Here is a 113,537-nt window from a genome sequence, read left to right on the forward strand (position 1 = left end):
GAGGACGATGTCGGCGATCAGCGTGAGCCCCTGGACGTCGTCGCTGGTCGATGATGTGGTTGTGGTCGCTCGCACGATTGGCCTCCCGCCCCTGTGGCCTTAGCAAAAGGCCCAATAAAGATCGGCAAATCGAACACGGTGTCGATCGAACTCCCGTACGATGTTGTACACCACGCTGGCGACATTTTCGAGGAAGACTCGAACAATTGTTTGAGGATGATCTTCGACGGCGATATCGTCGCTGTGTGCGACATGAAGACCACAGACCGGCAGGCGCGCCGCAGAGGCCGCCCACCGGGCGAGGAGGAGAGCATGAGCGAGCGGGATGACGCAAACGGGGTCAGCGACCTCGCGGTGCGCCGGCGTGACTCCCTGGGCCTGACCCCACGGCAGCGCAAGATCCTCGAGGTGATCCGCGATTCCGTCCAGCAGCGCGGTTATCCCCCGTCCATGCGGGAGATCGGCGAGGCCGTCCAGCTGACGAGCACGTCCAGCGTGTCGCACCAGCTGACGGCCCTGCAGCGCAAGGGTTACCTGCGCCGCGACCCCCACCGTCCGCGCGCGCTGGAGGTGCGCCTGCCCGGCGAGCCGGTCCTGTGGGTCGATCCCGACGCCAACGACGACGAGCCCGCGGTCAGCCGCCCGACCGCGGCGTACGTCCCGCTGGTCGGCCGCATCGCCGCCGGTGGCCCGATCCTGGCCGAGGAGAGCGTCGAAGACGTCTTCGCCCTCCCCAAGCAGCTCGTCGGCGAGGGCACGCTCTTCCTCCTCCAGGTCTCCGGTGACTCGATGATCGAGGCCGCGATCGCCGACGGCGACTGGGTCGTGGTCCGCCAGCAGCCGGTGGCCGAGAGCGGGGACATCGTGGCCGCCATGATCGACGGCGAGGCCACGGTGAAGACCTTCAAGCGCAAGGACGGCCACGTCTGGCTGGTCCCCCACAACCCCAACTACGACCCCATCCCAGGCGACGAGGCCAGCGTCCTGGGCAAGGTGGTAGCCGTCCTCCGCCGCCTCTGACCCTCAGGGCCCGGCACCACGCCGGGCCCTCTCCCCTCACGGTTCCCCTCTCCCGTCACGGTTTCCCTCTGACGCGTGCGGCTCCTCCTTGGCGCGCGCCGATGCCGTGGGAGCAAGGGCCCCTCTCTTTGGTACGCGCCGCCCCGCCACGCTTGAGGGGCCTGCGCCGCATAGGTGATCCATGGCCGGAGGAGCCGCACCCCAGGTAGCGGTTCGGGTGAGCGGGCGGTGGTCTGCGCCGCACGGGCAGTGCTTCGTGCCGGAGGCTTCCGTGGGCCGCGCCCCACGCGGTGGGTGCTGGGTCGGGGTTGTGGGCTCTGTCGTGAAATGTCGGGAAAAATACAATGCTCGGGTGAAACGTGATGGGTTGAAGTGGAGCAAGGTCGCGCCGGGTGTGATTCCGGCCTGGGTGGCGGACATGGATCTGCCCACCGCACCGGCCGTCGTCGAGGCGCTCAAGGCGCGGGCGGAGGGTGATCTCGGCTATCCGACCTGGCTGGACAACCACCAGGCCGGTCCCATGTCCGAGGCGTTCGCCGAGCGCATGGCCGCCAAGTTCGGCTGGGCTCCCGACATCGGGCACTGCCGGACCTATAGTGACCTCAACCAGGCTCTCCAGGTGTTCCTGCAGGTCTGGACCCGCCCCGGCGACGGGGTGGCGCTGCATACACCGGCCTACCATCCGTTCCTGGGCACGCTTGCCGGAATGGACCGTCCGATGCGCCCGATCCAGCTCGAACCCGACGGCGAGTCGTGGCGGTTCGAGGTGCCGGACCTGCGCGGCTGCCGGGTACTGCTGCTGGTCAACCCGCACAATCCCACCGGACGCGTCTTCACCCGCGCCGAGCTGGAACTCCTGGCCGAGCACGCGATCCGCCACGACCTGCTGGTGATCTCCGACGAGATCCACGCCGACCTCGTGTACGCCCCCCACCGGCACATCCCCTTCGCCACCATCCTCCCGGAACGCACCGTCACCCTGACCTCGGCCACCAAGGCGTTCAACCTGGGCGGCATCCGCTGCTCGATCGCCCACGTCGGCATGCCCGAGGTCCGCAAGGCGCTAGAGGAGCAGCCCCCCTTCCTGTACGGCTCCGCCCACCTGTTCGGCGTCGAGGCCACGGTGGCGGCCTGGCGGCACGGCGACACGTGGCTGGCGGACACGCTCGCCCTCCTGGACCGCAACCGCCACACCCTCGCCGCCCGCCTCCCGGACACGGTCGCCTACCGGGTGCCCGAGGCTACGTACCTGGCCTGGCTGAACGTCGGCCGTCCGGGCGTGGCCGACGTCCTGGAGCGCGAGGCCAGGGTCCTGCTGAACGACGGGGCCGCCTTCGGCCCCGGTGGTGACGACTACGTGCGCCTCAACTTCGCCACCACCGAGGACACCGTGGCCCAGATCCTGGACCGTATAGTGCCGGTCCTCGCCTGAGGAACGGTCAGGCGAGAGGCGGAAGGTCGGGCGGCGTCGCCGCAGGGTGTTCCTCCAGCGCGGCCAAGGCCAGCTCCACCGCCTTCTCCAGCTGCGGGTCCCGCCCCGCCACCCGGTCCTGCGGCGTCATGACCACCTCCACATCGGGGTCGACGCCGTAGTTCTCGACCCCCCAGCCGTGTCCCTCCAGCCAGAACGAGTACCGGGGCTGCGTGACCACGGTGCCGTCGACCAGCGAGTACCGGGAGTCGATCCCGATGACGCCGCCCCACGTCCGGGTTCCGACCAGCGGGCCGATGCCGCGGATCTTGATGCCGGCGCTGACGATGTCCCCGTCGGAGCCGGCGAACTCGTCGGCGACGGCGACGATCGGGCCGCGCGGGGAGTCCCGGGGGTAGCGGTGGGGTTCGTAGCCTCGGGCGCGCTCCCAGCCGGACACCCGCCGGGACAGCTTCTCCAGCACGAGCTCGGAGGTGTGCCCGCCGCCGTTCTCCCGCACGTCGACGACGAGGCCGTCGTGGTCCATCTCGGTACGCAGGTCGCGGTGGAACTGCGCCCACCCGGCGGCGACCATGTCGGGAACGTGCAGGTAGCCGAGCCGGCCGCCGGACAGCTCGCGGACGCGGGCCCGCCGGCTCTCGACCCACTCGTGGTAGCGGAGCTGGGTCTCGTCGGTGATCGGGGTGACGACGACGCGGCGCGGGTCGCCGCCCGAGGCCGGCCGTACCGTGAGCTCGGTGGGCTGGCCCGCGGTGCCGGCGAGGGCGGCGAGCGGGCCGCGCACGGGGTCGACGGGACGGCCGCCGACGGCGAGGATCGCGTCGCCCTCGCGGACGGCGACGCCGGGCGCGAGCAGCGGCGAGCGCGCGTCGTGGTCGGAGCTCTCGCCGGGCAGGATGCGCGTGACGCGCCAGGTGCCGTCCTCGTCGCGGGCCAGGTCGGCGCCGAGCAGGCCCTGGCGGCGGCGGGGGTCGACGCCGGTGCCGTTGGGGCGGGCGTAGGCGTGGGAGGTGCCGAGTTCGCCCTGTACCTCCCAGAGCAGGTCGATCAGCTCGGAGTAGGAGCCGATGCGCTCGACGAGCGGGGCGTAGCGGTCGAGCATGCCCTGCCAGTCGACGCCGTTCATGTCCGCGCGCCAGAAGTGGTCGCGCATGAGGCGGCCGGCCTCCCGGTAGCTCTGGCGCCATTCCGCGACGGGGTCGACGGTGACGCCGACGCGGTCGAGGTCGATGGTGACGACCTCGTCGCCCTCGCCGGCGGCGCGGGTCTGCAGGCCGTTCTTGCCGTTGGTGACCAGACGGCTTCCGTCGGCGCTGACCTCGAACGCGCGGTACTCCTTGCCGAGCTCGGCCTTGGCGCGCTTCTTGAGGTCGTAGCGCTCCAGCACGACCTCGGGGGTGACGTCGGTGCCGTCGCCGAGCTGGCCGGTCAGCGGGTGGCGCAGCCACAGCAGGGCGTCCTTGGCGGTGCGCAGGTTGCCGTAGCGGCCGGCGGGCACCGGGACGGGCACGACGCGGGCGCCAAGCCCTTCGGCGTCGACCTCGGTACGCGGCGGCGTGTCGCCGTTCTTCTTGTCCTTGGCGTCCTTGGAGCCCTTGTCGTCGTCCTCGCCGTTGAACCCGCGCCCCTGGAGGCTTGGGTCGAAGGGGCTGGGCGTGGTGGCCTGCAGCGGCACGATGTACGGCCGGCACGCATTGGGAAAGGACAGGTCGAAGACGTGCGAGTCGTAGACCGGATCGAAGGTCCGCATGGACAGGAACGCCAGGTGCTTGCCGTCCTTGGTGAAGACCGGCGAGTAGTCGGAGAAGCGCGGCTGCGTCACCTCCAGCGTGGCGGTCCCGTCGATCCGCCCGACCTTGATCTGCGACAGCGGCTCCGGGTGCGGGTGGACCCAGGCGAGCCAGGCGGAGTCGGGCGAGAAGGCCAGGTCGCCGATGTCGCCGTGGGCGGTCCTGTCGAGTTCGCGCAGGGTGCCGTGGTCGAGGTCGACGGCGAGCAGGCGGCCGTCGTGGGTGGCGACGGCGGCGTGCTTGCCGTCGGGCGCGGCGACCAGTTCGAGTACCCGTCCGAGCTCTCCGGCGGCCAGGGTGCGGATCTCGCCGCCGGGCACGCCGGTCTCCAGCGCGTCCTCGCCGGTGGCGTCGGAGACCCAGATGGCGCGGCCGTCGGCGTCGAGGGTGCGCGGCAGCCGTACCCGCACGCCTGCTTCGGCGCGTAGCGCGCCGGCGGGACCGTCGCGGTGGGTCACCCAGTGCGCGGTGCCGCGGATCTCGATCGCGCTGGCACGTCCGGTCGCGTCGGGCGAGAAGCCGCCGACGCGGCTGGGCGCCGGACGCTTGGCGCGCGCCGGGCGCGGCCCGCCGAGCGTGATGTCCAGCTTGTACGGCTCCGAGTCCAGACCCTCCAGCAGCCAGAGGTCCCCCGCATGGCTGTAGACCACGCGCTGCCCGTCCGTGGCCGCGTGCCGGGCGTAGAAGCCGTCGTGCGTGGTGTGCCGCCGCACGTCGGAACCGTCGGCCAGGGCGGAGTAGAGGTTGGCGGTCCCGTCCTCGTCGTTGAGGAACGCCAGCCGCTCCCCCACCCACATGACCGACGAGTACGGCGAGAGCCGGTCGGCGAACAGCCGCTCGAACTCGCCGTCGCCGTCGGCGTCCACCCAGATCTTGCCCGCGGTCCCGCCGCGGTAGCGCTTCCACTGCGACGGCTCGCGCCACACCGCGGAGACCACCGCGACCCGCTCACCGTCGACGGCCGCCTCGCTGACCCACCCGTACGGCAGCCGCGTGGCGGGACCGCCGTCGAGCGGCACGGAGTAGGCCCAGGTCCGGCTCCGCCCGCCTTCGCCCGCCGCGGTCACGGCCAGCACGTTCCCGTCGGCGGTCCAGCCGCGTACGCCGGTCGTGCCGTTGCCCCAGAACGTCAGCCGGTCGCCCGCCGCGCCGTCGATCTCGGCGGCGAAGGCTTCGGGCGCGCCTTCGCGGGCGCCGGTCCAGGCGAGCCGGGTGCCGTCGGGCGAGAAGCGGGGGAAGCTGACCGGGATGCGGTCGGCGGTGAACCGCCACGCGCGGCCACCGCTCAGCGGAGCGAGCCAGACATCGTCGTCGGCGACGAAGGTGACCAGGTCACCGTGCAGATGCGGATATCTCAGGTATGCGCCATTTGTCACATCTGAACCCTAGTGCTCGGTCCGCGGCGACGGCTCGTGCTCGCTCCCAGCGAACAGCTCGCTAAAGCGGTCTAGTACAGCAACAGAGGATGAAGTAGCGTCTCCACCGCAGACAGCTAAAGCGATTTAGCATCGAGGAGAGCTTCATGACCCGTCGTCTGTTACCCCTGCTGTGCGGGGTCCTGGTCGCGACCGCCCTCGTCGCCCTCCCCGCACGGGCCGCCGCCCCCGGCGACCAGCCGTACGCCTCGTACTGGCATCCCGGCACCATCCTGTCCTGGAACCCGGCGAGCGATCCCGACGCCCGGTTCAACCGGTCGAGCGTCCCGCTGCGGCCCCGCGTCTCGGACCCGGCGCTGAAGGCCAACGCCAACGCCCGCGCCGGTGAGGGCCGCGTCGCCTCGCTGGCCGCCTTCGCCCCCACCTCCGGCAACCCCTCCCAGGGCGGGCCCGACCCGAACTACTACGCCTTCACCTACTGGCAGTACATCGACACGCTGGTCTTCTGGGGCGGCTCGGCGAGCGAGGGCCTGATCCTCGCCCCCAACGGCCCGGTGATCGACGCCGCCCACCGCAACGGCGTCAGGGTCTACGGGACCGTCTTCTTCCCGCCCACCGCCTACGGCGGCCAGATCCAGTGGGTACGGGACTTCGTCCAGAAGCAGGGCTCCACCTACCCCGTCGCCGACAAGCTCGCCCAGGTGGCGCAGCACTACGGCTTCGACGGCTGGTTCATCAACCAGGAGACCGCCGGAGGCGACGCCGCGCTGGCCACCGAGCTGCGCAACGTGATCTCCTATCTACGCGCCAAGGGCATGCAGGTCATGTGGTACGACGCCATGACCGAGTCGGGCGCCATCTCCTGGCAGGACGCGCTGACCAGCGCCAACGACAGCTTCTTCCAGGCCTCGGACAACATGTTCATCGACTTCGGCTGGTCGGGCCTGACCTCCTCCCGCGACCTGGCCCGCCAGATGGGGCGCAGCGAGTTCGACCTGTACAGCGGCATCGACACCGAGGCCAACGGCTACAACACCGGCGTCAACTGGAACGCGGTCTTCCCCGGCGGCCAGCCGCACGTGACCTCGCTGGGCATCTACCGCCCCGAGTGGACGTGGAAGTCCGCGAGCGGCCCCGCCGACTTCCGCACCCGCGACTCCCGCTACTGGGTGGGCGCCAACGCCGACCCGTCGAACACGAGCACCACCTCGGCCTGGAAGGGCCTGGCCCACTACGTGGCCGAGTCGAGCCCGGTCACCGGCAAGCCGTTCGTCACCGGGTTCAACACCGGTCACGGCGACTTCTACAACGTCGGCGGGGTCCGGGTGCGTACCGGGGGCTGGAACAACCTGTCCGTCCAGGACGTGCCGCCCACCTACCGCTGGGTCATCACCTCCTCCGGCACCAAGCTCACCCCGTCCATCGATTACGGCGACGCCTACGAGGGCGGCTCCTCGCTCCGCCTGACCGGCACCCTCGACGCCGCCAACACGCTGCGCCTGTACCAGACGCGCCTGCCGGTGACGGCCGGCACCAAGCTGTCGGTCGTGGTGAAGACGCCCGCCGCGGGGCCGACCCGGCTGAAGGCGGCCGTGGCGTTCACCGACGCCCCGTCCACGTTCGTGCCGCTGGATCTCGGCTCGACCGGCGGCACCGGCTGGGAACGCAGGACGCTCGACCTGTCCGCCCACGCGGGCCGTACCATCGCCCAGGTGGGCCTGCGCGCCGAAGGTACGGCGGGCGCCTACGACGTCAGGGTCGGCCAGCTCGCCGTCTACGACGGCGCGGTCGACGTGCCCGGCGCACCGTCCGGGCTCACCGTGCTCGGCGCCACCGACGTCTCCCCCGCCCGCAAGTCGCTCCGCCTGAGCTGGACCGGCTCGGGCCACCCCCACCACTACGACCTCTACCGCCGCAACCCCGACGGCACCCGCACCTACCTGGGCGCCACCCCGGGCGAGGCCTACTTCGTGCCGCAGCTCGACCGCGCCGGATCCGAGGCGAGCACCACGCTCGACGTGGAGGCGGTCAGCGCCGAGTACGGCCGCTCGGCCCCCGCCAGCACCACGGTCTCCTGGTCCGGCACCGGCGAGACGAACCTGGCGCTGAACCGCCCGGCCACCGCCTCGGGCCAGTGCAACGCGAACGAGGGCCCGGCCAAGGCGGTCAACGGCAGCGTGGGCGGCGGGAACACCGACAAGTGGTGCGCCCTGACCTCGGCCAAGTGGATGGAGGTGGACCTCGGCGCGGCCAAGGCCCTGACCAGGTTCACCGTCAGGCACGCGCAGGCGGGCGGCGAGTCCGCCTCCTGGAACACACGGGCCTATGCCATCCAGGTCCGCGCCTCCGCCTCGGACGCCTGGACCACCGCGGTCACGGTCGCGGCCAACACCGCCGCCGTCTCCGACCACCCGGTGGCGCTCACCGCCCGCCACGTACGCCTGAATGTCACCACACCCACCCAGAACGGCGACCCGGCAGCCCGGATCTACGAGTTCGAGGCCTGGGGAGGATAGAAGCCCTAGGCCCAGCCGCGCTGCGCGGCCTGCCAGCCGAGCTGGACGCGGGTACGCACGCCCGCCAGGTCCATGAGCTGCCTGATCCGCCGCTGCAGCGTGCGCAGGGACAGACCGAGCTGACCGGCGACGGCCTCGTCGGTCAGCCCGGCCAGCAGCAGGCTGAGGATCTTGGCGTCCAGTTCGGTGATGTCCGGCTCCGCCCCGGCCGCCGAGGCGTCCATGCGCAGCGGGTAGGCGCGCTCCCACACCGCCTCGAACAGCGCCTCGACGGCGGCCAGCAGGCCGCTGCCGTGCAGGAGCACCGCGCCGGGCCGGTCACCGGCCGAGGTGCTCAGGGGGACGAGGGCGAGCGCCGAGTCGGCCATGATCAGCTTGATCGGCAGCCGGTCGGCGACGCGTACCCGCACGCCCTGGCGTAACGAGGTGACCGCCTCCTGCGCGGCGCCGGGCGCGGTGAGCAGGTCGCGCTCGACCACCACGCGGTAGCTCACGCCGCGTTTGACGCCCTGCTCCTCGGCGGCGTTCTCGCCGATCGGCACCGCGACGAACGGCGCGGTGGAGAAGCTGCGTACCTGCTCCTTGGCGGCGTGCTGTACCTGGGCGAAGCGCTGGCGCAGCGCGCCGACCCCGGACACGACCTCGATCAGGTCGCCGATGGCGCGACCGGCGGCGGCCGAGCGATGCTCCTCCGCCAGGGCGATGAGGGCGAGCTCCGCCGTGCGCAGTTCGTCGCGGCGGACGGTGAGCAGCGAGCCGAGCGCGACCGCGGGCGGCACGGCGCAGAACCGCTCGCCGGGCAGGGTGCTGACCAGGCCGCGGGCGGCGAGGCTGCGCGCCAGCTCGTCCGCGCGCGGGCCGGGGAGGGTGAGCGCGGCGCCGATCTCCCCCGCTGAGGCGGACGGCCGGGCGACCAGGTGGCGGTAGACCGCCTCCTCCTCGTCGGTGAGGCCGAGCGCCTCCAGCACGTTGCCCGCCCTTCCCCGCCGTGTCGGGACGCGGATCAGTATGGGGGCAGGCCCGAGGCCGAAGCCGGAAATCCCGCCTTCGGCCCCGGATCGTGATTTCACGGTTATGTCAGCGCAAACCGAACGCACGGATGATCTCCTGGGAGACCGTCCCGCCCCGCGCGTCCTTGGCGGTCGCCTTCAGCGAGACGAACCCCTTCTTGCCCAGCGTGACCAGGTCCGCGCGCCACGCGCCCGCCCCGGCCGGGCGCAGCCGTACCGGCTGCCACGTCGCGCCGTCGTCGAAGGAGGCCTGCAGCGTCGCCTCCGTCGCCTTGACCGGCTTGGCCAGCCACTCCTGCGTCGTGCCCGACAGCCCGATGCGCGCCACCGGCCCGCGCACGTCGCCCGCCAGGTCCGTACGCACGTCGTAGTCGAGTTGCAGCAGCGGGATGTCCACGTTGAACGGCCCGTCCGGGTCGTTGGCGCCGGAGGTGAACCCCCACTCGGTGCGCGTGCGGGTCGAAGTCCGCCACGTCCCGCCGTCCCTGGCGCTGTCCAGCACCAGCCGGTACGGCAGCGCCGCCTCCGGCAGCGGGTCACGCGGCGAGAACGCCCGCCCCTTGGCCCGCTGGATCAGCGTGTCGCCCTGGTAGAGCGCGATCGAGGTGGTGTCGTACTCGTCGTCCGGCATCGACCCCGCCCGGCTCGGCCCGCCGTCCGTCCACGGCGTGATGTTGAACTGGACGTAGCCGTTGGTCTGCCGGAACGGGCCCCAGTAGGTGTCGCCGAGCCGGGGCCTGGCGACCGGGTGGAACCACTCCTGCTCCAGCCGCTCGCCCGGCCGGTACGTGCGCGGCGACTGCCGCATCTCCCAGGCGGCGAAGTAGTTCAGGCCGACGCCGTGGTTCTCGTACCAGATGGAGCCCGGCTGGGTGGAGACCCACTCCGTGCGCTGTTTGGGGAACGTCTCGTACTCCTCGAAGCCGATGGCCGGGCCCCAGCCCTCGCGCATGTCGTAGCGGTAGCCGCTGCCGGCCTTGGCGCCGCTGCCGTAGTAGGTGGAGTCGATCCGGGCCAGGCCGCGCGGGCGGTAGGTCAGGTCGCGGTCGGGGACCGCCTCCGGGTGCACGTCGACCAGGTCGTACAGGTAGTCGGCGTACCGGGACTGCTCGGTGGCCAGGAGCAGGCGGCCCTTCCTGGCCAGCTCGGCCGCCTTCGCTCCGGCGTCGCGGGTGAGGGAGGCCACGGGGATCGTGACGGCTTCGCCGTACACCTCCATGAGGCGGCCGGGACGGTCGTTGACGACGAGCAGGAGCTTCGCCCCCGCGGCGATCGCCTTCGCGGCCCGTGTCTGCGGGGTGACGGCGTCGGAGCGCTCGACGATCACGGCCTTGCCGCGGGCGTCGATGCCGGTGTAGTCGTCGCCCTTGCCCGCGTGGACGCCCTTGAGCAGGGCGCGGCCGTCGGTGATCGTGGCGTCGATCTGGACCAGCGCCTCGATCGGCGGCATGCCGGGGGCGCTCACGCTGAGCATGGGCTCGCCCTTGCGCCAGCGGGTGAGCAGGCCGAACGAGCCCCGGGCGACCTTCTCGGTGGGGCTGACGTAGACGTCCTCGATCGCGACGGGCACCTGGTAGGCGCCGCGCGCGCCCTCGCCTTCCGGCGGCGAGCGGTAGAAGTCCACCTTGACCTGGCGGTCCTCGGTGCGCTGCGCGACCTTCGCGCTGACCCGCCGGGCGCGGGCGGCGTCGAGGACGACCTGGGTGTCCTTGTCCAGCGTGATCTCGGGATCCACGAGTACGGCGGTGCCGAGCGCGTCGGCCCGCTCGCCCGCCACCGGCAGGTAGCTGGTGGCCATGTACGAGCCGGGCGGCAGGCGCAGCGTGCGCTTGCCGTCCACGGCGTACTGCCACGGATAGCGGTCGCCGAGCTGCGAGAGCACCACGTAGCCCGCTGCAGGCTCGCCGGAGCGGTCGCGCAGTTCGAGCGTGAGGTCGTAGAGCTCGCGCTCCTTGACCGCGGCGAAGGCGGTGCGGACCGTGATCGTGCCGTCGGTCGCGGTGACCAGGCCCGACAGGGTCTGGTCGGCCTCCAGCCCGGCCGGGTCGACGCTCAGCTCCACCGTGGCGCTCCCCTGGGCGGGGACGGTGACGGACGGCGCGGACAGCTTGGCCGGCGCCTGGGCGGTGAGGTTCAGGGTGGCGGGGGCGTCGCCGTCGTTGCGGTAGGTGATGACCCGCTTGACCGGCGCCTCGCCCGGCTCGTGCGGCCAGTCGAACAGCGCCACCGGCACCGAGCCGGTCGCGCTGACCTTCGCGCCGACGGCGGCGGCCACGTCCAGCCGGCCGGTGCCCTGCTCGTACGGGGTGTTGTCCAGGCCCTTGGCGCTGCTCATCAGCGTGTCCTTGAGCTGCTGCCAGGTCCAGTCCGGGTGGCGCTGCCTGAGTATCGCCGCCGCTCCCGCCACGTGCGGGGTGGCCATGGAGGTGCCGTCCATGGCCACGTACGGACCGCTGCCGCCGGAGAACGACGACCGCGCCGCGTTGATCGTGACGCCGGGGGCGGAGATGTCCGGCTTGAGGCCGTAGGTGAGGGTCAGCGGGCCCTGGCTGGAGAAGGGGGCGCGCTGGTCGGCCTTGTCCACGGCCGCCACGGTCAGCGCGCTGGCCGCCGAGCCCGGCGAGCCGATCGCGCCGGGGTTGTAGGCGTTGCCCGCGGCGATCACGAAGAGCGTGTTGTGCTTCTTGGACAGTTCGTCCACGGCCAGCGACATCGGGTCGGAGCCGGAGTCGGGCAGCGGCGAGCCGAGGCTCATGCTGACCACGCCCGCCTTGCTGGCCGCCCACTCCATGCCGGCGATGATCCACGAGTCCTGGCCGCTGCCCTCGTCGTCGAGGACCTTGCCGACCAGCAGGTCGGCGCCGGGGGCCACGCCCTTGTTGGCGCCGGAGGAGGCGGCGCCGGTGCCGGCGATCGTGGAGGCGACGTGGGTGCCGTGGCCGTTGGCGTCCTTGACCTCCTGGCCGGGCACGAAGCTGGCCTGCTCGGCGATCTGGCCCTGGAGGTCGGGGTGGGTGGCGTCGACGCCGCTGTCGAGCACGGCGACCTTGACGCCGGCGCCGTCCAGGCCCTGCGCCCAGGCCGCCGGGGCCTGGACCTGCGGGACGCTCTCCTTGAGGTTCGCCCTGGCCTTGCCGTCGAGCCAGATCTTGGCGGCTCCGGAGGTGGCGAGGCCGTTCCAGAACTCCCGGACGTCTTTCTTGGGCGCCCGCAGGGCGGCGCCCCTGACGCTGGGCAGCGCCCGCACGATGGAGGCGCCGCGCGGGGCCGAGCGCGGGGCGGCCCCCTGGTAGGTGGCGATCATGGGCACGCCGCCGCTGCGCGCGTCGTCGTAGCCCATCTCGACCAGGTCGGTGACGTTGAACAGGCGAGGGTCGAGCTTTCCGGCCGCCAGCAGCGGGGCCGCCTCGTCGGGGACGACGTGGACGTCGCCGCCGGCGTGGTACGTCTGGACGCCGCCGGTGGCGCCCTTGGGACGTTCGACGGAGACCGCGTCCGCCTTGAGGCGGACCTGGTGCCCGGTGATCAGCGTGACCGTGACGCCTTGGGAGGCCGTCTCCGGGGACGCGTGGGCCGGTAAGGGGGCTAACGCGGTGGCCGCGAGCGCGGTGGCGGCCACCGCCCCGGCGAGCCGTCGGGAAGAAACGATGAGGGGCATGCGACCGATCTAACGCCGCCCCGATCGGCCCGGCCTAGACGGCGCCCTGGCGGAAACCCGCCTTGGCGGCGACCCGCCATCTAACCGCGGGTCACGTGGGCGTTGACCTCCCCGGCCAGCTCCACCTGGCGGAGGAAGTCGCTGCCGTCGATGCCGAAGCCGACCTCGGCCGCGCCCGCCTCGGCGAAGGCCGCCACCCGCTCCGCCGCCTCCCGCGGGGAGCCGCTCACCGTGGCCTCGCGGATCTCCTCGGGCGAGAGCTGGAAGAAGCCGGCGAGCTGGGCCTCCATCGCCCGCTTCGCCTCGGGGTCGTCGCCCAGGACGGCGTGCACGCCCACGTGGACGAAGGGGGCGGGCCTGCCGTACTCGTCGGCGAGCTCGTTCAGCCTGGCCACGGCCGTCTTGAGCTGGGCCGGTGTCAGCCCGGAGGGCAGCCAGCCGTCGGCGTAACGTGCCACCCGCCGCAGGCCGGCCTCGCCGGTGCCGGAGCCGACCAGCAGGGGCGGCACCGCCGTACCGGGGGCCAGCGTCACCTCCGGGCCCTCACCCACCGGGGTGGGCCGCCCGGCGATCAGGCCGGGCAGCGCGCGCAGGGCCTCGTCGGCCGCCCGGCCGCGGTTCGTGCCGGTCGCGCCGATCGCGGTCCAGAACGGCGAGCCGGGAAAGCCCCCGATGCCCACGCCCAGCCGGACCCTGCCCCGCGAGAGGTACTGCAAGGTCTGCACCTGCGCCGCCATCATCGCCACCGGCCGGGTGGGCACGGACAACACCCCGAAGTCGAGCTTGATCCGCTCGGTGACGGCGGCGGCCGTGGCCAGCGTGACCACGCTCTCCAGCGCGAGCGTCCCGTCCCCGATGAGCACGTCGGCGGCGCCCACGGAGTCGAGACCGGCCTCCTCGGCCAGCCGTGCCGCGCGGGCCACGCCGTCCGGGCCGAGCGCTTCTATCTCCTGCATCGTCGGAAGTCCGACGCCGATCTTCACCATGGGTCCACTGTGCGACCTCAACTCGACTTGAGGTCAACTCGTGTCGAGAAAGGGCCGGGCCGTTCGTATAGAAGGTGACCGAGGGGAAGGACAAGAGGATGAACTACCTGCTCGCGATCTACCAGCCCGACGGCGAGCCGCCGGAGGGACTGCTCGACGAGGTGCTGCCGCGCGTCATGGCCTGGGACGAGGAGATCAAGGCGGCCGGGCAATGGGTGTTCGCCGCCGGGCTGCACCTGGCCTCGACCGCGACCGTCGTACGCGCCAAGGACGGCGACGTGCTCATGACCGACGGGCCGTTCACCGAGGGCAAGGAACATCTCGGCGGCTTCACCGTGATCAGCGCCCCCGACCTCGACGACGCCCTGGAGTGGGCGGGCAAGCTGGCACAGGCCGTCGGCCTGCCGATCGAGGTGCGCCCGATCCACGGTGACTAACCAGGTCGAACGCGTCTTCCGCGAGGAGTACGGCCGCGCGGTCGCGGTCCTGGTCCGTGCCTTCGGCGACATCGACCTCGCCGAGGAGGCGGTCCAGGACGCGTTCGCGACCGCACTGCGCCGCTGGCCGGAGGAGGGGCCGCCGCCCAGCCCGTCCGGGTGGATCATCACCACCGCCCGCAACCGGGCCATCGACCGGCTGCGCAAGGAGTCCTCCCGCCAGGACCGGCACCTCCAGGCCGCGCTCCTGCACGCCCGCGAGGAGCCGCCCGCCGAGGAGGGGCCCGTGCGCGACGAACGGCTGCGCCTGATCTTCACCTGCTGCCACCCGGCCCTGGCCAGGAACGTCCAGGTCGCGCTCACGCTGCGGCTGCTCGGCGGGCTCACCACCGCCGAGATCGCGCGGGCGTTCCTGGTGCCGGAGCCGACGATGGCCCAGCGCCTGGTCCGCGCCAAGGGCAAGATCCGCGACGCGAAGATCCCGTACCGGTTGCCGAAGGAGTCCGACCTGCCCGACCGGCTGCGTTCGGTACTGGCCGTCGTCTACCTGATCTTCAACGAGGGCCACCTGGCCAGGGAGGATCTCTGCGCCGAGGCGATCCGGCTCGGGCGGCTGCTGGCCGCGCTGATGCCGGACGAGCCCGAGGTGGCCGGGCTGCTGGCGCTCATGCTGCTGATCGAGGCGCGGCGGGCCGGCCGTACCGGGGAGTCGGGTGAGCTGGTCCCGCTCGCCGCGCAGGACCGCGCGCGGTGGGACCGCGCGCTCATGGCAGAAGGCCGTGAGCTGGTACGGCGGTGCCTGCGCCGCGGCAGCCCCGGCCCCTACCAGATCCAGGCGGCGATCAACGCGGTCCACAGCGACCCGCCGCCGACGGACTGGGCGCAGATCCTGGCCCTGTACGACCAGCTGATCGCGCTGACCCCGACCCCCGTCGTGGCGCTGAACCGGGCGGTCGCGCTCGCCGAGGTCCGGGGACCCGCCGCAGCGCTGCCCCTGGTCGAGGAGCTCCCGCTGGACGGCTATCACATCTGCCACGCCGTCCGCGCCGACCTGCTGCGCCGCCTGGGCAGGAATGCCGAGGCGGCGCTGGCCTACGAACGGGCGATCGCGCTCACCGGCAACGCGGCGGAGCGCACGTTCCTGCGGGGCCGGCTGACGGCCCTGCGGTGACGTCCGTCCGGATCAGGGGACGATGTTGACCAGCTTCGGCGCGCGGACGATCACCTTGCGGGGCTCGCCGGACAGGTGCGCCCGCACCTTCTCCGAGGCCAGCGCCAGCGCGCGCAGGTCGCCCTCGGAGATGTCAGGGGCCACCTCCAGCCGGTCGCGGACCTTGCCGGCCACCTGCACGACGGCGGTCACCGACTCCTCGACCAGCAGCGCGGGATCGGCCACCGGCCAGCCCGCCAGCGCCACCGAGCCGGTACGGCCCAGCCGCTCCCAGCCCTCCTCGGTGGTGTAGGGCGCGACCAGCGACAGCATGACCGCCAGCGACTCGGCCGCCTCGCGCACCGCGGGATCGCCGGCGCCGGGGCCGGAGTCGATGGCCTTGCGGGCGGCGGAGGTCAGCTCCATCAGGCGGGCGATCGCCACGTTGAACCGGTAGGACTCGATCAGCTTGGTGACCTCGTCGATGGTCTTGTGGGTGACCTTGCGCAGCGCCGGGTCGCCCTGCGCGAAGTCGGCGCCGGGCTCGCTGGCCACCTCGTCCATCACGCGGAAGGCGCGGGCCAGGTACTTCTGCGAGGCCTGCGGCGAGACGTCGGCCCAGTCGATGTCGTCCTCGGGCGGGCTGGCGAACAGCATCGTCAGCCGGACCGCGTCGACGCCGAAGTCGTCGATCTGCTTGCCCAGGTCGACGCCGTTGCCCAGGGACTTCGACATGGCCTTGCCGCCGTTGATCACCTGGCCCTGGCCGAGCTGGCGCAGGAACGGCTCGGTGAAGCCGACCATGCCCATGTCGTGCAGCACCTTGACGAAGAAGCGCGAGTACAGCAGGTGCAGGACCGCGTGCTCCACGCCGCCGACGTACATGTCGATCGGGCCCCACTCGCGGATCTTCTCCACGTCGAACGGGCCGTCGGTGTAGGTGGGGTCGGTGTAGCGCAGGAAGTACCAGGCGGAGTCGACGAAGGTGTCCATGGTGTCGGTGTCGCGCTTGGCGGCGCCGCCGCACTTGGGACAGGCGACGTTGACCCACTCGGTGGCTCCGGCCAGCGGGGAGATGCCCTTGGGGGCCAGCGCCTCGCCGCGCAGGTCGGGCAGCGTGACCGGCAGCTGGTCGTCGGGGACCGGCACCTCGCCGCAGTCGGGGCAGTGGATGATCGGGATCGGGGTGCCCCAGAAGCGCTGACGCGACAGCAGCCAGTCGCGCAGGCGGAAGTTGATCGCGCCCTTGCCCCGGCCGTCGGTCTCCAGGCTCCGGATGATCGTGGCGATGGCCTCGGTCTTGCTCAGGCCGTCCAGCGGGCCGGAGTTGACCAGCGTGCCCTCGCCGGGGGTGGCCTCGCCGGTCTCGCCGGGGTCGGCCAGCCCGGTGTGCACGACGACCCGCACCGGCAGGCCGAACTTCAGCGCGAAGTCCAGGTCGCGCTGGTCGTGCGCGGGCACCGCCATGATCGCGCCGTGGCCGTAGTCGGCCAGGACGTAGTCGGCCGCCCAGACCGGGATGCGCTCGCCGTTGACCGGGTTGATCGCGTAGCGGCCCAGGAAGACGCCGCTCTTGTCCTTGTCGGTGGACATGCGCTCGATGTCGCTGAGCTTGGCGACCTCGGCGCGGTAGGCCTCGAACTCGGCGCGGTGCTCGCCGGTGACGATCTCGTCGGCCAGCGCGGCGTCCACGGCGACCACGAAGAACGTGGCGCCGAACAGGGTGTCGGGACGCGTGGTGAAGACGTGGACCGGCTCCTCGCGGCCCTCGATCTCGAACAGCACGTCGGCGCCCTCGGAGCGGCCGATCCAGTTGCGCTGCATCGTCAGCACGCGCTCCGGCCAGCCGCCCTCCAGCTGGCTCATGTCGTCCAGCAGGCGCTGCGCGTAGTCAGTGATCTTGAAGTACCACTGCGTCAGCTCGCGGCGCACGACCTCGGCGCCGCAGCGCTCGCACTTGCCCGCCACGACCTGCTCGTTGGCCAGCACGGTCTGGTCGTTGGGGCACCAGTTGACCAGGCCGCCCTTGCGGTAGGCCAGGCCGCGCTCGAAGAAGCGGTTGAACAGCCACTGGTTCCAGCGGTAGTACTCCGGATCGCTGGTGTGCAGGCGGCGCGACCAGTCGAAGGAGATCGCGTAGCGCTTGAAGGAGTTGGCCTGGACGTCGATGTTGGCGTAGGTCCACTCGGCCGGGTGGGCGTTCCGCTTGATCGCGGCGTTCTCGGCGGGCAGGCCGAAGGAGTCCCAGCCGATGGGGTGCAGGACGTTGTAACCCTGCTGGAACCAGTAGCGGGCGACGACGTCGCCGATGGCGAAGACCTCGCCGTGGCCCATGTGAAGGTCACCGGAGGGGTAAGGGAACATGTCCAGCATGTAGCGGCGCTCGCGGGGGTCGGCGGCGTCCTCGCTGGCCCGGAACGGGTCCTGCTCCTCCCATCGCTGCTGCCACTTGGCCTGCAGCGCCTGCGGGTCGTACTCACTCACGGCGGTGTCCTTCTGGTTTGATTCTGACCCCATAAGAAAACCCCTCGTATGACAACGAGGGGTAGCCGCGACGGCGAGATCTCAGGGCCGTCGCGGCCCGCTAAGAAGCAGGGTCGCGGAACGCATAGGTCAAGCCTAGCGCACGTCTTCGGAAGAATGAGGGGACTACGCCTGGGGCACCCGGCAGAATGGGCCCTTCAGGTCCTATGAGACCTCGTTGAGATCCATCCGTTGTGACCTCATATGTCCCATTAGAATACTCTCGTCGCCGTGGCCAACCCTGCTGAGCCTGATCGATCAGCGGCCGACCTGCCGATGCAGGATCCGCCGACGGATCCGCACGGCTTCGCACGTTTCCCTGCGGAACACCACGGGCCACATGAGATCATGCCGGATGCGTCTAATCCGGACATAACCTCGGGAGGTACGGCAGCAATGGCAACGGAGAATTCCGGAGCACCACACTTGCCGCCATCCTGGCCCGAGGTGCCCACGTCCTGGCCGGAGGCTCGCGACGAGGTGCCGACCTCATGGCCGGAGGCGGGACCGCCGCCACAGCCCACCTGGCCGGAACCACCACAACGTGACCCGCTCGGTGGCAGGGATCCCTTGGTGGATCCTCGTGACCCCTTGGGCGACCTGTCGGGTGGCAGACGGGGCCGGGACGCACAGGGAATGAGAGACCAGCAGAACATGCGTGATCAGCAGGGTATGCGTGATCAGCAGGGCGCGCGTGATCAGCTGGGCGCGCGTGAGCAGCCCCCCGTCCGGGATCCGCTGCCCGCATGGTCCGACGCTCCCGCCCCCGCTCCTTGGCCGGAGACCGCGCAGCCCGGCGGCGCCCACTCCGCTCCGCAGGGCGCCCACTCCGCCCCGCAGAACCCTTCGGCGCAGCAGAACCCTTTGGCACAGCAGAACCCGTCGGCGCAGAACCCTTCCGCGCAGCAGAGTCCGGGGCAGCAGGTGTGGCCGGAGATGCCGCCGCCGGCCGACGGGGCCTGGTCCAACCTGTCCAGCCCCGCCCCCTGGCCCCCGGCAGGACCGCCGCAGAAGGACCCGTGGCCACCGGCCGCGCCGCCGCCGGTGGACGCCCAGCCCGACCCGCGCGCCTGGCCGCAGGACGGCCGCCCCGAGGCGGCCCCGGCCTGGCAGCCGGACGGACGCACGGAGACCCCGGGGTGGCAGCCGGACGGGCGCGGCGCGGAGGCCCCGGGGTGGCAGCCCGAGGGGCAGCAGGATCAGCAGCCCAAGGGCGACCCCATGGACCGGACGATCACCTACAACGAGGCCTACCCCACCCCGGCCGCCCCGCCCCAGGAGCCGGATGAGCACGGCCAGCAGGGCCAGCACGCCCGGCCGGGCTCCAACCTGAGCCGTGACCCGTCCGACCCCGACCGCCCGTTCGTCACCGCGGGCCAGATCAGCGGCTCGCGCACCCCGCCGCCCGAGCGCCAGCAGGAGCTCTGGAACACCGTCTTCGGCGACAACTACCAGGAGATCGGCGACGACGGCAAGGAGTCGCTCGACGAGCCGGGCAAGCCGGTGTGGCTGTTCGCGCTGGCCGCCTCCGTCGCGGTGGCCCTGGTGATCGCGCTGGTGTGGGCGTTCGTCGCGGGACCGCTGGCCAGCGAGAGCGAACCCACGGACCCGCCCGCCGCCAAGCCCCAGGCCAGCGGCAAGCCCACGCCCACCAAGCCGTCCACCACGATCGGCCCGCTGAAGCGCTTCCCCGGCAAGGCGGCCCCGGTCATGGGCGTGGTCCCCGACCAGCAGGCCGGCATCTCGGTGCCCCGCCTGGGCGGCACGTGGCTGCTCGACCAGCGGCCCCTGGTGAAGACCACGTACGGCTACGACACCCGCCAGTACGTCCAGGTCGGCACCGACACCTACGCCAACCTGATGACCGGCCCGCTCCCCCAGCGCCTGGCCGCCTCCTACACCTCCAAGGACGACCTGGAGCCGGTGATCAAGCAGGTCGTGCTGAGCGCCCGCAAGCGTTTCTTCCCCGAGGACAACAAGGTCAGGAAGATCGCCCAGCAGCCGCTCAAGATCAACGGCTCGACCGGCCGCCTGATCGCCTACGAGCTGACCTCCGGCACCGGCAAGGCCACGATCGTGACCGCGGCGATCAACACGGCCAACGAGCTGCCGGCCATCGTCTACATGTCGATCCCCGGCGACGCCAAGCGGCTCCTGCCCGACATCAACACCGTCGTCAAGCAGATCAAGGTGACCAACCCGGCCCCCTGACCCTCAGAACGTGCACTCCATGTGCTTGATGCCGTTGATGAAGCTGGAGTGCAGCCGGTCCGGGTGACCGGCCTCCAGCCGGGGGACGCGGCGCAGCAGCTCGCGCAGCATCACGGTGATCTCCCGGCGGGCCAGGTGGGCGCCCAGGCAGAAGTGGGGGCCCGGCCCGCCGTACCCGACGTGGGGGTTGGGGTCGCGGGTGATGTCGAAGGCGTACGGGTCGGCGAAGACGCGCTCGTCGCGGTTGGCAGCCCAGTAGAACAGGACGACCTTCTCGCCCTCGCGGTACAGGTTGCCGTTCATCTCGTGGTCGCGGGTGACCTTGCGGCGCATGAAGTTCACCGGTGAGGCGAGACGGACGATCTCCTCGACGGCGCCGGGCAGGCGGGCCTCGGTGTCCTCCAGGAGGAGGGCGCGCTGGTCCGGGTGGTTGGAGAGCAGGCGCATGCCGTACGAGATGGCGTTGCGGGTGGTCTCGTTGCCGGCCACGACCAGGAGGATGAAGAAGGAGCCGAGCTCCTGCAGCGTCAGCCGCTCGCCGTCGATGTTGGCGTTGACCAGGGCGGAGATGAGGTCGCCCGAGGGGTTGTCCGTGCGGTGGGCGGCGAGGTCCTGGACGAGCTGCTGGAGTTCCATGCCGGCGTTGAGCAGGCGTTCTGCGATCTTGGTCAGGTCGTCGCCGGCGTACTCGGGGTCGAAGCCGCCGAGGATCAGGTTCGAGCGCTCGAAGATGAACTGGTAGTCCTTCTCCGGGATGCCCATCATGTCGCAGATGATCTTCAACGGCAGGCGGGCGGCGACCTCGGTCACGAAGTCGCAGCCGGAGCCGGTGACGAGGAGGTCGTCGACGATCTGGGCGGCGGCGGTCTCCACGTCGGCCTCGAACTGCTTGATCATCTTGGGCGTGAAGGCCCGGGAGACGATGCGGCGCAGGCGGGCGTGGCGCGGGTCGTCCATGTTGATCATCGAGCCGAAGTACTCGGCGAACTCCGGGGGCATGTCGGGGATGTTCGTGGCCCCGCCCCTGCCCGAGCTGAACACCTCCGGGTTACGGCTGGCCTCCAGGATGTCGGCGTGCCTGACGAGCGCGTGGTAGCCGATGCCCTTGGGGGCGAAGGACACCTCCATCTCCTCGAAGAAGGCCGGGGTGTCCCGTGCGCGCAGCGTGTCGAAGGCCGCTTCCCGCTCGGCCATGGGCCTGGCCCAGAAGTGCTGATCCGACAGATCGAAGTCGAGTGCGCTCATACGCCCATAATTCGAGAAAGCGCCTACTTACGTCAATACTTTGGACGTACACCGTACGTATGCCCTGGAAAATCGATGGCCGGACGTCCGCGAGCCCGATAGCGTCGGGCGTATGACGTTCTTCTTCCTGCGTTAGCGACCCGTCGGCGGGCACGCGGCTCGTGACCCACCGCCGGCGATGCGGGACGGCTCCACGCCCTCCCGAGTCGCGACGTGGGAGAAGGACACGTGCATACCCTTGCCGTGGCCAGGTCGGTGCACGGCATCGAACACCTGGTTGCCACGGAGATCCGTCACGCCGGGCTGGGCATCGTGCGCGAGGTGCGGCACCGGGAGGTCTGGTTCGAGATCACGGGGCCGGGGGCGCTGGAGCTCCGCATGGCCGACGACGTACTGCTCGTGGGAGCCGTGGTCGACGGCGTCGGGCCCCGCCGTGACGCGCTGCGCCGCCTGGCCTCGGCCGCCGCGACCATCGACGTCCACCGCCTCACCGCCGCACGCCCCCTCGAACCCGGCGGGCGTCCGCTCGAATCTGACGGAGGGCCCTTCGGGGTGGAGGTGTCGGCCTCGTTCCTGGGGCGGCGCGCCTACAACCGCTACGACATCGAGGACGCGGTCGGGCCCGTGCTCGGCCGTCCCTACCACGCGCGGCGCGCCGGCCGGGTGCCTCCGGCCGGCGCCGCGTCCTGGCGGGTGACGGTCGAGGGCGAGCGGGCCGTGATCGCCCTGCGGGCGGGCGCGCGCCCGCTGCACCGCCGTGCCTACAAGGTGCGCTCGGTGCCGGGGACGTTGCACCCGCCGCTGGCCGCCGCCATGGCGTACCTGGCCGAGCCGAAGGGGCTGGTGGTCGATCCGTGTTGCGGCGCGGGCACCACGCTCATCGAGGCCGCCGCCCGCGCGCCGGAGGCCCGCACGCTCGGGTTCGACCGTTGTGGCGAGGCGATCGCGGCGGCCGCCGCCAACGGTCCGCGCCTGGCGTGGGCGCGCGCCGACGCGGGGCGCCTCCCGCTGCCCTCGGGGAGCGTGGACCGTGTGCTGGTCAACCCGCCCTGGCAGCGGCAGGTACGGCTGGCCGGGTCCGGTCACCGGCTCTGGGCGGAGGTGCGCCGGGTGCTGGCCGACGGAGGGAGGGTGGTGGCGCTGGTGCCTGAGGTGCCGCGCGGCTGGGCCGTACCGGAGCGAGTGGATATTTCGCTTTTTGGGCGGCATCCCATCCTGGCCATGATGACTCCGGACAAATCCTGATCACGGTTTTGGTGGGCGGGAGACATCCGGGCCGGGTACGGCGGCTGGCAGCGTGGATACATGAGCGAGGTTGTGATCACGGGGCTCGGGGCGGTGACGCCGCTGGGCGGCGATGTTCCCTCGACGTGGGCGGGGCTGCTGGCCGGCCGGTCGGGGGTGGTGGCGCTGCGGGAGTCATGGGCGGAGCAGCTGCCCGCGCGGATCGCGGGGCGGCTGACCGTGGATCCGGCCGCGCTCCTGGGGCGGCAGAAGGCCCGCCGCCTCGACCGCTGCGAGCAGATCGCGCTGCTCGCCGCCCGTCAGGCCTGGGCGGACGCGGAGCGTCCCGAGGTCGATCCCGAACGGCTGGCGGTCGTGATCGGCACCGGCACCGGCGGCGTCACGACCCTCCTCGACCAGGACGACGTGCTGGAGAAGGAGGGCGTGCGCCGTGTGTCGCCGCACACCCTGCCCATGTTCATGCCGAACGGCCCGGCCGGCTGGGTGAGCATCGAACTCGGCGCGCGGGCCGGCGCCCACGCCCCGGTGAGCGCCTGCGCGGCCGGGGCGGAGGCGATCGCGGCCGGAGCCGACCTGATCCGGCTGGGGCGCGCGGACGTCGTCGTCGCCGGTGGTACGGAGGCGTGCGTGCACCCGCTGACGCTCGCCGCCTTCGCCCAGGCCAAGGCGGTCTCGACCCGCAACGACCGGCCCGAGCGGGCCTCGCGGCCCTTCGACGCGGACCGCGACGGGTTCGTACTGGCCGAGGGAGCCGCGGTGGTGATCCTGGAACGGGCCGGGTGGCGCGACGGCGCGCCGCTGGCCCACCTGGCCGGGTACGGGATCACCGCCAACGCCGGGCACATCACCGCCTCCCAGCTCGACGGCCAGGCGCGGGCGATGCGCACCGCGCTGCGCGAGGCGGGGCTGTCGGGCCAGGACGTGACGCACGTCCAGGCGCACGCCACCTCGACCCCCGACGGCGACGTGGTCGAGGCCGCCGCGATCGCCCAGGCCGTGGGCGGGCATCCGGCGGTGACCGCGATCAAGTCGATGACGGGGCACCTGTGCGGGGCCTCAGGCGCGTTCGCGACCGTGGCGGCAGTGCTGGCCATGCGCGACGGCCGCATCCCCGCCACCCGCAACCTGGACCGCCCGGACTCCCGCGTCGAACTGGACGTGGTCACCGGCACACCCCGCCACTGGCTGCCCGGACCCTCGATGGTGAACGCCTTCGGCTTCGGCGGCCACAACGTGAGCCTGGTGCTCACCCCAGCCAGTCGAGGATCCGCGCGTTGACCTCGCGCGGCTTCTCCAGGTGCAGGAAGTGCCCGGCGCCCTCGACGATCTCCGCCCGCGACCCCTCGGGCAGCACGCTCGCCACGTCCGCCACCAGGTCGGCGCCGAGGCAACCGTCCTGGGCGCCGTGAAGGTACAGCACGGGGCGTACCGGGCCTTCTGTCGCGGCGGCCTGCTCGGTGGCGTACCGGCCTGAAGGCGGGGTGGTGCCGAGCATGGCCCGGTAGTAGCCGATGGCGGCGGCCAGGTTGGCCGGCTCGCCCAGGCTCTGCTTGAGAAAGGCGAGGTCCTCGGTGGCGTCATGGCCGGGCGACCAGTCCCGCCACAGCCCGTCGAGGAACCCGGGCGCCGACGCCGCGGTCTCGGCCAGCGCCGTCTGGAACAGGAAGATGTAGAAGGACCGCTTGAGCTGCTCGTAGGTGAAGAACGTACCGAGCAACCACTTCGTCGGAGGTACGGCGAGCGCCACCGACCTGCGGAACCGCTCGGCGGTGCCGTAGACGGGGTAGGTGCCCCAGTCGTGGCCGATGATGACCGCGTTCTCGTCGCCGCCCAGCTCCTCGTGCAGGGCGTTGGCGTCGGCCACCAGGGCGCCCAGTTCGTAGCCTTCTGTGACCTCGGTGGGGGCGTAGCCGCGCATGAAGGGGGCGACGGCGCGGTAACCGCGCTCGGCCAGCTCGGGCATCAGGTGCCGCCAGGTGTGCGCGGTGTCGGGGAAGCCGTGCATGCACAGGGCCAGCGGCCCGTCACCCAATGCGAGGTAAGCGAACTCCACACCGTTGGCGTGGATATTCCTGATCTCCATGCGCGGAAACCTAGTGCCCTCTCCGCCCCCCGTCCATCAACCACCCCACCCGGCCCGGCCCACCACCGCCCGGCACGGCACGACCCGGCACCCGGGCGGCGTGACACAAGCGCACGGCCGAGCGGGCAGAAGGACCGCCATGGGGCTTCGCGGAGGGATCGCCGCCGGCCAGGTGCCCGGCCGATTGGGTGTCAGGTGGTGTAGCGGAGGTGCTTTATGCCGTTGATGAAGTTGGACAGGAGGAAGTCGGGTTCGCCCGCGGACTTGATGGCGGGCAGGCGGGTGAGGAGTTCGCGGAACATCACGGTCATCTCGCGCTTGGCCAGGTGGGCGCCCAGGCAGTAGTGGGGGCCGGGGCCGCCGAAGCCGACGTGCGGGTTGGGGTCGCGGGTGATGTCGAAGGTGTCCGGGTCCTTGAAGACCGCCTCGTCGCGGTTGGCGGAGTTGTAGAACAGCAGCACCTTGTCGCCCTGGTTGTACCGCATGCCGTTCATCTCGATATCCCGCGTCAGCGTGCGGCGGAACTGGATGACCGGCGTCGAGTACCGGACGATCTCGTCACAGGCCTTGGCGATGCGGCCGTCGAAGTCGGCCATGAGGTGTTCGCGCTGGCCTGGGTGGTCGGTGAAGAGCTTCAGCCCGTACGCGATGGCGTTGCGGGTGGTCTCGCTGCCGGCCACCACCAGGAGGATGAAGAAGGAGCCGAGTTCCTGGGAGGTGAGGCGTTCTTCGCCGTTGACCAGGAGGCTCACCAGGTCGCCCGTGGGGTGTTTGCGGCGCTGGTCGCCGAGGCGGGCGGCGAGGCGGTTCAGGCTGTAGCCGGCGTGGAGGAGCTTGCCGAGGCCGCGGGCGACGTTCATGCGCTTGAAGTCGGGCTCGATGCCCGTGTACTCGGCGTCGGTGTTGCCGAGGATGATGTTGGTCCGCCGCAGCACCATGTCATGAAATTTCGCGGGGATGCCCATCATGTCGCAGATGACGCGTACGGGGAGTCTGGCGGCGATCTGCTCGACGAAGTCACCCGGGCCCTGCGCGATGGCGTCGTCCACGATCTCGGCGGCGGCCCTGGCCAGGTCCTCCTCCATCTTGGAGAGGATGCGCGGGGTGAAGGCGCGGGAGACGACCCTGCGCAGCCTGGCGTGCTTGGGGTCGTCCATGTTGATCATCGAGCCGAAGTACACGGCCAGCCAGCGCGGCATGTCCGGGATGCTGTTGGAGCAGGGCTCGCTGCTGAACACGGCCGCGTTGCGGCTGGCCTCGGTGACGTCGGCGTGGCGTACCAGGGCGTAGTAGCCGGGGCCGCCGCCGATGAAGGGCACGTGGTTCTCGCGGACGAACACCGGGCGCTCGAGCCCGCGCAGCTGACGGAAGGCGTCCATGCGCTCGGCTTGCGGTAAGGCCCAGAACGGTATCTGCGACAGGTCGATGTCGGATGTCGCCGTCATGTCTCCCAAGAGTTGCGCAAGCAATCACTTACGTCAAGACCGGCGCCGCCCCCGCGACGCCGGTCGGAACACGCCTCAGCAGCCGTCGAGGTACGTCTTGCCTTCGGTCCAGACGGTGTCGTCGAAGTCGTGCGCGTACACGCCCAGGGTGGCGTCGACGGGGTGATTGCTCGCGTTCCTCCAGAGCCGGCCCGCCTGACGCTCCTTGAGCCGCAGCTGCGAACCCTGGATCCGGAAGGTGATGTCGGTGCCCTGCGAGGTGCGGTTGTAGACCCACACGCACGCCCCGGCGGGGACCGTACGGACCTGGCAGCCGTTGTTCCAGCCCATGGCGGGTGCCTTGCAGCGGAACGGCTTGTCGTCCGACGCCAGAGCCGGCGCCCCGCCCACCGCGAGGGCCGCGGTCAGGACCACCAGAGCGTTCTTGATCATGAGATTTCTCCTCTCGATGCGTAGTGAAATGGCTACGCTGTGCGATGCCTCCACTGTCGGCGGGGCGGTGCGGCGATGGGGAGGGGTTGACCGTTTCCCGATGGATGGGCGACGCCAGGAAACGACCGCGTTCGGCGCGGAACTACGCAGGTGGCGCACGCTTCGCGGGCTTTCCCTGACCACGCTGGCCGAGCGGGTGCACTACAGCAAGGGCTACCTGAGCAAGATCGAGAACGGCGGCAAGCGGCCCACGCCCGAGCTGGCGCGCGCCTGCGACCGCGCGCTCGAAGCCAACGGCGCCCTGGTACGGCTGGCCCCGCCCAGAACCGGCGGCGGCGACGAATGCCCCTACCCGGGTCTCGACGCCTTCGGCCCCGGCAGCGCCCACTGGTTCTTCGGCCGCGAGGAGGCGACAGCCGAGCTGACCATGCGGCTGGCCGCCAGGATGGACGGCGGCGGCCCGCTCGTGGTGGTGGCGCCGTCGGGAGCGGGCAAGTCCTCGCTGCTCGGCGCCGGTCTGGTGCCCGCGCTGGCCCGCGGCGCGCTGCCCCGCGCGGGTTCCAGCGAGTGGCCGGTCGTGCTGTTCACGCCGACCGCCCGGCCCATGGCCCGCCTGGCGGAGATCCTGGGCACGGACGGCCCGCTCGTCCTGGTGGCCGACCAGTTCGAGGAGGCGTTCACGCTCTGCCGCGACGACGCAGAACGCGACCTGTTCGTCCGCACACTCAATGAGCTGGCCGTCTCCGGCCGGGCGCTCGTCGTGCTGGGCCTGCGCGCCGACTTCTACGGCCACCTGCTCGCCCACCCCGAGCTGGTGGCGGCGCTGCGCGGCGGGCAGCTCGCGCTCGCGCCGCTGACCGAGAGACAGCTGCGCGCCGCCATCACCGAACCCGCCAAGGCCGTGGGCCTGAGCCTCGAACCCGGCCTGGCCGACCTGCTTCTGCGCGACGGCCTCCTGCGCGACGGCCATCTGCGCGACGGCGGCGAGCCCGGCACGCTGCCGCTGCTGGCCCACGCCCTGCGCGCGCTGTGGCAGCAGCGCGAGGGCAACATGCTCACCGTGGCCGGCTACCACCGCACCGGCGGCATCCACGGCGCCGTCGCCACCACGGCCGAGGACCTCTACACCGGCTTCGACGACGCCGCGCGCGAGGTGGCCAGACGCCTGCTGCTGCGGCTGGTGCAGCTCGACCCCGACGGCGGCCAGACCCGCCGCCGGGTACCGCTCGGCCTGATCTCGCCCGCCTGGCGGCCGGTCCTTGACGCGCTGGTCGGCGCCCGCCTGCTGACAGCCGACGAGAGCGAGGTGTCGATCGCCCACGAGGCGCTGCTGGGCGCCTGGCCGAGGCTGCGCGACTGGATCGAGACCGACCGAGCGGGCCTGCAGACCCGGCGCAGGCTGGGCGAGGCGGCCCAGGCGTGGCGGCAGGCGGACGACGACGCCTCGTTCACCTACCGGGGAGCCTCGCTGGCGGTGGCGCGCGAGTGGGCGGCCGCGCATCCCGACGAGCTCGGCCCGCTGGAGGCGGAGTTCGTGCGCGCGGGCGAGCACGAGGAGCGTCGCGCCGCGAGGAAGCTGCGCCGCCTGGTCGCGGCGCGCACCGCGCTGGTGGTCGTCACGGCCATGACGGCCGGGGTGGTGGTCTGGCAGGTCGGCGATGCCAGGGCCGAGCGCGACGAGACGCTCTCGCGGCAGGTGGCCGCGGTCGCCGGTTCCGTCCGCCCGGGAAACGCGCCGCTGGCGGCGGGCCTGGCGCTGGCGGCGTGGCAACGGGCCGAGACTCCCGAGTCGCTCGGCGCGCTGCTCGGCTCCAGCGGCTTCCCCGCCGGGAGCCGGTCACGTGCGGGCTCGGGGCGGGTGACGGTCATGGCCGCCAGCGCCGACGGCGCCGCCGTGGTGACGGGCGACTCGGCGGGTGAGGTGTGGCTGCGCCGTACCGGAGACTCGGCGGGTGAAGTGGGGCCCGGCCGTACCGGAGAGTCGGCGGTACGGCTGGCGTGGGACCTCGGCCGGATCACCGCGGCGGCCTTCCGCCAGGACGGGCGGGTCGTGGCGGTCGGCGGCGAGAAGGGCGTGCGGGTCTGGCGGGTCGGCAGGCCCGAGCCGATCGCCACCCACGCGGCCTCCGCTGTCGGCTTCCTAGGTTTCGAGGGAGAAGCCGTGGTGGCGGGCACCGGCGAGGGGACGCTGACCTGGAAGGACGCCACGCCGGAGCGCTCAAAAGAGACGGGCCGGCTCGTCGGGCTGACGCCGGACGGCCCGATCGGCACCGACAGGCAGGGCACGCTCTTCGCCCTCAGCCCCGACCACGCCACCCTCGCCGCCGCGGACGGAAACCGGCTGTGGCTGGTCGAACGCGAGTCCGGCCGGGCCAGGGAACTGCCGACCACCGGCGGCTTCATCTACTCGCTGGCCTTCAGCCCCGACGGCCGGCAGGTCGCCGCGGGCACGAGCGCGCCCGGGGTGCGCCTGTGGAGCACCGCCGACGGCGCGCTCCTCACCGACCTCCCCCACCCGGCGGAGGTACGGGCGCTGGCCTACGGCGGCCGCGACCTGCTGGCCGGGGTGGCCGACGGGGAGGTGTTCCGCTGGGCGATGCCGCTGCCGGCCCCGCGCGCCCACCCCGGCGAGGTCATGGCGGTGACCTCGGACGAGCGGCTCATGGCGACCGGCGGCAAGGACGGCGGCGTCGGCCTGTGGACCCTCGACGGCGCCCCGCTCGGCACGGCCGGGAAGCATGACGGCCAGGTCAACAACCTCGTGCTGGCCGGCGGCCTGATGGCCTCGGCGAGCGACGACGACACCGTCGGCGTCTGGGACGTCTCCCGGCCGGGCGGCCCGCGCCTGCTCAGCCGGTTCAGCGGGCACGACACCGACGTGGTCGGCGCCGCCCTGAGCCAGGACGGCCGGATCGGCGCGAGCGTCTGCGAGAACGGGCACGTGCTCCTGTGGGACCCGGCGACCGGGAAGCGCCTGGGCGAGCTGCCCGGCGTCGACGGCGTCACCGACGTGATCCTCAGGGAGGACCTGCTGGCCGTCGGCGACGCGGAGAACAACGTGCAGATCTGGGACGTCGGCCACCCCGACGCGCCGAAGCGGGTCAGGGTGCTCAAGGGCCACACCGGCTACTCCGACGACCTCGACTGGCATCCGGGCGGCCGGTACCTGGCCAGCGCCGGGCACGATGGCGCCGCGCTGGTGTGGGACCTGTCGCGTACCGAGGACACGCCCGTCGCGCGGCTGACCGGGCACACCGGGATCGTCAAGAGCGTCTCGTTCGACGCCGCGAGCGAGCGCCTGGCCACGATCGGCACCGACGGGACGCTGCGCCTGTGGGAGCGGCACCGGCTCCAGGCGGTCTGGCGGACCGCGGGCGCCGCGCTGCGCTTCCTGCCCGGCGGGCGGCTGGTCTCCGGCGACCACGACGGCCTGCTCCACCGGTGGACGCTGGATCCGGAGCCGGTGGCCGCGCGCATCTGCGCGCTCGACCCCACTCCCGTCAGCGCGCGGGAGTGGAGCCGGCACGTCTCCGACGGCGCTTACGCCCCGGTGTGTCCCGAGCGCGACTGAAGGATCAGGTCGGCGCCCTTCTCGCCGATCATGATGGCGGGCGCGTGGGTGTGGCCCCGGTTGAGCGTCGGCATGATCGAGACGTCCACGACGCGCAGCCCTTCGAGCCCGCGCACCTTGAGCGCGGGGTCGACGACGGATTCGGCGTCGGTGCCCATCCGGCAGGTGCCGACCGGGTGGTAGAGCGTCTCGCCGCGCTCGCGTACCCACTGGGCCAGTTCTTCGTCGCTCTCTGGCGCCCAGTAGGGCGCCATGGGCCCGCCCGCGTAGGGGCGCATCGCCGCGGTGGTGAAGACCTGCTTGGCCGCCTTCAGCCCGGCGACCAGGCGCTTCACGTCGGCCTCCTGGGTGAGGTACCCGGGGTCGATGGCCACCTCGCGCCCGCTCAGCGAGACCCGCCCGCGGCTTTCCGGCTGCAGCAGCACGACGCCGACGGTCAGCCCGTGCCCGGTCGGCGGGGTGAGGCCGTGGTCGATGAACGGGCCGGGCGCGAAGATCAGCTCGATGTCCGGCGCGGGCTCCTCCGGCGAGGTCTTGATGAAGGCGACCGCCTCCCCCACGTTCGTGGTGAGCATGCCGGAGCGCAGCACGATGTAGCGGACCAGCTGCACCAGCGACTCGGCCTTGACCAGCGTGACCGGCTGTGTGGACTCGACGTAGACGCCGCTGGACAGGTGGTCCTGAAGGTTCCTGCCGACCTCGGGCAGGTCGTGGACGAGTTCCACCCCGGCCTCGCGCAGGTCCTCGGCCGCGCCCACGCCCGAGCGCAGCAGCAGGTACGGCGAGCCGATCGCCCCCGCCGACAGCACGACCTCCCGCCTGGCCGACACCCGCACCCCGCCGTGCTCGACCCCGACGGCCCGGTTGCCCTCGAACACCACGCGGTCCACGGTCGCGCCGGTGAGCACGGTGAGGTTGGGCCGCTTGAGCGCAGGGCGCAGGTAGGCGTCGGCCGAACTCCAGCGGCGGCCGCGGTCCTGGGTGACCGGGGTGGGGCTGTAGCCCTCGTTGACGCGCTCGTTCAGCTCGCCGAGGCGGCGCATGCCGAGCTCCTGGCAGGCCTTGAGGAAGGCGGCGGTGGTGACGTTGGGGCTGCGCAGCTCGGAGATGTGGAGCGGTCCCGCGGTGCCGTACACGCCGCCGTTGTTGCTGCCGACGCGGTGCTCGGCCTTCTTGAAGTACGGCAGGACGTCGTTGAAGCCCCAGCCGGGGACGCCCCACTGGTCGTAGTCGGCCGCGCAGCCGCGTACCCACATCTGGGCGTTGAGCGAGGAGGAGCCGCCGATGACCCGCCCGCGCGGCCAGTAGAGCTCGCGCCCGGCCATCTCGGCCTGTTTGGTGGTGGTGTAGTTCCAGTCGTACTCGGTCTTGAACAGCGCCTTGAACCCGGCCGGCATGCGGATCTCGAGCTTGTCGTCCTGGCCGCCGGCCTCGACCAGCGCCACGGTCACGCCCGGATCGGCCGACAGCCTGTTGGCCAGGACGCACCCGGCCGAGCCCGCTCCGACGACCACGTAGTCGTACTCCATGACCCCTCCGAACGGTAAGTAACCTGGTACTTGCCTACCCCAGGGGACAGGTCCCGTCCATACGCAGTTGTGACCTCAGTTACCTACCGGTCGGTATGCATCGCCTGCTTAGATGGCGGCAAGCCGGCCCGAGGGAGGAAGCTCTTCCATGCTCAACTTGTCGATCGTCCTGGAGGACAGCGCGAGGAACGCGCCAGACAAGACGGCCATCGTCTTCGGTGATATGCGACTGCCGTACTCGATGGTCGACAACGTGGCCAACCAAGTGGCCAATCTGCTGGTTTCGCGGGGCATCGGCAAGGGGGACAAGGTCGCGCTGGCCTGTCCGAACCTGCCCTATTTCTCCTTCATCTACTTCGGCATCCTCAAGGCCGGCGCCACCGTGGTGCCGCTGAGCGTGCTGCTTCAGGGCAGGGAGATCGCCTACCACCTCGCCGACAGCGACGCCAAGGCGCTGTTCTGCTTCGAGGGGACGCCCGAGCTGCCGCTGGGCGCGCGGGGCAAGGCCGGGTTCGAGGCCACCGAGGGCTGCGAGCACTTCTTCGTGCTGCCCGCCACGGCGCTGGCGACCGAATCGGAGCACGGCGAGTCGATCTGGGCGGCGCTGGGCGGCATGTCCAGCGAGTTCGCCACCGTGCAGACGGCGCCGGACGACACCGCGGTGATCCTCTACACCTCCGGCACCACCGGCCAGCCCAAGGGCGCCGAGCTGAGCCACCAGAACATGCTGCTCAACACCATGGTCTGCGACAAGATGTTCCCCAGGAGCGACGGGGGCGACGTCTACCTGGGCGTGCTGCCGCTGTTCCACTCCTTCGGCCAGACCGTGATCCAGAACACCGGCTTCCTGCGCGGGGCCACGATGGTGCTGCTCCCCCGCTTCGAGCCGGGCGACGCGCTGGCGATCATGCGCAAGGAAGGCGTGACGTTCTTCGCCGGCGTGCCGACCATGTACTGGGCCATGCTCACGAAGATCCACGCCGACGGCGCCGAGGTGCCGACGACACTGAACGTGGCCGTCGCCGGCGGCGCCGCCTCGCCCCTCGAGGTGCTCAACGACTTCGAGAAGACGTTCGGCATCGGCATCCTCGAAGGCTACGGCCTGTCGGAGACCTCCCCCGTGGCCAGCTTCAACCAGCTCGGCCGGCCCACCAAGCCGGGCACGATCGGCACGCCCATCTGGGGCGTGGAGATGAAGCTCATCGACGCCGACTGGAACACGGTCGGGGGCGAGGGCCCCGGCGAGATCGCCATCCGCGGCCACAACATCATGAAGGGCTACTACAACCGGCCCGAGGCCACGGCCGAGGTGATGAACGACGGCTGGTTCCGCACCGGCGACATCGCCACCCGCGACGCCGACGGCTACTACTCCATCTTCGACCGGGCCAAGGACATGATCATCCGGGGTGGCTTCAACGTCTACCCGCGCGAGGTCGAAGAGGTCCTCATGTCCCACCCGGACGTCTCGCTGGTGGCCGTGCTCGGCGTGCCGCACGAGTCGCACGGCGAGGAGATCAAGGCGTACGTCATCCGCTCGGCCGGCTCGGCGATCACCGAGGACGAGCTGATCTCCTGGTCGAAGGAGAACATGGCGGCCTACAAGTACCCGCGCAGCGTCGAGTTCCGCGACGAGCTGCCCATGACCGCCTCCGGAAAGATCCTCAAGCGCGAACTGCGCTGACCCACCGGCCCGTACGGCTCGCGCCCTCCCCCCTGAGGCGCGAGCCGTACTCGTGTCTAGATCCTCGCCAGTTCCTCGCGCATGGTGCCGAGACCCATCGGGCCGAGGTCCAGCGCGGCGGTGTGCCAGGCCTTGAGATCGAAGCCGGGCCTGGCCTGCGCCTCGGCCCGCGCCTCCAGCCAGGCGCGCTCGCCCAGCTTGTAGCAGATGGCCTGGCCGGCCCAGCCGAAGTAACGCAACACCTCGGGGTGGACCTTGTGCGCCTCGGCCCTGCCGCGCTCGCGCAGCACCTCGCAGGCCTTCTCGAACGTCCAGCGCGAGCCGTCGGGCAGCGGCAGCTCCAGGTGGACGCCGATGTCGATGACCACGCGGGCGGCACGCAGCGCGGAGGCGGCCAGCATGCCCAGCCGGGCGCCGGGGGCGGTCAGCCAGCCCAGCTCGTCGGCCAGCCGCTCGGCGTACAGGGCCCAGCCCTCGCCGTGGCCGCCCACCCAGGACATCTTCGCGTAGCGCGAGAGCTTGTCACCGGCGACGGCGACCGCGCCCAGCTGCAGGTGGTGGCCGGGCACGCCCTCGTGGAAGACCGTCGTCAGATCGCTCCACGTGGCGAACTTCTCCCGCCCGCCGAGCGGCCACCAGGTCCGTCCCGGCCGCGAGAGGTCCTCGCTGGGCTGCGTGTAGTACGGCGCGGCGGACGTGGACCCGGGCGCGAGCACCACGTCGACCGTGCGCAACTGCTCGGGGATGTCGAACTGGGCGCCGTTGAGCGCGGCGATCGCCCGCTCGTGCTGATCCTTCAGCCAGGCCAGGTACGCGTCGGGGCCGACCACGTACTCGGTGGAGTCCAGGTGGGCGGTGGCCTCGTCCACGGTGGCGCCGGGCAGGATGGCGCGGGCCTCGGCGGCCATCTCCGCCTCGATGCGATCGAGCTCGGCCCAGCCCCAGGCGTAGGCGTCGCGCAGGTCGATCTCGTCGCCGAGCTGCATGCGGGCGGCCACGGCGTAGCGCTCGGGCCCGACGGCGTCGCGCTCGTCGGCCCGCGGCGCGTACTGCTCGCGCAGGTAACGCGCGGTCTCGGCGTAGCCCCGGTAGGCGCTGCGCGCGGCCTCGGCCAGCTCGCCCGCCACCGGGCCGTCGCCGTAGCCGGCGATCAGGTCGTCGTGGGTGCCCTCGAAGCGCTCCGCCTGGTCGGCGGCCCCGAACGCCTGCCGCCGCGCCGCGCGCAGGCCGCGCTCCAGGCCGGCGTCGAGGGTGGTGCGCCAGCCGTTCAGCATGCCGGGGACGGCGGCCAGGCGCGCGGCGATGGCGCGCCACTGCTCGTCGTTGTTGCGCGGCAGCAGGTCGATGCTGTCCCTGAGCCCGGAGACGAGCCCGAAGGGCGAGCTGACATCCCGGTACGGCTCGCCGATCGCGTAGACGGCGGCCTGCGCCTCCAGCCGCTCGCGCAGGTGCGCCGCTGCTCTGCGGTCGGCGTCGGAGGCCGGGGCCAGGCGGCTCAGCTCGGCCAGGGTGTCACGGACCAGCTCCTGCCTGGCCGCGTGGCCGTCGGGGCTGTAGTCGGTGGCCACGCCGAAGTCGCCGACGATGCCCAGGTAGACGGATTCGACGGGGTCCAGGGCTGCCGCCCTCAGGATGTACTGCTCACACAGGCGGAAGATTGCGCTCACCCAGGCACAATAGCCACATTTCCTTCATTACGCGGGGTCGGAACATCTTCCTCAGGGCAGTAGTTGCAGAAACGCTTTGTCTGCTACGGTGCAGAGATGTCAACGGACCCCAGCAAGGTCTTCCGCCGCTATCTGAGCGCCGGCGTGATCAACGCGCTGGCCACGGCGGAGGCGGCGGGACTCAACGCCACCGACTACTACGCGCTGAACCTGCTCGACCTGTCCGGTCCGCTGACCTCCGGCGACCTGGCCGCCGGCACCGGCCTGACCACGGGCGCGACCACGCGCCTCATCGACCGGCTGGAGAAGGGCGGGTTCGTGCGCCGCGTGCCGGACCCGGACGACCGGCGCAAGGTCATCGTGGAGTCGGTGGCGCGGCCGGAGGGGTTGGAGCAGGTGCTCGCCGGGACCCGGCGGCGGCTCGGCGAGGTGTTCGAGGGGATGGCGGAGGGGGATCGGGCGGTGCTGTTCCGCTACTTCACCGAGGCCGCCGACGCCTACCAGGCCGCCACCCAAGAACTCCACCAACCCCGAACCCCCTGACCTTCCCGCCTCCAGGCATTACGGTCTTCCGCCCTTCCCAGACCCCGGAACCCCACCTCGCCCCAGACCCAGGGAACCCGGGGTCCGGGGCCTGAGAGGCCGGGACCGGGGTCCGGGGTTCGGGGGCCGGAGGGCCGGGGTCTGAGGGGCCCGGGGTGCCCGGAGGCACGAGGCCCGGAGGCCAGGACCCCGGGCTCCCTGGGCCCGGGAGTCCGGGAGTCCGGGGGTCCGAGACCTGGGGGCCCGGAAATCCGGGGTTCGAGGCCTGGGGGTCCGGGGGTCCGGGGGTTTTGGGGTTTGGCGGGGTGTCAGCGGGAGGTGGGTAGGAGCGGGAAGGAGGGCTGGGCGGACTTGAAGGCGGTGTCCGTGCCGCAGGCGCCCTTCAGCAGGAAGGAACCCAAGGCCGGGTCGATGTCGTTGGGCAGCATCTGCCCGTTCTGGTCAAAGCGCTGGTACTTCATGAGGTTCATCCCGAACGACACCTGCCGCCGCCCGTCCTCGCTGACCAGCGACTGCGTGCCCATCCCGAACACCCCGCCGTCATGCCCCCAGAACCGCCCGCACGGCAGGTCCAGCGGATACAGCCCCAGCCCGTAGTCCATGGCGAACCCGGCCACCCCCACCTTCACCGTCGTCTTCATCTGGGCCAGCGACGCCGGCCCGATCAGGTCGCCCCGCAGCAGCGACCGGTAGAAGGAGTTGAGGTCGTCCATGGTCGAGACCAGGTTCCCGGCGACTCCGGCCCACGACATGTCGTACACGCTGTAGTCGCGCGGCGGGTCGATCCAGCCGTACATGTTCTCGTAGGCCTTGGAGTGCGCCCCCCGGATGTACGGCGAGCGCGGGAAGGCCGTCTCCCGCAGCCCCGCCTTCCTGATCACGTGGCGGGTGATGTAGTCCTCGGGGCTCATCCCCGTGACCTTCCGCAGCACCAGCCCGGCGATCACGTAGTTGGTGTTGGAGTAGGAGCCCGGCTGGGCGCCCGGCTCGCCGTACGAGGGAGCTGCCAGGCCGAGCTTCACCAGCTCCTCGGAGGAGAAGGTGCGGAAGCGGTTGTCGTCCAGACTCTTGGCCGAGCCCTCCAGGAGCGACGGGAACGCGCCGGCGATGTGGTCGGAGATGCCGCTGGTGTGGTTGAGCAGCATCCGGGTGGTGACCTTCTGGCCGCGTTCGCCGGGGATGAGGCCGGGCAGGTAGCGGGCCACCGGGGCGTCGAGGTCGATCCGGCCGCGTTCGACCTGCTGGAGGACGGCCACGGCGACGAACGTCTTGGTGATGCTGCCGATCCGGTGGCGCAGGCCGGGCCGTACCGGACGACGGGTGTCCACGTCGGCCACGCCCGACGCGCCCGCCCATTCCCGGCCGCCGGCGCGCGCCTGGGCGTAGATGCCGTACATGCCCGCGGCGTGGACGGCGTCGAGTGACTGCCTCAGCTCGCGCCGGTCGAGCTCGCCCGTGGTGGCCGCGGCCGGTGCGCCGCCGAGGTACAGGGCCGCCGCGACGGCGGCGACGGTCGCGATCAATGGTCGTCTCATGAGATCCAGCATGATCGCTGGGCGCCCGCGCGGTCAGTCCGGCGCGTCACCGGCTGGGAATGACAACTGTCATGTCCAGGTGAAGCGGGTGGCGTCCTCGGGGAGGCTGTTCCAGGCGAGGACACGTTCCGGCCGCAGGGCCCAGACGTCGGGCAGGAACGCGCCGTAACCGTATTTCTCCTTGTCGGCGGCCTCCAGGCGGCGGGCCAGGTCCGGGTCGGGAGTGGTCCAGGTGGCCGTGCCCTCCACGATGACGGCCGCGGTCGCGTTCTCCAGGTGGACGCAGGCGTGGACGTTCGCGCGCAGATTGCGGATGTGGACGGTCTCGTCGCCGCCGCTGAAGTAGAAGGCGTCCGCCACCCACAACCCGTCGACCGGGACGACGTGCGGGCGGCCGTCCGGGCGCGCCGTCGCCAGCCAGTAGCTGGGGGCGGCCCGGAGCTTCTCCCGCACCTCGTCCCAGGTCAGGGTGATGGTCTGCGGCTGGGTGCGATACCCGTCGGGCAGGTCGAGTACTTCGGTCCTCGGCTCCATGGCCCGAGTATGCGCGTCAGCCGTCCGCCCGGCGATTGAAAACCGAACGTGCCCAGAAATATCCGGCGAAGGCCCCGGCCAGGCACCAGGCGATCGCCACCAGCCCCTGCCCGCCGACGGGCTGGCCCATGAGCAGCGCGCGCAGCGTGCCGATGATCGGCGTGAACGGCTGGTACTCGGCGAACCACCGCAGCCCCGCCGGCATCGACTCCGGCGTCACGATCGCGTTGCCCAGGAAGGGCAGGAACTGGAACGGCAGCCCGATGTTGCTCGCCGTCTCCGCGCCCTTGGCGATCAGCCCGAACGCCGCCGAGATCCATGTGATCGCGAACGCCACCAGCAGCATGAGCCCGATCACCCCGAGCCAGCCCAGCGGCCCCGCCGCCGGCCGGAACCCGATCAGCAACGCCACCAGCGTGACCAGCACCACGCTGATCATCGTCTGGATGACGCTGCCGACCACCTGCCCGGTCATGACCGATGCCCGCGAGATCGGCATCGTACGGAACCGGTTGATGATGCCCTCGGTCTTGTCCACCGAGACCGAGACCGCCACCACCACCGAGCCGGACATGGTGGCCATCATGAGGATGCCGGGGGTCACGAAGTTCACGTAGTCGCCGGTCGCCAGGCCCTTGCCGATCGCCCCGCCGAAGACGTAGACGAACAGCAGCAGCATGAAGATCGGGATGAACGCCACGGACAGCGTCATGTTCGGATACCGCTTGGCGTGCAGCAGGTTGCGCCGCAGCATCGTCATCGAGTCGCGCATGGCGAGGGTCGTCGAGCTCATCGGAGGGCGTCCTTCCGGGAGTCGTGGGGGTGGCCGGTCAGCGCGAAGAAGACGTCGTCGAGATCGGGGGTGTGCACCGACAGTTCCTCCACCTCGACCGCCGCGCCGTCCAGCCGGTCGATGAGGGCGCGTAGCGCGCGGAAGCTGCCGTCGTTCGGGACCTGCAGCGTGAGCGCGTCCTCGTCCGCGCTCACCTCGCCCGCCGCCCTGAGCGCGAGCTCGCCCGCCCGCAGCGCGCGCGGGTCGGCGAAGCGCAGGCTCACGTGACCGCCGGGAATGCGCCGCTTGAGCTCCTCCGCGGTCCCTTCCGCCACGATCCGTCCATGATCGAGTACGGCGATGCGGTCCGCCAGCTCGTCGGCCTCCTCCAGGTACTGCGTGGTCAGGAAGATCGTGGTGCCGTTCGCGACCAACTGGCGGATGATCTGCCACATGGTGTGGCGGCTGCGCGGGTCCAGGCCGGTGGTGGGCTCGTCCAGGAAGATGACCGCCGGGTCCCCGACCAGCGTCATCGCCAGGTCCAGGCGTCGGCGCATGCCGCCCGAGTAGGTGGTCGACACCTTCTTGCCCGCCTCGACCAGGTCGAAGCGCTCCAGCAGCTCGGCCGCCCTGCGGCGGCCCTCCTGCTTGGACAGGTGGTTCAGGTCGGCCATGAGGAGCAGGTTCTCCTCGCCGGTCAGATAGCCGTCGACGGCGGCGAACTGGCCGGTGACGCCGATGGACATGCGAATCTCGTCGGACTGCCTGGCCAGGTCGAAGCCGTTGACCCGCGCTTCACCCGCGTCGGGCTTCTTCAGGGTGGCCAGGATCTCCACGGCGGTGGTCTTGCCCGCGCCGTTCGGGCCGAGCAGCGAGAAGATGGTGCCGGTCGGCACGGTCAGGTCGATGCCGTCCAGGACCAGCTTGTCGCCATAGGACTTGCGCAGGCCGGTCACCGCGATGGCGGGTGGGGCATGGGTGGGCATGATGCCTCGTCTCTTTCGGACGTGTGGGTGTCGGGGGTCCTGCCCGGCCGGTTCCGGGCGCGCTCTGGCGCGCCGTGGCGGCGGTGCGGGGAACTGTCGCGCGCGGCCTGCGATCCCGGGAGCGGTCACCGGGCGGGCGTGCGGCGAGTGTCAGGTGAGGTCGGAGTCTGGGTGGTCAGGCAGGGGTCAGGTGGTCACCTCGTGGGGGGTAAAGGCGTGGACGGTCGGGGTTGCCGGTCAGGCGCGGCGGACGAGGATGTCGCCGTAGCCGGTCGTGGCGTGGATCTCGACCATGTCCTCCGCCTCGGCGGGGCCGTCGTGGGCGTCGAGCTGGACGCGCACGTCGCCGTACTGGGAGTTGACGTTCAGCCAGGCGGCCGTGCCCTTGCGGACGCCGACCTCCAGTTCGCCGTACGCCGTGTCGATCACCGTCGAGCCGCGGACGATCTGGCCCAGCCGTACGTCGCCCGCCGCGGTCTTGGCGGTCACGCCCGACAGCGCACGCTCGACCTGGATGTCGCCGTAGGCGGTGTTCATCCGTACGTCACCGGATACCTGGCCGAGCGTGATGTTGCCGTTGGACGTCTTCACCAGCGCCGCGCCGTCGATCTCCCGCACCCGGATGTCGCCGTTGGCCGTGGTGATCTCGGCGGGCCCGCCGGCCCGCGTCACCAGGACGTCGCCGTCACCGGTGTGGATCTGGAGCCGTCCGGCCTCGTCGACGTCGACGTCGCCCATCGACGTGGTGAAGCGGCAGTCACCCAGCCGCCCGCGGCAGCGCACCTCCGCGTCGGCCCGCACCTCCACGCCGGACCCCGAGGGCAGCTCGACCGTCACCTCGACCGAACCACCCCACGACCACCACCAGCTACGGCGGCCGGTGTCCTTGGACGTCTTCACGGTCAGCCTGCCGCCGGTGTACTCGACCCGGGTCTGCTCGGCGGCGCTGACATCGGATTCGTTGCCGGAATCGGCCGGGCGCACGTCCACGACCGTGTCGGTGCGCTCGCTCGCGACGATGCGGATATGGCCGGTGCCGATCTCGATGCTGGCCGAGATCGGCTCGTTCGTGTCGAACGTGGGCATGGCGCTGCCTCCTCTTGATACCTGCCGCCGGGAGCGGCGGACCGATGCCGGCGTCCGCCGCTCCCGTATGCCGGGGCCGATGCCGGTGTCCGCCGCCCTCAGATGCCTGTGCGGCGGGCCGATGCTGGTGTCCGCCGCCCTCAGATGCCTGTGCGGCGGGCCGATGCTGGTGCGCGCCGCCCTCAGATGCCTGTGCGGCGGGCCGATATGACGACGGCGCCATGGGCGGCGCCGGGATGCGGGGTCAGCGGACCCAGCCGGTGTAGCGCTGGCCGCCGGTGCCGGCGTCCTTCGTTCCCCGGCCCCCGTGGTCGGGGTCGAGAGCCGCCGACACCGCGCGGACGAGCCAGGAGTTCACCGACAGCCCCTCTTGGGCGGCGGCCTCGTCGATGCGCGGTTTGAGATGGTCGGGAACCCGCAGCGCCACCCGGGTGGTGCCGCCTTCGTCGGTCTCCGGCGGGCGTACCGAGCGGGCCTGGGCGACTCCTGGACCCGCCTCCGTGTCACGTGGTGCCACGGGTGGCGGGGTCACGACGAAGTCGGGGTCACGCCCGCGCAGCCGTACGTCCACCGAGCCGGGGGCGAGCTCCCTGGTGATCTCGTTGGCGGCGGCCGACAGCGCCTCGAGCAGGGCCAACCGGGCGGCCGACTCCAGCGACGCGATGAGGCGCCCGGCCAGCGCCCGGGTCTCCTCACCGCCCGCCTCGGCGGCGACCGCCAGCTCCCGGCGGAGGTGATCGACATAGGGCGCGAGTTCCATGACACCACTATGACATGCAAGTGGCACCAATTCAAGCGCCAATGGCACCACCATGGCACCACTCAAGAAAACACCAGGTCAGGCAATCCTGCCACGCCTCCGGCCACGAGGGGAGCGGCACACCAAGTCGGCGGAACCCTGTCGTGGCGCCGGACGAGAGCAGCGGCGTTGTCCGGCCGCCGGGGGGCGAGCAGGAGGGCGCCAATCCGCCGAGGATGCGTTCCGGCTGCGCCCATACGTTTTCGGCTCTGGGCACGAAGTGCGCGGTGCCCGGCCAACGGGGCGGACGTCACGGCGGCCGGCCCCGCACGCTGGACGACCGTTCCCCTGGACGGGGCCCGGCCACGGTCGGCGGGCGGGGTCTTGGCGGCTGTGCCGTAACGGAAAAAAGGGGGAGATCAGAAGCGGGCGAGATTTTGGGAGAACACCCGCGCGGGATCATAAGCCCGCTTGACGGCGGCGAGGCGGGCGCGCGTCGCGGGTGGGTAGACGGCGGCGACGTCGGCGGGGCGGGGGTCGCTGAAGAAGTTCGCGTACGCGCCGGAAACGTGCGGCTCCATCGCCTCCCACAGCGCGTCGTAGGCCGGCAGCCGCGCGGGGTGGTCGGCCGGCGTGCCGAGCAGGACCCCCATCAGCATCGCCTCGCTGTCACGGTGCGCGAAGGCGGTGTCGTCGCCGCGCCCCATCGCGCCCCCGATCGCCCGGATCTCGCGGAACATCATCGGAATGTCCGCCGACACCCACGCGTCGATCAGCTCATCCGTCAGAACCGGGGCGAACCGGTTGCGGACCATGGGGCGCCAGCCGGGCGGCAGTTCGGCGCTCTCCAGGACCTCGGCGTAGGGAACGGTCGAGATCTCCTGGAACGTCGGCTCGCCCAGGCGGGTCAGTGGCTCGACGACCGCGGGGTCGTCGCCCGCGTAGGCCGCCAGGATCATGATCGACGCCGGCGCCTCCTCCCCGAACGCCGGGTACAGGTGCGCCGACGACGTCAGCTCCTCGCCCGCCTCGCGCACCACGTCCCGCCAGGCCTTGAGGACCGCGGCGGCGTCGTCGGCGGGGTACCCGACGCGGGCGAAGGTCACGGTCGTCTCCCGGCGAGCCCTGACCAGGAATGAGGTGATCACCCCGAACTCACCGCCACCGCCCCTGATGGCCCAGAAGAGGTCGGCGTTCTCGTCGGCGGCCACCCGCAGCACCTTCCCCGCTGCGGTCACCACCTCGGCCTCGACCAGGTGATCCAGCGCCAGCCCGTACTTGCGGACCAGCCACCCGATCCCGCCCCCGACCATCAGCCCGCCCACGCCGACCGAGTCGGTGTCACCCGAGGAGATCACCAGCCCATGCGGCGCCAGCACCCGCGAGACCTCGCCCCACCGGGCCCCCGCGCCGATCCGCACCAGGTCATCGTCCAGAACCTCGACGCCGTTGAGATATGCCAGGTCGATCACCACCCCGCCGTCGTTGGTGCCGTAGCCGGGCACGCTGTGCCCGCCGCTGCGCACCGACAGCACCAGCCCGTCGCGCACGGCGTGCCCGACCGCCTCGGCCACACCCGCGGCGTCGCGGGGGCGGACGACGCGCGCGGGCGCGCCCTCCTTGGCGAAGGTACGGCTCAGCCGCTCATACCCCTCGTCACCGGGGCGGACGATCTCGGTGGCCGTCGTGTCGTTCGTCATCGTTGTTGCCCTTCCAGTCCGTGTTCTCGCAGACAGGTCGGAGCCGGTGACGCCCGCTCTACACGCCGGCCCAAGATTCTTTCCGGGCATGGGAGGGTACGGGGCATGGTCTTCGGAGTCCGCGCGTTCGAACTGGCACTCATGCACCGCATGCGGGACCTCAACCCCGCCCGGGTCGAGGACGCCCTCGCCGACATGGGCGCCACCCGCGCCGAACTCCGCGAGGCCCACACCCTGTGGACCCGCACCGCCTACGCCGGCCGTTCGCCGAAGGGGGCGGGCCGGTTCCGGACGGCGCTGGGGCGGCCCGCGTTCGAGGGCGAACGGCCGATCGGCAGCCTGACCTGCGACGTGGTGCGGTGGGCGCTGCCGTACTGGCCGGGGCTGGAGTTCGAGCTGCTGGTCGGGCCGGGCGGCGAGATATGGAACCAGTGGTTCGTCCGGCCGTGCGGTGACCGGACGCTGAGCTTCGCCGGCCTCGTGCCGTGGGAGTGCGTCGTCGCCGACGTCGGCGCGAGCTTCCCCGGCGCCGTCCAGGAGGAGGGCGCCGCGCCCCACCACTGGGCCGTCTCCTTCCCGCACTCCGGCACTACCTACCGTGCCCGATTCGTCTACGGCCTCCTCCAGCGCGTCGATCCGCGTTAGGATACAACTGTATCCATTCGGGAGACGAGGTCATCATGCGCGCACCTGATCGGCCGTCCGGCTTCACCAACGACTCCGCCCGCGACAGGTTCCACGCCGTCTACGACCGCATGCTCGGCGAGCTGTGGCCGGTGCCGGTGGACGCCTTCGACGTCGAGACCCGCGCGGGAAAGGTACGGATCCACCGGGCCGGGCCCGCCGAAGGCGATCCCGTGGTCCTCGTGGCCGGTGCCGGCGGGAACGCGCTGGCCTGGTACCGCTACATCGAGCCGCTGGCGCGCACCCGCCCGGTCTTCACCGTCGACCCCCTCGGCGAGCCGGGCCGCTCGGTTCAGACCCGGCCGCTCACGAACGGCGCCGAGGTCGGCGGCTGGCTCACCGACGTCCTGGCCGCGCGCGACGTCGAGCGCGCACACGTGGCGGGCTTCTCCTACGGCGGCTGGACCGCGGTGGAGCAGCAGCTCAGCGAGGGCGGCCGGGTCGCTGCGCTGACGCTGGTGGACCCGGGCGGCTTCGCGCCGTTGCCCAAGCGGTTCGTCCGATGGGCCCTCGCCGGGGCCCTCGCCTCCCTGCTTCCCCGCCCGTTGCGGCACCGCATGGCCGGCGTCGTGAACAACGGGGTGCTGCGCGAGGATGGGCTGGTGAGGCTGACGCGGGCCGGATGGTCCTTCCGCCGGCGGCTGCCCGTGCCGCCCGCCTACACCGACGAGCGGATACGCCAGGTGCCCGTGCCCGTCCAGATGCTGCTGGGCGCGCGCAGCACGCTGCTCGACCCGCGGGCCGTGGCCGCGCGGCTGGCCGGCATCGCGCCGTCCTGGCGCGTGGAGATCGTGCCCGGCACCGGACACTCGTTGTCCGTCGAGGCTCCGGACCTGGTCATCGAGCGGATCCTCACCTTCCCCCGGCAAAAGGCAGGACACGGGCATGCCCCGACAGGTGGATCATGACGAGCGGCGGCGGCAGCTCACCGACGCGCTGCTGCGCATCGCCAGCACCCGCGGCCTGCAGGCGGTGTCGATGCGTGAGATCGCCGCCGAGGCCGGGGTCTCGCTGCGCGTCGTCCAGTACTACTTCACGAACAAGCAGGCCCTGCTCGAATCCGGCCTCACCGAACTGGGCGCCCGCATGGAGCGCCGGTTCAGGCAGCGGACCGCCGACGCGGGCGAGCTGACACCGCGCGGCGTCTTCGCCGCCGTCCTCGGCGTGAGCGTGCCGTTCGACGAGCAGAGTGAACACGACTCCATGGCCTGGACCGCCTACTACACCGCCGCCCTCACCGACCCGGCACTCGCCGCCGTCGGGCTCACCCTGCCCAACGCGCTGGAGAACTTCCTCACCGTACGGCTGACCGCCGCCCAGCAGGCCGGGGACATCGCCCCCGATCGTGACCCGCGTACCGAGGTCGCCGGCCTCCTGGCTCTCGCCAACGGCCTGACCTCCAGCGTCCTCAGCGGGCAGCGCAGCCACGAGGCCGCCGTCGAGATCATCGAATACCAGCTGGACCGCCTGTTCATCGCGGGCTGACGCGGCGGTTGGCGTTCACCCGGGCGGGCCCGCCTTGACGCGCTCCACCAGGCTTTCCATCGATCCCCGGTAGCCGTGGAGGTGTTCGAGCCACCAGGTGGCGCCCGCCTCGGCGTAAGCCCGTACCGACGAGCCGGGTTCGCTCACGCCGATGACCGCCACGTCGAGGTCGCCCGCTCCCGCCCGGCGCAGCTCACCGGCCTGGGCGGCCAGGGCGTCCGGTGTGAGCGACATGCGGCCCTCCTGGTCGTCGGCCGCGACGATCCAGCCGTCCCAGCGGGCGGCACGCCGGAGGGCGGCGGGAGCCGTGCCGCCGACCCACACCGGTACCCGGGGACGCTGGACGGGCAGCGGCGCGAGCCGTACGCCGTCGACGGTGTAGTGGGGGCCGCGGTGGCGCACCTCGTCGCCGGACCAGAGCGCGTCCAGCACGCCGAGCGCCTCGTCGAGCACGGCCCCGCCGGGACGCGCCGAGCCGAAGGCGGTGAACTCCGCCGTCACCCCGCCCAGCCCGGCGCCCAGGATCACCCGGCCGCCGCTCAGCCGGTCGAGCGTGGCCACGGTCTGGGCCAGCCGCTCCGGACGGTGCCGGGCCACGGCCGTCACCGCCGTGCCGAGCTTGACGCGCGAGGTCGCCTGGGCCACGGCGGCCAGCGCCACCCACGGATCGGCCGACGGCGTGCCCCAGGCGAAGGCCAGATGGTCCCAGACCAGCACCGCCTCCCACCCGGCGGCCTCGGCCTCCTGAGCCAGGGCGACCAGGCGCGCCGGCTCCGCAAGATCACCGAGAATCGCAATGTCAATGCCGTAACGCATACCCCGACCCAACCACCCGCCACCGACACTTTCCCGGAGCGGGTGGCGATGGGACCGGCCCATACGCTTCCCTTGTCCGCATCGGACACGAGCGAGGGAGACCCGGATGGCGGTTCCTTCTTGGCTCGACGCGCTCCCCGCGGCGATGACCGAGGCGGAGTTTCGGGCACTGCCGGAGGCCGTCGGCAAAACCATCGAAGTGGTCCACGGACACGTGATCAAGTGCGAGTCACCGGCTCCCCGGCACAACCGGATCGCGCGCCGGTTGGCTGGAGCGTTGGAATCCGCCCGCCCCGCCGCCGGGCCATGCCTGAGCGTTGAGACCGGTATCGGCGTGGTGCTGTGGCGGGAGCCGACGTTCACCTTCCGCCGGCCGGACGTGGCGGTCTATCACGATCCCTTGCAGAAGCCCGATGCCTCACATGTCCGGGCGGTCGCCGAGGTCGCCTCGCCCGGGACGGTCCGCGAAGATCTCACTGACAAGCGGATCCAATACGCCGACGCGGGGATCCCGCTGTATCTGCTGGTTCTGCTCGACGAGAAATACGAGATCACCGAGGTCAGGGAGTTTCACCTGGACGCGGTGGCCTCGGAGTATCGGCTGCACCGGGTGCATCGGGACCGGCTTGAGCTGGAGTCGCCGATCCTGGTCTCGGTTCCGCTCGCCGACCTGGTGGCACCGTAACGTGCTCCGCTGGAGCCCGGGGTGGGCTCCAGCGGAGGGGGAACGTCTACGGCCAGTTGACGGCGGGGCGGAGGGGGACGCCGGAGCGGCCCTCCTTGTCGAGCTTCACGCCCAGCACCTGGTGCAGCTGGACCTTGTTGCGCTCGAAGCCCACGATGCAGCCGGCCATGTACAGGGCCCACACCCGGGCCGTGCCCATGCCGACCTCCTGGACCGCGTCCTCCCAGTTGGCGTCGAGGTTGTCGCACCAGGCGCGCAGCGTCTTGGCGTAGTGCTCGCGCAGGTTCTCCTCGTGGCGGATCTCGAAGCCGAGGTCCTCCATCTGCCTGACCAGGTAACCCACCGACTCCAGCTCACCGTCGGGGAAGACGTAGCGGTTGATGAAACCGCCCTTGTTGAACGTCTTCTCCTTGCCGGTGGGCCGGGTGATGCAGTGGTTCAGGATGCGGCCGCCGGGGCGGAGCTTGCCGTACAGGAAGGAGAAATAGGCCGGTACGTTGGCCGCGCCGATGTGCTCGGTCAGGCCGATGCTGCTGACGGCGTCGAAGTCGCCCTCGGGGACGTCGCGGTAGTCCATGAAGCGGACTTCCGCCAGGTCCTCCAGGCCCGCCTCCTTGATGGCGGCCTGGGCCCATTCGGCCTGCTGCTTCGACAGGGTGACGCCGAGTGCCTTGACGCCGTAGTTCTTGGCGGCGTGCATGACCATGCCGCCCCAGCCGCAGCCGACGTCGAGCAGGCGCATGCCGGGCTTCAGGTCGAGCTTCTTGGCCACCAGGTCGAACTTGGCGAACTGGGCCTCTTCCAGCGTGGATTCCTGGGTGGGGTAGACGGCGCAGGTGTACGCCATCGACGGGCCCAGGACCCACTCGTAGAAGCGGTTGGAGACGTCGTAATGGTGGTGGATGGCTTCGGCGTCGCGCTGCTTGGCGTGCCGGGAGCCGAGCTTGGCCAGCGTGCTCTGCCGCATCTCCTGCGGAGGCGGCGGAACACGCATCATCAGCGGCTTCATCCCCAAAGAGCGGACGGCGTCCACTTTTTCGGCAAGAGTCAGGTCGTTGGTGGTGATGTTCCACATACGGTCGAGCAACGTGTAGATGTCGCCGTGCACATCGATGTGCCCCGAGACATAGGCACGCGCCAGACCCAGCTCCCCCGGAGCTTGAGCCAGGTACGCCACCGCGATGGGCGACTTCACCTCGATGGTGACGTCCGACCCGTCCGGCCCGGCTTTGCTGCCGTCATAGGCCAGGAACGAGATGTTCGACTGGGAACCGACGATTTTTTCAAAGATGGTTGCGAGCGCCATCACTTACCTTCCCCGCACACACTTGTCGTACAGGTCAAGCAGGCGACCGTTCGGATCGTATTCCCGCTTGACCGGCCAGTAAGCATCGCCGTTGTACAGCTGCCAGAACTGCTCACGGGCATAGAAACTGGTCGAATATAGCGACTTGTGCCCGTCCAGCTCGTGCACAGAGTTCTCGATGAGCCGGTTGTAGTACCCGTCGAACTGCCCCCGAGGCAACGGGACCAGCCCCCAGAACCCGAAGTTGACGTACAGCTTGCCCTGCTCCAGCGGATAGAGCGGCCAGTCGCTCGACGACTTGAGCGGGCACATCCAGACCGGCGTCATGCCGACCTTCTCGTGGAAGAACCGGAGGAAGTCCGCGCCCCGCTCGACCGGCGTCTCCACGTCCTGGATCACCGACTCCTGCACCGGCTGGTCGCGCCACCGGTCGACGCGGGCGGTGAAACCGTACTTGCGATCGAGGGCGACGAGCCTGCGGTAGACGTCGGAGCGCATGTAGCGGCGCGGCATGAGCGAGCGGACGACCGGCTGCTGCACGCCGAACGCGCGCGAGCACCAGAACCAGTCGGTGTCCCAGCGCCACAGGTAGTCGCGCACGGTCAGCCAGTCGCGGTTGCGCTTGCGGATGGACTGGTAGTAGATGCGCATACCCGTGTAGTCCGAGACGTACGGGGCGCGCTCGGCGAAGCGGCCGAGCGTGATGTACATCTCGTCGGGGCTGAAGAACACCCCGTCGATGAAGTCGACCTGCTCGCCGTCGTGCACCATCGTGTCGCAGATCTCCTGCATGGCCAGCATGCACTTGTCCGCGTCGGTGAACTTCACGTGCGTGAGATGCACGTACGGCTGGACCGCCTTGAGCTTGATCCGGATGCGCAGCGCGTAGCCGAGCGTGCCGTAGGAGTTCGGGAAGGCGCGGAAGAGGTCGCGGTGCTCGTTGTCGTCGCGGGCGATGACGATGCGCCCGTCGCCGGTGAGGATCTCGAGCTCCTCGACCGACTCGTGCGGCAGACCGTCCTTGAAGCTGGTCGACTCGATGCCCAGACCCGTCACCGCTCCCCCGAGCGTGATCGTCTTGAGCTGCGGCACGACGTACGGCATGAGCCCGTGCGGAAGGGTGGCGTCCACGAGGTTCTCGTAGGTCGTCATCCCCTGGACTTCCGCCGTCATCGTGACCGGATCCACGCTGATGACCTCGTCGAGGTCACGTGCGGAGAGCTTGGCCGTCTTGCCGTTGTCGCGGAACCTGAACAGGTTCGACGTGGCCTTGGCCAGGCGGGGCGCGGCGTCCCCTGGAATCTCGGCGTACGACTGCCGGATGTGCTCTACGGCCCTCTGGTGTGTCGACATGTCTGTCGTCACGGAACACCCCCTGGAGCTGGTAGAGATCGTCCGTAAGACCGTATCTCCCTCCAAACACATAGAACAGACCGGGGTCTGTTAAAGACACGAAAACTGTTCACAGTGCCAGGTCGAGAGCCTACGCCGCGGGCGAATCACCAAACTTCCTGGTGACAATCGCATCTGCCCTGTTGACAACGTTGACTAGTGGCCGCCCGTCGACCGCCGCCTCGAGGTTGTCCATGACGGCCTTGAGCAGGCGTCCCGTCGCCTGCCCCGTGACGCCCGCGATGTGCGGCGACAGCAGGACGCGGTCGAGCCCGAGCAGCGGGTCGTCCGCGGGCAGCGGCTCGGTGGTGAAGACGTCGAGCGCCGCGCCGCCCAGGTGCCCGCCGAGCGCCTCGACCAGAGCGCTCTGGTCCACGACCTCGCCGCGGGCCGCGTTGACCAGCAGCGCGCCCTGCTTCATCCGCCGCGCGTCGATGAGCCCGCGCGTCTGCTCCGACAGCGCGATGACCACCACGAGCACGTCGGACTCGGCCACGACCGTCTCCAGCGGCGTGTAGGCGGGGTCCTCGCGGGGGGTGCGCGTCCAGTAGGACACCTGGCAGCCGAACGCGCGGAACAACCGGCCGCACTCCGCGCCGATCGGGCCGTGGCCGACGATCCCGACCTTCGACCCGGACAGCTCGCTCGGCTGCAGCTCCTGCTGTGGCCAGCGGCCGGCGCGTACCGCGGCATCGGCTTCGCGCAGCTTCCTGCGTACGGCCAGCGCCGCCGACACGCACCACTCCGCGACCGCCACGGCACTGACCCCGGCGGTGTTGGCCAGCGGCACCCCGGCCGCGGTCAGGGCCGGCAGGTCGTGCCCGTCCACGCCGACGGACGGCTGCTGCACGAAGGCGAGCCGGGACGCGGCCGCGACCGCCTCGGCGTCGAGCGCGAGTTCGGCCGACCAGTCACCGAGCACGATCTCCGCATCGGGCAGGGCGTCGAGCATGGCGGCCCGGTCCCGCCGGGCGGGGACGCTCAGCCGTACCCGATCGCCGAGGGGTGTGAGCAGGCCCCGCAGCAGTTCCTCGGGCAGCGGCGGCAGCGCCAGCAGGTTCCAGGGCGTCATGCGCCCACTGTAAAGCTGTTGATCACCTTGCGCATGAGCTCCCGGTGCCGCGGCCACTGCGCCTCGGTGAAGGTCCAGGACAGCACGTAGGCGGTCTCACCGACCGTGACCGCGCGCCTGACCTCGCGGTAGCGCTGCCCGGCCTGCGCCCAGGCGGTCTCGCCGGCGCCGCCCGCGGCCCGCCAGGTGAGCTCCCACTCGACCGCGGCCACCCCGCGGTGCCTGACGACCTTGCGACCGACCGTGGTGAACTCCTGGCCGCTCTCCTTGAACATCTCCTCCTCGTCGCGCAGGAGCTGGTGCGGGTCGGTCTCGGAGTAGACGGGCTTGACGGCCAGCTGCCCGCGCCGGTCGGGCCTGGTCCAGGTGGCCGAGCCGTCGCCGCGCGCGCCCCGCCAGCCGGTGGGGCGGGAGATCGACCAGCCGTCGGGCGAGGTCCAGACCCGCATCGGCGGCCTGGTCCTGGTCGGGGTGGGGGTCGGCGTCGGTGACAGCGTGGGGCTCGGGGTCGGCGTGGAGACGCTCGGCATCGGGCTGCTGGCCGCGCGCTGCGCGAGGCGCGGGGTGGGTTCCGCGTCGGCCGACAGGATCGAGTACGCGCTCACGCCCCCGCCGATCACCAGCACGACCGCCGCCACGGCCGCGACGAGCAGCTTGCGGCTGCCCACCTTCTCCGCCGACTCCTCGGTACGGCCGGCCGCCAGCCCGGCCAGCAGCCGCTCCGCCTCCTCCGCCCCCAGCCGTTCGTGCGGCTCCTTGCGCAGCAGCCCGCGCAGCACGGGATGCATGGCGGGCGGGATGCGCCGGTAGTCGGGCTCCTCGTTGAGCAGCGCGGTGAGCGTGGCCATGGCCTCGCCGCGCTCGAACGGCGAGCGCCCGGTCAGCGCCGCGAACAGGGTGGCGCCCAGCGACCACAGGTCGGAGGCGGGCCCGGCCTCGGCGGCGCGTACCCGCTCGGGCGCGAGGAAGCTGGGCGAGCCGGTGACCATGCCGGTGCTGGTCAGCGAGGAGTCGCCTTCGGCGGTGGCGATGCCGAAGTCGGTGAGCACGGCCCTGCCGTCGTCGTCGAGCAGGATGTTGCTCGGTTTGACGTCACGGTGCAGGATGCCCAGCTCGTGCGCGGCGCGCAGCGCGGAGAGCACCTGCCTGCCCACCTCGGCGGCCTGCGGGATGGGCAGCGCGCCCGTGGTGGCCACGATCTCCTCGATGGATCGTGCCCTGAGCATCTCCATGATGATCCAGGGGCGGCCGTCCTCCTCGACGACGTCGTAGATCGCGACGACCGACGGGTGGTTGAGCCGGGCGGCCGTGCGCGCCTCGCGGGCGGTACGCAAAAGCTGCCGCTCCCGGTCGGCGGGTGGGACCCCGTCGGGCAGCAGCACCTCCTTGATCGCGATCTGCCTGTTGAGGAGCGTGTCGCGACCTTCCCAGACCACGCCCATGCCGCCGCGCCCCAGCTCGCGCAGTAACTGGTACCGCCGAGCGACGAGCTGTTCCGAAACCATGTCCAACCTCCACAACAGTGGGCAAGTTTCCCATAAGTGGGAGTGCGGAAGAGTGTGATCACATGAGCCCGGCATGGTTGCGGCCTGCTACCGAAGGTTGTTCTACTGGGGTGGGCGCCCGGTGCCGGGTCGCGCCCGCCGTACCGGAACAGAGTCGAGGAGATGTTCATGCGTGAAGGTCCGCTGGCCGGAGTGCGGGTGCTGGAGCTGGCGGGGCTCGCGCCAGGACCGTTCGCGGGGATGATGCTCGCCGACCACGGCGCCGAGGTTCTGCGCGTCGACCGCGTCAAGGCGGTCACCGACAGGCCGCGCACGGACGTGATGGACCGCGGCAAACAGACCGTCGGCCTCGATCTGAAGTCGCCCGAGGGTGTGCGCGCGTTCAAGGAACTGGCGCGGAACGCGGACGTGGTCATCGAGGTGTTCCGCCCCGGTGTCGCGGAACGCCTCGGCATCGGCCCCGCCGACCTGCACGAGATCAACCCGAGGCTCGTCTATGGCCGCATGACCGGCTGGGGCCAGGACGGCCCTCTGGCCCCGACCGCCGGGCACGACATCGACTACATCGCGATCTCCGGCATCCTGTCGATGCTCGGCCGCGCTGGCGACAAGCCGACGCCGCCGATCAACATCCTCGGCGACTTCGCCGGTGGCGGGCTGATGCTGGCGTACGGCGTGCTGCTGGCCCTTTTCGAGCGCGAACGCACCGGAAAGGGACGGGTGATCGACGCCGCGATGGTGGACGGCGCCTCGATCCTGTTCGCGATGTTCCACCACGGCGTGCAGTCCGGCTTCTGGGGCCCGCGCGGCACCAACCTGCTCGACACCGGCGCCCCCATGTACGACACCTACGAGACCGCCGACGGGGGGTTCGTGGCGGTCGGCTCGCTGGAGCCGCAGTTCTGGGACGAGATGGTCCGCCTCATGGAGCTGAGCGACCTGCCCGACCGCGGCGACAGGGAGCAGTGGCCCGCGCTCAAGGCCAGGCTCGCGGAGGCCTTCAGGTCGAAGACCAGAGCCGAATGGGAGGCCGTCTTCGACGGCTCCGACGCCTGCGTCTCCCCCGTGCTGACGATGGGCGAGGCGATCGAACACCCGCACAACGTGGCCAGGGAGAGCTTCGTCCAGGTGGGCGAGTACCGGCAGCCGGTTCCGGCGCCGCGCCTGCTCGGCGCCCCCGCGCCCGATCTGTCCCCCGCCACCCGGCTGGCCGACCTGTCGGCGTGGGGACTCGACGCCGCGGAAGCCGACAAACTACGAGAAGCGGGGGTACTGGCCTGATGGACGTCTTCGAGGCCCTCTACACGACGCGGGCGATGCGCAGGGTGAAGCCCGACCCCATCCCGACGGAGGTGCAGCGCTCGATCCTGGACGCCGCCATCCGCGCCCCCACCGGCGGCAACGCCCAGAACTGGCGCTTCCTGCTGGCCGACGACCCCGCTCTGCGGGCCGAGCTCGCGCCGCTCTACCGGGACGGCCTGCGCCGCCTGTACGAGACGCACTACAAGGACGCGCTCGACCGGGCCGACGACCAGGCCCGCCGCGTCTTCACCTCCGCCCAGTACCTGGCCGACCACTTCGACGGCTACCCGCTGCTGCTGTTCGCGTTCGTCCAGCACGACCCGAGCGGCGGCTCCATCTTCCCCGCCGTCTGGAACGCCCAGCTCGCCGCCCGCGCCCACGGCGTCGGCACCGCGCTGACCACCATCCTCGGCATGTTCCACCCGAAGGAGACGCTGCGCCTGCTCGGTGTTCCCGAGGGCGAAGGCTGGCGGCTGGCCTGCACGGTGACCTTCGGCTACCCGACCGGCCGCTGGGGCGTGGCGCCCCGCCGTCCCGTCCACGAGGTCGGCTACCGCAACCGCTGGGGCGACCCGGTCGGCTTCACCGTGGACGAGCCGCTCTGGAGGCCCTGAGACGACCTTTCCCGCCTGACCGCCCAGTCGCAGGCGCGAGCGATGCGGCGGCTCCGTGACACCACCCCTGAACCCCCGGAGCTGACCCATGCACGTACCACCGGCGCGCCCGCACGCGGGCATCGACCTGCTCGACGGCGACCTGTACGCCGACGACCCCCTGCCGCTCTACGCCTGGCTGCGCGAGCACTCCCCCGCCCACTACGACGCCGCCAACGACCTGTGGGGCATCTCCCGCCACGCCGACATCTGCGCCATCGAACGCGACGCCAAGCTCTGGACCAGCACCGGCGGCTACCGCCCCCAGTTGCCCTCCGACCCGTCCATGATCGGCATGGACGACCCCGAGCACGCCGAGCGCCGCCGCCTCGTCTACCGCCGCTTCACCCCGCGCCACGTGCACGAACGCTATGCCGACCGGATCAGGTCCGTGGTCACCGAACAAATCGACCAGGCCCTGGCCGAAGGCACCGTGGACGCCGTACCGGCCCTGGCCGCCCCGCTCCCCGCCCGCATGATCGGCTGGCTGCTCGGCTTCCCCGACGCCGATTGGCCCAAGCTCAAACACTGGTCGGAGACCACGATCGCGGCCGGCGGCGGCCTGCGCTACGTCACCCACGAGGCCGCCGTGGCCGCAGGCGAGTTCGGCCTCGCCGTCCTGGACCTGGCCGCCGAGCGCCGCACCTGCCCCCGGGACGACCTCCTGTCGGTATGGTCGGCCCGCCCCGACTACGACGACGAACACCTGGCCAACGAGGCCCTCCTCCTGCTCGACGGCGGCGCCGAGACCACCCGCACCGTGATCGCCACCGCCCTTGACGCCCTCATCCGCCACCCCGCCCAGTGGCGCCACCTGCGCGAGAACCCCGCCCAGATCGACACCGCCGTCGAGGAGTTCATCCGCTGGACCACGCCCATCCTCAACATGTGCCGCACCGCCACCCGCGACACCACCCTCCACGGCCAGACCATCAAAAAGGGCCAGCAGGTCCTTCTCATGTACGGCTCCGCCAACCGCGACCCGGCGGTCTTCGACGACCCCGACACCTTCGACATCACCCGCAAACCCGGCGGCCACATCGCCTTCGGCCTCGGCACCCACTTCTGCCTGGGGGCGGCGCTGGCGCGGCTGGAACTCAAGATCTTCTTCGAGGAGTGGGTGGCCCGGGTGGACTCGGCCGCCTGGGCCGACGCCGACGGCCCCCGCCTGATGCGCAACTCCTTCGTCCGAGGCGTCACGTCCTTCCCCATAACCCTCCACCCCCGCCGCCACTGACCCCCTACACCAGAACCGCCCCACCAGGCCCCTGGTAAGGCACCACCCCACCCCAGGCTCCGATGGAGCGCGACCCACCTCCGGGTGTGTTGCCTACACGCGACGCGGCGCCCTTTGCCCCGGACCGCCGAGAAGCCGGGGCGCCGCCTTAGTCCTGCCGCGCGCCCTAAGGCTGGTCACCTGGTTCCCGGCCACGGCACCGTGTCCCGGGTGGCTCCCTGTCCCGCGCGGGTGGTCAGGCGTGGGTTCTGAGGGGGTGGTAGGGCTTCAGGGTGATCGAGTCGTGCAGGCGGAGGCCGTTGGCGCTCAGCTTGGCCAGGCGGCGGGTCAGCGGGCCGGGGAGGTGGTTGATCAGGCGGGCCCCTTGGGCCAGGGCCCAGACGTCCAGGCGCGTCGCGGGGACCAGGCGTTTGGCGGCTGCCACGGCGAAGGTGCGGCTCCGCCGTACATAGTCGGAAATTTCGTGTTCGTAGGCCGGGAAAGCGCGCGTGTGGTCGCCGCCGTGCGCGGCCAGTTCGCCGGCCAGCACGTACGCCCCCACGACCGCCAGGCTCGTGCTGCCGCCCACCGCCGGACCGGGGCAGTACCCCGCGTCGCCGACCAGCGTGACCCGGCCGCGTGACCAGGTGTCCAGGCGGAGCTGGGTCACCGAGTCGAAGTAGAAGGTCTGGGCGGCGTCGGCCTCGTCCAGGAGGCGCGGGACCTCCCAGCCCATGTCGGCGAACGCCGAGCGGAGCAGGGCCTTCTGGTGGGGCACGTCGCGGTGGTGGTGGCCGAGCGGGCCTTCGGGGCGGAACAGGAACAGGGCCCGCGCGTCGGGCAGCCGGTCGGCGCCGTAGATCCCGGCGATCCTGCCGACCTCGGCGGCGACCTCCATCCGCCCGTCCAGCCCGAGGTAGTTGGGAATGGACGCGACCGCCAGGTACGCGCCGATCCAGTGCTCCTCGGCGTCGCCGAACGTCAGGCGGCGCACGTTCGAGTGCAGGCCGTCGGCCCCCACCACGAGGTCGAAGCGCCGGGGCGGCCCCTTCTCGAAGGTCACCTCGCCGTCGGCGGAGATGGAGGTGATGGAGTCGCCGAAGACGTACTCGGCGCCGTCGCGGGAGCGCTCGTAGAAGATCTCGCTGAGGTCGTCGCGCATGATCTCCACGTGCCGGTCGGAGACGGCCGTGACGAGGCGGCCGAGTTCCAGCCCGACCGGGCGCTTGCCGGCGCGGTGGTAGGTGAGGTGGCTGGTGCCGGTCTTGGCCTGTTCGAGCCGGTCGAGGACGCCCATGCGCTCGGCGATGTCCATGGCGGGGCGGAACAGGTCCACCGCGTGGCCGCCGCTCTTGCGCAGCGTGGGCGCGCGTTCCACGACGGTGACCGCGAAGCCGTGGCGGGCCAGCCAGTAGGCGAGGACGGGTCCGGCGACGCTGGCGCCGGAGATGAGGACACGCATGCTTTTACCTAACGGTAGGTAAGTAGCTGACTTAACGGAAGGTAAGCCATACTGGGGACCATGGCAAGACCCGGTGACACCAAGAGCCGCATCCAGGCCGTCGCCCGCGAGCTGTTCCTGGCCAAGGGCCTGCAGAAGACGAGCCTGCAGGACATCGCCGACCGGCTCGGAATCACCAAACCGGCGCTCTACTACCACTTCTCCTCCCGCGAGGAACTGGTACGCAGCATCGTCGAGCCGCTGTTCCAGGACGGCGAGGCGTACGTGTCACGGCTGGAGGCGCGGGGGAAGATCGACGTCCCCGACCTGCTCGGGGAGTACTTCGACTTCCATCAGCGGCACCGGGACACGGTGATGCTCCTGCTCAGGGAGATGATCTCGCTGACCGACCTGGGGCTGGTCGACTGGGCGTTCACCTCGCGGGAGCGGCTGGCCGTACTCCTTGTGGGGGAGAATCCGACGCTGGAGCAGGCCGCGCGCGCGACGATCGCGCTGGGCGGGGTGGCCGACTGCGCCGTGCAGTTCGAGGACGCGCCCGTGGAGGTGCTCCGGGACGTGGCCGTGCGCGCCGGATGCGACGCGCTCGGCCTGCCGCGGGAGGCGTCAGATCGCTAGGTAGAGGTCGGCGCCGTCCGCGTGATGGATCTCCAGGTCCGTGGTGAAGGCGCGCGCCGGGCTGCCGCCGGACTCGGTGTGCTTCCAGACGTGCTGCCAGGCCTCGATGAGCGCCTGCGGCATCGGCCCGCGCGCCGCCAGTGTCAGCGCCTGGCCGGCCGGCACGCGTACCGCGACCATCCCTTCGGGCAGCCTTGGAACGGTCCGTACCCCGACACCAAGAATCTGCGTGTAAGCCCCGTGATGATCGCTTTCGTAGTCCGTGAGGACCGCGTAGAGGTTCTCGTCCGTTCGCCCCGGAACGTGGGCGAACGCACCCGGCGCCCCCGCCCGCTGCCATTGCGCGGGCAGCTTCGCGCGCGAGGGATCCATCTCGTCGGCGTTCGTCGTGCGTACGGCGTAGCCGACCACCAGCAGTTCGGCGCGTTCCGTGACGTCCACTGCTCCTCCATCCCCCATAAGTATCCAGGGCCGATCATATGGCGGGACTTGACCAGCTACCGCATAGGATGGACGAACGTGAAGTTTCTCAACGGACTCGAGCCGTCCTACGACCTGACCTACAGCGACGTGTTCATGGTCCCGTCGCGTTCCTCGGTCGGATCCCGGCTCGGCGTCGACCTCTCGACGAACGACGGCACAGGCACCACCATCCCTCTCGTCGTGGCGAACATGACCGCCGTGGCCGGCCGTCGCATGGCCGAGACGGTGGCGCGGCGGGGCGGCATCACCGTCATCCCGCAGGACATCCCGATCGACGTGGTGACCGACGTCGTCGACTGGGTCAAGAAGCGCGACCTGGTCCACGACACGCCGCTCACCCTCACGCCCCACGACACCGTCGGCGAGGCGCTCAACCTGCTGCCCAAGCGCGCCCACGGCGCGGTCATCGTGGTCGACTGGGAGAACCGCCCGGTCGGCGTGGTGACCGACGCCGACTGCCAGGGCGTGGACATGTACACCCAGCTCTCGCAGGTGATGTCCACCGAACTCCTGACGCTGCCCGCCGGGCTGGACCCGCGCGTGGCCTTCGACCGCCTGCACGACGGCCGCCACCGCCTGGCACCCATCGTGGACGACGAGGGCCGCCTGATCGGCATCCTCACCCGCACCGGCGCGCTGCGCGCCACCCTCTACGACCCCGCGCTCGACGCCGCGGGCAAGCTGCGGATCGCCGCCGCCGTCGGCGTCAACGGCGACGTGGCCGCCAAGGCGAAGGAACTGCTGGAAGCGGGCATCGACGTCCTGGTCGTGGACACGGCGCACGGCCACCAGGAGAAGATGATCTCGGCACTGCGCGCGGTGCGGGCGCTTGACCCGTCCGTGCCGGTCGCGGCGGGAAACGTCGTGACAGCCGAGGGTGTACGCGACCTCGTGGACGCCGGAGCCGACATCCTCAAGGTCGGCGTCGGCCCGGGCGCCATGTGCACCACCCGCATGATGACCGGGGTCGGGCGGCCCCAGTTCTCCGCCGTCCTGGAGTGCTCCGCCGAGGCCCGCCGCCTGGGGCGGCACGTGTGGGCCGACGGCGGCGTACGGCACCCGCGTGACGTCGCGCTCGCGCTGGCCGCCGGGGCTTCCAACGTGATGATCGGATCCTGGTTCGCCGGCACGTACGAGTCGCCCGGTGACACCCGCACCGCGGCCGACGGCCGCAAGTACAAGGAGAACTTCGGCATGGCGTCGGCGCGGGCCGTACGCCTGCGTACCGCCGAGGACAGCCCCTTCGAGCGGGCCCGCAAGGCGCTGTTCGAGGAGGGCATCTCCACCTCCCGCATGTACCTGGACCCGCTGCGCCCCAGCGTCGAGGACCAGATCGACGCCATCGTGGCCGGCCTCAGGTCCTCGTGCACCTACGCGGGCGCCACGACCCTGGAGGAGTTCTACGAGCGGGCCGTGGTCGGCATCCAGTCGTCCTCCGGCTACACCGAGGGCATGCCGCTCCACCAGAGCTGGTGATCACTCCTGGCCGACGTGGATGGTCGTGCCCGTGACGAGCCTCGCCATCTCCCCGGCCAGGAAGACGGCCACCGCCGCGGCGCCGGGCAGGTCGTCCGGCGGCCGTCCTGGCGCGATCGCGTTGACCCGGATCGGCGCCAGCTCCGCCGCCAGCGAGGCGGTGAGGCCGGCCACCGCGGCGGTCATCGCGGCCTGGATCGCGAAGCCCGGCGCCGCCCCGATGTTGATGATCGACGAGCCTGCCCGCATCAGCGGCAGCAGGCGCCGGATCATGGCCGTGAGCTGGGTGAAGTTCTCCTCGATGAGGGTACGCTCGCCCATGGCCGTGGTCTCGGCGAAACGCGTGCGGCAGGCGGCGCCCGCGCTGTTGACCAGGATGTCCACCCGCCCATAGCGCTCTTCCACCGCGCGGGCGAACACGTCGGCGGCCACCGGGTCGCGCACGTCGAGCGTCATGGCCAGCCCCTGCCCGCCCGCTATTTTGACCCGATCGCAGACCGCCACCGAAGCCCCGAAGGCCTCGAACGCCTCCGCCACCACCCGCCCGATCCCCTCGGCGCCGCCGGTGACCACGGCGACGCGCCCGGTGAGCAGGATCCCATCGGGAGAAAGGGCCATCCCGACAGCATAGAGTCGTCGGGTCCATTCGTTTCGTTCATCAGGAGTACTTTCGTGGCACTCGAGAAGCCGGAGATCGACTTCCCGGAGGGCAACCCGCCCACCGACCTGGAGATCGTCGACCTGGTCACGGGCGACGGCCCCGAGGCCAAGCCCGGCCACACGGTCAACGTCCACTATGTCGGCGTCGCCTTCTCCACCGGCGAGGAGTTCGACGCGTCGTGGAACCGGGGCGAGGCGTTCGCGTTCCCGCTCGGCGGCGGGCGCGTCATCGCCGGCTGGGACCAGGGGGTCGCGGGCATGAAGGTCGGCGGCCGGCGCAAGCTGGTCATCCCGCCGCACCTCGGCTACGGCAACCGGGGTGCCGGCGCCCGCATCAAGCCGGGCGAGACCCTCATCTTCGTGGTGGACCTGCTCTCGGTCGGCTAGTCGGCTGTTCTGGCGTCGCCGCGCCCCTGACGGGCGGGGCGGCGCCTTCGAGCCGCGGCCCCGAACGGCCGCGCGATTTCGCGCGCTAGCATGCCGGGCATGCGATCTGTGCGCGACTTCTTCGCCGGTGTCGGCTTCTTCTTTCAAGGGCTGGGCTGGGTGGCACGTAACGGGCGTTGGTGGCTCTTCGGACTGATCCCCGCACTGATCGCCTTTGCCGTCTACGTGGCCGCACTGGTTTACCTGGGCAACAACGCCATCGAACTGGCCAACTGGATGACGCCGTTCGCCGACACCTGGGGCTGGCGGGACGCGTTCCGGGTGATGATCGCGATCGTCGTGTTCGTGGGCGGGCTGGCGCTGGCGGTGGTGACGTTCACCGCGATCACGCTGGTGATCGGGGAGCCGTTCTACGAGAAGCTGTCGGCGACGGTGGACGTGGTGCCGGGCTATGAGGAACTGCCCTGGTGGCGGACGCTGCCCCGGTCGATCAGGGACAGCCTGGTGACGCTGGGGTGGGTACTGTTGATCACCATCCCGCTGTTCTTCCTCGGTTTCATCCCGGTGGTGGGCCAGACGGTGATCCCGGTGATAGGCGCCGCCGTTTCCGGATTTTTCCTGACAGTGGAGCTCACGACCCTTTCGATGGAAAGGCGGGGGTTGGCGCGCAAGCAGCGCTTCGCCCTGCTCCGCGGAAACAAGCCGGCCGCGCTGGGGTTCGGGGTGGCGGTGTTCCTGCTGTTCCTGGTCCCCTTCGTCGCCGTGATCGCCATGCCGGCCGCGGTGGCGGGCGCCGCCCTGCTGGTCCGCGAGCGCCTGTCTCCCGCCTAACCGTCCTCTCTGGTACGGCCCGGCTATCCGGTACAGCCCGGCTCTCTGGTACGGCCCGCGTTATCTGGTACGGCCCGCGTTATCTAATACGGCCCGCGTTATCTAATACGGCCCGCGTTATCCACAGCCGGATCTGCCCCAGCCCCGGCCATCCCCAGAACGCCTTTCGGCTCCCCGGCCGCACCCCCATCCACGGCACCCTCATGCCCCATGACCCCGTGCCTCACCCTCCTCTCCCCGTCCGACATCCTGGCCGCGGTGCCGTACCTGGTCGGCTTCCATCCGTCGGAAAGCCTGATCGTGATCGGCATGGCCGCTGACCAGGCCCAGATCGCGGCCCGCTGGAGCCTGCCCCTGCCCGAGGACGCCCTCGCGCCCCTGACCCCGGTCCTGGAACGGGAGAAGATCACCGAACTGATCCTCGTCGGCTACGGCACCGGCCCGCTCGTGACCCCGGCGATCGACGAGGCCAGACGCCTGGCCGCGGCGGAGGGCGTGAAGATCGGCGAGGCTTTGCGAGCGGAGGACGGCCGCTACTGGTCCTACACCTGCGGCCTCCCCCACTGCTGCCCGCCCACAGGCACCCCGTACGACCCCACGTCCAGCCCGGTGGCCGCCGAGGCGACGGTCCACGGCATGGTGGCCCTCCCCGACCGCCAGACCTTGGAACGCACCATCGCGCCGTGCACCAGCCCGGTCCGCATGTCGATGCGCGCCGCCACGGCAGCCGCCGTAACCGACCTCCGAGCCCGCCTGGCCGATTCAACGGACACGGAAGCCTTCGCCCGCCAGTTCGTGGCCGAGGGCCTGGTGAGGGTCCGCGCCGCCATCGCCTCCCACGCCGCCGGACGCCGCCTCGACGACACCGAAGCCGCCAAACTCGGCCTGGACCTCACGATCATCCGCATCCGCGACGAGGCCTGGACCCTCATGGACGACGCCCACGCCCCGCTCTGGAAGGACCTGACCCGCAGACTGGAGCCCCGCTTCGTCCCCGCCGCCGCTTCCCTGCTGGCCATGTCCAGCTGGCGCTCCGGTGACAGTGTTCTGGCCGTCATAGCCCTGGAACGCGCCCTGACCATAGACCCCGCCTACTCCATGGCCAACCTGCTGATGCACGCCCTGCAGCACCTCCTGCCGCCCTCACTGCTGCGCGGCCGCCTGCCCACCCCCGCCGAACTGGACTCCGCCATGGGCACCCCGAGAGCCGCCTGGCTCCTCCCCCTGACCACACTCCTGGACGACCCCGCAGACGCCATCACCGCCTGACCACCACCCCGCAGACGCCATCACCGCCTAACTATCCACCCGCAAACGCCATCACCGCCTGACCATCCACCGCGCAGACGCCATCACTGCCTGACCATCCACCGCGCGGATGCCACGCCCACCTGACCGCCCCGGCCCGCCCGCGAACGCCGCTACGGCCCGGCTCATCACCCGAGCGCACGCCGCGACGGCCCAACCCACCATCCGGCGACCCCGTAACGGCCTGCCCACCACGCGGAGGCCGTTCGGACCTGATCCCACCATCCGGCGGATGCCACGCACCCCGCCCCGGTCACTGCAGCGGCCTGGTAGGTCGCCCCTGGACAACCAGCAGCACCAGCGCGGCCACAACCAGGGGCTGCTCGGAGACGGGCAGGAGGATTGCGGGCACACGAAAAGGGCACGCGCCAGACCGGCGCGTACCCCGAGGGCAGGCGGGCTACAGCCCGCCCTCCTCCTTGCGCCGCTTCTCGTTGTAGGCGCGCATGCGCTGCGGATACCCTGTCAGCTGCACGTCGTACACGGGCAGCGCCAGGTCACGGGCGACCTTGTGGATGACGGCGGGCGAGCCCACCCGTCGCCGGGTCCACTCCCCGTCGTCAGCCACGGCGACGGCCGTGGTGTCAGTGGCAAAGGTCTCCGGTTCGACGTAGAACTCGACGCCGCGCCGCGACTTGGCAAAGGCGATGAGCGCTTCGATGTCGGCGTCCGTCGCCTCCCGGTCGAACTTAGCGACCTTCGGCCCGCGCAGACGCCGGAGCCCATAGCGGTCTCGCCATCTCATGGTTCCTTTTTATATCGGTTTCGCGCCCGCCGCGTCGGGGCTGTTCTAAGGGAGACTTCGGGGTTCCTCCCGATCCCACAACACCGGAAAAGGATGCAGCATAGGACCAGACCGCCTGAGCTAAGGAGAGGCATGGCCGCGATGACAGAGGCACCCACACCCCCGGGCGGCCCGGGACCTGTGCCCCAAGCCCAACTGCGGGTGACCAACCAGGACCGCGAACACGTCGTGGAGCACGTCCAAGCCGCCTATGCCGAGGGCCGGTTCGACAAGCTCGAGTTCGACGACCGCCTCGAACGCGCCATGACCGCGCGCACGCACGGCGACCTCATGCCCATCATGACGGAGCTGTACGGCTCGCGCCCCGCAGCCCACCTGCACCGGACAGTGGCCCCGGCACCGCCGAAGCATCACGGCCCCACGGAGAGCAACGAACGCCTGGGCGCGTCCGCGGCCCACCTCCTGGCGCTGATCGGCCTGCCCATCATCGGCCCGCTGATCCTCCTGCTGACCGGCGGCAAAACCTCGCCGTACATCCGCCGCCACGCCTTGGAGTCGCTCAACTTCCACCTCACGGTGACCGGAGCGACGTTCCTGCTCCCGTTCACCATCGTGGGCGTCATCTTGCTACCGGTCATCTGGATCGCCGCGGTCGTCCTGTCGATCGCCGGAGGCGTGGCCGCTTTGTCGGAGAACGAGTTCCGCTACCCGCTGACGGTCCGCCTGATCAAGTAACCAACCGCGACGAGCGGCCATCAGCCCAGGCGACCGGAGAAGGCGACCGGAGAAGGGCCTCCGCCCTCACACCAACCGCCGCCCACGCTAGCCCCGTCGGCCCACCCGGCTCCCGCCCAAAAGCGGGAGACCCGGGCCCACACCACCCGGGCCCCACACCACCCGGGCCCACACCACCCGGGCCCACACCACCCGGCGCACACAGCACCCGGCTCACGCGGAATCCCACGTGCACGTGCGAGATCGGCCCCACAGGACCCCAGCTTCACGCGGGACACCGTCGAGGCCTGGCGCGCCCGTTCTTCCGGGCTACGCGGGGCACCAGCCCAACCACGCCCCGGCCAGCACCCGGGCACCGGCCCGCACCCGGACACCGGCCCACACGGGACCCCGGCTCCACAAGCGAGGCCAGTTTCGCCGATTCAGCACGGGACAGCCGGCTCCACGCAGGACACCGGCGAGACCTGGCGCGCCCGCCTCCGCGGCAGCCCGCCGCCGCGTGAGAGGGCATCCACGCCCAACCCGCCTGCCAAAGCACGCGCAGGTGACGGGTTACCTGGCCAGGACCTCGTACTTGACGGTCATGACGCCCGAGCCCGTGTTGCCGATGGCGTCGAAGGCGGCTTCCGAGAGGTCCAGGCACCGTCCGCCCACGTAGGGCCCACGGTCGTTGATGCGGACGGTCACCGAGTCCCCGTTGTTGGGGTTCGTAACCCGGACCCGGCTGCCCAGCGGCAACGTCTTGTGCGCCGCGGTCATCGCGGACGGGTTGAAGCGCTCCCCACTGGCGGTCATCTGGGGCTCGCCGTAGAAGGAGGCCCCGCAGGTACCGGTGGAGACGACCCGGGTACGCGACTTGGAGGCCCGTTCCGCCTTGGCCACCTTGGGCGCGGTAGGCGCTTTGCTGGGGCTTGACGACGGCTTGGGGGACGCCTCGGGGCCACCGGCCGAGGGGGTGTGCGCTGGTTTGCCCTGAGATGGGGCCGGACCGCCGTGCTGTGGCTTCGGGGTGGCGGTCTGCGAGGCGGCGGAGGGCCGCCCGGACGGGGTCTGGGCCGGAGGGACGGCCGCGGTGTTCATGGCGGTGGCGCGCCGGCTGTCGTCACCGTTGGTAACCGCTGCCCAGGCGGTGGTCGAGGCGGCCGCGACGACGGCGACTCCGGCGGCCAAGGCGGTCCAGCGGCGCTTGCCGCTTGCGGAGGACCGGTTCGGACGAGACGGCTTGGTCGAATGCTGACCCAAGGGGAACCACAGTCCTAGATAGGGGACAGGACGGGGAAAGGCCAGGCGAGAAGGGGTATGGCGCGCGCTTCGGCCGTTCCCGGCAGGATGGGGCAAGTCAACGCCCCGGCAACGGAGTGAACATACGCGACAAAGACCGAGTAAAGGCAACTTAATGAGTCAAGTAGTGACATATATCACTTTGATCACAAGTTCCACTGGAGTTTCGAGGGTACGCCCCTGATCTTGTGGTGTCCTGGATTCACCGGCGAGCACGCTGCGTGATCAATTTGGCCCGCGCCGTACCCTGGCACGATGATGAACACGCTCGCCGTCGAGAACTACCGGTCACTGCGCAGGCTGTTCGTCTCCCTGGGGCGGCTCAACGTCGTGACCGGCGCCAACGGCAGCGGCAAGTCCAGCCTCTACCGCGCGCTGCGCCTGCTCGCCGACTCCGCGCGCAACGGCGCCGTCGCCGCGCTGGCCAGGGAGGGCGGCCTGGCGTCCACGTTGTGGGCCGGGCCGGAGAGCATCGGCCGGAGCGTACGCGAGGGCACCCACCCGGTGCAGGGCACGACCCGTTCCGGCCCGGTCAGCCTCAGACTGGGTTTCGCCGGAGACGACTTCGGCTACGCCATGGACCTGGGCCTGCCCATCCCCACCGGCGGGTACGGCGGTGCCGCCTCCGCCTTCTCCCTCGACCCGGAGATCAAGGCCGAGGCGACCTGGGCGGGGCCCATCCTCCGGCCCGCGACGTTGCTGGCCCAGCGGGGCGGCCCCGCCGTACAGATTCGTGATCGCGGCGGCAAGTGGGAGTTCGTACCGCACGACCTGCAGCCCTTCGACAGCATGCTCAGCGAGATGGCGGATCCGGTGCGCGCGCCCGATCTGCTGGTGCTGCGCGAGCGGATCAGATCGTGGCGCTTCTACGACCATCTACGGACGGACGCGCACGCACCAGCGCGACAAGCACAGATCGGCACCCGCACCCCGGTTCTGGGGCACGACGGCGGCGACGTGGCGGCGGCGCTGCAGACGATCCGCGAGATCGGCGACGCGGACGCGCTCGACGCGGCCGTCGACCACGCCTTCCCGGGCAGCCGGGTGGAGATCGCGCTCGAGGGTACGCGCATGGAGCTCACGCTGAGGCAGCACGGACTGCTGCGCGCGCTGGGCAGCGCGGAGTTGTCCGACGGCACGCTGCGGTACCTGCTGTGGGTGGCGGCGCTCCTCACGCCCCGCCCGCCGGAGATGCTGGTCCTGAACGAGCCCGAGACCAGCCTCCACCCCGACCTCCTCGAACCCCTGGGCGAACTGATCGCCGCGGCCGCCGAGGAGACGCAGGTGATCGTGGTGACGCACGCCAAGCCCCTGGTCACCGCGCTGGAACGACGCAAGGCCACGACGATCGAACTCATGAAGGAACTGGGCGAGACCGGAGTGGCCGGGCAGGGACCGCTCGACGGACCCAGCTGGAAATGGCCCAAACGCTGACGTCAGACCATAAGGGACCGGACCGTGTCGACGGTGTCGGCCTCATCGGCCCGTTTGTCCGGGCGATAGCGAAGTACCCGGGCGAATCGCAGCGCCATGCCGCCGGGATAACGCGGGGAGCGCTGGACCCCGTCGAAGGCGATCTCGACGACGAGTTCGGGGCGCAACGTGACCGTCCAGCCGTCGGTGGGGCCGTCGGCGATCTCCAGGAAGCGTTCGGTCTGCCAGGCGAGCAGTTCGTCGGTCAGGCCCTTGAACGTCTTGCCCAGCATCACGAAGCCGCCCTCGGGGTCGCGGGCGCCCAGGTGAAGGTTGGACAGTTTGCCCTCCCGGCGGCCGTGACCCCATTCCGCCGCCAGGACCACGAGGTCGAGCGTGTGGCGCGGCTTCACCTTGATCCATCCGGCACCCCGCCGACCGGCGGCGTACGGTGAGGTGAGGGTCTTGACCACGAGCCCCTCGTGCCCGGCGCGCACGACCTCGGCGAAGAACGCCTCCGCCTTGGCCACGTCACCGGTGACCAGGCGCGGCGTGAGCAGCCCCGGTGGCACGGTCGTGGCCAGGGCCTCCTGCCGTTCGGCATAGGCCAGATCGAGAAGGTCCCGGCCACCGGCCCGCAGCGCGTCGAAGAAGAACACGCTCAACGGCGTCTGCTCGCGCAACCGCGCGACGTCCAGTTTGCTGGCCACCCGGCTCGCCGTGATCTGGAAGGGATGCGGACGGCCGTCCGGCTGAAGCGCGATCAGCTCACCGTCGAGCACCAGATCGGTCTCGGGAAGGGCCAGCATGGCCTCGACCAGCTCCGGGACCTGGTTGGTGATGTCATCAAGCGTGCGAGTGAACACGCGAACATCGTCACCGGACCGGTGCGCCTGCACCCGAATCCCATCCAGCTTCCACTCCAGCGCCACCACCCCCGAGGCGCCATCTTCAGCCGCCTGCGGCCTGGCCTGAGCGGCCTTCTCCAGCGCGGCGGCAACATTGGCCGCACTACCGGCCAGCATGGGAGCAACCGGACGGCCAACCTCCAGCCGGAACGCCCGCAAAGCGGCTATCCCACCAGAAAGCGCCGCCGCCCCCACCGCGGGCAGCCACCCCCGCAACGTCAACGCCCGCCGCACATCCGCCGACGGCGCCCCGGACGCCTTGGCCAAAGCCTCGATCATCACCCCGTCGAGCGCCCCCTGCCGCAGCTCCCCGCTGAGCAACCGGGTCAAAAACGCCTGCTCCTGACTGGTCAGCCCCGCGAACAGCTCCGTCACGAGCCCCTTCCGCGCCGCCTGCGACCCCTGCCCGGCAACAGCCTTGATCCGGCTCAACAGCTCATCCACCTGGGCCAGCGTCGCAGTGGCGGCCAGCCGAGGCGGCGGAATGTCCTGCAGTGTCCGCCACCCCACCCCGACCTGCCGCTGCGGCAGCTCACCGGACAGATAGGCGATGGCGATCTCGGCCTCATCGGGGCCAACCCTGCCGAGCAGCTCGGCGAGGTGCCCCACCTTCCCCAGCCGAGCCGACGTCCGCGTCACCGCCTCCGACACCCGGACCACGTCGATCAATAGCACACCCGCTATGTTGCCGCACCCCGCCGACAAAACCCACCAGCGCCGACGCGGCACCTCCATACAACAAACTCCCACCATCCGTTACGGCAAGCCACCCCACCCCCACCCGCCGCCGCGGGTGACCGCCGATCGTGGGGATCGCTTCTCACGTCGGACGGGGTCCCCGCCGCTACGGCCCACCTTGACCAGCCACCGTGCCCCACCAGCCTCACCGCCGAGGGGCGCCAAGCCCACCCCCCACCAACCCGCCGCACGGCGCCCCAACCCCGCTATCGCCACAACCCCACCCCGAGCAGCCAGCGGCAGCGCGAGGAGGAGAACCACCTGCGGCCACCGGCGACGCCCCGAAAGCACCCACCCGCACCACGAACGGCAGTAGGGCTCGCGCGGACCGCAGATGGCAAAGCCGCAACGAGAGGTCACCCCGGCTTACGAGCCTCGATCAAGAAGCGGGTGGTGGTGGCCACGAACGGTCCCTCGCTCTCCAGCCGCTCATGCAGCTCCCGCAACCGCGGCACATACTCCTCAACCGTGAACCCAGGCACCATCCAGATCACCTTCCGCAGAAAGTAGACCACCGCCCCCACGTCGAAGAACTCCGTCCGCAACCGCTCGAACCGAAGATCCACCACCTCAAGCCCGGCCTGTTCCGCACCGGCCCGAGCGTCATCCGGATGCCGACCCCGCCGCCTCTCATCAGACAACGGCCCCAGAAAATACTCGACCAGCTCAAACACACTCTCCGGCCCCACCTGCTGCGACAGATATGTCCCACCGGGCGCCAGAACGCGGCTGATCTCCTCCCACCACACCGTCACCGGATGCCGGCTGGTCACCAGATCAAAGGCCCCGTCCGCGAACGGCAGCGGCGGCTCATCCGGGTCCGACACCACCACGCACCCCCGCGGATGCAACAGCCGGGTGGCTTTGGCAAGATTCGGCGCCCAGGACTCGGTGGCGACCATCAACGACGGAAGCCGCGCGGCCCCGGCCAGCACCTCCCCACCGCCCGTCTGAATATCAAGCCCAGCGGTAGCTCCAGCCAGGCGTTGGGCCATGAGCCGCTGATACCCCCACGAAGGCCGCGCCTCCGTCGCACGCCCATCCAGCCAGGAGAAGTCCCAGCCTTCAACGGACACAGACGCGGCCTCGTCCACCAGATCCTGGAATGTGCGCTTCATAAGATCACCTTCGCAGCTCACCAACCGCCCAGTCGAGCACAAGGCACCCGTGCGCCACATACGTGCCACGACGAGAATCACCGCGTCGGCGCCCCCGCGCAGGCATGCTCCGCAGCGCGGCACCACGTAGCCGCCGCGCCGACAACCTCCACGTCGGCTGCCCTGTGACAGGCCCTCTTCAACGCGAATCCCTACCCGGAGCCCAGCAGCGCGGTGGGCGCCGGTGGTGTTGGGTGACGGCGGCGGCGCTTGGAGGACTGTTCAGGCGGCACGGTCGGCGCCGATGGTGGTTAGTGGCGCAACAGGTGGCTACCGCCAGTAGGACGTCACCGAGTGGCCCAGTTCGTCGAACAGCGATCGGGTCAGCGGCAGTGAGATGCCCAGGACGTTGCCGTGGTCGCCGTCGATGCCGTCCACGAACCACCCGCCGCGTCCCTCGATGCTGAACCCACCGGCCAGTTGCAGCGGCTCCCCCGAAGCGATGTACGCCTCCAGCTCGGCCTCGGTCGGCTGGCCGAAGCGGATCACCGTGGTCGCCGTCTCGGCGGCCTCCCGGCCGGCCGCCACGTCGATGACGCAGTGGCCGGTCACCAGGCGGGCCGTGCGGCCGCGCATCATCCGCCAGCGGATGGCGGTCTCCTCGGGTGTGCCCGGCTTGCCGTACGGCCGGCCGTCCAGCTCAAGGATGGAGTCGCACCCGATGACCAGCCCCTCGTCCAGGTCGGACGCCACCGCGCGCGCCTTCGCCTGCGCCAGCACGAGGCTCAGCGCGGCGGGCGAGTGCGCGGTGTAGGCGTCCTCGTCCACGCCGCTGACGATCACCTTGGGATCGAGCCCGGCGGTGCGCAGAAGGGCCAGACGGGCGGGTGACGCGGAGGCGAGGACGATCATCACCCCAGCTTACCGGTCACCAGTCGGGGTTCGACGTGCCCGGAGCGGCCGAGGACGGCTGCTGCTGTTGCTGTTGCTGCTGGGGCGGCTGCTGCGGCTGGCTCTGCTGCGGTTCGCCGCCGAAGATGCCGCCGAGCACCGCGCCCAGCAGGTCGCCGAGGCCGCCGGTCTGCATGCCGGCCTGTTCCTGGTTGAGGTCGTCGGCCACGGCTCCGGCGTCCATGTTCTGCTGGGAGGCGCGGTTGGCCAGCAAGGACATGATCATGGGTGCGATGAGCGGCAGCAGCTTCATGATGGTGCCGGAGTTGATCCCGGCGAACTGCGCCAGCCCCTGCGCCGCCTGCTCCGTCCCCTGCGAGCCGAGAACGTGACCCAGGATCCCCTCCCCGTCCCTCGACAGGCTGGCGACGTCACCGCTGAAGGGGTCGGCGTCTACATGCTGGTCGAGTGCGCTGCGCAGCGACTGCGCGCCGTCGATGTTCTCGGCGTTGCGGGCCATGCCGCCCGCGATGGTGCCCGTCGCGGCCTCGACGACGCTGCGCGCCGTGGCCGTGTCGGTGCCGAGCAGGCCGGCGATCTGCTGCAGTCCGGAGTCGCCCAGTTGTGCGAGTAGCTCATCATTGAGTGACACGACAAGTCCCCCCGATCGTTTGTCTCGGGTGGACCTACCCTCCGCTTTATCGAGCTATTTCCCGAATTGACCTAACTGTCTACCAACACCCCTCAGATCAGGTACGGCCCACCTCAAAACCCACCGAGCCCCCGGCCCCTCAAGAGCCGCGAGACAAACCCTGAGCGGATCCCGGGACCACGAAAGCCCAGCCAGAGCCCGGACCTCCCAAACGCGGGGAAGCCGGGGGCCACCACGCGGAAGGCCGGAGCCCACGCGTCGCCGGAAGAGCGGCAGAAACCGGCGCCCCCGCGAAAGCTCTGGAGCCGGGCTTCATGAAACCCGGAGCCTCACAAAAGCCCCAAGGGATCCGGGACCCTCGAAAGACACGCGAGGGAGCCGGAGCCGCCATGCGGAAGACAGGAGCCAGGGTCCTCGGCAAGACGGTCAGAACAGGGCCCCACAGCACCTCGACGAGAACCGGACCTTTCACAGGAAGACCGGCGGGAATCAGCGCCTCTCGGAAGCCCTGTGGGAACCGGGCTCCCTCCAGATGAAGGAGGGAACCGGCCCGAGCTCAGGGCCTCCGGAAGGCGTCTCAGGACTTGGGTGTGTCGGAAGGCTCGCCCGCAACCCCGTTCGGGACGCCGTTCGAGGACGGAGGGAGCGGGGCGGACACGTCCGACGCGGTCGCGTCGGCCACCGGCGACCCGTCCACCGACGGCTCCGGCAGCGGCGCCGGGCCCGAGGGAGCGTCCGTGCCCCGAGGCAGTTCGCCGTTGGCGCGCGGGGCTTCGAGCGGGGTGTTCACCGGCCGGGTGACCCCGGCCGCCGCGTAGGCGCCCGCCTCGTCCAGCGTCTCGTGCTCCAGCAACGCCACCACGATGGCTTCCAGCTTGTCGCGGTTCTCCGTCAGGATGCGGACTGCCACCTCGTAGCACTCGTCCACGATCCGGCGGGTCTCCTCGTCCACGGTGGCGAGGGTGGCGGGTGAGGCCTGGGGCTGCTGGCCGTCGTTCGGGAGGATGGTGAGCGGGCCGACCTTGGCGGACATGCCCCACCGGCCCACCATGCCCCGCGCGATCATGGTGACCTGCTCCAGGTCGTTCTCGGCGCCGGTGGTGATGATGTCGTACACGACCTGCTCGGCGGCCATGCCGCCCAGGGCGCCGGCGATACGGCCGCGCAGGTACTTCTCGTCGTAGGCGTAGCGGTCGGTGTCGGGCGTGGACAGGGTGACGCCGAGCGCCCGGCCGCGCGGGATGATCGAGATCTTCCTGACCGGGTCCGCGCCGGGCTGGAGCATGCCGAGCAGCGCGTGCCCGGCCTCGTGGTAGGCGGTCCTGACCCGCTCCTCCTCCGGCATGACGATGCTGCGGGCGGCGCCGAGCTGCAGTTTCTCCAGCGCGTCGGCGAAGTCGGCGGTGCCGACCTTTTCCTTGCCGCGCTTGGCGGCCAGCAGCGCCGCCTCGTTGACGAGGTTGGCCAGGTCCGCGCCGGTCATGCCGGGGGTGGTCTTGGCGAGCTGGTCGAGGCTGACCTCGGCGGCCAGCGGTACGCCGCGGGTGTGCACCTTGAGGATGGCGCTACGGCCGGCCGCGTCGGGCAGGCCGACCTGTACGGTCCGGTCGAAGCGGCCGGGGCGCAGCAGGGCGGGGTCGAGGACCTCGGGCCGGTTGGTGGCGCCGATGACGATGACGCCCTCGGCGCCGGAGAATCCGTCCATCTCGGTGAGGATCTGGTTGAGCGTCTGCTCGCGCTCGTCGTGCCCGCCGAGGCCGGAGGCGCCGCCGCGGGCGCGGCCGATGGCGTCGATCTCGTCGATGAACACGATCGCCGGGGCGACCTTGCGCGCTTCCTCGAACAGGTCGCGCACCCGGGAGGCGCCCACGCCGACGATCATCTCGATGAACTCGGAGGCGCTGGCGGAGAAGAACGGCACGTTGGCCTCACCGGCCACGGCGCGGGCCAGCAGCGTCTTGCCGGTTCCGGGCGGGCCGGCGAGCAGCACGCCCTTGGGCAGCTTGGCGCCGAGCTTGCGGTACTTGCCCGGGTCCTTCAGGTAGTCGACGATCTCGACGAGTTCGTTCTCGACCTCGTCGATGCCGGCCACGTCGTCGAACGTGACCCGGATCTTGGAGCTCTCGACCGGCTTGGCGGCCTTCGACTTGCCGAGCCCGCCCAGGCCGCCGCCGCCCATCATGCTGGCGCCGCGGCGCATCACCCAGATCCACAGGGCCGCGAGCAGCAGCACGGGCAGCAACGACAGCAACAGGTTCAGGAAGAGCCCGCGCCCGCCGACGGGAGCGGCCTTGATCTGCACTCCGGCGGAGGTGAGCTGCTGGTAGAGCTGGTCGGTGTTGGCGAAGACCGGGATCTCCGTCTCGAACTTCGTGTACTGCTTCTTGTCGTCGGGGTCCGTGGCCGCGGCCTTCAGGTCGCCCTGGACCGCGGTGCCCTCGGCGTAGACGTCCTTGACGTTGTTCGCCGTCACCTGCTTGGTGAACTCCGTGTAGGAGATCGTCTCCACCGGCTCGCTGTCGAAGAACGAGGAGATCAGGAAGAAGCCCGCGTACACCACGAGCAGTGTCACGACGAAGCGCCACCAATTGATCTTGGGACGTCCGGTGCCGGAACCACCCGGGAGGCCCTCGGCGCGCCAGGGCTTCTGCTTGTTCTTGTCCTGCTCCTGAGGCGGCCCAGAGCGTTCCACGGCGTCACTCCCCCAAATCGCCGCATCCATGATCTCTACCCTAGAACACGGGCACCAGAGACGACGCGGTAGATGTCACGCCAACGCTTACGTTGCGTGTCCGGTATCGAAGCGAACACCAGTCCCGGCTTGGCCATTCCCCCGTCCAGCACGACGACGGCGGCGACAGAGGACCGCTTGCCGTACTTGACCTGGTAGATCGTCGCCCAGCCGCCCTTGACCCGCTGTGAGGTCAGCCAGCGGACGGTGGCGCCCTTGGGGTGGAGGTTGAGCGTCCAGCGGGCGGCCAGCAGCGCGGTGTCGCGCGGGTTCTTCTGCGCCTCGATCGGGACGGGGCAGCTCACGATCATGCCGCGTTCGGCGCGGCCGCGCAGCTTGGGGAGCACCTGCTTGCTGGTGAACGGCGCGCCGCGGTGCCGCTTCCAAGGCCTGCCCAGCAGGGGTACGGCCACGCCGCTCCGCTTGTCCGCGAGCACGCGGCGGCCCGGCTTGGGCAGCACGGCCTTCTTCGGCTTCCCCGGCACCTCCGGCAGCCGGGGGTCGGCGTGGAAAGCCTCCATGGCCGTGTATCCGGGCGCCAGGGACGCGCCGGGCGAGGGCGTGGGCCGCGCCGCCGCCTGGGAGACCGACGGCGCCGGGCTGGGGAGCGCGGGCACGGCCGCGGACGGGGTGACGGCGGGCTGGGCCGTACCGGCGGGATGAACGTTGCCGGCGGGCGGAACGGCGGCCGGCGACCCGGACGGAGCACCGGACGGAGCGGCCGACGGAGCGCCGGACGGGGCCGCCGACAAGACACCGGACGGGGCGGCGGATGGGACACCCGACGGGGCGGCCGGCAAAGCACCGGACGAGGTCGGCGGGGCGGTCGATGGCGCGGCGACCGGCCGTTCCGCGACCTCGTCCGGCCGGGAGGGAAGTGCGAGCACGACAGCGACGACGGCGACCGCCGCCGCGACGAGCACGGCGAGCCCGCGATAGACGTCCCGCATGCGCAGGTCGCCGATGCGGGAACGCCTTGGCGGGGAGGCGTTCTTCGGCTTGTCCGCCGTTGTCACACGGGAACCCACGGTCCCACCTTCCCCATCGAGCACGACGGGAGCGTACGACAAATCCAGCTATTGCGTGCAAGAAGCTATGGAAGTGTCATCATGGCAGGGTGCACCAGGTGGAGCTCCGATTCGATCCCGCCTCGCGGGAGACGCTGACCCACACCAACCTGTCCGCGGTACGTCACGACGGCGCCGGCCTCTGGCTGGCCGGTGACGAGACCGCCACGATCGAACACCTCGCCTGGAACGGCGAGCGCTACGACGACCAGCGCACCTTCCATCTGGCCGACTACGTGGACCTGCCCGCCGGCCCGCACGACGAGGCCGACATCGAGGGTCTGGCCAGGACCGACGGCCAGCTGTGGCTGGTGGGTTCCCACAGCCTCAAGCGGCGCAAGCCCAAGTCCAAGGACCCGGAGAAGGCCGCCAAGCGCCTGGCCACGGTGCTGCGCGAGGAGAACCGGTTCATCCTGGTACGCCTCCCGCTGGACCCGGTCACCAACAGCCCGCTGCCCGGCGAGATCATGTCCGGCAAGGAGAACCTGGCCCGGCACCTGGACGACGACGAGCACCTCGCCCCGTTCCTGGCGCTGCCCGGCAAGGACAACGGCCTGGACATCGAGGGCATCGCGGTCATCGGCCGCCGGGTCTTCCTGGGCCTGCGCGGTCCGGTGCTGCGGGGCTGGGCCGTGGTGCTGGAGGTGAACCCGGTCCCGGCCGACCGGGGCAGGCTGAGGCTGGCGACGCCATACAAGAAGCACTTCCTGGACCTGGGCGGGCTGGGCGTGCGGGACCTGTGCCCCTACGACGGTGACCTGCTGCTGCTCACCGGACCCAGCATGGACCTGGACGGGCCGGTGCGGGTGGTGCGCTGGCGGGCGGGCAAGCACACGGACGTGGTCGGCGCCCAGGACCTGGAGACCGTCGCCGAGCTGCCGTTCGGGATCGGCTTCGACCATCCGGAGGGCCTGGCGATGCTGCCGGACGGGCGGTTGATGGTGGTCTACGACTCGCCGGGTCCGCACCGCCTCACCGCGCAGGGTGGCGTGCTGGCCGACATCATCGCGCTCTAGAGCCCGCCAGCCAGGGCGCTTGCGCGACGAACGTGCACGAGCCCGGCGCGATCTCGGTGAACCCGGCGTCGCGCACCACCGGCAGCCCGCTGCCGGACAGCGCGTCGAAGCGCTCGCGCGAGGGCGCCGTGCGCACGGAGACGGCCAGCCCGCGCTCGATCCAGGCCGCCCGCTCGGCCGTCCCGCTGGCCCACCAGGCCAGCTGGGCGGCGTGCCCGGCCTGCGCCATGGCCTTGCCCGCGCTCATCTCCAGCGCGGGGTTCTCCCACAGGACGGGCGGCTCGGCGGCCGGTACGGCGGCGCTGTCGGCCAGGTCGGTGCCGGACACCTGAAGCCTGGACAGGTCCTTGGGCCACCCGTCGAGCGGGACGGGCGGATGCACGCGGACCTCGGCCGACCGATGCTCGACGGTACGGCCCGGCAGCGCCAGCACCCGCGCCCACTCGGCCCCGCGCGCCCGGCGCACCACCTTGCGGATCTTCCCGGTGGCCTGCCAGGCGAGCAGTTCCTCGCTCCACTCCCCCGGGTCGGCCAGGACGCTCAGCACGGCCATGGCGGCCGCCTCCAGCGCGTCGGTGCGCTCGGGCGGCGCGGTCCGCTCGATCCTGACCACCAGCGGGAGGACCCTCAGTTCAAGCTCGTCGTTCATCGCTGACCAGCATGCCCGACGGCGTCCCGGTAAGCGGGCGCGACCCCCTTCCGATGGCCAGGGAGAGCACGGCGGCGACCAGGCAGAGCGCGCCGGCGGCGTACCAGGCCAGGTCGTAGGTGCCGAGCTGGTCGCGGGTGAGCCCGGCCAGCACGGCGGCGATCGCGGCGCCGATCTGGTGGGAGCCGAACACCCAGCCGAACACCACGCCGCCGTCGGCGCCGTAGATCTTGCGGCAGAGCGCGACGGTGGGCGGCACGGTGGCCACCCAGTCGAGGCCGTAGAAGATGATGAAGACGAGCATGCTCGGTTCGGTGGTGGCGGCGAACAACCCCGGCAGCACCATCAGCGACAGCCCGCGCAGCGCGTAGTAGACGCCGAGCAGGATGCGCGAGTCCATCCGGTCGCTGAGCCAGCCGGAGGCGACGGTGCCGACGACGTCGAAGATCCCCACCAGCGCGAGCAGCCCTGCGGCGCTCGCCTGGGGCATGCCGTGGTCGTGCGCGGCGGGGATGAAGTGGGTGCTGACCAGTCCGTTGGTGCTGGCGCCGCAGATGGCGAAGCCGCCGGCCAGGAACCAGAAGGGCCGCGTGCGCGCCGCCGACCTGAGCACCGACAGCGCCCTGACCGCCGCGTTGACGGCGGGCGGTTCCGTACGGCCCGCCCCCGGCTCGGCCCCCAGCGCGGTGGTGCCCACGTCGGCCGGGTGGTCGCGCAGCAGCCACCACACGAGCGGGACGACGACCAGCGCGCACCCGGCCACGGTCAGCGAGGCCACCCGCCATCCCGGCCCCTCGGCCAGGTGGGCCAGCACGGGCAGGAAGATGAGCTGCCCGGTGGCGCCCGCCGCGGTGAGCAGGCCGGTGACCAGGCCGCGGTGCCGTACGAACCAGCGGTCGGTGACGGTCGCGGCGAAGACCAGCGCCATGGAGCCGGTGCCCAGCCCGACCAGGACGCCCCAGAACAGCAGGAGCTGCCACGACGCGGTCATGGCCAGGGTGCCGCCGCTGCCCGCCGCGACCAGCAGCAGGGCGACCGAGACCACGCGGCGCATGCCGAAGCGGTCCATGAGGGCGGCGGCGAAGGGGGCGGTCAGGCCGTACAGGACGAGGTTGATGGAGACGGCCAGCGAGATCGTCGCGGTGGACCAGCCGAACTCGCGCTGGAGCGGCTCTATCAGGACGCCGGGGGTGGCGCGGAAGCCGGCGGCGCCGAGGATGGCCACGAAGGCCACGGCCGCCACCAGCCAAGCACGGTGCAGTCTTCTCACCGGATCATGCTGATCGATCCGGCGACGCGGGCGAAAGTGGCCGGAGGGCCAATATGTGAAAGAATCAGGCCATGGTGCATCGTGTCGCGGTCGTCGTGCTCGACCATTTCGCCACGCTCGACCTCGGTGTGCCCGGCCAGGTGTTCCGGGTGGCGGAGACGCCGGACGGCGAGAAGCTCTACGAGATCGTGACGTGCTCGCCGGGCGGGCTGCCGGTGCGCTGCGACGCCGGGTACTCGGTGACGCCCGACCACGATCTCGGCGTGCTCGAAACCGCCGACACCGTGCTCGTGACCGGCGTGCACGGCGGGCCGGTGATGGTGGACGGCACGCTCCCCGGCGACGTGCGCGCCGCGCTCCAGGGGCACCGGCGCGTCATGTCGATCTGCACGGGCGCGTTCGTGCTGGCCGCCGCCGGGCTGCTCGACGGCCGCCCGGCCACCACGCACTGGCGGGAGGCGGCGCGGTTCGCGTCGTTGTTCCCGCTGGTCGAGCTGGACCCGGACGTGCTGTACATCGACGACGGCGACGTGCTCACCTCGGCGGGCGTGGCCGCCGGGCTCGACCTGTGCCTGCACGTGATCAGGCGCGACTTCGGCAGCGAGGTGGCCAACCGGGCCGCCCGCCGGTGCGTGATGCCGCCCTCGCGTGAGGGCGGGCAGGCGCAGTACATCGACCGGCCGCTGCCCGACCCCGCCGGCACCAGCACCGCGGCCACCCGCGCCTGGATGCTCGGCCGGCTGGCCGAGCCGCTCGACCTGGCCACGCTGGCGGCGCACGCGGGCATGAGCGTGCGCACGTTCACCAGGCGCTTTCGCGAGGAGACCGGGCTGAGCCCGGCCAAGTGGCTGACCGGGCAGCGGGTCGGGCACGCCAGGGACCTGCTGGAGGCGACGGACCTGCCGGTGGACGAGGTGGCCAGGCGGGCCGGGTTCGGCACGGCGGTCTCCCTGCGCCAGCACCTGCACGCCGCGGTCGGGGTCTCGCCGCTGGCCTACCGCAACACGTTCACGCGGGCGGTTCAGGTCTGACGCCGCGAGCCGGCGTGCTCCTTGAGGAAGTCGACGACGTCCTCGGGCAGCGGGGTACGCAGCGCGAGCCGGAACGAACCCGTCTCCGGCTCCCGCACGATCAGCGAGTGGCCGGTGTAGACGAGCGTGGCACGCGTCAGGTCGACCCGGACGGTCCGGTACGCGACCTTCCTGACCAGCGTCGTCCCCTCCAGCCAGGCCGCCGTGCCGCGCCTGAGGAAGATCCAGACCCCGATCAGCCCCAGGATCGGGATCCCGGCGAACAACCCCAGCGTCACCGCGGTCTGGAACGTCGTCATGCCCGCGCCCAGCGCCGACATGCTGGCCATGGCCACGAGGATCAGCACCACGAGGCTCGCGCAGCCGCATCCGCTGCGCAGGCCCACACCCAGCGAGACGTCGAGCTTGATAGGGGAGGTCACGTCCCTAAAATAGCGGCGTGGTCGAATGGGTGGAGCGGCCACCTGCCTTGGAGAGTTGATGATCAATCCCCTCAACGTCCAGCTCTACTCCGTCCGCGACCCTTTGTCAGCCGACCGTGACGGAACGCTGCGCCGGATCGCCGGCATCGGCTACCGCGCGGTCGAGCCCTTCGACCCCATGAACGACCCCCGGGGCATGCGCGAGCTCTGCGACGAGCTCGGCCTGGCCGTTCCGAGCACCCACGCGTACGCGCTGCTCGGCGAGGAGACCGACCCCGTCTTCGAGGCCATCGCCACCCTCGGCGCCGAGCTGGCGATCATCCCGGGCGGCATCGCGCACGAGGAGTTCACGAGCCACGACGGCCTGCTGCGCACCTCGGAGCGGCTGCTGGCCCTGGCGGAACAGGGCCGCGAGTACGGCGTGCGGATCGGCTACCACAACCACTGGTGGGAGATCGAGCCGATGATCGACGGCCGGCACGCGCTCGAACTCCTGGCCCCCGAGATCTTCCTGGAGGTCGACACCTACTGGGCCTACGTCGGCGGCGCCGACGTGCCCGCGCTGCTGCGCCGCCTCGGCGACCGGGTGCTGGCCCTGCACGTCAAGGACGGGCCGGGGGTGAAGGACCAGCCGCACACGGCCGTCGGCTCCGGCGTCGTGCCGGTGCCGGAGATCCTGTCGGCCAAGCCCGGCGCGCTGCGCATCGTCGAGCTCGACTCCTGCGACGGCGACATCTTCGACGCCCTGGCCGCCAGCCACGCCTACCTCAGCGCGCTGGAGGTGCGATGACCGGCGTGGCGATCGTCGGCGCCGGTGTGATCAGCGCCGCCTACCTGCGTGTCCTGGCCGACTTCCCGGAGATCGAGGTGATCGGGGTCGCCGACCTCGACACCGCGCGGGCGGCCGCGGTCGCCGCCGAGCACGGGGTGCCGGTCTCCGGCGACCTGGCCTCGGTGCTGGCGGTGCCCGAGGTCGAGATCGTGGTCAACCTCACCGTGCCGGCCGCGCACGCGGCCGTCGGCCTGGCGGCGCTGCGGGCCGGCAAGCACGTGTACGGGGAGAAACCGCTCGCGCTCGACCTGGACGAGGGCGAGAAGCTGCTGACGGAGGCCGAGGGGCTGGGATTGCGCGTGGGCAGCGCCCCCGACACCTTCCTCGGCGCCGGGCTGCAGTCGGCGGGGCGGGCGCTGCGCTCGGGGATCATCGGCGAGCCTGTCGCGGTCACCGCGGCCGTGCAGGGGATGGGGCCGGAGGCGTGGCATCCCAGTCCCGAGTTCTTCTATCTGCGGGGCGGCGGGCCCATGTTCGACCTCGGGCCGTACTACCTCACGGCGCTGGCCGCGCTGCTCGGCCCCGCCGTACAGGTGGCGGGCAGCACGCGCAGGGCCCGTGAGGTGCGGGTGGCGGGCGCGGGACCGAGGGCGGGCACGACCTTCCCCGTCGAGGTGGCCACGCACGTGCACGCGCTGATCGACCTGGCGAGCGGGCCGTCGGTGTCGGCGACGTTCAGCTTCGACTCGGCCGTCCCGAGGCGGCGGATCGAGATCCTCGGCACCGAGGGCGCGCTGTCGCTGCCCGACCCCAACACCTTCGGCGGGCCGCTGCTGGTGCGCGGGCCGCGGGAGGCCGACTGGCGCGAGCTGCCCGTCGAGGGCTCGCAGGTCGGGCGTGGCATGGGCGTCCTGGACCTGGTCAGGTCGCTGCGTGACGGCACGCCCCACCGGGCCTCCGGCGCGCTCGGCCTGCACGTCCTGGAGATCATGACCGCGATCACGGAGTCGGCCGAGCGGGGCGAGTTCCGGCGCCTGCGCACGAGCGCGCCGCTGCCAGAACCGCTGCCGGACGGCTGGCTGGACTGATCGGAGGGGGTCGGGGAACCGAAGCCGGGATCCGCACGTTGACCGGGACATGCGTAGCTCCTTCTTCGGCAACCTCGACCCCCAGCAGGCGCAGGGCTCCTTCGCGCTGCAGAACACCAAGATGCTGCGGGTACGGCTGCCGCAGGAAGTCCTGGCCCGCCAGGGCTCCATGGTGGCCTTCCAGGGCCAGATGACCTTCGACTACGAAGGCTCGGGCGGCGTGAGCAAGCTCTTCAAGAAGGTCATGACCGGCGAGGGCGTGCCGCTCATGCGGGTGAAGGGCGACGGCCTGCTCTACCTCGCCGACAACGCCGACGACATTCACCTGTTCTACCTGGAGAACGAGGGCCTGACCGTCAACGGCCGCAACCTGCTGGCCTTCGAGCCGCAGCTGGCCTGGGACATCAACCGGGTGCAGGGGGCGGGCGTGGCCGCCGGCGGGTTGTTCAACACCACGGTCACGGGCACCGGCTGGGTGGCGGTGACCGCCCACGGCAGCCCGGTCATGCTGGACGCGGGGCAGGCGCCGACGTTCGCCGACGGTCAGTCGGCGGTGTGCTGGAGCGCGGGGCTCAACGTGGGCGTCAATCGCACCTTCAAGGCGGGAGCGCTGATCGGGCGGGGCAGCGGCGAGGCCATGCAGCTCGCCTTCCAGGGGCAGGGCTTCGTGCTGGTGCAGGCGAGCGAGGGCCCGCCGATCCCGTCCGCGTCCTAGGCGCTCAGCTTTTCGCACAGGTCCCAGACCGCGTCGCGGACGCGCTCGTCCAGCACGGTCCCGGGCCACGGGCGGCGCCGCAGGTTCTGGCCGAAGTAGGCGCCGCTCACGCCGTCCACCTCGTCACTGGCGGCGAGGTGGACGCTGGAGCGCGCGGGCTTGGCCAGGTCGCCGAAGGCCAGCGGCGCGATCAGCCTGACCAGCGGCGCCACGGGCCGGTAGACGTAGGGGAAGGCGGACGTCGCGATCTGCCGGTTCATCGGCGTGTCGCCGTGGCCGGGGTAGACCACGTTGACCGCCACGTCGTACTCGCGCAGCCGTTCCGCCATCCGGTGGCTCATCGCCATGAGCATCGTCTTGGTGTGGTTGTACTGGCTGAACGTCCAGCCCAGGAAGCGCTTCTCCGCCTGCAGGTTGTCCAGCTCGATCGGGGCGCCGGGGATGCCGCCGGTGACGTTGACGACCCGGCCGCCGCCGCGCAGCAGCGGGAGCAGTTCCCAGGTGAGCGTGTAGGGCGCCAGCACGTGGGCGGCGAACATCGTCTCCACGCCGTCGGCGGTCAGCCGCCTGCTGCCGGTGTTGGCGCCGGCGTTGTTGACGAGCGCGTCGAGCCGGCCGCCGCGCTCGCGTACGCGGGCGGCCAGCCCGCGCAGTCCGCGCAGGTCGGACACGTCGGCGGTCATGGCCTCGGCCCGGCCGGTGCCGCGGGCCAGTTCGCTCGCGGCCGCCTCCGCGCGGGCGGGATCGCGGCCGACCAGGATCACGTGCGCGCCGCGGGCCACCAGGGCGCGCGCCGTCTCCTTGCCGATGCCCGCGGTGCTGCCGGTGATCAGGACTGTCTTCCCGTGCATGCCATCTCCTCATCAGAGCGATGGCCCAAAAGTGGCATCTAGTGCCATAAATGTCAACGGGTATACTCCGGGCATGACGGGATTGCGGGAGCGGACCAAGCGCGCGGTGCGTGCGGAGGTCGTGGAGGTGGCCAGGCGGCTGTTCGCCGAGCGCGGCTTCGACGAGACCACGGTGGACGACATCGTCCAGGCCGCCGGCATGTCCAAGCGCAGCTTCTTCCGCTACTTCCAGGTCAAGGAGGACGTGGTCCTGGGCGAGATCGACTTCATGGGCGAGCGGATCGCCGCGGAGATCGCGGCCCGCCCGGCCGGAGAAGACGCCTGGACCAGCCTGCGCACGGTGCTGCGTACATGGGAGCAGCGCATCGACGACGAGCGGCAGGCGCTGGAGCGGCTGCGGCTGATCGAGTCGAGCCCGTCGCTGCGGGCCCGCTACCACCAGAAACGGGATGAGACGCGCGAGCAGATCGCGCGGGCGGTGGCCGCCCGGCCGGGGCTGGACCCTTTCACCGCCGACCTGCTCACCGCGGCGGCCGGGGCCGCCCTTGACTGCGTGGCGCGCGCCTGGACGCGCTCCGGCGGGCGAGCCGACCGGCTCGCCCTCGTCGACCAGGCGTTCGCGCTGTTCGCCCCTACACGGGCAGGACGCTGACGTCCCCGGAGCCGGCCTTGACCGAGACCTTGCGGGTGGCGGACGGGTCGTTCTTCACCGAGACGTTGGCGTCGCCGGAGTCGGCGACGGCCTGGATCGCGTACGGCCCCGCGGGCAGCTCGATCACGGAGTTGCCGGAGCCGGTGACCAGGTTCACCTCGTCGGGGGCGGCGGCGTAGGTCAGCTTGGTGTCACCGGAGCCGGTCTTCACCGAGACCGTCTTGCCGAGCAGTCCCGTGCCCACCAGATCCCCCGAGCCCACACTGGCCACGATCGGCCCGGTCACGCCCTTGAGCGCGATGTCCCCCGAGCCGGTCTCCAGGTCGAGCTGGAGACCCTTGGGCACCTCGATCTTGTAGTTGACGCTGCAGTTGTCCATGGCCGCCGGGCAGTCGTACTTCATGACCAGCGTGTCGCCCTCGACCTTGTGCTCGGTCTTGGGCTTGTCGGAGTTCCACTTCAGCGTCTCCACGACCTTGATGGCGCCGCCGGTGCCCTCGCGGATCTCGGTGTCGCCCGAGCCGCCGACCAGGCGGAGCTTCACCACCTTGTCCGTCACCGAGTAGTCGACCGTCTCCTGGTTGGCCGCCTTCCCGATGTTCTGCAGCCCGCACCCCGTCAGCAACACCGCGGAGGCCAGCAGGCCGCCCGCCAACACCATCGTCTTCATGACCGTCATCCTGTCGAACCGGGCCTGCGCCCCACATCCGGGTACACCCCTGACCCGCCCTCGGGGGAACCCCGGGAGGTCAGCCGCGGATGCGGGCCGAGATGCGGTCCACGTCACGGCGTTCGGCCTCCGGCAGGGGCGCGCCCGCCGACGCGCGCAGCCGCGCGGCCTGCTCCAGCAGCGCGGCGGCCTCGGCGTTCTCGCCCGCCAGTGAGCGGGCCCCGGCCAGGCCCTCCAGGGCGAGCGCCTTCGCGCGGGGATCGCCGCTGCTGCGCGCCGCGGCCAGACCCTCCTCGTGCAGGCGGCGGGCGCGGCCGGCGTCGCCGCGCAACTCCGCGACGAAGCCCAGCTCGGCCAGGAGCAGGGCCATGCCGTAGTCGGCCTCCAGCGCGCGGGTCCACGCCAGCCACCGGTTCAGGTGCGCCTCCGCGTCGTCGAGGCGGCCCTGACGGCGGGCCACCATGCCCAGCCCCACCTCGGCGTACTGCACCCCGAACGTGTGCGAGCACTCCTGGGCCACCCGCAGCGCCCGCTCGTGGTGGCGCACGGCCGCCTCGTAGTCGCCTGTGAGCATGGCGATGCGGCCGAGGCCGGACAGCCGGAAGGAGACGTCCAGGTACAGGCCGACCTCCTCGGCGATCCGCACCCCCTCGGCGTGCAGGGCGGCGGCCCGCTCGTAGTCGCCGTTGACCTCGGCGAGGAAGCCCAGCGTGTCGCCGATCTGGACCTGGCCCCAGCGTTCGCCGAGCCGCCGGAAGCGGCGCGCGCTGTCGGAGCCGTGGCGTTCCAGCCCGGCCAGGTCGCCGCGGAACGTCGCCTGCCCCGCCTTGACGGCGAGCACGGCGGCCAGGCCCCACGCGTCGCCGGTCTCGGTGAAGTCGTCCAGGGCGACCTCGGCCAGTTTCTCGCTGGCCGACAGGTCGCCGAAGTTCAGGTGGGTGAAGGCGAGGAACCACGCCGCCATGCCGCGTGCCCGCGGGTCGGCTTCGAGCAGGTCGAGGGCGCGCCGGCTGCGCTCGCGGCGGTCCTCGCCGTCGGCGTCGAGCAGCGCGAAGCCGGTGTGCCAGGCCAGGACCCGGCCGTCGGCGGTCAGCTCCAGCACCGCGCCCATCGCCCGGTACGCCTCCCGGTGACGTCCGCGCAGATACCAGTACCAGGCCAGCGCGGTCACCAGCCGCACCGCGAGCCCGGCCGCGCCCCGGTGGAGCGCCTCGTCCAGGACGTTCCTGAGGTTGGCCGACTCGTCGTCCAGCCGGTCCAGCCAGCGCCGCTGGTCCTCGCCATGCAGGTACGGCGCCGCCCGCCCGGCCAGGTCCGCGTAGTGGTCGTCGCGGCGGCGGCGTACCTCGTCGAGCTCGCCGGCGGCGCACAGCCGTTCCACGCAGTAGGCCGCGACCGACTCCAGCAGCCGGTAGCGCGCCCCGTCCGCGGTCACGACCAGCGAGCGGTCCACGAGCCGCGACAGCAGGTCGAGAACGTCGTCCGCGGCCACCTCCCCGCCCGCGCAGACCTCCTCGGCCGCCTCCAGCGTGCAGCCCTCCGCGTGGACGGCCAGGCGGCGCAGCACCACGCGTTCGGGCTCGCTGAGCAGCTCCCAGCTCCAGTCGATCATCGCGCGGAGGGTGCGCTGGCGGGCGGGGGCGTCGCGGCGGCCGGAGGCCAGCAGCCGGAACCGGTCGTCGAGACGCTCGGCCAGCCCGCGTACGCCCAGCGCGCGGACCCTCGTGGCGGCCAGCTCCAGCGCGAGCGGGAGGCCGTCGAGGCGGCGGCAGATCGCGGCGACGTCGGCCGCGTTGCCCTCGTCGAGCGCGAACCCCGGTGCGGAGGCGGCGGCTCTGGCCACGAACAGGCGTACCGCTCCGGCCGCGCGCAGGGTGGCCAGGTCGGCGTCCGGCTCGGGGGCGCGCAACGGCGGCACGGCCAGCAGGACCTCGCCGGTCAGGGCCAGCGGCTCCTGGCTGGTGGCCAGCACGCGTAGCTCCGGCACCTCGCGCAGGAGGATGCCCGCCAGTTCGGCGACGGGTTCGATGAGGTGCTCGCAGTTGTCCAGGACGAGCAGGGTTCCCCGGCTGCGCAGGGCGCCGACCAGGCGCCGGATGATCCGCGGCACCTCGGCCGCTGTGGCCTCGGGCGTGGGGGCCTCGTCGCGGAGGTCGAGGGCGGTGGCGATCGCCTCGGCCACCTCGTCGGCGTTGGCGCTTCCCGGGCGGTGCCGTCCCGCGAGCTCGACCACGAGCGCGCCGTCGAGGCCCCCGGCGGCGGCCAGCGCGAGCCGGGTCTTTCCCACGCCGCCGGGGCCGGTCAGCGTGACCAGCCGCGCCGTGCCCAGCGTCGCCCTGACCTCGGCCACCTCCTGGTCCCTGCCGATCAGCTCCGACGGGGAGAGCGGCGCACGGGGCCGCAGGCCGGGCGCGTGTTCGAGGATGGCCTGGTGGAGTGCGGTCAGCTCGGGGCCGGGGTCGAGGCCGAGTTCCCCGGCCAGTTGCGCGCGCAGGTCGGCGAAGGCGGCCAGCGCCTCGGCCTGGCGGCCGGAGAGGTAGAGGGCCCGCATGTGGGCGGCGCGCAGGCGCTCGCGCAGCGGGTGGGCGGCGGCGAGGCCGGCCAGCTCGCCCGCGAGCGCCCCGTGCTCGCCCAGCTCCAGGCGGGCCTCGGCGCGTTCTTCCAGCGCGGTCAGCCGTTGCTCTTCGAGGCGGGCGATCGCGGCCGTGGCGAACGCCTCGTCGCGGAAGCCGGCGAAGGCGGGGCCGCGCCACAGCGCCAGCGCCCGGCCCAGGATCGCGGAGCGCTCGCGGGGGTCGGCGCTGGCCCGGCCTTCGGCCAGCAATGTGGTGAAGCGGCCGCTGTCCACGGAGTCCGGGTCGATCCGCAGGAGGTAGCCGGCGGGGCCGTACGCCACGAGGTCCTTGACACCCAGCGCCCGCCGCAACTGCGAGACCTTGCCCTGCAGCGAGTTGGCGGGGTCGCCCGGCAGGTCGTCGCCCCACAGGTCGGCGGCCAGGCGGTCGGCGCTCACCGGGCGGCCGGGCTCGACGAGCAGGTCGGCCAGGAGCGCGCGGACCTTCACCTCGGGGACCCGCACCGGCTCACCGCCGTCCGTCCACACCTCGAGCGGGCCGAGCACCCCGAAACGCATGGCGTCCAACCTACCCTCAGACGGCCCTCAGCCGACCGTCAGCGCCCGGGGCCACCCTGACCGCATGAGAACCGACATCGAGCTCAAAGCCGGTCCCAAGGAGTGGATCGGCCTGGCCGTCCTGGCCCTGCCCACGTTGTTGCTGTCGCTGGACGTCACGGTGCTGCATCTGGCGGTCCCGCACCTGGGCGCCGACCTGAAACCGTCCAGCACCCAGACGTTGTGGATCATCGACATCTACGGCTTCATGATCGCCGGTTTCCTGGTGACGATGGGCACGCTCGGCGACCGCATAGGACGCCGCCGGCTGCTGCTGACGGGCGCGGCGGCGTTCGGGGCAGCGTCGGTGCTGGCCGCCTACTCCACCAGCGCCGAAATGCTGATCGCCGCCCGCACGCTGCTGGGGGTGGCCGGTGCCACGATCATGCCGTCCACGCTGTCCTTGATCAGCAACATGTTCCGCGACCCGCGCGAGCGCGGGCTGGCGATCGGGGTGTGGGCGACGATGTTCTCGGTCGGCATCGCGCTCGGGCCGGTCGTGGGCGGGCTGCTGCTGGAGAACTTCTGGTGGGGGTCGGTGTTCCTGCTGGGCGTTCCGGTGATGGCCATCCTGCTGGTGGCGGCGCCGTTCCTGCTGCCGGAGTTCCGCGACCCGGGCGCCGGGCGGCTGGACCTGCCGAGCGTCCTGCTGTCGCTGGCGACCATGCTCCCGATCACCTTCGCGATCAAGGAGCTTCCCGTGTACGGCCCGCGTCCCCTCCCCCTGATCGCCCTGGTGGCCGGGCTGGCGGCGGGAGCGGCCTTCGTGCGCAGGCAGCGGCGGCTGGCCGATCCCCTGCTCGACCTGAGGTTGTTCGGCAACCGGGCCTTCAGCGGCGCCCTGTTCATCATGCTGATCAGCCTGGCCACGCTGGGCGCCGTCTACCTGTTCGTCACCCAGTACCTTCAGCTGATCGCCGGGCTGCCGCCCCTGCGGGCGGGCCTGTGGCTGCTGGCTCCGGCGATCGGCCTGGTCGTGACGTCGATGGCCGCTCCGCTGCTGGCCAGGCGGATTCCGGCTGGGCACGTGCTGGCCGGGTCGCTCGTGCTGTCGACGGTGGGGTTCGCGCTGATGACGCAGGTGACGACGGCGACGCCGCTGTTGCTGCTGGGCGCCTTCTTCCTGCTCTACGTGGGCTCGGGGCCGGTCAGCGTGCTCAGCACCGACCTGGTCGTGGGGGCGGCGCCGCCGGAGAAGGCGGGGGCCGCATCGGCGCTCGGCGAGACCAGCGGCGAACTGGGCCTCGCGCTGGGCATCGCGATCCTGGGCAGCGTCGGGACCGCGGCCTACCGGGGCGCCATGACCGGCTCACCCGCCCTGGACGGCGTGCCGGCGACCGCCGCGGAAGGGGTGCGCGAGAGCCTGGCCACCGCGGTCGCGACGGCCGACGGGCTGGGGGCGCCGCTGGCCGGGCAGGTGCTGGGGGCGGCGAAGGAGGCGTTCACCGGTGGGCTCACCACGGTCGCGGCGATCGGCGCGGTGCTCATGGCGGGGGCGGCGGTGCTGGCGGTGGTCACCCAGCGCCGCTCGTGACCTACCGGTGGCGCGTGCGCGTACCGGGGCGCGCACGCGCCCCGGTCGCTTGTGCACGTACCGGCCACTTTGTGCACATACCGGCCGCGTGTGCACGTACCGGCCGCTTGTGCACCTGCCGGTCGCTTGTGCACGTGCCGCGAAAGGCCCGGACCGCCGCTTGGCGGTCCGGGCCTTTCAGGCGCCGGTCAGGACTGGCGGCCGCTGGTGGCGGCCACGTACTGCAGGTCCTGGTTGGGCAGGCTGGACTTGACCTCGAACGGGGAGACGACCTTGGCGGTGGTCTTCCCGGCCCGCATGATCGAGGCGCTGTGCTTGCCGTACGCCAGCGGGAAGGTCGTGGCGGTGATCCCGGCGGCGACGTCGGCCTTCTTGGCCGCCCCGCCGATGGTGGCCTGAACGGTGGCGGCCCCGGTCAGGAAGGCGAGGACCTCGACGGTGTCGCGCGGGGTGCTGGTGCCGCCCCTCGGGACCATGAACTTGGTCTGCGAGCCGCCCGAGGGCCGTTGCGCCGCCTTCTGCAGGCGGTGCGTGAGGTAGACGGTGTCACGGACGATCGCCGGCGTCTTGCCGGTCTTGAACTTGGTCAGGTAGTAGGACGTGAGGTCCAGGTACGCGCCGCCGTTGTGCGTGGACGGCGTGAACTGGGTGCCTTCCGAAAAGTCGTTCCAGGTGGTGAGCTGCACCCAGTCGGCCCCGCCGGTGATGGACTTGTCCCATGTCAGGCGGAGGTTCTCGGTGTTGTTGGCCTCGTCGTAGATGCCCTGGTTGGGCCGCTCGTCCTGGACGGAGACCGGCTGCATCCAGATCTTGCCCAGGTCGTGGGCGAGCTTGATGTTGGAGGCGATGCCCGCCTGCTGCGCGGGGCTGCGGTTGCCCCAGTTGGAGAAGCCGTAGCTGATGGGCGCGTACGCCTTGGCGTGGGTGGAGAAGTTCAGGAAGACGGGCACGAACGCCACCTTGACGCCGTGCTTGGCCTGCATGGTGTCCATGAACTCCTTCCACCACGAGACCGGCTGGTTCTCCGCCTTGAACGGCGAGACGACCAGGCGCTTGTCGGCCAGGCGGTAGACGGTGGAGTGCTGGGCCAGCTCGGCCATGGAGGCGGCGAGCTGGGTGGGGGTGACGCTCTTGAGGCCGTTCATGTCTGGCATCAGGACGATCTTGAAGCCGGGGTCGACGTTCTTGGCGGCCTGGACGAGCAGCTTGAGCCGGGTCCAGTGTTGGCTGGTCAGCGAGAGCACGTCGACGGTGAAGCCGTCGAGCCCGGCCGTCCTGGCCAGGCGGATCTCGCTCTCCATGTCGGCCAGTTGCCAGTCGCCGGTCTTGGGCGCTCTGGGCAGGGGGCGGTCGCGCAGGAGCCCGCCGTACGCGGCGTGCTTGCCGCTCTCACCGGCCGGGTTGAGGTAGTTGCGGGCGTAGTAGTCCTCGGCGCCCGCCTTGTTGTCCAGCGAGATCGGGTAGGGCGTGAAGTAGTGCGCGAACACCTTCTTCTCCGAGGCCCGCAGCGTGCTGATCGACGGCAGGTCGAACGGCAGCGGCCCGGCGGGTACCGGCGGCTTCTCCGCCGCGGTGTAGGTGATGACCAGGCGCGGCGGGACGGCGCCGGTGGCAGTGGCGCGCGAGGAGTGGAAGACGCCCTGGACGCCGCCGGTGCTGGTCAGCGCGAAGGCGTACGTGCCGTCGCCGGTCACCGCACCCGACAGGTCGATCTTGGCCTGCTGGCCGGCGGTGAAGCCGGTTTTGGTGCCGGCGGTGGCGCCGAGCGTGGGCCTGTTGGTGTAGAGAACGTGCTCGTCCCACGCGGACGTGGTCTTGCGCACGGCCAGCGCGGTGTCCGTGGTGCGCACGGAGTGGATCTCCAGCGTCGCCTTGACCTCGGCGCCCTCCGGGATGCCGGTGACGTTGAAGCGCACCAGGCCGAAGCGCTCGTTGCCGGGCCCGTTGAAGGCCGACATCCAGGTGAAGTCCGCGTGGTCCGCCGTGGGATTGGTCTCGCTGACGTAGGTGTCGGCGGAGGCCTGCACCGTCACGGTCTTGGGCTCGGCGGCGGCCTGTGCGGAGGCCGGCGGGGCACTCATGATCGCGACGGCCATCGCCATGACGGCGGATAACCAGGGCTTGCGCAGCATGTGATCTCCGGGTGTGGGGTTCGTTGCGCGTGATCATATTGCCCGCCTTGCCATGAAATGACCCGAAATATCAACATCCGGTCAGCCGTTTCTCCGCGGCGTACTATGAACAAAAAACCAGATTGTTCATACGGAAGGAACCGCGATGAGGGACGACCTGCCGCGCATCACGGTGGGCCAGGGCCCGCCCCTGGTGGTGCTGCTGTTCACGCCGCGGGCGGCCAACCCCGCCGGGCTCGCCCGCTGGTCGGCGATGCGGATGCTCAAGCCGTTCACCGAGCGCTTCACCGTCCACCTGCTCAACCGCCCGCCGGGGCTGGCCCCGGACACGACCATGGCCGAACTCGCCGCCGTCTACGCCGCCGGCTTCGACGGCCCCGCCCGGGTGCTGGGCGTCTCCACAGGCGGCTCGGTCGCGCAACAACTCGCCGCCGACCACCCCGACCTGGTCGAACGCCTCGTCCTCGCCGGTACGGCAGGCACGCTGGGCCCGATCGGCAAGCGCGCGCAGCGGGCCTACATCGACCGCGCCCGCCAGGGCAGGCGCCCCAGCCCCGCCCTGGCCGAACTCGTCACCCCGTCACCGCTCGCCCGCGGGCTCCTGTCCGCTCTCCTGTGGCTGTCCGACGGCTCGGCCGACCACTCCGACGCCGCCACCATGCTCAACGCCGAGGACGGCTTCGACCTGCGCGGCAGGCTGGCCGACATCAAGGCGCCCACCCTGCTCGTCCACGGCGAGAAGGACGTGGTCTACCCGCTGGAGCTGGCCAGGCAGACGGCGGCGGGCATCCCCGGCGCCCGCCTGACCGTCTACGCGGGCCGAAGCCACAGCGGCACCTTCACCGACCGTCGCTTCGCCCCCGACGCGCTGACCTTCCTCACCTGATCACCGAACCCTCACCCGATCGCCGGACTCTCACCTGATCGCCGAACCCTTCTCCGGCGCCACCCTGCGCAGGGTCAGCACCCTGCGGCGGCGTGAGGCGGCCGTCCTGATGAACGACTCCGCCTGGTTGACGTGCGGAAACGGGAGGGCGGGCACCGCCGTACCCAGGAACTCGCACAGCGGCGCCCAGCCCTCGCGCACGTCGAAGACCAGCAGCCGGTCGGCGGGCACCTCGGCCATGACCGCGTCGTTGTGCCGGCGGAACACCTCCATGGCGTGCTCCGGCTCGCCGAACCGGCCGCCGAAGGTGTCCTCCCAGATCAGCCGCTGAGCCAGGGCGCGGCGCCTGGCCAGCGACGGGTAGAACGCGTCCTCCAGCCGCATGACCAGGCCGCGCACGCCCGGTTTGCGGGCCATGAAGTGGTAGATGGTGCGGTGGGCGCTGGCGTACCAGCGGGCGGGGTCACGTACGGTGAGCACGATCTTCGCCTTCGGGAACGCCCCGGCCAGCTCCCGCCAGAACGAGCAGGCGGGCCAGTCGCAGGCGGCGCGGAAGCCGGTCAGCAGGTCCGGCCAGTCGACCGCCTCACCCCGCACGGCCGCCTCCCACCTCGGGATCAGCTCCTCGCGCTCGCCCAGGGACGACATGTGGTGGCAGGGCCGGTACCCGAGCGCTTCCAGCGCCAGGCGCAGGGAGTAGGTACCGGTCCGCCCCATGCCCGCGCCAATGACCTCGACCATGAGACCGCTCCTCTCATCGTGCACAACGGGCGGGCGCGGAAACCGGTTCAACATTGAAGGAGTTGACGTGGACGTCAAGGGCCGTTCATCCGTGCTTCAGCGAACGGACGCCGGGCATCGCTAGCTTCCGGGGGCCATTGCCACACTTTTGATCGTTAGGAAGCGTCGTGTCCCGTTCATTGATCGCCGGGCTGGCCGCCGCGGCCGCCCTCACCACCGTCGCGGCCGCCCCCGCCGAGGCGGCGCCGCGGCCTAAGGTCACCTCGGATGTCGTCCTGCCCGCGCCCGCCCTGGCCGACTTCGAGAAGGGCCTGGTCCAGGACGACCGCGGGGTCAAGCTCGGCGGGATCGGCAGCGGCCTGTACCCGGCCGGCCGGCGCGGCGACTACTGGATGGTGACCGACCGCGGGCCCAACGGCGAGCCGAAGGTCAACGGGGAGAAGCGGCGCACGTTCCCGGTGCCCGAGTTCGCGCCGGCCATCGTGCGCGTGTCCGTGAAGAACGGCAAGGCCGCGATCACCAGGACCATCACCATCAAGAACGCCGACGGCACCCCGATCACCGGCCTGTCCAACCAGTCCGGCCACGACGAGGTGCCCTACGGCTGGGACGGGCAGGAAGAGCTCGCCTACGACCCGGGCGGCCTGGACACCGAGGATATCGTGCCCGACGGGCGCGGCGGCTTCTGGCTGGTCGACGAGTACGCGCCCTCGCTGGTGCACGTCGGCTCCGACGGGCGCGTCCTGACCCGCTACGTGCCGAAGGGGCTCGGGCTGAAGGGCGCGAAATACCCGGTGAAGGAGACGCTGCCCGCCGTACTCGCCACCCGGCAGCAGAACCGCGGCTTCGAGGCCGTCGACGTGTCGCGCCGCGAGAACGCGCTCTACGTGGCCGTGCAGAGCCCGCTGGCCAACCCGGACAAGAAGACCGGCAAGGCCTCCAGCACCGCCCGCATCCTGCGCGTCGACCTGCGTACCGGGCGGCCGACCGGCGAGTGGGCCCACACCATGGAGAACGTCGCCACCTTCGACCCCAAGGCCGAGCAGGGCGACATGAAGATCTCCGCGCTCACCGTGCTGTCGCCGGGCCGCCTGCTGCTGCAGGAGCGTACCGACGCGGTCGCCCGCCTCTACACCGTGGACCTGCGCCGCGCCACCGACCTCGCCGGCGGCGGCCACGACGACCCGGCCACCAAGCCGTCGCTGGAGTCTTCGCTGCCCGCCTCGGTGAAGCCGGCCAAGAAGGAGCTCGCCGTCGACCTGGCGGCCGTCCCCGGCCTGCCCGGCAAGATCGAGGGCGTGACCCTGCTCGACCCCAGGACCCTCGTGATCGCCAACGACAACGACTTCGGTCTCGGCACGTTCGGCGAGGACGGCCGGCTGATCGACTCCGGCGTCAAGAGCCACCTCATCACCATCCGCCTGCCTCGCCCGCTGCGCTGACCGTTCCGCGGGCGCCCACCCTCAGCTCGTCCATCGTGGTGGCCCGCTGGGTCACGGTGGCGGGCCGCCCTCTACCAGCACACACAGAAGCATCACCCTCTGTTACCTGCTGCGACGCCAGAATCTTTAGGAAAGTTTCTTGATTGTTGGCGGATCGTGAGTCAAGCTTGATCTTGATCATGAAGCGGTGGCCCGCACCCCGCGGGCCACGCAAGCACGCAGGAGGACGCTTGATGCACACGAGAAGGCTCGGTCGTGCCGGAGTCGCCGCCGTCGCCGCGACGCTGACGATCCTGGGCGCCGGCACCATGGCACACGCCGAAACCCCTTCCTCCGCGCCGAGCGCGGCCGTCGCCTGCCAGCCTTCGGGTGCGCTGGCAGTCGACGGCGCCGAGCTCGACGTCAACAGCCCCGCCCCCGGGGTCGGCAACTGCTTCACCTTCACCGGCCAGGTCGGTGACAACCTCACCGTCGGCATCTACCTGCCCGGCAGCGGCGGCGAGCGGATCGGCTTCCACAGCAAGCTGATCGTCCGCGACCCGTCCGGTCAGGTGGTCGCCCAGTACCAGGGCGGTCACCCGCAGGTTCAGCCGATCTACCGCCTGGCCGTACCCACGCTGACGACCGCCGGCACCTACGAGGTCGAGGTCGCCCCGGTCTCCGCCGACGGCCTGCTGGCCGCCCGCGTCCTGCTCAACTCGGTGACCGACCTCGGCAGGGTCAACATCGACGGCCCCGGCAAGCTCGTCCAGCTCAAGCGGGTCGGCCAGGAGCAGCGCATCACCTTCGCCGGCACCGCCGACCAGTGGGTCCAGCTCGACCTGGCCGGTTTCGACTTCCAGACCGGCACCCCCGGGCGCGAGGCGGGCGTCTGGTTCGAGATCTGGAACAAGGACCAGACCCGGCTGCTCTTCCGCGACGTGCTGCGCGCCAGCGGCCGTCGCGAGATGGGCCCGCTGCGCGTCGGCGGCGACTTCGTCATCCAGGCGTGGTCGGTGTGGGGCTCCGTCGGCGGTGTGACCGTCTCGGTGCCGAGCATGCCTCCGCAGAAGTAACCCGTTGAACCGTGCGGCGGCCGTCCCTCCGGGGGCGGCCGTCGCCGTCTACCGTCACGATGACAGATTCGCCGGCCCCGCCCAGGTCCGTAATTTCTTCCTCAGAAGGAAACACGACCTCGAAAGGACCGCGACATGGTCACCACCACCGCCCCCGCCGCCACCACCACCGACGCCAAGCTGCTGCGCTTCGCGCTCCGCCTCGACGCGATCGGGACCGGCGCCAACGGCCTGCTCTACCTCGGCGCCGCCGCCGTCTTCGGCGGGATGTTCGGCCTGCCCGCCGCGCTCCTGTACCCGATCGGCGTCTTCCTGGCCGCCTTCGGCGCCGCCCTGCTCGTCCTCGCCGCCCGGCCCGCGATCAGCAAGGCCGCCGTCGGCGTCGTGATGGCGGTCAACGTCCTCTGGGTGCTGGCCAGCGCCGAAACGCTGATCGCCGGCTGGTTCCCGCTGACCGCCCTCGGCACCGCGCTGGTGATCGCCCAGGCCGCCGCGGTCGCGGGCTTCACCGCTCTGCAGTACGCCGGTCTGCGCAGGGCCTGAGCCGCCCTACCATCGAAGATCGTGAAGGATCTCGAACTGCTCCGCCAGGAGATGCGGGTGCAATGGGACATCGACGGACTCGACCGCATCCGGGGCGGCGGCGAGGACCTGGCCGTCGCCGTGGCCCCGGACGGCACGATGGCGGCGGCGGTGGCCGAGACCGTGCCGGACGACAGGGCGCGGCCGCTGCTGAAGAGGGTCGCGGACGGCCCGCCGCCGCCTCCCGGCCGCCCGCCCGCGCTCGCCCCCGGCGCGACGGTGTCCGGCGGCCCCTGCTACCTGCTCACCCCGCCCGTACGCGGCGACGTCCACGTGGACGTGCTGCGCTCCGACCGCCCCGCCGACGCCGGCCTCGTCCGTGACCTGCGGCCGGGCAACTGGGAGCCGGAGGAATGGGCGGACCTCGTCGGCGGCGGCCAGGGAGCGCCGTGGGCGATGGTCGTCTCGGCCGGGCAGGTGGTCTCCATCTGCCACACGCCGCACCGGACGGCCGCCGGGGCGGAAGCCGGCACCTGGACCGCGCCCGGCTTCCGCGGCCGGGGCTACGCCGCCGCCACCACCGCAGTCTGGGCGGACCTGCTGGCCCCCACCTGCCCGCGCCTGTTCTACAGCACCACCGCCGCCAACCGCTCGTCGCAGCGCGTGGCCGAACGGCTGGGCCTGCGGCACATCGGGTGGATCTGGCGGTTCGAGGGGCTCTAGGGGTCATGGCCGGTACCCATTCACGATGCCCGCGCTGACGCACGCCACCCTGCCCCCCGAACCGCACCTGTCCGGCGTCCTCCTGCCGTCGCTGAGGACGTGCCTGGCCAAGGAGTGCGGGCGGCCTCGGACCGGCGGCTACACCACGGAGGCGCCTGGACGGCCGGCTATCGGGCTTTGGGCGCCGGTGGCCGCGGGGGTGGCGGCGGGCCGTACAGGCTAGGCGGGGATCTTTCGGGCCGCGCCCCTTCCCGCGCGCAGCACCAGCAGGGCGGGCGTGAGCAGGGCCCACGCGCCCAGCGTCACGCTCGTGACCATCGACTCCAGATGAAGCAGGTCGTGGAGGACGGCCGGGAGCGAGCCGGGCAGGCGTATGACGAGGAAGCCGAGGGCCTCGACGGCGATCAGGGCTCCGGCGGCCCCGCCGGCCAGCGCCGCCAGCACGCTGAACCGCCACAGCAGGAGCGCCGACACCGAGATCATCAGCCCGATCAGCACCCCGGGCACGACCGCCAGCAGGAACGCGGGCAGGTCGTTGTCCCCCAGGGCGAACCCCCAGAAGATGAACACCAGCGCCGGTGGCACCGTCATCGCCATGCAGATCGCCGCGGCCGCGCTGTGCCGCCAGGCCGCGACCGCGTACGCCGGGATGAACAGGACCAACGACACCACGCTGATCGTGAGCCAGGAGGTCATGCTCAGGAACGTCTCGTAGTCGTCGTCGATCCAGCTCGCCAGGACCTCGAAGCTCTGGCCGAACAGGCTGAGCGCGAGCACCGCGCCGCAGATCAGCGCCGTCACCGCGGCGATCCGGTGAACGACGTCGGCCCCCGAGCGCCCGGTCCCCGAGCGCCCGGCCCCGGCCACAGGAGCGGGCGGCTGCCACGGCGGCGGCCCGGCTTCCATGCGGACCGTCCCGGCGGCGGGCACCGTCTGCGGCCCGGAAACCGGCGCCGTGGGCATGGCCTGCGGTCCCGACGGCGCCCCGGTGAGCGTGGCCAGCAGCCCGTCGGCGGTGGGCCGCTGGGCCGGGTCCTTGTTCAGGCACGCCTGCAGCAGCGGCCGGAGATCGTGGGGAACGCCGGACAGATCCGGTTCCGCGGTCAGGATGGAGTGCATCAGGGACGGCATCGTGTCCCCCTTGAACGCCTGCTCCCCCGTGGCCGCGAACACCATCGTGCTGGCCCAGCTGAACAGGTCGACCGCCGGCCCGGCCACCGCGCCGGCGAACTGCTCGGGCGCCATGAACGCCGGCGTGCCCATCACGCTGCTCGTGGCCGTCTGGTCGAGCGCCCGCGCGATCCCGAAGTCGATGACCACCGGCCCCTCGGCGCCCATGATCACGTTGCCCGGCTTGAAGTCGCGGTGCACCACACCGGCCCGGTGGATCGCGGCCAGCGCGGTGAGCGTGGCGACGGCCAGCCGTTCCAGCCCGCTGCCGAACCGCGCCCCGTCGCCCTTGACCATCCGCTCCAGCGACGGCCCCGCGATGTGCTCGCTCACAATGTACGGCCGGCCGTCCGCGACCCCCACATCCAGCACCCGGGCGGTACAGAACGGCGCCACCCGCCGCGCCGCCTCCGCCTCCCGCAGGAACCTGCGATGCGCGTCCTCGTCGGCCACCTGGGCGTGAAGCACCTTCACGGCCACCTTGACTCCGGCGTCGTCCTCCCCCAGGTACACCGATCCCTGCCCGCCCCGGCCGAGCACTCCGCTCAGCGAGTAGGCGGCGATCTGACCGGGGTCCGCGGCGGCGAGGGGCAACACGCAGACGACCTTAGTGCCACCTCACCCCCGCGGCCACCCGCCCCCGGGCCCAGGGGATTCCGGACTCGCGGCCCTTCCGCGCCCGAAAACCGGTTGCCTCCGGTGTGGGCGGAGTCCTAGCTTGTGGCCGTCGTCCGCGCACCGGGGAGGAACATACGTGTTCGACGCCGCCGTCCACGCCTATCTCAGGTCGGCCGCCGGGGAGGGGGCTCGCCGGGCCGGGCCGTTCACGGTGCGCTTCGACGAGCACGACGACGCGCTGCCGTTCAACTACGCCATCCCCGACGACGACGTCGTGCCCACCGCCGGCGAGGTCGGCGCGCTGGTCGCGTTCTTCCGCGAGCGCGACCGCGTGCCGCGGCTGGAGTACGTGCCGCAGGCCGCGCCCAAGGTGGAGGCCGCGGTGCTGGCGGCCGGGTTCCGAGCGGAGGGACGCTATCCCCTTCTGGTGTGCACACCCGACACCGTGGTGGACGCCCCGCTGGACCCCGCGATCGAGGTGGCGCCGGTCACCGCCGACACCGGCCTCTGGCATGCCGCCCGGGTCATGAACGCCGCCTTCGACGCCCCGGACGCCACCGAGCACGACGTCGCCCGCATGCGGCGCGTCCTCGACCGCGGCGGCCTGGTCGCGGTCGCCACCGACACCACGACCGGCACGGCCGTCGGCGCGGGCCAGATCGGCGGCCCCCACGAGGGGGTGGCCGAGGTCGCCGGGATCGCGGTGGCGACCTCGCACCGGCGCCGTGGCATCGCCGGCGCCGTCACGGCCCTGCTGACCCGGGCGGGCGCCCCCACGGCGTTCCTCACTCCGGCCGACGACGCGGCGGGCCGGGTGTACGCCCGCGTGGGCTACCGGAAGGCCGGCGAGATGCTGCACATCTCGCTGCGCTGACGCGGGGCTAGCCGACGAGGGTGCATGCGGCGACCGGTCCGGCCGAGACGCGGTCGCTGATCCCCGCCTCCATGCTCATGAAGGAGCCGCGGACCATGAACTCCAGGACGGCGGTCTGGCCCGGTCCCACCTTGGACGGGTCGAGGCGGAAGCCCGCGCCGCCGCTCTCCTCTTCGCCGGTCTGCGGGGCGGCCAGGCGTACCCCTTCCACCCAGGTGGTCGAGCGTGGCTGGGGTGAGCATCTCTTGCCCTCGGGGATGAAGTCGACGATCGCGTTGAAGCCGCGGGCCCGGAGTTCGGCCTGCAGGCCCTTCGGGTTCTCGGCCTGGTAGATCTTGACGGTGATCGTGCCGTCGGGGTTGTCGGTGACCGCGTAGGCCGGTCCGGTGTTCAGGAGGATCGCCGCGGTGGCGGCGGCCAGGGCCAGTGCCGCGACGGCGGGGACGAGCAGTCTCCTGCGGCGGCGGGGCGGGGTGGCGAGGTCGGTCATGACGCGCTCCTTGAGCAGGTGGAGGCGGCCGGGGTCCAGGCTGGCCCTGGGCGCGGGCGACAGCAGGCGGGTCAGTTCGTCGTGGTCGTTCACCTGTCGTCCTCCCGTCCGGCCGCGGCCGCGCCGGTCGCGCGGTCATCTGTTACCTGCCGCCGAGGCTTGATCAGTTCCCGGGCCAGGCGGGCGCGGGCACGTGACAGCCGGGACTTGACCGTGCCGACGGGAATGCCCAGAGCCTGGGCGGCCTGCTCGTAGTCCAGACCGGCCCAGACACACAGCGCAACCACGTCCTGCTCGGGGCGGCGGAGCCGGTCGAACGCCTGCCGTACCGCATGGATCTGGGCCGCGGCGGCGGCGCGGTCGGCGACCTGGTCCGCGAAGTCCGGCGCCGGCGCGTCGGGCGAGAGGCGGTCGGCCAGCGCGCGGCGGCGGCGCTCACCGCGCCGCGCGGCGCGGGCCAGGTTGGTCGCGATGCCCAGCAGCCAAGGTCGCAGCGTCCCGCCGTCCGGCTGGATCTTGCGACGGGAGCGCCACGCCTGCCCGAACGTCGCCGCGGTCACGTCCTCGGCCGTCGACCAGTCGCCGGTCAGCCGGTACGCGTGCGCGTAGACCTGCTGGGCGAATTCGTCGAACAGCACCGAGAAAGCGTCGTGATCACCCGCCCGGAGGCGGACGCGCAGCGAGGACTCCACACTGATAACTGTCCGCCAGATGGCTCCGGGTTCCGTAATGTTCGGGTTCATGAGCTTCGCCGGCACAGCGCGGCCGCGACCCCGCTGGTACCACGCGCAGACCGACCTGGACGACTTCGCCATCATCAGCTACCGGGTGGACGCCGACGCCCTGGCCCGCCACCTGCCCGACGGCTTCACCCCGATGACGCTGGACTTCGCCGGCGGCCCCGGCAGCCTGGTCTCGGCCGTGGCGTTCAGGGACCGCGACTTCCACTTCCGGTTCCTCCCGCAGGTCGGCATCGACTGCGGCCAGATCAACTACCGCGCCTACGTCACCGCGAACGGCCGGCCGGGCGTCTGGTTCTTCGGCACGAGCCTCGACCACCCCGTGGTCCTGATCCCGCAGCACCTGTGGGGCATGCCCTGGCGCCGCGACCGCATCCGCATCGGCGCCGACTGGACCGGCAGCCCGGCCCACTGGCGGCTCGACGCCGGCGACACGCGCTGCGAGGCAGAGGAACTCCCCGAACCACCCGCGCACCTGGACGGCTTCGCCGGCGAACCGGACTGGCTCGAACGGCTGACCCACCCCATGGACGGCTGGTACCGGCGCCGGGACGGCGGCGTCGGTGTCTACAGCATCTGGCATCCGGTCATGCGCCCCCGCTACCTGACGGCGCTCTCGGCAAGATTCCCGATGTTCGAGCGCCTCGGGCTGATCACCGCGGACACGGAGCCGCACTCGATCCTGGCGGAGCGGCACCTGCCGTTCGACATCCACACCCCGCCCCGCCGTCTCTGAAACCCACGTCGGTCAGCGACGCGGGCAGTTGTAAGGCCACGACATCGCGGTGATCGTGTGCGTCGCCTGGAACGTGCCGCGCTGACCGGGAAAGGCGCACCGCTCCACGAGCACCACCGACCCGCCCTGGCGCGGATCACCGTTGGTGTAGGAGGTCTCGACGCGCCTGACCCCGCTCGTGGCGTCCGCGGTACCGCAGGAGAGCGCGAGCGCGCCTGCGACGATGAGCGGGGCGGCTCTCAAGACGTTGCGCACACCGAAATCCTGCGGGGATCACCCCCCGCGGGGTACCTCGCACATCAGAGGGCGGTCAGCAGCGGGTGAGCCACTGGTGCGAGCGCGCCATGTAGGTCCCGGCGAGATTGCCCTGCGCGTGGACCGAGGTGCAGCCCTTGCGGCGCTGATGGTCGCGCTCCAGGTAAAAGGCCAGGGCATGGTAGGGGTCCAGCTCGTTCGCGTTGTTGAACACCGACTTGATCGGCTGGGTCAGCGCCCACTCGCAACGCCCCGGCCCGGCCGCCCAGTCCTTGCTGCTCTCCGTCCAGCTGCACATCTCACCCTTGCCGTCGTTCTCCGAGAAGAAACACGCGCTGTTCTCGGGACAGCGGTAGTACCCGGTCGTCCCCGGCGGCTCCCGCAGACCCGCGGCGCCGAAGCCCGCGAGCGCGCCGACGACCAGCGCGGCGGCGGTGATCACCAGGAGCCGCGGACGCCGGCGCCGCCGCGGGGTGGTCGCGGCGGCGGCGGACGCCACGCGGGGCAGCAGGGCCGCGCTCGTGTGCGCGGCGCGCTCCTCGTGGGTACGCGCCAGGCAGTCGCGCACGATCTGCCGCCAGGGCTCGGGGAGATCCGGGGACAGCCGGATCCGTTCGGCACCCCGGCCGTAGGCCTGCACGGCGTCCCGGCGAGCGGCCGGCGTACCGCCGGGAAACGGGTGCGCGCCGGTCAGGAGGAGATGGGCCATGATCCCGAACGCCCAGACGTCCGCGCTGGGCCGGATGACCTGGCCCCGCTCGCCGATCTCGGACCAGAGCAGCTCCGGCGCGGTGTAGTCAGGGGTGGCGAACGCGGGCGCGTAGGCGTGCGTACCCTCCATCTCGGCGGCCAGGTTGAAGTCGCCGAGCCGTACCGAACCGTCCGCCATGAGCAGCACGTTGCCCGGCTTGAGATCGCCGTGCACCCACCCGGCGGCGTGCAGGTCGGCCAGGCCCTCGCAGACCTGCGCCAGCACCACGGGCCCGCCCGGCACCGGCGCCGGCGCGACCAGCGAGACGAGGGAGACCAGCGCGTCCAGCGAGCTCTGCGCGCGTTCCAGGACGAGGACGGTGGCGCCGTCCAGCTCCGGCTGTCCGGCGTCGTCGACGACCAGGGTCTGGAACATCCGGATCAGGCGCGGGCGGTGCAGGGTGCGGTGGAGCTCCACCTCACGGCGGACCAGGTCCTCGTAGTGGCGCAGCCGGCGCGGGGTGGCCGTGCCGGTGGGCAGGAACTTCAGCGCCGCCACCGCGGGCAGGTCGTCCGACGCTCCCACGCGGTGGGCGAGATACACGCTGCTGAACGCCCCGGTGGCCAGCGGATGGCGTACCTCCCAGTCGCCGACCCGATAGCCGGAGGGGACCGACACGGCGAAGATCCCGCCCGGCTCCCCGATCACGGCGCGGCCCCGTCCAGCAGCGCCAGGTCGTCCTCACCGACCAGGTCGAACCGCAGGGCCAGCGAGACGAGGGTCGCCTTCTTGCTGTTGAGGCGGGATCCGCGGTTCGCGGTCTCCGGTGCCGGTTTCAGCCGTAATTTGACGGCCAGGTAGTCGATGTTCCACTGCACGGACGTCCGTGACGCGTCCGGCCACGTGGTCCGTAAGCGCCGCACCAGCTGCTCCACGGTCGGCGGCGGCGTGTGCAGCTCGCCCCGCAGCCGCGACTCGCACAGCGCCACCAGGACCAGGAAATACCGCGTGCCGCGGTCCAGCGGGAACGCCGGTGTGGTGAGCGCGCCCGCCAGCTCGCGATCATCCGCGGTGCGGTAGTCGTGCCGCGGCGCCCACACGTCGAACCCGAGCAGTTCCTCCCCGGCGGGCAGCACCACCCGGGAGAACTCGAACGGCACCGGCGCCTCGGCCCGCCCCGGAGCGATCTTGATGTGCTCGCCCGCACCCTCGGGATTCTCCACCACGTACGTCTGGCGACGGCTCAGATTGCTCAGCGTCCAGAACGTGCCGGTCGCCGTGACCTCACCGGCGACCCGGGACACCCCGCCGTGGGCGATCGTCAGGCAGGCGCCGGTCCCCGACGGAGCCCGCCCGAAGACCAGCGTCTCCCCCGGCGCCAGCCTGATCTGCTCATCCGGCCCCGCACCGCCCGCGGGCACGACGATGATGCTGAACATCCACGGCCCCTTCCCCACGGGGAACGGCTCCCTCACCCAGGTCTGGTCCGCTTCAGCGTAGCCGTGGAGATCGAACGCGACACCGTTACTCCGTGAGGCGAATATTGCGGAACGAGACGGTGTCGCCGGTTCCGTGGTTCTGCAGGCCGATATGCCCGTCCTTCAGCGAGCGCGCCGGGTCGGCGTTCGTGTAGTCGTTGATCTTGACGCCGTTGAGGAAGACCTGAAGCCTTTCGCCCTCGACCTTGATCTCGAAGGTGTTCCACTGGCCGGGCGGGTTCAGGGCCCGGTCCCGGGCGGGGATGTCGGCAGCCTTGAAGCCGTAGACCGAGCCCGTGGTCCGATCCGCCGCGTCGGTGGCGTCGATCTGGATCTCGTAGCCGTTGTTCACCGCCGACCACGGGTCGGTGCTGGCCGGGAAGCCGATGAAGACGCCCGAGTTGTCGTCGCCGGCCATCCTCCAGTCGAGCTTCAGGGAGTAGCCCCTGGTGTACTGCTTGGCCTTGTACCAGTACAGGCCCATGCCGCCGGTCGAGGTCAGGGTGGCGTCGGCGTTGGTGAACGATCCCGGTCCCGCCTGCTCCCAGCCGGTGACCGAGCCGTTGTACAGGGTCGTGTATCCGGTCTCCGGCCGGCAGTCCGCCTGGGCGGCGCCCATGGCGTACGCGATGCCGCCCTTCAGGTGCTGCAGGAAGGCCGGCTCGGAGTAGGACGCGATCGTGTGGCCCAGGCCGGTGTAGAACGAGCGCCCGCCCTGGTAGACCTTGCACCAGGAGATCGGGTGGTCGCCGCCCATGCTGCCGCCCGTGTAGGAGGTCTCGTCCAGGGTGGCCAGGACGTGGGCGGCGGGCCTCGGGTTGGTGCGGAAGTTGTACCACTCGTCGGTCCTGGTCACGGTGGCTCCCAGGTGGGCTGTGGCGGCGTTCGCCCGGTCCTCGACGTTGATCCTGGCCTGCTGGATCGCGGGGTGGGAGGCGAACCAGGCGCCGGTCAGCTCACCGTAGAACGGCCAGTCGTATTCGGTGTCGGCCGCCGCGTGCACGCCAGCGTAGCCGCCGCCGCTCCTGATGTAACCCTCGAAGGCGGCCTGCTGCTGGGCGTTGAGCACGTCGCCCGTGGTGTTGAGGAAGACCACCGCCTTGTAGCCGGCCAGGTTCGCGCCGGTGAAGGCGGCCGGGTCCTCGGTGGCGGTCACCGTGTGGCCCATGTTCCTGATCGCCTGGATGCCCGCGGGGATCGAATCGTGCCGGAAGCCCGCCGTGCGGCTGAAGACCAGCAGGTCACTCGCCGCGGACGCCGGCGGCGAGAACCTCTGGGCGGCACCGCCATCGCACGTCCTGATGACGAGTTGCGCGCGGTCGGTGGCGTCCAGGCATTTGCCCAGCGCCTTGATCGCGCCCGCGTCGACGGTCCACTTCTGGGCGGTGGTGGCGTTGCAGGTGTAGATCTGCACCCGGGTGCCGTCGGCGGGGTTGGCGCCGGCGACGTCCATGCACTTGCCGAGCGCCTTGACCGTGCCGGTGCCGGGGTCGATGGTCCATCGCTGGGCGGCGGACTGGTTGCACGCGTACATCTGCACCTTGGTGCGGTCCGCCGGGTTGGCGCCGGCGACGTCGACGCAGCCGCCGGGTCCGCCGATCGGGCCGGTCACGGGCTGGGCGACGGCCTCCCTGGACAGCGTGAAGGAGTCCACGTCGAACAGCGCGCCCGTTCCTCCGGTGAAGACCAGGAACAGGCCGGTGGTGGCCGTGGTGAGGCCGGTCAGCGCGGCGCGCACGTCCACGAACGTCTCCCAACTTCCGGTCTGCGGTACGGCTACCCTGCCCGCGACCGGTCCGGTCTGCGAGCCGGTGCGGATCTCGATGGTCCCGCCGGCGCCGCCGGAGGAGACGCGGAACGTGGCCGACCTGGCGGCGCTGAGCTCGTACGGCGTGAAGGAGATCCAGTCGCCCGCGTGGATGTCGCCGACCGTCTTGCCGCCCTCGGCCGGAGCCTTGCTGAACACCCCGGTGCCGGAGGCGTTGGTGTAGTGCTCGGCCTGCCGGTGCCTGGGCTGGAGGGTGACGGACTCGCTGGTGGTCAGGTTGCCGTCGTCGGTGTAGGAGGCGTTGAACACGGCGAAGATGTTGGCGGCGCTGTCGTGCTCGCCGTCGGTGGGGATGGTGAGCGTGCCCTCGCACCCGTTCGTGGAGGTGATGGGGTGGCCGTGGCTGTCGTGGCCCAGGATGTACGACACCAGGACCGTCGCGCAGTCGACGTCACCGTCCTCCGGGTCGGTGACGACGACCTTGAACGGCACCGTGTCACCCCACTCGAACAACTGGCCCTCGCGTGGCAGCTGGAAGGTGATCGCCGGCGCGGTGTTCCCGACGGTGATCGGTACGCTCGACGTGCCCGAGTTGCCCCCCGGGTCCTCGACGACCAGGGTCGCGGAGTAGCTCCCCTTCGCCGTGTAGGTGTGCGTGGGGTTGGGCTCGGCAGAGGTGGCGCCGTCGCCGAAGTCCCAGGCGTAGGTCAGCGGCTGGCCGTCGGGGTCGGCCGAGCCCGCGGAGGAGAAGGTCACGGTCAGCGGCGGCTGGCCCGAGGTCTTGTCGGCTGCCACCCGGGCGACGGGGCTGCGGTCGCGGCCCTTCACGTACTCGATGCGGTAGAGGGCCGAGTTGGCGTCCCCGCCGAAGTAGCCGGTGCCGTAGTCGAGCACGTAGAGCGCGCCGTCGGGCCCGAAGGCCAGGTCCATGACCTGGGTCCCGGTCCATGGGAACGCGGAGATGTGGTTGTCGGCGAGGCTGACGGCCTTGATCCACCGGCGACCGAACTCGCCGAGGAAGACCATGTTGTCCAACTCTTCCGGAAATTTCACAGCAGAGTTGAGCAAGGGGTCGTAATGGTAGACAGGTCCGCCCATAGGCGATTCGGACCCTGTGCCGAACTCCGGCGGGCTGCCCGCGTCCCCGCCGTACCTGATCCACGCGGGCAGCGCGGCGGGCAGCGTGCTCAGCCCGGTGTTGCGGAAGGAGTTGTTGGCCGGGCCGCCCGCGCAGTCGTACTTGGCGCCCGACGGCCCCGAGGGGAAGGTGTACTCGTTGTAGGTCTCGGCCGCGGTGTTCGTCCCCGTGCAGTACGGCCAGCCGTAGTTGCCGGCCCTGCCGACCTTGTCGAACTCCACCTGGCCGGCAGGCCCGCGAGCGGGATCGGTGCTGCCCGCGTCGGGTCCGTAGTCGCCGACGTAGATCACTCCGGTGGTCTTGTCCACGCTCATCCTGAACGGATTCCGGAAGCCCATGGCGTAGATCTCCGGCCGGGTTCTGGCCGTGCCGGGGGCGAACAGGTTCCCGTTCGGAACTACATAGGTCCCCGTAGCCGGATTTACCGTGATCCGGAGGATCTTGCCGCGTAAGTCGTTGGTGTTGCCCGCCGTACGCTGCGCGTCGTAGGCCGGGTTCCGGTTGGTCCGCTCGTCAAGCGGCGCGTACCCGGCCGAGTCGAAGGGATTGCTGTCATCCCCGGTCGACAGATAGAGATTGCCCTGAGCGTCGAAGTCGATGTCGCCGCCCACGTGGCAGCACATCCCCCGATCAGCCGGAACGTCCAGCACCTTCTTCTCGCCGGCCACGTCCAGCGTCCAGTCGGCCTTGACGGTGAACCTCGACAACCGGTTCACCCCCTGCCAGGCGCTCCAGTCCGTCCCCGTCGCGGGAGCGTCCCCGGCGGGCGTGGACAGCCGGGGCGCGTAATAGAGATAGATCGTGCGATTGGTGGCGAAGCCGGGGTCGGCCGCGACCCCTTGCAGCCCTTCCTCGTCGTGGTTGTAGACGCTGAGGGCGCCCATAACCTTGGTGTCTCCGAGCCGGTCCGTACGCCGGAGCGTCCCGTCACGGGCGGTGTGGATCACCGACAGGTCGGGCAGGACGGCCATGCTCATGGGCTCACCCATGTCCGGCACGCCCTTGGCGAGTTCGACGCGCTGGTAGTCGGCGGGATCGATGGCCTCGTGGGCGTACGCGGGGGCGACGGCCCAGGTCGAGGATAAGACGATGGCGCAGAGTAAGACCGAGCCTCGACGAATCATGCCGGTGTCCATTCGCTGGGGGATGGCGATGTTCCGCGGCGCTGCGCCGTAATGTAAATCCGTTTACAGCGAATGTCCATAACTTTCGCCACAAATCGACATAAGTCTGCCTTCACACCAGGAAAAGCCCCCAAGTCAAAGCCTGTCGGCTCTTTCCCCTCCCGTCCCCGTGGGACAAAATCAGTGTTCTCCGTCGAGTGTCGGCATCGACAAGGGGATGAGCACGTGACCCAGCCCGGTATGGCCGCCGCCCCGGGGCGGACTCCCGCGTGGCGCTACGCCGTCGGGATGTTCGGCACCTCGATCCCGATCAACATGATCAAGGGATCGATGATCTTCTTCTACGTCGACATCCTCGGCCTCGACGTCCGCGCGTACGGCGTGGTCATGGTCATCTACGCGGTCATCGACGCGCTCGACAACCCGCTGCTCGGCCACCTCTCCGACCGCACCAGAAGCCGGTTCGGCCGGCGTCGCCCGTGGCTTCTCGTCGGCGCGCCGATGCTCGCGGCCTGCATGATCGCCTTCTTCTCCGCGCCCAGCTCGCTGGACGGTTTCGACCTCGTCCTGTGGTTCGCGGTGTTCGCGATCCTGTGCGAGGCGTTCGACTCGATGCTCAACGCCAACTACGGCGCCCTGCTCCCCGAGCTGTATCCGCGCGAGCGCGACCGCGCCGTCGCCAACAGCCTGCGCCAGGGCTTCCAGCTCGTGGCCCTGGTGATCTCGCTCGCGGTCACCCCCTTGCTCACGACGCAGGTGTTCGGCACCGAGAAGTCCACCGAAGGCTTCCAGATCACCGCGATCATCTACGGCGCCATCGCCGTCGTCGTGATCGTGTTCATGGCGCTCAGCGCCCGCGAGAACCCCCGCTACTCCACGCGGGAGAGGCTGCTGCCCAGCCTGTGGTCGATCGTCCGCAACCCGATCTTCTGGAAGGTCGGGCTCACCGGCGCCTGCTACGGGGCGGCCATGGCGCTCGTCCTGGCCGGCATCCAGCTGTACGTGCGCTACTCCCTCGGCCTCCCCGTCGCCAACGCGCTCTATCTCCAGGGCATCGTCATCCTCATCTCCGCGCTCGGCCTCGTCGTGTGGACGCGCGTCGTCGCCCGCCGCGGCGCCCTGTGGGCCTGGCGCCTGTCCTTCGCGATCCTCGCCGCCAGCTTCGCCGCCCTGTTCTTCGCCACCGACCTCATCACGGCCGTCGCCGCCGGCGCGCTCGTCGGCGCCGGATGGTCGGGCATGCTCGCGACCAACGACCTCATCGTCGCGCGAGTGCTGGACGCCGACGCCGCACACAACGGCGAGCACCGCGAAGGCCTGTTCCTGTCCGCGTTCGGCTTCTTCGGCCGCCTGAACGGCATCGTGACGGGACTCGCGCTCACCTCGCTGGGCGTCTTCTTCGGCTACAACTCCGGCGCCGACCCCGGAGCTGACCCGGGATTCGCGTTCCGGGTGTACCTGTGCGTGTACCCGTTCGTCCTGACCACGATCGGCGCGATAGCCGCACGATTCATCGCAATCCCACTCGAACCATCCCCCGAGCCCGATCTACCCAGCGCACCCGGCTCGCCCGGCGCGCCCAGCTCATCCGGCACGTCCGGCTTGCCCGGCTCATCCGGCTCATCCGATTCGGAGGAAACCCGATGACCCGTCGCGTCGTCATCACGGCCGACGACCTGGGCCGGGAGGCCGGCACGACCGAGGTCATCATCGCCCTGCTCACCGAGGGCCAGGTCAGCGCGACAACCCTCATCCCCGTCACACCCCTCGCCGAACAGGCCGCCACCCAGGTCCGCGACCTAGGCATCGTGCCACGCCTGCACGTGACACTCACCAGCGAACAGGGCCTCAGGCGCTGGCGCCCCCTCACCGGCGCGACCACCCTCCCCGACCCGGACGGAACCCTCACCGACGACCCCTTCACTCTCGGCGCCCGGGGCGAGACCAAGGACGTCATCCGGGAAGCGGACGCGCAGTTGCGCTGGATGCGCGACCGCGACCTCCCGCCCGTAGCCGCCGACTCCCACTCCGGCACCTTGTACGGCCTGCACGGCCGATCATGGCTAGCCCCGGCCCTGGAATGGTGCGCACACCACAACCTGGCCTTCCGGCTCCCCCGTGACGCGGAGCCATACCTCGGCGGCCCCCTGCCACCGGCACTGGCAGCGGCACACGAGAGCGCCGTCACCCTCGCCGACACGCTCGGCGTCGCCATCCCGCAGACGATCGCCACCAACCGCCGGACGGCTGACGATCTCGGCTCCTACGAGCAGCTGCGGGACGACTACCTCCGCCGCCTCGCCGACCTTCCCGAGGGGACGAGCGAGTTGTTCCTGCACCCGTCCAGTGAGGACGCGGTAAACGGACCGGACGGGGTCGTGCGCACGTGGGAGACACGGCTGCTGCGTGACCCCGCCTGGCACAGGGCCCTTGAGAGCGAGGGGATCGAGGTCGTCGGGAGTTGGTGGTGAGCCGTTCGCTCACCGCGATATGAGCTGGGACCACAGCAACACCTTGAACGCCGTCAGACAGCATGTGCGTTGAACAGTGGCTGGAGGTCATCACCCACCTGCTCCAGGCGCTTTCCGGAGGGCCCGCCTTCCATACAGCAGGGCTGTTTCCGCGCTGCCGAACGAATTATCGAACTCGCCCCCCCACCGACAGGGACCGTGGCGCCTGAGTGAAACATGCGTACTGAGGCGATCGGTTCGCACTTTCCGATCCACCGCTGAGTGGTCGCTGACCTCCCCGAGCGAAGCGGCCGGGTGAGCTTATCCGCCGCATCTGGCCACAGCCTTCCTTTCGACTAAAGGTTGTGCTGTTTCGCAGCTCGGAGCCACCCGCGACGCTACGCTGAGTAGCGTCTCGGCCACAGGAGAGGCGCACTGGCGCTGTGGCTCTTGCCTGCCGTCCGATCAAGCCAACAGGTGCGAAGATGGTCGTCATGAGCATGAACCGGCGGGGTGAGGTCTTGAACGAACTGGCCAGCGCGATCCGGAGCATGCACATACCCAACGCGCCGCACATCCAGGATGCTTCCGTTGAGCCGTATCTTGACGCCGATGGTGAGGCTGCGTTGAAGGCCGTCATCATCGTGGACACGCCCGACGAGAACGGATGGCCGGCCGAGTTCACCCACGCCCTGCGCAGAGAAGTGAACAAGCTCGCCGCTCAACGCCAAATCGATGAGCACGTCTACGTCACGCTGTTCACTCCAGAAGAATTCCAGGCCCGGGAAGACGTGGACGAAGCACTGGAAGACAACAACACGGGTGTCATTGACCAGGCCCTATCGCGGGACCAACGGGACGGGCAGTGAGGCGAGACTTCAAAGCGGACGACTATCTCCACCTGGCAGACACCCTCGCAGGCCGTACCGCAGGGCGCGGCCGTCCTCGGACCGCCTACCTGAGGCGTGCCATCTCAACGGCCTACTACGCGCTCTTTCACGAGCTTGTGCAGCATGGCGCGAGGCGTGCAGCCAGGAACGGGCCGATCGAGCACCAGCAGGCCATCGGCCGATGGTACGCCCACGGCAACTTCAAGAAGGCAGCCCGATGGGTGGAGGACATCGCGGCCGGACGTACTCCACCGGGTCCTGTCCGGCTCCTTCTGATCGACCCCCTCATCCAGGGTGTGCCTACAGATCTGGAAGTGCTGGCCAGTGCGTTCAACGAGCTTCAGGAAGCCAGGCACGGTGCGGACTACGACCCCGCTTTCGACGTAACCCGACTAGGCACCCTCGGTCACGTCAACACGGCCCGCTCAGGCATCGAGGCCATCAAACGCATGGACAGGCTCGACCTTCATCAGTTCGACATGTTCTGCCTGCTCGCCCTCGGCGGCGACCGCATGATCAGGAATAGCTGAGCAAGCGATCACCGCCATAGTGGCAAGCGGACCCGAACCGCAGGGCCGACAAGGTCCGAGGGACGGAAGTCGCGCGACATCTGAACGCATGTTGGTGTCGGGGCAGCGACCTGGCCGGCCTCACTTACCAGCGTCCTTTTCCGCCTGATCCGTTCCTTCGGTCGGTTGCAATGGTGCAGTCGCGTCAGAACGAGCTATTGAATCGATGAGCTGTGCTACTGCCCGAGGTCGCTGATCTTCGTTGAGCTCCCGGATGAGCCGCTGCGCTACAAGGAATCGGAACGTCTCTTGCGGCTGGGCGAAATAGGACCGCAGATGCTGAGCGGTGGTTTCTTGGAGGCGCAGAAAAGTGCGGCCGATGTACGCAGCGAGGACAGCGCCTGCAGTGCCGACAATGCCCACCACAATGCTTGACGGCGTCGATAGCGTCTTCCAGGCTGCGATGCCAGCAGTACCGACGATGATCACAAAGCCACCAAGGATCGCCCATCGTGCATATCTGAAGCTCTGCTCTGCATGCTGGTCAGCCCTGTTGTGATACCCCCGGAGACGCTCATTGGTGATCTTCCAAAGCTCACTTAAGTAGGAGTCATCCTGCCCAATCAGTTCAGCTTCGCGGGAACCTAGTTGGACATCGCGACGGTTCTCTCTACTCCTGTCCTCAAAGCGCTGCCGTTGAGCTTGTCCGGCATAGATCAAAGCAATAATACCCACGAGAAAGATCACCGAAGGCGCCAAGAGAACGCCGATTATATCAATGAATGCCTGCGCGTTGCCCTCCAGATAAACAGCCCAAAGTGTAATCATCCAGGCCACTGCCGCCGCCCATAGCACACCGAGGATGATCGCCAGCGAGCCCAGCAATCTCGCCCGCCTTCGCTCGGGTGAACGCGACCACCCATCCTGGCCCTGATTGTCGTCGAGAGACACATCGTTAAGTGTGAACACGCAGACCGCAAGGTGGTGCCGAACGGCTATATCGTTACGAACCGCATATCGTTGACATCGAGGTGCGCGATCCCGACGCGCGGAACCTTCCGGTCTGGCGCGTGCCCGAGGAACTGGCCACGTTCGGGTACGGCATGCAACTCGTCCACGGCTATGCCGACCGGTACGGCGTGCGGGTTACCGATGCCGACAAGGCCGTGTGGTGCGAGATTGACCGCCGCAGCGACGTTCCCTCCTTCCGCTCCGATCTGACGATGGAAAGCGGCGGTTCTCATGGGTGAGCTTTCTGAGCGCTATGTGGCATCCCACCGCCGATCCCGGCACCCACCCTCGGCGCCGGGGAAAGCACCGCGCCAGCCGCGCGCCGAAGGCGCGCACGATCAAAACGCCCGAGCGAAGCGAGGACCATTGTCCAGGGCGGGATCCAACCGCCCAACCACCCAGCCGGGCAACGGGTGGGACCCCAGAAGAACGCGCGAAGCACCATGCCCTTGGCCAGGAAGAGCGCCCGACCGGAGGGAGGACCTCCAGGGGTCGAGCTTCAGCTCGACCGGAGAAACGCCTGGAAACCCAAACGCGCGAAGCGCGCCAATGTGAAAGACCATGCCTGTGGAGCTAAGGGGATTCGAACCCCTGACCCCCTCCATGCCATGGAGGTGCGCTACCAGCTGCGCTATAGCCCCATGCCGCATCACGGCACCGCATCAGTGTATCCGACTCCCAGACTCCCCGAGTTCGGGATTAGCCTGCGTCACCGTCTTGCTACCGTGCGTAACGTGACGACTGTGGAGGCTGTGCCTTTGACGGCGCGGTGTGCGCGTATCTTCGCCGGGCGGGAGCATGCGCTGCTCGGAATTAGCGCTATGAATGGATATTTCAGTCTTGGGGCAATTACCGGGCTGCTTCACTGGGCCCGGGGGTACTTCAAGCGGGTCGATGTGCTCGTGCCGGGGATCGAACTGGCCGGGACACTCGCGGCCCGGGGGGATCTGCCGCCGCACAAGGCCAACAAGAAGGCCCGTGCGGCGATCAACAACACGCGCAACCGCGTGCTCCACGCGCTTTCCGCCCTCGAAGCGCCCGACGTCGGCGTCTACTCCTGGACCGAACTCCACGACCGGCCCGCCTACACCGGGCTCCGGAGCCGCCTGGACGAGCTCTACCTGGGCGATTCCGTCTTCCGTGAGCTCTGTGACGCCGCGCTGGAGCCTGTGCTCGGGACCTCCCGGCCCACCGCCGATCAGGTCCGCGAGGCCATTCCGTTCCTTTTGTCGGAATTGCCGCTCATGCTGGATACTCCGGCGATTTTGGAGACGGGGTCGTCGTTGTTCTGCTATCCGCGAATGCTCCCGGTAGCGAAGTGGCTTTATGCCGGGATGATGCCGGTATATCCCAGCGTTGGTCAGGGAATGTTGACGACTCGGTTGACAGGTATTGATGCAGGTGAGAACCATTAGTCCTGAGTCATTTACCGGGGTGGGGCGGGGCGGCCATGGATCCTCACGCGCGTAACGCGGGGTATGCATTCGACAGTAGTGATATGGGCCACGACGGGTTCCTCGACGAGCACGACATGATGCTCGTCGGCGTCGCGGTCTGTGATCGGCTCAGTGTTCCCGAGCCGTCCGAGCAACGCGACGCCGTCGTCTCCGCCTACCGCCAGGCCTGGCAGCACGCCGTCGAACTCATCGGGACCGACGACCAGGGGCGCATCAGCCGCGCTTCCTATGTACGGCACGCGATGCGCCCCACCTCCGGCCGCATGACCTTCGTGGCCCGGATCGTCTGGCCCA

The 113,537-nt window shown here is 71.0% G+C and carries 97 protein-coding genes and 1 tRNA gene (1 of these 98 running past the window's edge); 47 read left to right on the plus strand and 51 right to left on the minus strand.

Annotated elements, in window-relative coordinates; all coding sequences use genetic code 11:
* Positions 1-252 precede the first annotated feature (252 nt).
* Positions 253-1,020, plus strand: a complete 768-nt coding sequence (lexA, locus tag ACFWY5_RS24925) for a transcriptional repressor LexA (RefSeq protein ID WP_379634651.1) — start codon at positions 253-255, stop codon at positions 1,018-1,020.
* A gap of 352 nt (positions 1,021-1,372) precedes the next feature.
* The gene (locus tag ACFWY5_RS24930; RefSeq protein ID WP_379634654.1) at positions 1,373-2,452 is read left to right on the plus strand and encodes a MalY/PatB family protein; all 1,080 of its coding nucleotides are present in this window, start codon (positions 1,373-1,375) and stop codon (positions 2,450-2,452) included.
* Between the two features lie 7 nt (positions 2,453-2,459).
* Here the strand turns inward: ACFWY5_RS24930 and ACFWY5_RS24935 are convergent, their stop codons facing one another.
* Positions 2,460-5,618 (minus strand): PDZ domain-containing protein, encoded by a 3,159-nt coding sequence (locus tag ACFWY5_RS24935; RefSeq protein ID WP_379634656.1) that lies wholly within the window; start codon positions 5,616-5,618, stop codon positions 2,460-2,462.
* 146 nt (positions 5,619-5,764) lie between these two features.
* Between ACFWY5_RS24935 and ACFWY5_RS24940 the strand changes: the two genes are divergently transcribed.
* Positions 5,765-8,134 (plus strand): discoidin domain-containing protein, encoded by a 2,370-nt coding sequence (locus tag ACFWY5_RS24940; protein WP_379634658.1) that lies wholly within the window; start codon positions 5,765-5,767, stop codon positions 8,132-8,134.
* 5 nt (positions 8,135-8,139) lie between these two features.
* On the opposite strand, the gene ACFWY5_RS24945 is transcribed toward ACFWY5_RS24940, so the two are convergent.
* From ACFWY5_RS24945 to ACFWY5_RS24955, 3 genes are all read right to left on the minus strand, one after another.
* Positions 8,140-9,102, minus strand: coding sequence for a helix-turn-helix domain-containing protein (locus ACFWY5_RS24945; protein ID WP_379634660.1), 963 nt, complete (start codon positions 9,100-9,102; stop codon positions 8,140-8,142).
* Positions 9,103-9,211: 109 nt separating this feature from the next.
* A complete protein-coding gene (locus ACFWY5_RS24950; RefSeq protein WP_379634662.1) occupies positions 9,212-12,802 on the minus strand; it encodes a S8 family serine peptidase in 3,591 nt (1,196 codons plus the stop codon).
* Positions 12,803-12,882: 80 nt separating this feature from the next.
* Positions 12,883-13,788: an LLM class flavin-dependent oxidoreductase gene (locus ACFWY5_RS24955; RefSeq protein WP_379634664.1), complete on the minus strand. Its 906-nt coding sequence runs from the start codon at positions 13,786-13,788 to the stop codon at positions 12,883-12,885.
* Positions 13,789-13,886: 98 nt separating this feature from the next.
* On the opposite strand from ACFWY5_RS24955, the gene ACFWY5_RS24960 reads away from it, so the two are divergent.
* Positions 13,887-14,225, plus strand: a complete 339-nt coding sequence (locus tag ACFWY5_RS24960; protein ID WP_379609430.1) for a YciI family protein — start codon at positions 13,887-13,889, stop codon at positions 14,223-14,225.
* Positions 14,218-15,396: an RNA polymerase sigma factor gene (locus ACFWY5_RS24965; protein ID WP_379634666.1), complete on the plus strand. Its 1,179-nt coding sequence runs from the start codon at positions 14,218-14,220 to the stop codon at positions 15,394-15,396. Before ACFWY5_RS24960 ends, ACFWY5_RS24965 begins: the two co-directional genes overlap by 8 nt.
* Before the next feature lie 12 nt (positions 15,397-15,408).
* Here ACFWY5_RS24965 and leuS read toward each other — a convergent pair whose 3' ends face one another.
* Complete coding sequence (leuS, locus tag ACFWY5_RS24970) at positions 15,409-17,859, minus strand: leucine--tRNA ligase (protein WP_379634668.1); 2,451 nt, start codon at positions 17,857-17,859, stop codon at positions 15,409-15,411.
* A gap of 711 nt (positions 17,860-18,570) precedes the next feature.
* Here leuS and ACFWY5_RS24975 point away from each other — a divergent pair.
* Positions 18,571-20,109, plus strand: a complete 1,539-nt coding sequence (locus tag ACFWY5_RS24975) for a hypothetical protein (RefSeq protein WP_379634671.1) — start codon at positions 18,571-18,573, stop codon at positions 20,107-20,109.
* A 3-nt stretch (positions 20,110-20,112) separates the two neighbouring features.
* Here the strand turns inward: ACFWY5_RS24975 and ACFWY5_RS24980 are convergent, their stop codons facing one another.
* Positions 20,113-21,354: a cytochrome P450 gene (locus ACFWY5_RS24980; protein ID WP_379634673.1), complete on the minus strand. Its 1,242-nt coding sequence runs from the start codon at positions 21,352-21,354 to the stop codon at positions 20,113-20,115.
* 228 nt (positions 21,355-21,582) lie between these two features.
* On the opposite strand from ACFWY5_RS24980, the gene ACFWY5_RS24985 reads away from it, so the two are divergent.
* The gene (locus ACFWY5_RS24985; protein ID WP_379634675.1) at positions 21,583-22,599 is read left to right on the plus strand and encodes a methyltransferase domain-containing protein; all 1,017 of its coding nucleotides are present in this window, start codon (positions 21,583-21,585) and stop codon (positions 22,597-22,599) included.
* Positions 22,600-22,659: 60 nt separating this feature from the next.
* On the plus strand, positions 22,660-23,877 hold the full coding sequence (locus ACFWY5_RS24990; RefSeq protein ID WP_379634677.1) for a beta-ketoacyl-[acyl-carrier-protein] synthase family protein: 1,218 nt from the start codon (positions 22,660-22,662) through the stop codon (positions 23,875-23,877).
* Here ACFWY5_RS24990 and ACFWY5_RS24995 read toward each other — a convergent pair.
* The 3 genes from ACFWY5_RS24995 to ACFWY5_RS25005 form a co-directional block, all read right to left on the minus strand.
* On the minus strand, positions 23,846-24,682 hold the full coding sequence (locus ACFWY5_RS24995; protein WP_379634679.1) for an alpha/beta fold hydrolase: 837 nt from the start codon (positions 24,680-24,682) through the stop codon (positions 23,846-23,848). The genes ACFWY5_RS24990 and ACFWY5_RS24995 overlap by 32 nt on opposite strands.
* Before the next feature lie 191 nt (positions 24,683-24,873).
* Positions 24,874-26,127 carry a cytochrome P450 gene (locus ACFWY5_RS25000; protein WP_379609420.1) on the minus strand — a complete coding sequence of 418 codons (1,254 nt, stop codon included), beginning with the start codon at positions 26,125-26,127 and terminating at the stop codon, positions 24,874-24,876.
* 75 nt (positions 26,128-26,202) lie between these two features.
* Entirely contained in the window at positions 26,203-26,559 is a 357-nt protein-coding gene (locus ACFWY5_RS25005; RefSeq protein WP_379634681.1) for a hypothetical protein, read from the minus strand.
* Between the two features lie 100 nt (positions 26,560-26,659).
* Between ACFWY5_RS25005 and ACFWY5_RS25010 the strand changes: the two genes are divergently transcribed.
* The gene (locus tag ACFWY5_RS25010) at positions 26,660-30,130 is read left to right on the plus strand and encodes a helix-turn-helix domain-containing protein (protein ID WP_379634683.1); all 3,471 of its coding nucleotides are present in this window, start codon (positions 26,660-26,662) and stop codon (positions 30,128-30,130) included.
* On the opposite strand, the gene ACFWY5_RS25015 is transcribed toward ACFWY5_RS25010, so the two are convergent.
* Complete coding sequence (locus ACFWY5_RS25015; protein WP_379634685.1) at positions 30,100-31,659, minus strand: GMC family oxidoreductase; 1,560 nt, start codon at positions 31,657-31,659, stop codon at positions 30,100-30,102. The two genes, ACFWY5_RS25010 and ACFWY5_RS25015, sit on opposite strands and share 31 nt — an antisense overlap.
* A gap of 148 nt (positions 31,660-31,807) precedes the next feature.
* On the opposite strand from ACFWY5_RS25015, the gene ACFWY5_RS25020 reads away from it, so the two are divergent.
* Entirely contained in the window at positions 31,808-33,343 is a 1,536-nt protein-coding gene (locus ACFWY5_RS25020) for a long-chain fatty acid--CoA ligase (RefSeq protein ID WP_379609415.1), read from the plus strand.
* Positions 33,344-33,399: 56 nt separating this feature from the next.
* Here the strand turns inward: ACFWY5_RS25020 and ACFWY5_RS25025 are convergent, their stop codons facing one another.
* Positions 33,400-35,010: a DUF885 domain-containing protein gene (locus ACFWY5_RS25025; RefSeq protein WP_379609414.1), complete on the minus strand. Its 1,611-nt coding sequence runs from the start codon at positions 35,008-35,010 to the stop codon at positions 33,400-33,402.
* A gap of 96 nt (positions 35,011-35,106) precedes the next feature.
* On the opposite strand from ACFWY5_RS25025, the gene ACFWY5_RS25030 reads away from it, so the two are divergent.
* Positions 35,107-35,553 (plus strand): MarR family winged helix-turn-helix transcriptional regulator, encoded by a 447-nt coding sequence (locus tag ACFWY5_RS25030; RefSeq protein ID WP_379634687.1) that lies wholly within the window; start codon positions 35,107-35,109, stop codon positions 35,551-35,553.
* A gap of 308 nt (positions 35,554-35,861) precedes the next feature.
* On the opposite strand, the gene ACFWY5_RS25035 is transcribed toward ACFWY5_RS25030, so the two are convergent.
* From ACFWY5_RS25035 to ACFWY5_RS25065, 7 genes are all read right to left on the minus strand, one after another.
* The gene (locus ACFWY5_RS25035; protein WP_379634690.1) at positions 35,862-37,088 is read right to left on the minus strand and encodes a serine hydrolase domain-containing protein; all 1,227 of its coding nucleotides are present in this window, start codon (positions 37,086-37,088) and stop codon (positions 35,862-35,864) included.
* Positions 37,089-37,157: 69 nt separating this feature from the next.
* Positions 37,158-37,622, minus strand: coding sequence for a pyridoxamine 5'-phosphate oxidase family protein (locus tag ACFWY5_RS25040; protein WP_379634692.1), 465 nt, complete (start codon positions 37,620-37,622; stop codon positions 37,158-37,160).
* A 16-nt stretch (positions 37,623-37,638) separates the two neighbouring features.
* Positions 37,639-38,415 (minus strand): ABC transporter permease, encoded by a 777-nt coding sequence (locus ACFWY5_RS25045; protein ID WP_379634694.1) that lies wholly within the window; start codon positions 38,413-38,415, stop codon positions 37,639-37,641.
* Entirely contained in the window at positions 38,412-39,380 is a 969-nt protein-coding gene (locus ACFWY5_RS25050; protein WP_379634697.1) for an ATP-binding cassette domain-containing protein, read from the minus strand. The genes ACFWY5_RS25045 and ACFWY5_RS25050 overlap by 4 nt, the downstream gene beginning before the upstream one ends.
* 237 nt (positions 39,381-39,617) lie before the next feature.
* Entirely contained in the window at positions 39,618-40,466 is an 849-nt protein-coding gene (locus ACFWY5_RS25055) for a DUF4097 domain-containing protein (protein WP_379609408.1), read from the minus strand.
* A gap of 244 nt (positions 40,467-40,710) precedes the next feature.
* Positions 40,711-41,226: a hypothetical protein gene (locus ACFWY5_RS25060; RefSeq protein ID WP_379634699.1), complete on the minus strand. Its 516-nt coding sequence runs from the start codon at positions 41,224-41,226 to the stop codon at positions 40,711-40,713.
* A gap of 398 nt (positions 41,227-41,624) precedes the next feature.
* Entirely contained in the window at positions 41,625-42,905 is a 1,281-nt protein-coding gene (locus ACFWY5_RS25065; RefSeq protein ID WP_379634701.1) for an FAD-binding oxidoreductase, read from the minus strand.
* Positions 42,906-43,010: 105 nt separating this feature from the next.
* On the opposite strand from ACFWY5_RS25065, the gene ACFWY5_RS25070 reads away from it, so the two are divergent.
* Genes ACFWY5_RS25070 through ACFWY5_RS25080 form a run of 3 tightly spaced genes read left to right on the plus strand, consistent with a single transcriptional unit; the run spans position 43,011 to position 45,074 of the window.
* A complete protein-coding gene (locus ACFWY5_RS25070; RefSeq protein WP_379634703.1) occupies positions 43,011-43,550 on the plus strand; it encodes a hypothetical protein in 540 nt (179 codons plus the stop codon).
* Positions 43,551-43,585: 35 nt separating this feature from the next.
* Positions 43,586-44,497 carry an alpha/beta fold hydrolase gene (locus ACFWY5_RS25075; protein WP_379634705.1) on the plus strand — a complete coding sequence of 304 codons (912 nt, stop codon included), beginning with the start codon at positions 43,586-43,588 and terminating at the stop codon, positions 44,495-44,497.
* A complete protein-coding gene (locus ACFWY5_RS25080) occupies positions 44,475-45,074 on the plus strand; it encodes a TetR/AcrR family transcriptional regulator (RefSeq protein ID WP_379609403.1) in 600 nt (199 codons plus the stop codon). Before ACFWY5_RS25075 ends, ACFWY5_RS25080 begins: the two co-directional genes overlap by 23 nt.
* A gap of 15 nt (positions 45,075-45,089) precedes the next feature.
* Here ACFWY5_RS25080 and ACFWY5_RS25085 read toward each other — a convergent pair whose 3' ends face one another.
* Positions 45,090-45,890: an LLM class flavin-dependent oxidoreductase gene (locus tag ACFWY5_RS25085; protein ID WP_379609402.1), complete on the minus strand. Its 801-nt coding sequence runs from the start codon at positions 45,888-45,890 to the stop codon at positions 45,090-45,092.
* A gap of 145 nt (positions 45,891-46,035) precedes the next feature.
* Between ACFWY5_RS25085 and ACFWY5_RS25090 the strand changes: the two genes are divergently transcribed.
* Positions 46,036-46,575 (plus strand): Uma2 family endonuclease, encoded by a 540-nt coding sequence (locus ACFWY5_RS25090; protein ID WP_379634707.1) that lies wholly within the window; start codon positions 46,036-46,038, stop codon positions 46,573-46,575.
* Positions 46,576-46,621: 46 nt separating this feature from the next.
* Here the strand turns inward: ACFWY5_RS25090 and ACFWY5_RS25095 are convergent, their stop codons facing one another.
* The 4 genes from ACFWY5_RS25095 to ACFWY5_RS25110 all read right to left on the minus strand — a co-directional run bounded on the left by ACFWY5_RS25095 (position 46,622) and on the right by ACFWY5_RS25110 (position 51,850).
* Positions 46,622-47,881 (minus strand): class I SAM-dependent methyltransferase, encoded by a 1,260-nt coding sequence (locus ACFWY5_RS25095; protein WP_379609400.1) that lies wholly within the window; start codon positions 47,879-47,881, stop codon positions 46,622-46,624.
* 3 nt (positions 47,882-47,884) lie between these two features.
* Positions 47,885-49,234, minus strand: coding sequence for an FAD-binding oxidoreductase (locus ACFWY5_RS25100; protein WP_379609741.1), 1,350 nt, complete (start codon positions 49,232-49,234; stop codon positions 47,885-47,887).
* Between the two features lie 130 nt (positions 49,235-49,364).
* The gene (locus ACFWY5_RS25105; protein WP_379634709.1) at positions 49,365-50,345 is read right to left on the minus strand and encodes an NAD(P)-dependent oxidoreductase; all 981 of its coding nucleotides are present in this window, start codon (positions 50,343-50,345) and stop codon (positions 49,365-49,367) included.
* Positions 50,342-51,850, minus strand: a complete 1,509-nt coding sequence (locus tag ACFWY5_RS25110; RefSeq protein ID WP_379609398.1) for a serine/threonine-protein kinase — start codon at positions 51,848-51,850, stop codon at positions 50,342-50,344. The genes ACFWY5_RS25105 and ACFWY5_RS25110 overlap by 4 nt, the downstream gene beginning before the upstream one ends.
* A 168-nt stretch (positions 51,851-52,018) precedes the next feature.
* Between ACFWY5_RS25110 and ACFWY5_RS25115 the strand changes: the two genes are divergently transcribed.
* From ACFWY5_RS25115 to ACFWY5_RS25125, 3 genes are all read left to right on the plus strand, one after another.
* Complete coding sequence (locus ACFWY5_RS25115) at positions 52,019-53,131, plus strand: CaiB/BaiF CoA transferase family protein (protein ID WP_379609396.1); 1,113 nt, start codon at positions 52,019-52,021, stop codon at positions 53,129-53,131.
* Positions 53,131-53,766 (plus strand): nitroreductase family protein, encoded by a 636-nt coding sequence (locus ACFWY5_RS25120; RefSeq protein ID WP_379609395.1) that lies wholly within the window; start codon positions 53,131-53,133, stop codon positions 53,764-53,766. Before ACFWY5_RS25115 ends, ACFWY5_RS25120 begins: the two co-directional genes overlap by 1 nt.
* Positions 53,767-53,854: 88 nt before the next feature.
* Complete coding sequence (locus ACFWY5_RS25125; RefSeq protein WP_379634711.1) at positions 53,855-55,042, plus strand: cytochrome P450; 1,188 nt, start codon at positions 53,855-53,857, stop codon at positions 55,040-55,042.
* Between the two features lie 235 nt (positions 55,043-55,277).
* On the opposite strand, the gene ACFWY5_RS25130 is transcribed toward ACFWY5_RS25125, so the two are convergent.
* Positions 55,278-56,483 (minus strand): FAD-dependent monooxygenase, encoded by a 1,206-nt coding sequence (locus ACFWY5_RS25130; protein ID WP_379634714.1) that lies wholly within the window; start codon positions 56,481-56,483, stop codon positions 55,278-55,280.
* A gap of 60 nt (positions 56,484-56,543) precedes the next feature.
* Between ACFWY5_RS25130 and ACFWY5_RS25135 the strand changes: the two genes are divergently transcribed.
* Positions 56,544-57,098 carry a TetR/AcrR family transcriptional regulator gene (locus tag ACFWY5_RS25135; protein ID WP_379609392.1) on the plus strand — a complete coding sequence of 185 codons (555 nt, stop codon included), beginning with the start codon at positions 56,544-56,546 and terminating at the stop codon, positions 57,096-57,098.
* On the opposite strand, the gene ACFWY5_RS25140 is transcribed toward ACFWY5_RS25135, so the two are convergent.
* On the minus strand, positions 57,087-57,539 hold the full coding sequence (locus ACFWY5_RS25140; protein ID WP_379609391.1) for a GyrI-like domain-containing protein: 453 nt from the start codon (positions 57,537-57,539) through the stop codon (positions 57,087-57,089). The genes ACFWY5_RS25135 and ACFWY5_RS25140 overlap by 12 nt on opposite strands.
* A 78-nt stretch (positions 57,540-57,617) precedes the next feature.
* Here ACFWY5_RS25140 and ACFWY5_RS25145 point away from each other — a divergent pair, with 78 nt between their 5' ends.
* Positions 57,618-59,057, plus strand: a complete 1,440-nt coding sequence (locus tag ACFWY5_RS25145) for a GuaB1 family IMP dehydrogenase-related protein (RefSeq protein ID WP_379634716.1) — start codon at positions 57,618-57,620, stop codon at positions 59,055-59,057.
* Here the strand turns inward: ACFWY5_RS25145 and ACFWY5_RS25150 are convergent, their stop codons facing one another.
* The gene (locus ACFWY5_RS25150) at positions 59,058-59,675 is read right to left on the minus strand and encodes an SDR family NAD(P)-dependent oxidoreductase (RefSeq protein WP_379609389.1); all 618 of its coding nucleotides are present in this window, start codon (positions 59,673-59,675) and stop codon (positions 59,058-59,060) included.
* A 54-nt stretch (positions 59,676-59,729) separates the two neighbouring features.
* On the opposite strand from ACFWY5_RS25150, the gene ACFWY5_RS25155 reads away from it, so the two are divergent.
* The 3 genes from ACFWY5_RS25155 to ACFWY5_RS25165 all read left to right on the plus strand — a co-directional run bounded on the left by ACFWY5_RS25155 (position 59,730) and on the right by ACFWY5_RS25165 (position 62,204).
* Positions 59,730-60,104: an FKBP-type peptidyl-prolyl cis-trans isomerase gene (locus ACFWY5_RS25155; RefSeq protein WP_184973397.1), complete on the plus strand. Its 375-nt coding sequence runs from the start codon at positions 59,730-59,732 to the stop codon at positions 60,102-60,104.
* A 99-nt stretch (positions 60,105-60,203) separates the two neighbouring features.
* Positions 60,204-60,935, plus strand: coding sequence for an EI24 domain-containing protein (locus tag ACFWY5_RS25160; RefSeq protein WP_379609388.1), 732 nt, complete (start codon positions 60,204-60,206; stop codon positions 60,933-60,935).
* A gap of 210 nt (positions 60,936-61,145) precedes the next feature.
* Positions 61,146-62,204: a DUF4192 domain-containing protein gene (locus tag ACFWY5_RS25165; protein ID WP_379634718.1), complete on the plus strand. Its 1,059-nt coding sequence runs from the start codon at positions 61,146-61,148 to the stop codon at positions 62,202-62,204.
* 439 nt (positions 62,205-62,643) lie between these two features.
* On the opposite strand, the gene ACFWY5_RS25170 is transcribed toward ACFWY5_RS25165, so the two are convergent.
* Positions 62,644-62,988: a hypothetical protein gene (locus ACFWY5_RS25170; protein WP_379609386.1), complete on the minus strand. Its 345-nt coding sequence runs from the start codon at positions 62,986-62,988 to the stop codon at positions 62,644-62,646.
* 132 nt (positions 62,989-63,120) lie between these two features.
* On the opposite strand from ACFWY5_RS25170, the gene ACFWY5_RS25175 reads away from it, so the two are divergent.
* Complete coding sequence (locus ACFWY5_RS25175) at positions 63,121-63,723, plus strand: DUF1707 and DUF4870 domain-containing protein (RefSeq protein ID WP_379634720.1); 603 nt, start codon at positions 63,121-63,123, stop codon at positions 63,721-63,723.
* A 552-nt stretch (positions 63,724-64,275) separates the two neighbouring features.
* On the opposite strand, the gene ACFWY5_RS25180 is transcribed toward ACFWY5_RS25175, so the two are convergent.
* Positions 64,276-64,893 carry a septal ring lytic transglycosylase RlpA family protein gene (locus ACFWY5_RS25180; RefSeq protein WP_379634722.1) on the minus strand — a complete coding sequence of 206 codons (618 nt, stop codon included), beginning with the start codon at positions 64,891-64,893 and terminating at the stop codon, positions 64,276-64,278.
* A 366-nt stretch (positions 64,894-65,259) separates the two neighbouring features.
* Between ACFWY5_RS25180 and ACFWY5_RS25185 the strand changes: the two genes are divergently transcribed.
* Positions 65,260-66,438 (plus strand): AAA family ATPase, encoded by a 1,179-nt coding sequence (locus tag ACFWY5_RS25185; protein WP_379634724.1) that lies wholly within the window; start codon positions 65,260-65,262, stop codon positions 66,436-66,438.
* Positions 66,439-66,440: 2 nt separating this feature from the next.
* Here ACFWY5_RS25185 and ACFWY5_RS25190 read toward each other — a convergent pair whose 3' ends face one another.
* The 6 genes from ACFWY5_RS25190 to ACFWY5_RS25215 all read right to left on the minus strand — a co-directional run bounded on the left by ACFWY5_RS25190 (position 66,441) and on the right by ACFWY5_RS25215 (position 74,462).
* Entirely contained in the window at positions 66,441-68,000 is a 1,560-nt protein-coding gene (locus tag ACFWY5_RS25190; protein WP_379634726.1) for an ATP-dependent DNA ligase, read from the minus strand.
* 419 nt (positions 68,001-68,419) lie between these two features.
* A complete protein-coding gene (locus ACFWY5_RS25195) occupies positions 68,420-69,181 on the minus strand; it encodes a class I SAM-dependent methyltransferase (protein ID WP_379634728.1) in 762 nt (253 codons plus the stop codon).
* A gap of 309 nt (positions 69,182-69,490) precedes the next feature.
* Complete coding sequence (locus ACFWY5_RS25200; protein ID WP_379609378.1) at positions 69,491-70,072, minus strand: Maf family protein; 582 nt, start codon at positions 70,070-70,072, stop codon at positions 69,491-69,493.
* A 16-nt stretch (positions 70,073-70,088) separates the two neighbouring features.
* A complete protein-coding gene (locus ACFWY5_RS25205) occupies positions 70,089-70,703 on the minus strand; it encodes a DUF937 domain-containing protein (RefSeq protein WP_379634730.1) in 615 nt (204 codons plus the stop codon).
* Between the two features lie 577 nt (positions 70,704-71,280).
* Entirely contained in the window at positions 71,281-73,425 is a 2,145-nt protein-coding gene (ftsH, locus tag ACFWY5_RS25210; protein ID WP_379609376.1) for an ATP-dependent zinc metalloprotease FtsH, read from the minus strand.
* Positions 73,426-73,430: 5 nt separating this feature from the next.
* On the minus strand, positions 73,431-74,462 hold the full coding sequence (locus tag ACFWY5_RS25215; RefSeq protein ID WP_379634732.1) for a hypothetical protein: 1,032 nt from the start codon (positions 74,460-74,462) through the stop codon (positions 73,431-73,433).
* 98 nt (positions 74,463-74,560) lie between these two features.
* Between ACFWY5_RS25215 and ACFWY5_RS25220 the strand changes: the two genes are divergently transcribed.
* Complete coding sequence (locus tag ACFWY5_RS25220; RefSeq protein WP_379634734.1) at positions 74,561-75,517, plus strand: DUF3616 domain-containing protein; 957 nt, start codon at positions 74,561-74,563, stop codon at positions 75,515-75,517.
* Here ACFWY5_RS25220 and ACFWY5_RS25225 read toward each other — a convergent pair.
* Both ACFWY5_RS25225 and ACFWY5_RS25230 read right to left on the minus strand, forming a co-directional pair.
* Positions 75,504-76,166 (minus strand): peptidyl-tRNA hydrolase, encoded by a 663-nt coding sequence (locus tag ACFWY5_RS25225; RefSeq protein ID WP_379634736.1) that lies wholly within the window; start codon positions 76,164-76,166, stop codon positions 75,504-75,506. The two genes, ACFWY5_RS25220 and ACFWY5_RS25225, sit on opposite strands and share 14 nt — an antisense overlap.
* Positions 76,150-77,436, minus strand: coding sequence for an MFS transporter (locus ACFWY5_RS25230; RefSeq protein ID WP_379634738.1), 1,287 nt, complete (start codon positions 77,434-77,436; stop codon positions 76,150-76,152). The genes ACFWY5_RS25225 and ACFWY5_RS25230 overlap by 17 nt, the downstream gene beginning before the upstream one ends.
* A gap of 71 nt (positions 77,437-77,507) precedes the next feature.
* Between ACFWY5_RS25230 and ACFWY5_RS25235 the strand changes: the two genes are divergently transcribed.
* On the plus strand, positions 77,508-78,467 hold the full coding sequence (locus ACFWY5_RS25235; RefSeq protein ID WP_379634740.1) for a GlxA family transcriptional regulator: 960 nt from the start codon (positions 77,508-77,510) through the stop codon (positions 78,465-78,467).
* On the opposite strand, the gene ACFWY5_RS25240 is transcribed toward ACFWY5_RS25235, so the two are convergent.
* Complete coding sequence (locus ACFWY5_RS25240) at positions 78,458-78,889, minus strand: hypothetical protein (RefSeq protein ID WP_379634742.1); 432 nt, start codon at positions 78,887-78,889, stop codon at positions 78,458-78,460. The two genes, ACFWY5_RS25235 and ACFWY5_RS25240, sit on opposite strands and share 10 nt — an antisense overlap.
* Positions 78,890-78,947: 58 nt before the next feature.
* Here ACFWY5_RS25240 and ACFWY5_RS25245 point away from each other — a divergent pair, with 58 nt between their 5' ends.
* Genes ACFWY5_RS25245 through ACFWY5_RS25255 form a run of 3 tightly spaced genes read left to right on the plus strand, consistent with a single transcriptional unit; the run spans position 78,948 to position 81,464 of the window.
* Entirely contained in the window at positions 78,948-79,679 is a 732-nt protein-coding gene (locus tag ACFWY5_RS25245) for a sugar phosphate isomerase/epimerase family protein (RefSeq protein WP_379634744.1), read from the plus strand.
* Positions 79,676-80,749 carry a Gfo/Idh/MocA family protein gene (locus ACFWY5_RS25250; RefSeq protein ID WP_379609364.1) on the plus strand — a complete coding sequence of 358 codons (1,074 nt, stop codon included), beginning with the start codon at positions 79,676-79,678 and terminating at the stop codon, positions 80,747-80,749. Before ACFWY5_RS25245 ends, ACFWY5_RS25250 begins: the two co-directional genes overlap by 4 nt.
* A 49-nt stretch (positions 80,750-80,798) precedes the next feature.
* Positions 80,799-81,464 carry an AIM24 family protein gene (locus ACFWY5_RS25255; RefSeq protein WP_379609363.1) on the plus strand — a complete coding sequence of 222 codons (666 nt, stop codon included), beginning with the start codon at positions 80,799-80,801 and terminating at the stop codon, positions 81,462-81,464.
* Here ACFWY5_RS25255 and ACFWY5_RS25260 read toward each other — a convergent pair.
* Entirely contained in the window at positions 81,461-82,315 is an 855-nt protein-coding gene (locus ACFWY5_RS25260) for an SDR family NAD(P)-dependent oxidoreductase (protein ID WP_379634746.1), read from the minus strand. The two genes, ACFWY5_RS25255 and ACFWY5_RS25260, sit on opposite strands and share 4 nt — an antisense overlap.
* 73 nt (positions 82,316-82,388) lie before the next feature.
* Here ACFWY5_RS25260 and ACFWY5_RS25265 point away from each other — a divergent pair, with 73 nt between their 5' ends.
* Positions 82,389-82,967: a TetR family transcriptional regulator gene (locus ACFWY5_RS25265; RefSeq protein WP_379634748.1), complete on the plus strand. Its 579-nt coding sequence runs from the start codon at positions 82,389-82,391 to the stop codon at positions 82,965-82,967.
* Here ACFWY5_RS25265 and ACFWY5_RS25270 read toward each other — a convergent pair.
* Together ACFWY5_RS25270 and ACFWY5_RS25275 are read right to left on the minus strand one after the other, a co-directional pair.
* On the minus strand, positions 82,948-83,637 hold the full coding sequence (locus tag ACFWY5_RS25270) for a DUF4097 family beta strand repeat-containing protein (RefSeq protein ID WP_379634751.1): 690 nt from the start codon (positions 83,635-83,637) through the stop codon (positions 82,948-82,950). The genes ACFWY5_RS25265 and ACFWY5_RS25270 overlap by 20 nt on opposite strands.
* 79 nt (positions 83,638-83,716) lie before the next feature.
* Positions 83,717-86,770, minus strand: a complete 3,054-nt coding sequence (locus ACFWY5_RS25275) for a BTAD domain-containing putative transcriptional regulator (RefSeq protein WP_379609359.1) — start codon at positions 86,768-86,770, stop codon at positions 83,717-83,719.
* Positions 86,771-86,834: 64 nt separating this feature from the next.
* Here ACFWY5_RS25275 and ACFWY5_RS25280 point away from each other — a divergent pair, with 64 nt between their 5' ends.
* On the plus strand, positions 86,835-88,343 hold the full coding sequence (locus ACFWY5_RS25280) for an MFS transporter (protein WP_379634753.1): 1,509 nt from the start codon (positions 86,835-86,837) through the stop codon (positions 88,341-88,343).
* A 188-nt stretch (positions 88,344-88,531) separates the two neighbouring features.
* Here ACFWY5_RS25280 and ACFWY5_RS25285 read toward each other — a convergent pair whose 3' ends face one another.
* Positions 88,532-90,475, minus strand: coding sequence for an endo-1,3-alpha-glucanase family glycosylhydrolase (locus ACFWY5_RS25285; protein WP_379634755.1), 1,944 nt, complete (start codon positions 90,473-90,475; stop codon positions 88,532-88,534).
* A 145-nt stretch (positions 90,476-90,620) separates the two neighbouring features.
* On the opposite strand from ACFWY5_RS25285, the gene ACFWY5_RS25290 reads away from it, so the two are divergent.
* Positions 90,621-91,361: an alpha/beta fold hydrolase gene (locus tag ACFWY5_RS25290; protein ID WP_379634757.1), complete on the plus strand. Its 741-nt coding sequence runs from the start codon at positions 90,621-90,623 to the stop codon at positions 91,359-91,361.
* Positions 91,362-91,391: 30 nt separating this feature from the next.
* Here ACFWY5_RS25290 and ACFWY5_RS25295 read toward each other — a convergent pair whose 3' ends face one another.
* The gene (locus ACFWY5_RS25295) at positions 91,392-92,102 is read right to left on the minus strand and encodes a sulfotransferase family protein (protein WP_379619394.1); all 711 of its coding nucleotides are present in this window, start codon (positions 92,100-92,102) and stop codon (positions 91,392-91,394) included.
* A gap of 167 nt (positions 92,103-92,269) precedes the next feature.
* On the opposite strand from ACFWY5_RS25295, the gene ACFWY5_RS25300 reads away from it, so the two are divergent.
* From ACFWY5_RS25300 to ACFWY5_RS25320, 5 genes are all read left to right on the plus strand, one after another.
* Positions 92,270-93,544, plus strand: coding sequence for an esterase-like activity of phytase family protein (locus ACFWY5_RS25300; RefSeq protein ID WP_379634759.1), 1,275 nt, complete (start codon positions 92,270-92,272; stop codon positions 93,542-93,544).
* Positions 93,545-93,777: 233 nt separating this feature from the next.
* Positions 93,778-94,599, plus strand: a complete 822-nt coding sequence (locus tag ACFWY5_RS25305) for a hypothetical protein (RefSeq protein WP_379634760.1) — start codon at positions 93,778-93,780, stop codon at positions 94,597-94,599.
* 135 nt (positions 94,600-94,734) lie between these two features.
* On the plus strand, positions 94,735-95,142 hold the full coding sequence (locus tag ACFWY5_RS25310) for a hypothetical protein (RefSeq protein ID WP_379634763.1): 408 nt from the start codon (positions 94,735-94,737) through the stop codon (positions 95,140-95,142).
* Between the two features lie 21 nt (positions 95,143-95,163).
* Entirely contained in the window at positions 95,164-95,844 is a 681-nt protein-coding gene (locus ACFWY5_RS25315) for a GNAT family N-acetyltransferase (RefSeq protein WP_379619386.1), read from the plus strand.
* Between the two features lie 25 nt (positions 95,845-95,869).
* The gene (locus tag ACFWY5_RS25320; RefSeq protein ID WP_379634765.1) at positions 95,870-96,067 is read left to right on the plus strand and encodes a hypothetical protein; all 198 of its coding nucleotides are present in this window, start codon (positions 95,870-95,872) and stop codon (positions 96,065-96,067) included.
* Here the strand turns inward: ACFWY5_RS25320 and ACFWY5_RS25325 are convergent.
* The gene (locus ACFWY5_RS25325; RefSeq protein ID WP_379634767.1) at positions 96,064-97,611 is read right to left on the minus strand and encodes a serine/threonine-protein kinase; all 1,548 of its coding nucleotides are present in this window, start codon (positions 97,609-97,611) and stop codon (positions 96,064-96,066) included. The genes ACFWY5_RS25320 and ACFWY5_RS25325 overlap by 4 nt on opposite strands.
* A gap of 157 nt (positions 97,612-97,768) precedes the next feature.
* Here ACFWY5_RS25325 and ACFWY5_RS25330 point away from each other — a divergent pair, with 157 nt between their 5' ends.
* Entirely contained in the window at positions 97,769-98,506 is a 738-nt protein-coding gene (locus tag ACFWY5_RS25330) for a GNAT family N-acetyltransferase (protein WP_379634769.1), read from the plus strand.
* A 7-nt stretch (positions 98,507-98,513) separates the two neighbouring features.
* Here ACFWY5_RS25330 and ACFWY5_RS25335 read toward each other — a convergent pair whose 3' ends face one another.
* Together ACFWY5_RS25335 and ACFWY5_RS25340 are read right to left on the minus strand one after the other, a co-directional pair.
* On the minus strand, positions 98,514-99,089 hold the full coding sequence (locus tag ACFWY5_RS25335) for a hypothetical protein (protein ID WP_379634771.1): 576 nt from the start codon (positions 99,087-99,089) through the stop codon (positions 98,514-98,516).
* Positions 99,086-99,634 (minus strand): RNA polymerase sigma factor, encoded by a 549-nt coding sequence (locus tag ACFWY5_RS25340; RefSeq protein ID WP_379619376.1) that lies wholly within the window; start codon positions 99,632-99,634, stop codon positions 99,086-99,088. The genes ACFWY5_RS25335 and ACFWY5_RS25340 overlap by 4 nt, the downstream gene beginning before the upstream one ends.
* 103 nt (positions 99,635-99,737) lie before the next feature.
* Between ACFWY5_RS25340 and ACFWY5_RS25345 the strand changes: the two genes are divergently transcribed.
* Positions 99,738-100,472 (plus strand): DUF2071 domain-containing protein, encoded by a 735-nt coding sequence (locus tag ACFWY5_RS25345; RefSeq protein WP_379619373.1) that lies wholly within the window; start codon positions 99,738-99,740, stop codon positions 100,470-100,472.
* Positions 100,473-100,484: 12 nt separating this feature from the next.
* Here the strand turns inward: ACFWY5_RS25345 and ACFWY5_RS25350 are convergent, their stop codons facing one another.
* The 4 genes from ACFWY5_RS25350 to ACFWY5_RS25365 form a co-directional block, all read right to left on the minus strand.
* Positions 100,485-100,727 (minus strand): hypothetical protein, encoded by a 243-nt coding sequence (locus ACFWY5_RS25350; RefSeq protein WP_379634773.1) that lies wholly within the window; start codon positions 100,725-100,727, stop codon positions 100,485-100,487.
* Positions 100,728-100,782: 55 nt separating this feature from the next.
* Positions 100,783-102,126: a serine/threonine-protein kinase gene (locus ACFWY5_RS25355; protein ID WP_379634775.1), complete on the minus strand. Its 1,344-nt coding sequence runs from the start codon at positions 102,124-102,126 to the stop codon at positions 100,783-100,785.
* On the minus strand, positions 102,123-102,857 hold the full coding sequence (locus ACFWY5_RS25360; protein WP_379619367.1) for a hypothetical protein: 735 nt from the start codon (positions 102,855-102,857) through the stop codon (positions 102,123-102,125). Before ACFWY5_RS25360 ends, ACFWY5_RS25355 begins: the two co-directional genes overlap by 4 nt.
* Before the next feature lie 85 nt (positions 102,858-102,942).
* On the minus strand, positions 102,943-106,926 hold the full coding sequence (locus ACFWY5_RS25365) for a ThuA domain-containing protein (protein ID WP_379634777.1): 3,984 nt from the start codon (positions 106,924-106,926) through the stop codon (positions 102,943-102,945).
* Positions 106,927-107,151: 225 nt separating this feature from the next.
* On the opposite strand from ACFWY5_RS25365, the gene ACFWY5_RS25370 reads away from it, so the two are divergent.
* The 4 genes from ACFWY5_RS25370 to ACFWY5_RS25385 all read left to right on the plus strand — a co-directional run bounded on the left by ACFWY5_RS25370 (position 107,152) and on the right by ACFWY5_RS25385 (position 110,796).
* Positions 107,152-108,573, plus strand: a complete 1,422-nt coding sequence (locus ACFWY5_RS25370) for an MFS transporter (RefSeq protein ID WP_379634779.1) — start codon at positions 107,152-107,154, stop codon at positions 108,571-108,573.
* Positions 108,570-109,397, plus strand: coding sequence for a carbohydrate deacetylase (locus ACFWY5_RS25375; protein ID WP_379634781.1), 828 nt, complete (start codon positions 108,570-108,572; stop codon positions 109,395-109,397). The genes ACFWY5_RS25370 and ACFWY5_RS25375 overlap by 4 nt, the downstream gene beginning before the upstream one ends.
* A 473-nt stretch (positions 109,398-109,870) precedes the next feature.
* Positions 109,871-110,245 (plus strand): hypothetical protein, encoded by a 375-nt coding sequence (locus ACFWY5_RS25380; RefSeq protein WP_379634783.1) that lies wholly within the window; start codon positions 109,871-109,873, stop codon positions 110,243-110,245.
* Entirely contained in the window at positions 110,242-110,796 is a 555-nt protein-coding gene (locus ACFWY5_RS25385; RefSeq protein WP_379634784.1) for a hypothetical protein, read from the plus strand. The genes ACFWY5_RS25380 and ACFWY5_RS25385 overlap by 4 nt, the downstream gene beginning before the upstream one ends.
* A 120-nt stretch (positions 110,797-110,916) precedes the next feature.
* Here ACFWY5_RS25385 and ACFWY5_RS25390 read toward each other — a convergent pair whose 3' ends face one another.
* Positions 110,917-111,726 (minus strand): hypothetical protein, encoded by an 810-nt coding sequence (locus ACFWY5_RS25390; protein ID WP_379634786.1) that lies wholly within the window; start codon positions 111,724-111,726, stop codon positions 110,917-110,919.
* Positions 111,727-111,806: 80 nt separating this feature from the next.
* Here ACFWY5_RS25390 and ACFWY5_RS25395 point away from each other — a divergent pair, with 80 nt between their 5' ends.
* Positions 111,807-112,025, plus strand: a complete 219-nt coding sequence (locus tag ACFWY5_RS25395) for a hypothetical protein (RefSeq protein WP_379634787.1) — start codon at positions 111,807-111,809, stop codon at positions 112,023-112,025.
* A 329-nt stretch (positions 112,026-112,354) separates the two neighbouring features.
* On the opposite strand, the gene ACFWY5_RS25400 is transcribed toward ACFWY5_RS25395, so the two are convergent.
* Positions 112,355-112,427, minus strand: a tRNA-Ala gene (locus ACFWY5_RS25400).
* Positions 112,428-112,520: 93 nt separating this feature from the next.
* Between ACFWY5_RS25400 and ACFWY5_RS25405 the strand changes: the two genes are divergently transcribed.
* A complete protein-coding gene (locus ACFWY5_RS25405; protein WP_379634789.1) occupies positions 112,521-113,201 on the plus strand; it encodes a tRNA-dependent cyclodipeptide synthase in 681 nt (226 codons plus the stop codon).
* An 83-nt stretch (positions 113,202-113,284) separates the two neighbouring features.
* Positions 113,285-113,537, plus strand: partial view of an EF-hand domain-containing protein gene (locus tag ACFWY5_RS25410; protein ID WP_379619347.1) — the 5' portion only. Its footprint extends 236 nt past the window's final position; only the first 253 of its 489 coding nucleotides appear in the window; it begins with the start codon at positions 113,285-113,287; its stop codon lies beyond the right edge, outside the window.

It is taken from the genome of Nonomuraea sp. NPDC059007, assembly GCF_042740555.1.
Lineage (GTDB): Bacteria > Actinomycetota > Actinomycetes > Streptosporangiales > Streptosporangiaceae > Nonomuraea.

What these genes read in the sequence shown, in the direction of transcription:
- lexA (WP_379634651.1), top strand. Translation starts at nt 253, where the DNA reads ATGAAGACCACAGACCGGCAGGCGCGCCGCAGAGGCCGCCCACCGGGC.
- ACFWY5_RS24940 (WP_379634658.1), top strand. Translation starts at nt 5,765, where the DNA reads ATGACCCGTCGTCTGTTACCCCTGCTGTGCGGGGTCCTGGTCGCGACC.
- ACFWY5_RS24950 (WP_379634662.1), bottom strand. Translation starts at nt 12,802, where the DNA reads ATGCCCCTCATCGTTTCTTCCCGACGGCTCGCCGGGGCGGTGGCCGCC.
- ACFWY5_RS24955 (WP_379634664.1), bottom strand. Translation starts at nt 13,788, where the DNA reads ATGGTGAAGATCGGCGTCGGACTTCCGACGATGCAGGAGATAGAAGCG.
- ACFWY5_RS24960 (WP_379609430.1), top strand. Translation starts at nt 13,887, where the DNA reads ATGAACTACCTGCTCGCGATCTACCAGCCCGACGGCGAGCCGCCGGAG.
- ACFWY5_RS24975 (WP_379634671.1), top strand. Translation starts at nt 18,571, where the DNA reads ATGCGTGATCAGCAGGGCGCGCGTGATCAGCTGGGCGCGCGTGAGCAG.
- ACFWY5_RS24980 (WP_379634673.1), bottom strand. Translation starts at nt 21,354, where the DNA reads ATGAGCGCACTCGACTTCGATCTGTCGGATCAGCACTTCTGGGCCAGG.
- ACFWY5_RS24990 (WP_379634677.1), top strand. Translation starts at nt 22,660, where the DNA reads ATGAGCGAGGTTGTGATCACGGGGCTCGGGGCGGTGACGCCGCTGGGC.
- ACFWY5_RS24995 (WP_379634679.1), bottom strand. Translation starts at nt 24,682, where the DNA reads ATGGAGATCAGGAATATCCACGCCAACGGTGTGGAGTTCGCTTACCTC.
- ACFWY5_RS25000 (WP_379609420.1), bottom strand. Translation starts at nt 26,127, where the DNA reads ATGACGGCGACATCCGACATCGACCTGTCGCAGATACCGTTCTGGGCC.
- ACFWY5_RS25005 (WP_379634681.1), bottom strand. Translation starts at nt 26,559, where the DNA reads ATGATCAAGAACGCTCTGGTGGTCCTGACCGCGGCCCTCGCGGTGGGC.
- ACFWY5_RS25010 (WP_379634683.1), top strand. Translation starts at nt 26,660, where the DNA reads ATGGATGGGCGACGCCAGGAAACGACCGCGTTCGGCGCGGAACTACGC.
- ACFWY5_RS25015 (WP_379634685.1), bottom strand. Translation starts at nt 31,659, where the DNA reads ATGGAGTACGACTACGTGGTCGTCGGAGCGGGCTCGGCCGGGTGCGTC.
- ACFWY5_RS25020 (WP_379609415.1), top strand. Translation starts at nt 31,808, where the DNA reads ATGCTCAACTTGTCGATCGTCCTGGAGGACAGCGCGAGGAACGCGCCA.
- ACFWY5_RS25030 (WP_379634687.1), top strand. Translation starts at nt 35,107, where the DNA reads ATGTCAACGGACCCCAGCAAGGTCTTCCGCCGCTATCTGAGCGCCGGC.
- ACFWY5_RS25035 (WP_379634690.1), bottom strand. Translation starts at nt 37,088, where the DNA reads ATGAGACGACCATTGATCGCGACCGTCGCCGCCGTCGCGGCGGCCCTG.
- ACFWY5_RS25040 (WP_379634692.1), bottom strand. Translation starts at nt 37,622, where the DNA reads ATGGAGCCGAGGACCGAAGTACTCGACCTGCCCGACGGGTATCGCACC.
- ACFWY5_RS25045 (WP_379634694.1), bottom strand. Translation starts at nt 38,415, where the DNA reads ATGAGCTCGACGACCCTCGCCATGCGCGACTCGATGACGATGCTGCGG.
- ACFWY5_RS25050 (WP_379634697.1), bottom strand. Translation starts at nt 39,380, where the DNA reads ATGCCCACCCATGCCCCACCCGCCATCGCGGTGACCGGCCTGCGCAAG.
- ACFWY5_RS25055 (WP_379609408.1), bottom strand. Translation starts at nt 40,466, where the DNA reads ATGCCCACGTTCGACACGAACGAGCCGATCTCGGCCAGCATCGAGATC.
- ACFWY5_RS25060 (WP_379634699.1), bottom strand. Translation starts at nt 41,226, where the DNA reads ATGGAACTCGCGCCCTATGTCGATCACCTCCGCCGGGAGCTGGCGGTC.
- ACFWY5_RS25065 (WP_379634701.1), bottom strand. Translation starts at nt 42,905, where the DNA reads ATGACGAACGACACGACGGCCACCGAGATCGTCCGCCCCGGTGACGAG.
- ACFWY5_RS25070 (WP_379634703.1), top strand. Translation starts at nt 43,011, where the DNA reads ATGGTCTTCGGAGTCCGCGCGTTCGAACTGGCACTCATGCACCGCATG.
- ACFWY5_RS25075 (WP_379634705.1), top strand. Translation starts at nt 43,586, where the DNA reads ATGCGCGCACCTGATCGGCCGTCCGGCTTCACCAACGACTCCGCCCGC.
- ACFWY5_RS25080 (WP_379609403.1), top strand. Translation starts at nt 44,475, where the DNA reads ATGCCCCGACAGGTGGATCATGACGAGCGGCGGCGGCAGCTCACCGAC.
- ACFWY5_RS25085 (WP_379609402.1), bottom strand. Translation starts at nt 45,890, where the DNA reads ATGCGTTACGGCATTGACATTGCGATTCTCGGTGATCTTGCGGAGCCG.
- ACFWY5_RS25090 (WP_379634707.1), top strand. Translation starts at nt 46,036, where the DNA reads ATGACCGAGGCGGAGTTTCGGGCACTGCCGGAGGCCGTCGGCAAAACC.
- ACFWY5_RS25095 (WP_379609400.1), bottom strand. Translation starts at nt 47,881, where the DNA reads ATGGCGCTCGCAACCATCTTTGAAAAAATCGTCGGTTCCCAGTCGAAC.
- ACFWY5_RS25100 (WP_379609741.1), bottom strand. Translation starts at nt 49,234, where the DNA reads ATGTCGACACACCAGAGGGCCGTAGAGCACATCCGGCAGTCGTACGCC.
- ACFWY5_RS25105 (WP_379634709.1), bottom strand. Translation starts at nt 50,345, where the DNA reads ATGACGCCCTGGAACCTGCTGGCGCTGCCGCCGCTGCCCGAGGAACTG.
- ACFWY5_RS25110 (WP_379609398.1), bottom strand. Translation starts at nt 51,850, where the DNA reads ATGGTTTCGGAACAGCTCGTCGCTCGGCGGTACCAGTTACTGCGCGAG.
- ACFWY5_RS25115 (WP_379609396.1), top strand. Translation starts at nt 52,019, where the DNA reads ATGCGTGAAGGTCCGCTGGCCGGAGTGCGGGTGCTGGAGCTGGCGGGG.
- ACFWY5_RS25120 (WP_379609395.1), top strand. Translation starts at nt 53,131, where the DNA reads ATGGACGTCTTCGAGGCCCTCTACACGACGCGGGCGATGCGCAGGGTG.
- ACFWY5_RS25125 (WP_379634711.1), top strand. Translation starts at nt 53,855, where the DNA reads ATGCACGTACCACCGGCGCGCCCGCACGCGGGCATCGACCTGCTCGAC.
- ACFWY5_RS25130 (WP_379634714.1), bottom strand. Translation starts at nt 56,483, where the DNA reads ATGCGTGTCCTCATCTCCGGCGCCAGCGTCGCCGGACCCGTCCTCGCC.
- ACFWY5_RS25135 (WP_379609392.1), top strand. Translation starts at nt 56,544, where the DNA reads ATGGCAAGACCCGGTGACACCAAGAGCCGCATCCAGGCCGTCGCCCGC.
- ACFWY5_RS25150 (WP_379609389.1), bottom strand. Translation starts at nt 59,675, where the DNA reads ATGGCCCTTTCTCCCGATGGGATCCTGCTCACCGGGCGCGTCGCCGTG.
- ACFWY5_RS25160 (WP_379609388.1), top strand. Translation starts at nt 60,204, where the DNA reads ATGCGATCTGTGCGCGACTTCTTCGCCGGTGTCGGCTTCTTCTTTCAA.
- ACFWY5_RS25165 (WP_379634718.1), top strand. Translation starts at nt 61,146, where the DNA reads ATGACCCCGTGCCTCACCCTCCTCTCCCCGTCCGACATCCTGGCCGCG.
- ACFWY5_RS25170 (WP_379609386.1), bottom strand. Translation starts at nt 62,988, where the DNA reads ATGAGATGGCGAGACCGCTATGGGCTCCGGCGTCTGCGCGGGCCGAAG.
- ACFWY5_RS25175 (WP_379634720.1), top strand. Translation starts at nt 63,121, where the DNA reads ATGGCCGCGATGACAGAGGCACCCACACCCCCGGGCGGCCCGGGACCT.
- ACFWY5_RS25185 (WP_379634724.1), top strand. Translation starts at nt 65,260, where the DNA reads ATGATGAACACGCTCGCCGTCGAGAACTACCGGTCACTGCGCAGGCTG.
- ACFWY5_RS25195 (WP_379634728.1), bottom strand. Translation starts at nt 69,181, where the DNA reads ATGAAGCGCACATTCCAGGATCTGGTGGACGAGGCCGCGTCTGTGTCC.
- ACFWY5_RS25200 (WP_379609378.1), bottom strand. Translation starts at nt 70,072, where the DNA reads ATGATCGTCCTCGCCTCCGCGTCACCCGCCCGTCTGGCCCTTCTGCGC.
- ftsH (WP_379609376.1), bottom strand. Translation starts at nt 73,425, where the DNA reads ATGGATGCGGCGATTTGGGGGAGTGACGCCGTGGAACGCTCTGGGCCG.
- ACFWY5_RS25225 (WP_379634736.1), bottom strand. Translation starts at nt 76,166, where the DNA reads ATGAACGACGAGCTTGAACTGAGGGTCCTCCCGCTGGTGGTCAGGATC.
- ACFWY5_RS25235 (WP_379634740.1), top strand. Translation starts at nt 77,508, where the DNA reads ATGGTGCATCGTGTCGCGGTCGTCGTGCTCGACCATTTCGCCACGCTC.
- ACFWY5_RS25245 (WP_379634744.1), top strand. Translation starts at nt 78,948, where the DNA reads ATGATCAATCCCCTCAACGTCCAGCTCTACTCCGTCCGCGACCCTTTG.
- ACFWY5_RS25250 (WP_379609364.1), top strand. Translation starts at nt 79,676, where the DNA reads ATGACCGGCGTGGCGATCGTCGGCGCCGGTGTGATCAGCGCCGCCTAC.
- ACFWY5_RS25255 (WP_379609363.1), top strand. Translation starts at nt 80,799, where the DNA reads ATGCGTAGCTCCTTCTTCGGCAACCTCGACCCCCAGCAGGCGCAGGGC.
- ACFWY5_RS25260 (WP_379634746.1), bottom strand. Translation starts at nt 82,315, where the DNA reads ATGCACGGGAAGACAGTCCTGATCACCGGCAGCACCGCGGGCATCGGC.
- ACFWY5_RS25265 (WP_379634748.1), top strand. Translation starts at nt 82,389, where the DNA reads ATGACGGGATTGCGGGAGCGGACCAAGCGCGCGGTGCGTGCGGAGGTC.
- ACFWY5_RS25270 (WP_379634751.1), bottom strand. Translation starts at nt 83,637, where the DNA reads ATGAAGACGATGGTGTTGGCGGGCGGCCTGCTGGCCTCCGCGGTGTTG.
- ACFWY5_RS25275 (WP_379609359.1), bottom strand. Translation starts at nt 86,770, where the DNA reads ATGCGTTTCGGGGTGCTCGGCCCGCTCGAGGTGTGGACGGACGGCGGT.
- ACFWY5_RS25280 (WP_379634753.1), top strand. Translation starts at nt 86,835, where the DNA reads ATGAGAACCGACATCGAGCTCAAAGCCGGTCCCAAGGAGTGGATCGGC.
- ACFWY5_RS25285 (WP_379634755.1), bottom strand. Translation starts at nt 90,475, where the DNA reads ATGCTGCGCAAGCCCTGGTTATCCGCCGTCATGGCGATGGCCGTCGCG.
- ACFWY5_RS25290 (WP_379634757.1), top strand. Translation starts at nt 90,621, where the DNA reads ATGAGGGACGACCTGCCGCGCATCACGGTGGGCCAGGGCCCGCCCCTG.
- ACFWY5_RS25295 (WP_379619394.1), bottom strand. Translation starts at nt 92,102, where the DNA reads ATGGTCGAGGTCATTGGCGCGGGCATGGGGCGGACCGGTACCTACTCC.
- ACFWY5_RS25305 (WP_379634760.1), top strand. Translation starts at nt 93,778, where the DNA reads ATGCACACGAGAAGGCTCGGTCGTGCCGGAGTCGCCGCCGTCGCCGCG.
- ACFWY5_RS25310 (WP_379634763.1), top strand. Translation starts at nt 94,735, where the DNA reads ATGGTCACCACCACCGCCCCCGCCGCCACCACCACCGACGCCAAGCTG.
- ACFWY5_RS25320 (WP_379634765.1), top strand. Translation starts at nt 95,870, where the DNA reads ATGCCCGCGCTGACGCACGCCACCCTGCCCCCCGAACCGCACCTGTCC.
- ACFWY5_RS25345 (WP_379619373.1), top strand. Translation starts at nt 99,738, where the DNA reads ATGAGCTTCGCCGGCACAGCGCGGCCGCGACCCCGCTGGTACCACGCG.
- ACFWY5_RS25360 (WP_379619367.1), bottom strand. Translation starts at nt 102,857, where the DNA reads ATGTTCAGCATCATCGTCGTGCCCGCGGGCGGTGCGGGGCCGGATGAG.
- ACFWY5_RS25365 (WP_379634777.1), bottom strand. Translation starts at nt 106,926, where the DNA reads ATGATTCGTCGAGGCTCGGTCTTACTCTGCGCCATCGTCTTATCCTCG.
- ACFWY5_RS25375 (WP_379634781.1), top strand. Translation starts at nt 108,570, where the DNA reads ATGACCCGTCGCGTCGTCATCACGGCCGACGACCTGGGCCGGGAGGCC.
- ACFWY5_RS25380 (WP_379634783.1), top strand. Translation starts at nt 109,871, where the DNA reads ATGAGCATGAACCGGCGGGGTGAGGTCTTGAACGAACTGGCCAGCGCG.